The organism is Desulfopila sp. IMCC35008 (assembly GCF_010646885.2).
Taxonomy (GTDB): Bacteria; Desulfobacterota; Desulfobulbia; order Desulfobulbales; family Desulfocapsaceae; genus Desulfopila.
In genome coordinates this window covers 2,166,200-2,281,542 of the sequence record NZ_CP050700.1, presented here as the reverse complement: position 1 = coordinate 2,281,542, position 115,343 = coordinate 2,166,200, and the positions used below count along the sequence as shown (strand labels likewise).

Below are 115,343 nucleotides of genomic sequence, written 5' to 3'. Positions count from 1 at the left end.
CACGACCTTCCCGGCCACCGCTGACCGTACACTGGTACCAGCAATATTGTTCCCCATTGGGCCCGGGAGTCTTTGTTTTCAGCGTGGTATGCAGTGTCTGTTCCGGATTCCTCACATAAACCCTTCGTGGATCTACAGAGATCACCACAGCCTGTGCACCATAAACTGTGGATATCTGTTCGATGGCAGTCTGACCTGTTTTTTGTTTATCCTTCAAATACTGTTCTACGGCATAAACGGCATCGCTGCCTATAGAAATTTTATCGGCACCAGACCTGAAATACCTGGAGGCAACATCAAGGGCAGAATAGTGATTTCCTTCTGAATCAGTAAACTCTCTGATCCCCCCACCAATCGTCAAAGGGACAAACACGTTCACGGAGGTTTTCCTGAGCACTTCGAGCATTGGCTGGTCCTGCAGGGGGAAATCGCGAAACCCGGTAATATTTAGAAATGTTACCTCATCGGCCCCCTCTTCATAGTATCGCCCGGCCAGTTCGACCGGTTTACCAAGGTTACGAACCTCTCCTTCCTCACGAACGTCGTATTGATCACCTTTGGTTACCACGAGGTCGCCTCTGTCATTTGAGCGAACATCAAGACAGGCGATTATTCGTTTGGCAATTCGAGTTTCATACTTTTCATTCGATAGTTGACCAACTGCAATCGTATCAATTCCTTTCAGGAAATTGCCAAAAAGCCTGAGACCTGCCCCACCACTTTTTTCGGGATGAAACTGCGTTGCCAGGACATTACCCTTGGCAACAGAAGAGATAAAGCTTTGTCCGTAATCAGTAGTGGTTAAGATCCAGTCTCTATTTTCTTCTGTAGGTACAGCACAGTACGAGTGGACAAAATAGAGTTTTTCATCATTATAGCCATTGAAAACAGTATGTTCTTTCTCAATGCGTATACCGTTCCAACCTATCTGCGGTACAGCCATCACACTATCGTCAAACCGTTTAATCTGACCAGGTATTATACCAAGGCCTGCTACACCAGGCGATTCTTCGCTTCCTTCAAACAACGCCTGCAATGCAACACAGATTCCAAATGTCGGTTTGTCCTCCTTGATTCTGCGGATCAGATGCTCTGCGTACCCGTCGCGATAGAGATTCTCCATGACGACACCGAAATTACCAACGCCGGGAAATACAAGTTTTTCTGCGGTTACTATTTCCTCGGGGTTTTGGACGGTAGTTACCTCAAGTCCGAGTTTTCTAATGGCATTGCGGACACTACGCACATTTCCCGCACCATAATCAAGCAGGGTTATCATTTCATCCTCACTGTTTAATACTATAAGTACATATCTCGGCAGTGTCTCTGATCCTGCCGCATAACATTTTAATTGCTTCTCTTTTAATACGCTTCTTAACTGTTTCTGGCCAGTCGTGTCCCATGGCTGAATGTGCGGTCATATAGCTTTGATTCTGCTTGAATTTGACCAACGGCAAACACTTTACCGACACAGATCATTGCGGTCTTTCTAATATCTTGCTTACGGACTTTATCACCAATGTCAGCGACCGTACCCCGGACTATTTTCTCGTCTTTCCATGTGGCCTTCTCAACCACTACCACAGGAGTACTTTCCGGATACCCCCCTTCAATCAACTCATCCGTAACTTTATCAATCATAGAAACAGAAAGAAAGATCATCATAGTTGCCTGATGACTTGCGAGAGTTCGGAGCCGTTCTGGTTCAGGTACGGGTGTTCGACCCTCCTGGCGGGTAATAATAACGGTCTGCGAAACCTCGGGAAGGGTTAACTCCGCTTTTAGTGAAGCAGCCGCACCAGCTGCAGAAGTCACTCCGGGAACAACATAATATTCTATATCGAACGAATCCAAACGTTGCATTTGTTCACGAATCGCACCATAAATTGAGGGGTCTCCTGTATGTAATCGGACTATCTTTTCCCCTTTGGCGTGACGATCCGTAATCACCTCAATGATCTCATCCAGGTCCATGCCGGCAGAGTCGTATAGTTCGGCTTTGCAACCATCCATAAGTTCTTTATTGACCAAACTACCAGCATAAATTATGCAATCAGCCTCATCAAGCAATCTCCGCCCTTTAACTGTTATCAATTCGACATCACCGGGACCTGCACCTATAAAATAAATGGGATTCTCATTCATTATGACTATTGCCTTTTTTATTGTGACCCAAAATGATTGTGATCGGGTTAAAAACTTGTTCTTCCTTTTCAGGGTAGACTTTCCGTGACACAGAGATAGTTTTGGTTACCACCTCAAACCCTTTTTGGTACAGCAGCCGAGGGGCATCGTTTCTGGTTTTTTCCAGCACAGCACTAATGACAATCCTGCCGCCTTCCGAGATGGAATCGGCGCAATAATCTACTATCTCCGCAAGATTTCCACCACTTCCTCCGATAAAAATCCTATCGGGCGCGGGGAGACCTTGAAGAGCGGCAGGAGCCATACCTTTAACTTGATTTACATTAAAAAGATCGTACTTCACAATATTGGAGGTGATATTTTCATTCTGCTCTACCTCCTTTTCCACGGCATAGATAAGCATATCCGGCATAAGTCTAGCGCATTCTATACTAACTGACCCTGATCCTGCCCCTATATCCCACATTATGCAACCTGGTTCAACCCCAAGAGAATGTATAATAGCTGCACGTACTTCACTCTTTGTGATCAATCCTCTGCTGTGATGTATATCTTTCTCTTCCAAGCCAAAGCGGGTGTGGTTTGTTTTTTTTACCTTCCTTGTAATAATCATGCAGCAGAGCCCACCAAACTCCATAGTGGCCGCTTGCTGAAGGGTCGTGGTGACAAGTTTCTCGCCCTCCATGCCTATATTTTCAGCAATATGCACCTGGAAACGTTTACTTTTTTCCTTGTCTAAGAATTCGAATATCTTGTTGGCGATAACGTCTGGTCTGCAAATATTATCCGTAAGCAGGGCTGTTTTCTTCCGGCTGACTATCCTGCCCACCGGAATTCCATCCTTTCTGCCATGCAAACTGATAAACTCGGCATCATCCCATGATATTTTGAAAGCACTACAAGCCAGTTGCATTGACGATAATGCTGGGAAGATGTCAACAATATCTCTCCCAAAGCGGGTAACTATTCGCTTGGCTATCCCAAAAAACAGAGGATCTCCAGAGGCAAAAACGGTAACATTACCCTTTTTCAATTCTACATCTATCTGCTCGAATGCTTCATCAACTGGAGCAATAGGTATTATCTTTGTCTCACGAAATCTATCTTCCAGGTGGCTGAGTTGGACTCGTATCCTTTTTGAAACTACAATAGCAGTACAGTCTTTAACAGAATGCAGCTCTACGCCATGTGAACGGGCTACATCAACACCTATGAGGCGTATTCTTGTTTCAGCCATTGTCAGTATCCACCATCGTTACAATTTCCCCGGTATGATGAACCAGGTATACAACGACAGGCAAACCTGATTTTCTCTTTTGATATTTCTGTGCGGCCAGACAGACCTGATATATTACATCACCGGCGTCACGGGAAGCTAATCTTTCATATATCTCCCGTGCGGTATTGGCATCTTTTATATAATCCAAATCATTTCCCGGCACCAGGGACTGTATAAATATTACGGCCTGTTTCACCTCAAGAGCCCCAAACCTCACATGTGTCTGTGGAATCTCCATAGCTGCCTTAAGGATTTTAGCCCACATCCCGCTCAGGTGAAGTTTCCTAAACTCAAACTTAGAAGCTTCTAACAGCGCAAACTCTAGATAATCACCCATCATGATGAGCGCTTCAGGCTTACACTTGAGATAATTATGGATCGCCTTTTCAGATGTCCGGCCAGTTGAAAGTACAATTTCCTTACAACTATTGGCTTGTGCAACCCGCATCGCAGCTGTTATTGTTGCCGTCCAGGCTTCAGCTGAAACAGGACGGACTATGCCTGTCGTCCCTAAAATGGATATTCCACCGACTATTCCCAGTCGCTCATTCAGTGTTTTTTTAGCTAACTCCATGCCTGCGGGAACGACAATTTCGACAGCAAAACAGTTCTTTTTCGAGCTCGCTTCCCATACTTCAAGAACCGCTTCCCGAATCATTTTAAGTGGTACTGGATTGATTGCTGACTGGCCAATTTCGACGGCCAATCCAGCCTTTGTGACGGTCCCAACGCCCTGTCCTCCGGTAATGACGACCCTATTGTCGCCTTTAGTCAGAAGAGGTAACAATCGTACCTTTGCACCTATTTCAGCTTTATTGGTGACATCTGGATCATCGCCGGCATCTTTTATAATCGAAGCGTAAGCCATGTCTTTTTCCGTTTCTTCCATGGAACAACGGAAAAGTTCGAATGACACCCTTTGACCGTCAGGAAAGGGGATCTCGACAATTGTTGTGGATTGTGAACCTATTAAAAGGCTTGCAGCAGCTTTCGCTGAAGCAGCAGCACATGCACCGGTTGTAAACCCTGAACGTAATTTTTTTTTCTTCATAAACAAAAAAAGGCCGCTCCTTCTGCAGGAGCGGCCTTCTGACTATTACGTACTATGCATCAGGAAAGCTTGAGAACGAAGCAACTTCCGTTGCAGAACTTATCGTTGCCATCCTGAATTTATATAATAAATATCACTCCTTTCATAGAGAAGATATCTTTACACAGTCTCGTGATTAGCAGTAATACGTCAGTAAATCCATGATTAAAATCAGGACTTAGTTGATGGCCTCAGACAGCTTGCTGCCAGCTTTGAATTTAGCAACTTTCTTGGCTGGAATTTTAATAGTTTTTCCAGTTTGGGGATTGCGACCCTGACGTGCTTCGCGCTTGGATACAGAAAATGTTCCAAAACCAACGAGTGTTACCTTGTCGCCCTTCTTCAGACTCTCAGCTATTGCAGCGAGAGTTCCGTTCAAAGCTTTTTCTGCAGCTGCTTTGCTGATATCAGCGGCACCGGCGATGCTTTCAATAAGTTCCTTTTTGTTCATGAATTCCTCCCTGCTAATCTTTCTTCGCTTTTACCAGGGCAGCAATAAGCTGCTCCTTTCTCATGAGTTGATGCTTACTCAACCTCTTTCCAATTGTCAAAAAAAAAATGATACTGATTGTTGAGAACTTGAAAAATGATGTTTATCCTTGGCAGCCCTTAATTATCAGGCTGTTAGAGACAACCCGCTCACAATAATTGAATAACCGGACAGAATCAAGCACTAAATAGACAAAATATACGTTTATAATGTGTGTTTTCAGTACTTCTTATCGTCCTCGCAGCTTGAGAGACGGTACACCAAGATTATACTTCTCACAGTATTCGACTGTTGCCCTGCGTTTATCCGAAGCGAGCATCCTCTCGATATCGCATTCGGATAGCTCAATTATAGTGTGTCCATCTCCCATGCGTACACGGCTTCCTTTAAAACCCTGTTGCAATAGAAATTCCTCAGCTGCCTCTATTGTTCCCAAAATCCCGTTGTTTATTTCAATTCCAGGTGGGATTCGAGTTGCAAGGCAAGAGTTGGATGGCACATCTGCATTTATCAGGTTTCTACTTCTACCATAGGCCCTGATTTCTTTTTTTGTCAGTCCGCACTGCTCAAGAGGTGTTTTGATATTTTTTTCGCGAACGGCCCTGATTCCAGGTCGATCCTGCATCATGTCATCACTGTTCGTGCCATCGAGAAGCACCACCTGCTCATCTTTAATTGCCTTCAGTATAGATGTGTAAATATGAAGTTTACAGATATAGCAGCGCTCGGGTGGATTCTCCTTGAATCCAGAGATTTTCTCCGAATCCTCTTTAATCCTGAGAACCCCGCATCTCCCTGCAAAATGCGTAGCAAGTACCTTGTCTGCCAAAGCCTGGCCCGACCTTGCCACAAGACATGAGTCCACATTGCAGGCGAGCACCTTACCCGGCGGTAACACTTTACATGCATTATCAAGGAGAACTGTAGAGTCGATCCCACCCGAGAAGGCAACAGCAACAGACTTCAACTCAACTAATAGAGCACGGAGGTGTCCAATTTTATGATCAAGGCTGATGGGCCCTTTCACCTTATTGCCCATCCGGTAATAATTGGGCAGGTTTGTTTAATAGAAATGATCCATCATGAATCTGCCTTTTGAGGATTTCAGCAATTTCCCTGGCCTTGGTGATACTTGATAACGGGGCAGTTTGCACTTCCTTGCCATTAACGATGATGGTACCTGACTTTAGCTGCTTATAACTGACCTCTCCGTAGTTCCTCGCAATACCATTAGTATAATCGTGACCGTAATCTACAACCTGGGTAAATATGTCTTCGTCTGCCACACCTGTATATCGCGCCATCTCCTCATTAAGAACCGGGATTGGGATACCCAGCCCCACAGCAAGAGATGCACCATAACCGAGAATCGAGAGACCACGAATCCAGTCGGGCGACATTTCTTTGAGATCCCCCTGAACCATTAGTGTTCCGGCAGGTCTGCGGGGAGTACCTCCTTCAACGCGCGGTGCAGCAGGGTTGTGTTGCGTACCATGCCAGGTTACGTATCCTGTGGCACCTCCGAGAAATATTCGGGTACCGATTCCAATAGTTTTATACAGGGGGTCATTCATTAACGGGCTCAGCTCGCCGGCACTGCAATAATTGGCATTACGGCAATTGGGTTTAAGCATGCCCATATATGTATAAACCGCCTTATCAGATAGATTTACGGCACAATTATAGTTCTGGTAACCATTTCGAGGATTACATAACAGCGCATAAGGGAGATCGTCGAGAGTTATCTCTTTTTTCATCTTCCTGGCAGCATAGCAATCTGTCCCGTATGCCTTTGCTTCGAGCAATAACTTTTTCCCACGAAGCAGGTCTTCAATGACATGACCGCCACCATACCTGAATTCCCCAGGGTAAATTTTGTTGAGAGGGTCATCCTCAGATGGTTCAGTTGCCCCTATATATGCATCGACTGCTGCAATTCCGGCATAGGCCTGAACTTTGTTGAGCCACACTTTCGAGGCCTTTATGGTGGGTGTCATTTGCCCAAAGTTAAAAAATAGGCCGGATGAGCACATAGGTGCAAACGTGCCTGTCGTAACGACATCGACCTCTATAGCCGCCTGCTCAGCCCCTCTTTCACGTACTATAGAGGTCATTTCTTCGGCTGTAACCACTACAGCCTCACCGGCTTTAATTCTGGCGTTGATTTCTTCGATTGTTTTTTCAGGTTTCGTCGTGGACATACACTCTCACGTAGTTGGAAATTATTATTGGAAAGTACTGCAACAGCAAATGTTTACCACGACTCTCCTAAAAATGAAAAGAAGAATTCCTTAAGTCTCGTGTTTTTTACAACTTGACAGAGTTCCCTCTTTTCCATAACTTGTCTACTTCAAAAGAAATTCACGCAAGAGCGGATTGTACTGCCTGGCCATATTACACCAACGCAATATCAACACCTTGGCTAACCTCCCCACCCCGCTTGGCGCAAAGCAATCGACGAAATAGATGGATCTCATGTTATTACAGGACGCAGTATGGCAGAAAAAACCAAACCAGCTATAGGCAGTGTACGTGATCAAATCGATCATATAGACAATACTATCCTTAAACTCCTGAAGGAACGAATTAGTCTGGCCAAGGATATCGGCAAACTTAAGGATGAAGGAAATCGCGCCAAATGGGACCCACTTCGTGAACGCCAGATTTACGAGAGACTCCTTGCGAATAACCACGAAACGTTTCCGGAAGATGCCCTTCGGTCAATTTTTCACGAGATAATTACAACCTGTCGTCTCAGTCAGAGAAAGGCCGAAGTTGCATACCTGGGACCCGAAGCGACATTCACTCATCTTGCAGGTGTGAAATATTTTGGCCATTCTGCCAGTTATAAGCCGATGGACACCATCGACGATGTATTTGCAGAAGTAGAAAAAGGAAGGACCACATACGGAATCGTCCCTGTTGAAAACTCCATTGAAGGAGCTGTTTTTTCAACACTTGACTCATTTATGAAATATCGGGTGCAAATCTGTGGTGAACTCCGACTCGAGATTAGCCACAATCTCGTTTGCCGGTCCGGTAATATCGAAGATATTCAGACAGTGGCCTCACATGCGCAACCACTCGCCCAGTGCCGTAACTGGCTGAGACAAAACCTGCCTTCTATACCTACTCTTGAGGTATTCTCTACAGGTGCTGCAGCCCAGATGGCTGCTAACAATCCGAACATTGGGGCTATCGCATCCTCGCTTGCTATCAAAACTTATGAACTCCAGGTTGTAGTTAAGGGCATAGAGGATTATATGGGCAACACCACCAGGTTCCTGGTCATAGGTGAAAAATCACCGACCCCAAGCGGGGCAGATCGCACTTCCCTGCTCATTGGCTTAATGGACAGACCCGGCGCCCTCAATGAGATCCTCACCATCCTTTCTGAAGAAAATATTAACCTGGCAAAAATTGAGTCCCGGCCTATCAAAGGGAAACAATGGAAGTATATGTTTTTCCTGGATATGCTTGGCCATATAGAGGACGATAATATTAAACGAGGTTGTGACAGAATCAATTCATTCTGTTCTTACTTTGAGTGGCTCGGTTCGTACCCTCAGGGGGATGCCTGATCCTTTTCAGGCAGATGCGAAGTTCAGGGTCATCATATTTGGTTGGTTTGTTTTACTATGTACATATTAGGCATTGAAAGTTCATGTGATGATACTGCGGCTGCGGTGCTGAAAGACGGCGATACACTTCTTTCAAGTGTTTTGAGCAGCCAGGATGAGATACATAGCCGGTTCGGCGGAGTTGTGCCAGAACTTGCTTCCCGTCGCCATCTGGAAAACATCCACCCCATTGTCTCCAAGGCTCTCCATGAGGCCAACATAGCTCTTGATGATGTAAACCTCATTGCCACCACCCAGGGTCCCGGCCTTATTGGCTCTTTGCTTGTAGGTTTTTCTTACGCCAAATCTGTTTCCTACCGAACCGGTATCCCTTTTATCGGTGTGGACCACATGGCCGGGCACATCCTTTCAGTTTTACTTGAACAACAAGTTGAGTTCCCCTTTGTAGCCTTAATCGTATCCGGTGGGACCAGTTCTATTTTCCGGGTTGACGGATATAATGAGTTTCAACATTTGGGAAGGACCCGGGATGACGCTGCAGGCGAGGCCTTTGATAAGGTCGCCAAACTCCTCAACCTCCCCTACCCCGGAGGCCCCCATGTATCTGCAACTGCAGGAAATGGAAACGGCAGCGCTATACGCTTCCCACGGGCACGTCTGGAAGAGGGCTCTTTGGATTTCAGTTTTAGTGGTGTGAAAACCGCTGTCCTCAATCACTGCAACCAGCACAAGCAAAAAAACCAGGAACTCCACATCCCTAACATCTGCGCCTCTTTTCAGGAAGCCGTTGTCGATATCCTTGCAGAAAAAACCTTAAAAGCAGCCGAACTTCAAGGAATTAAGACTCTTGTTCTCGGGGGCGGAGTATCGGCCAACAATCGCCTTCGCCAGGAACTAAAAACGCGTTGCACCAAAGCAGGATACAACTTGCACGTCCCCTCACCATCATTATGTACCGACAACGGAGCAATGATCGCCTTTGCAGGATACCATAAATTTCAACTCCTCGGACAAATGGAGTATGATGAAGATGTGTATTCAAGATCAATCCTCGGATAAACCGATTCGGCCATGAATTTCAGTCGGATACCACGATATTATTATCGGCGTTTCCAGCGGCTTAAGGGTGATCCCTACGCCTTAGCTGGCGGTTTTGCCATAGGAGTTTTTATTGGTGTCACCCCGACCATGCCTTTGCATACTGTAGCCATCATTCTGCTCACACTAGCTACCAGGACCTCAACGATCGCCGGGATCTTAAGCAGTTGGATAGTGTGCAACCCGCTCACGTACCTGCCTATTTATTTTTTTTCAATGAAGATTGGTAATGTAATAACTCCTTACCATTTAAGTTGGTCGAAGGTGAAAAGCATTGTCGCGCCCCTGATTACAGGAGATTCTCTTTCAACCTCCATAAACGCAATAGCCGGGCTTGGTTTCGAGACACTTGCTGTCATGCTGGCTGGTGGAACCGTCCTTGCTTTACCTTTTACGATAGCAAGCTACTATTTCTCACTTTACTTTTTCATTTCAATCAAGAAAAAACGAATCCAGAAAAGGATTCTTCACTGATATCAATGCCAATGACCCGATACGGACAAACCAGAAATGCCCTGAGTGACCATAACCTCGCACCCAAAAAAAGATTTGGGCAGAACTTTCTGGTCAACAGCAAGACTGCTATTAATATTGTCAAGGCCGCTAAAGTTCAGGCTGATGATACCATTGTCGAGGTTGGTGTTGGACTTGGAGCCCTGACTCAACCTTTGGCCGAAGCGGCCCAAAATGTAGTCGGCCTCGAAATAGACAGTGGAATAGTCAGGTTCCATGAGGAAGAGAATGATCTTCCTGAAAACGTTACGATCATTCACCTGGATGTCTTAAAAGCAGACTTTGATGATCTTTTTGCGACCTGTGGCGGCCCCCTGAAGATCGTTGCCAACCTCCCTTACTCTATCTCCAACCCCTTTATTTTTAAACTTATAGAAAACCGGCATCTAGTGGAATCGGCTGTAATCATGCTGCAAAAGGAGGTTGGTGAGAGATTGATGGCTATACCATCGACAAAAGAATATGGAATTCCATCAGTACTCTTGCAGAGCTGTGCGACAATTTCCAAACTCATGACTTTAAAACCGGCCGAGTTTCACCCAAGGCCTAAGATAGACTCGGTTATTATTAAGATGGTTTTCCATGCTGACAAACCCGTGTCAGAAAATGGGGATGAGATACATTTCCCCATTTTTCAGAAAATAATCCGCCAGTCTTTTAATCAGCGTCGTAAAACCATATCCAACACTCTTGCGAACTGCTGCTTTTTCTCACCTGACAAAAGTCTCGACAAACAGGAAAATAAACGATTAACACTTGAAGCTATTGAAGATGCAGGCATATCTCCATCAGTTAGACCGGAAGTCCTCTCCGTGGATCAGTTTATAAAGCTTGCCGTCTCTTTTGAAAGAATTATAAAAAGAGAAAAAGGTAGCTGGTGATCAATGCAGAATTTTGTTTTCCACAATCCTACCAAGGTTATTTTCGGTCAGGACACAATCCCCCTTGTTGGCGCAGAAACGTGCTCCCTGGGCAGAAGGGTACTGCTCGTAACCGGAATGTCTTCAGCGAAAGAGTCTGGTATTTTTCATGAGGTATCTGAAAGTATAACAGGAAATGGTGGGACTGTTTTCTGTCTTGAGGGTGTCATGCCAAATCCGACACTGGAAAAGGTAAGGAAAGGGATAGAACTAGTACGCAGGGAAAATATCGAAGTCATCTGTGGGCTCGGTGGGGGCTCCGTTATCGATTCGGCCAAGGCGATTGGGGCTGGCAGTGTGGTGCAGCACGATGTGTGGAAGTTCTTTACTGGCAAAAAATCTGTTCGCTCAACTCTGCCTGTTGTTACGGTCCCGACCATTGCCGCCTCAGGGTCGGAGGTGAACTCAGGCATGGTTCTGACAAACGTTGACACCTGCCAAAAATTCGGGTTTGCCAATAGGCACCTGTTCCCCAAAACAGCTATTATAGACCCGAAAACGACATTTACGGTACCTGGTAATCAGACAGCGTACGGTTGCATTGATGCCTTGACTCATATTTTCGAGTTTTATTTCACCAACAAACAGCCTGATGCCACTGTACAATATCATTACATGGAAGGGCTTGCCAGCACCCTGTTTGGCAATTGCCAATTGGCCCTGGACAATCCCTCTGATTACCAGGCTCGTGCCAACTTGATGTGGAGCAGTGCCCTCACCTTAAACGGACTCTGCGCTTCCGGCCTTGGCAAGGTGGGTTTTCCAATGCACTTAATTGAGCACTCCCTGTCCGCACTTTATAATATTCCTCATGGTGCAGGGCTTGCCATCGTTGGGCCTGGCTGGATGGAATCCAGGCATAAAGACGTGGGTGATCGTATTCAGCAGTTTTTCAGGATAACGGCAGACTCTCTTTACGCACCATCAGGCGTACTTGCCACTCTTGGCAATCTACGAAGTTGGTATGCTTCAATTGGTGCCCCGACCTATCTCGAGGACATTGGTGTGAATGAACAGGACTTACCGAAAATCGCAAGGAACAGTCAGGCCCTTGCCAAAGTGTGGAGAATGCGCGAATACGACGAGCAATTAGTCGAAAGAATATTGCGACAGTGTCTTCGCGAGAGCAACGGTTTACCATGAAATGGTAAAAAGCAGCAGGGAGCACATAATACGCGCCCTGCCGCCTTTTCGCTAACAATCAATTATTAATCGGCTCTCCGAATGGATTCAATTGGCCGGCTGCCGCAATATCCACTGTTACATAAAGAGTCACACTTGTGGTTCCGAAACTCCCTCCGACCCCTTCATCAAGAATAACCATACAGGTCCTGTTCGGTTTGGTGAAAGCGAGAAGGACGTTCTTATACTGAGCTTCGCCAACCAGTTTCCATTTCTTGTTTTCCATGGATGTGATGATGAAGTCCTTCAGGGAGCTCAGTTCAACACGGCCACTATAATTGAGGATGCCGCCCTTGAAAGAGTCGGTACGAATGGCCATGCTTTTTTCAGAGTTCCATTTCAGATCTACAGGCAGTTCAATATCATCAAAATTGCCGACAAGATTTGTGACAGGACCCATTTCTGCCGACATCGACGGGTTACTGGAGCTATACATATTCGAAGAACAACCGCTCATCGTCATCGCCAGCAAGGCCGCAGCAATACTTACCTTCGGCAGCCATTTACCAATTTTTTCCATCATCATCTATCCTCCAATTTTATATTTTTCGAAAGTAACATCCTGTAGGCCCCTTTAGTCTTTTGTACTGTCAAGAATCCTTCCCCTCTTCTCAATCCAGCTATTCAACGATTTATGGCGATTCAGGTTCACTGTTCATCTAATTATGATTTTCAATTTGTGATGTGATTTCTTATAGTCAGAAACAGGATATCCTATTGCGTCTCGTGCTGCAAGATCGTATGTTATTTTTACAGATCCGTGCGCGATGGTACATTACCCTATTCGGTTCACCTTGTAATAATCCGGAATCGTCCTGTAGTTCGATTCTTAGTAGCTCAACAATCATGTATCAATACAATAACATTCCTATGAGTACAGAAAATATCTTTGCCGTAGCTGACCTGCCTATTCGCCTCGGGCAATTTCTGAAACTGGCAGAAATGGTTCAGGATGGTTTTGAAGCCAAAATCCGAATACAGTACGGTGATGTTTTAGTAAATGACACCGTGGAAAAACAGCGGGGAAAACAACTCAAGGCAGGAGATACTGTCTCCTACTCAGGCAAAACATATAAACTCGTTGAAAAATAAACTCCGCATCCCACAGATGCATAACCTCATTTTAACAGAGGTATCATGAAACGTTTAATACTTGGCTGTCTTCTTTCTGCCTGCATCCTGCTATTCCCAATATCGACACTTTTTGCAGCAAACATTCAGGTTCTGCACTCGGCTAATTTGTTAGGCGAGACGGCCCCCTGTGGTTGAAAATCCAGCCAACTGGGCGGTCTGTCCAGACGGATTTTTCTGATACATGAGTGGCAACAAATAAACAATGTTACAACCATTCTCGTTGATTCCGGCAATATCCTTTTCAAAAGAATCGGACAGAAGAGGGCTTCCGAACAGGACAAGATTACCGCGCAGACCATCCAGGAGCTCTATATAAAATCGGGATACCACGGCATGGCAGTTGGTCCTCACGATCTGTCTACAGGCATTGAACCCCTCATAGAGTCGAGTCTGAAAGGTGTTCCATGGATTTCTGCCAATATGCGAGACCCACAGAATAAACCATTAGTTTCGCCGTGGCGTATTGTTGAAAATGAAAACTTCAATACAGGTATTATTGGTCTCACTGCCCTTCATGAAACAAAGGATTCAAATTACCGTATACTTCCCTGGCAAGAGGTTTTACCTGATATAATCCGGTCTCTCTCTCCTGTGTGCGATTTTCTCATTTTATTATCCAACATGACGGAATCGACAAACAAAGAAATAGCATCCCGTTTTCCTCATATTCAACTGATTATTGGTGCAGATTCCAGACTTGGGAACAAGGTCCCGTTGCTGGTCAACAACACAGTCATCACCCAAACCCATACTCGGGGGAAATATTTTGGCCGTTTCCAGATCGAGTGGAACGAAATACCTCTCTGGGATGAGGCCAACAAAAGAGAGGTCGTTAAAAATCTATTAATTGACGCTGAGTCACAGAATGCGACAGAGCGCATCCCAATTAACGACAGGTATCTTGAACAATTGATAAATATTGATAATTCACCGGAGGCGATCCCTGCCGGTGGAATGTATAGCTACCGCTTCATACCACTTAACAATGCTATTCCAGAAGATCCGGTAGCCGTATCTGTTCTTAATGATATGCAAAAAAAAATCAGAAGCCAAAATAGAAAAACCGCTGCGGGCATAACTGACAAAAAGCAAAAGGTACAAGCGTTCGCCGGTTCAGGATCCTGCGTCGAATGCCATCAAGCACAAACAGAATTCTGGAAGAGCACAGGTCACGCCATAGCTTATGACACCCTGGTAATAAAACAGCAACAGTACAATCTCAACTGTCTCTCCTGCCATGTCACATGGGATTTAGATAGTGGCCTGGAAAGCGGTGGAACGAACCTGTTGACCCTTGCCCCTGTAATGCAATCTGTCGGATGTGAGATGTGCCACGGCCCCCTTCCCCAACATCCGGAGGGGCCGAATACACCTTACACGATCTCCGCCGACACCTGCATACGCTGCCACACAAAAGAAATGGATGACACATTTAATTTTCAAGAGAGGGTCAGAAAGATCCAGTGCCCTGGAAATTAATGAGGAAAATAGCTTAGACGAAGAAAGGGGCGTGATCGTTACCGATCACGCCCCTTTTTCAATACAACTGTTTTCGGCTTTCACCGAAAACAAATTATTCGATTATTAGCAGCCGAACGCATTTTGCAGATTCGGAACAGTTTGCTTTTTACGGCTCATCATTCCATCGATCCACATTGATCCGCCTTCAAGTTTGCCGCTGAAAGCGCCCTCAATCAGTGCGGTATCGTCAGAAAGGACAACAAGGTCGGTTCCTTCTTTAACAACGTCGGTGAGCATCAGCAGTACAGAGTGACGTCCGTCAGCTTTTACTTCTTCCATTGCCTTTACGAGATCATCGCGAATTGCTGCTACCTGATCGATAGTTGCGAGTTCAAGCTGGCCAACACCAACTTTATTTCCTTTCATATCGAAATCTTTATAGTCACGGAACAGCAGGTCCTTTGCAGGAACACCGTCAACAGAAGACTTGGCCTTCAGCATATCCATGAAAAGAGCTTCTGTATCATCAACACCGGCAACAACTTTCAGCTCGCTTACTGCTACCTTGTCATCTTCGGTACAGGTCGGCGACTTAAAGTTAACGGTATCGCTGAGAATAGCGGCAAGCATTCCACCAGCAATATCTTTCGGAATAGCAACACCAGCTTCTTTAAACATCTTATTCAGCACTGTACCGGTACAGCCAACAGGCTCAGCACGGAAAAGAATAGGGTTGTTGGTGGTAACATCACCAATTTTGTGATGGTCAACGATGGTGACGACGTTGGCGTCAGCAAGGTTGGCGGGTCCCTGACCGATGTCACTGAAATCAACAAGTGCTACGTCCTGCCCGGCCACGTCAGTCACCTCTTCAGGAGCTGTGAGGCCGAATCTTTCAAGAACCATTGTGGATTCAGGATTCAGGTTGTCAACTGCAGACTGCATACATGCCTTTGCTTCCTGCCCTTGAGCGTTCAACAGGGTAGCGAGGGCGATTGCAGAGGTTACAGAATCGGTATCCGGGTTAGAATGTCCTACTACACAAATTGCCATTTTTTTCCTCCATTAATTTAATTAATAAAATCAACTAACTGAAAACTATAATATAAGTCAGTGCGACCTGTGTTTTTCATTGGAAAAAGACAGCTTAACATAGTGAATTCACAGATTCGAGTCAAGCAGAAAAACAAGAGAAATCGGTTAACACCCGTGTGAAGATAAAACTCTTAAGAGCTGTTTATCGAATTGAAAGACACAAAAAGCTTCCTGAAGAGCAGCATTATACATTTGCCTGGCCATATCAATACTATAAAAGGAGCAGCGTGGTCGGATAATGCACTATTATATAACTTTGCGACTGCTGTTAACTCACATTTATCCAAGCAATTCAATAGTAATTGGTTCGTGACTTCTTTATTCTATCGGTTTATATTACTTTACTGAAAACACTTATATCACTAATTATAAACAGTTAGACTATGTCACCCCAAAACGAAAACGATCGACCGCACTCAAGGAGAAGGCAAATAAAGAGAAGCCCTTTACCTTGGTTTCTGGCATTTCTTGTAGTGATAACCGGGATACTCGCATACTTCCTTTATTTTGACCGGCAATCTCCGCCATTGTCAGGTCAAATTGACCAACACCTCTCTGACAATGCTGTTGATAGCCAATCAGGTTCGGGTTCATCCCAACCTTCTGGCCGATCAGGTACAAACCACCCTCTTGAAGATGTAACCGATAACACTGATTATGATGCGGCCGAGGCAGAGCCCTTACCTGATGGCTCATCCACGGTTCAGGAGGACATCCTTAAAGCCCCCTCCACCGAAAAGTTGTTGCCCCTAGGTGATCCGGAATCAGAATTTGACCAGACAGACTTAGGACTGAATTGCAGTCCATCGATCCTCACTATCAAGGATTTTTATTCACATCTCGACCAACAGGATTATCTTACACCATATCAACTGGATAAACCAAGTGAGATGTATTTTTCCGACCTTTTGCAAAAGGTTGTAGATAACCCTCCGATAGTCACAGGGGAAACCGACGACCTCTTTAATATTCTCCAGAACACTGCCCACTTCTTTCGCATTGTCGGCAAGAAAAATATTTTTACCTTAAAAGCTATTCTTGACCGCGAGAAAGATTCTTTCGAAAACGTCCTGGCAGAATTTTACAAACTTACTGAATCCCCCTCCTGTCTGAAGGAAGGTTTTGACCTCATGATTCCCGACACAGCTCTCTATGATTATGCAGGTTTTTTCCTGAACACCATGGGTGGTAGATTGTACCTTTTTCGGCGGGATTCAGTTTCCAGATTGGCAGTTAGTTATTATTCTATACTTATTGTTGATAAAGCCAACAGCAATGGAACCAATAAGCATGGCATCGATATCGGCCCGGCAATCCGTTCCCTCATCGATGAACTTGAAAACAGCGGTTCACGGCTTCGTTTGCGAGATGATTATCTCGACAAGCTCTACAATTTGGAAGAAAAATACATGTAATTTGGGGGCTGTCATTATTCAGCCTTGTAATCATAAAAACTTCGAGCATACTTTCATTTATACACGGTGAGGCTGATATGGATAGCTGGTACGTTGCAGTAAACGGTCAACAACAGGGACCATTTTCAAAGATTCAGGTTCAACAGGGACTTCAGTCCGGGTTATATAAAAATGAAACAATGGTTTGGCGACAGGGTTTCCAGGACTGGATGCCGATTCATTCGGTTCCCGAACTGCAGGGTCAGGCACCCGCTTCTGCCCCTCCCCCGCCGAAAGGGGGCGCTATTGCCCACGAAATCGATTATGAAATTTTCGGAAACGAGATGCAATTTGTCGAAATCGAACTTGATCCACAAGAAAGTGCCGTGGCCGAAGCAGGGGCCATGATGTACATGTCGGACGGTATCCAGATGGAGACTATTTTTGGTGATGGAAGCCAGGGGTCCGAACAGGGTGGACTGTTCGACAAAATGCTTGGTGCTGGCAAACGCCTGGTCACAGGAGAAAGTCTCTTTACCACGGTGTTCACCCAGGCGAGTGCCGGCAAAGGTAAAGTCGCGTTTGCTTCCCCTTATCCCGGTAAAATCATCCCACTTGACCTGACCAACTACAACAACAAGCTGGTCTGCCAGAAGGACGCCTTTCTCTGTGCCGCTAAAGGTGTAGCCATTGGTGTTGAGTTCCAGAAAAAAATTGGCACGGCCCTCTTTGGCGGTGAGGGTTTTATCATGCAAAAGCTAGAAGGAGATGGTCTTACATTTGTCCATGCAGGCGGAACTATTATTGAAAAAGAGCTTTCAGCTGGCGAGATATTACGTGTCGATACCGGTTGTCTCGTTGCCTTGACCCAGACAGTCAATTATGATATCGAATTTGTCGGTGGTGTAAAATCCGCATTATTTGGAGGGGAAGGTTTTTTCTTCGCCTCCCTGAGAGGTCCAGGTCATGTATGGCTTCAGTCATTACCATTTTCTCGTCTAGCCGGCAGGATACATGAATCTGCCCCACAAAATAATGCCGGTTTTTCAACAACCGGAGAAGGATCTGTCCTGGGTGGATTAGGCAACCTTTTTGAGAGGTAACACTCACACAGCATGTCACACATACAACTGTTATCATTTCACAACTTAATATTATGTCCTTTTTTTTACTCAGACATGTGTTTGCCATTCAATGACAAATGCTATATAGTAGTAGCAGAACTTTAAAAGTAAAAAACAGGACCGATCATGGAAGGTGCAGTAACAAATATTACCCCATCGCCTTTAAAAATTGTCCAACCTACGTTCACTGGTTCTGGAGCATCAGGTTCTTCGCATAATGAACACCTCAATGGCAGGAAACGCCGTTCTGAAGGTATCGACAAGGTCACCCTTTCACCAGCCTCGCGAGACCAGCAGGGTAATGCCTCTTCTTCTGAACGTGCTTCCGGCACAGGCACAGGCGCCACCGGTGAACTGACCACAGCCGAACAGACTCAACTCAGACAGTTGAAATCACGCGATCTCGAAGTGAAAACACACGAACAGGCCCATATGGCAGCTGCGGGCCAATATGCAGCAAGTGGCGCGTCTTTCACTTATCAGCGTGGCCCTGACGGCAACAGATATGCTGTTGGAGGTGAGGTTCAAATAGATATCGGCAAGGAGTCAACCCCGGAAGAAACCATTCAGAAAATGGAGACCATCGGACGGGCTGCACTTGCCCCCGCAAACCCCTCCCCCGCTGACAGGCAAATTGCTGCCCAGGCTGCGATGAAGGCCTCGCAGGCAAGACAGGAACTCCTGCAACAAGACCAAGATGAAAGTTCAACTGTTCAGGATCAGGAAAAGAACTCGGATGACACCACGGCTCCAGAAGCCGGCAGGCAAGCTGCCATCGAACCGCTTGATCCTGATGTTGCAGGATCCGCAACATTAAAAACCATGATTGAGTCGTATCAAACCATACTGGCAATGCGCTGACCCCAGCTCCTGCTCAAAGATCAATCACTCCCAAATAATTAAACCCTCCATAACGACAACATGTTCACCAATTCACAGGATTACAATAAGGATCTGTTTGGTTTTCTGCAGCAATCCCCCACCGCTTTCCACACAACCAGAACCATTCAAAAGAGATTGGTGAAAGCTGGTTTTAAGGAGTTGGACGAGAGCAAGGGATGGAAATTAAAACCTGAAAACGGATACTTTGTTGTTCGTGACAATAGTGCTATTTGCGCATTCACTCTCGGAAAAAAACAGATCCCTTCAGATGGCTTCAGGATGACTGCCAGCCACAACGACAGCCCTGGTTTGCAGATCAAGCCGGTCGCTGCCATTGAATCACCACCCTATCTGCAGCTTGGCGTGGAAGTCTACGGCAGCCCCCTGTTGCACCAATGGTTCGACAGGGATCTCGGGCTCGCCGGAAGGGTTTGCGCCAAAACAAATGCCGAAAGTTACCAGGAATTCCTCATCGATTTCAAGCGTCCCCTGCTGACGATACCCACGGTGGCCATTCATCTGGACAGGGAGGCCAATACAAGCAAGTCTATAGACAAACAAAAACTTCTCCCTCCTCTTCTTGCCCAGAAAATTGGTGATCAATTACCGAATTTTCATGAAATCCTGCTTCAGAGGATTAAAAAGCAATATCCAAAACCCAAAATCTCAAAAATTCTCAGCTTTGACCTCTTCTGTTATGACAGCCAGGCTCCGGCATTTCTTGGGCTCAATAACGAGTTTATCGCAGCTGGCAGACTAGATAATCAATTAAGTTGTCATGCCGGGGTCATGGCCCTCTGTCAGAGTAGTGGTACTATGAACAGCATGTTTATCTGTACAAATCATGAGGAAAATGGCTCCACTTCAGTGAGCGGTGCCAATAGCTCTTTTGTGACTGACATTTTCTCGAGAATAATACCGGATCCCGAGCAACGATATATTTCTTTGCGGAACTCCTTTCTGGTATCCATGGACAATGCCCATGGTGTTCACCCTAACTATATGGAGTTGTCAGACCCCAATCATTCAGTGAACCTCAACGAGGGCCTAGTAATCAAAATAAATGCCAACCAGCGGTATGCAACAAACAGCCGTTCTTCCGCAAGATTCAAGTTAATAGCGGAAAAAGCAGGCGTCCCTGTGCAAGAGTTTGTCATGCGCAGTGACATGCCATGTGGTAGTACTGTTGGACCGATGACAGCGGCTAAACTCGGTGTTGATACCATTGATATAGGTGTCCCGACATTCGGAATGCATTCGATAAGGGAAATTACCGGCAGTAGCGATCCATACATGCTTTATCAGACTATTATTGAATTTCTGCAATAGAGTGACAGATGAAAAATCACCTCTTCCGAATGATCTGTACAGGAATCGCGATTTTTCATTTCGTTCCCTTGGCAGCAGTTGCTTCAAGCAGTGACCTGCACTCGTATGTCAGGCGGTATCAGTCGACGAAACTTTCCCATGAAGCAATCAACAGGATCTCCAGGTACGATCATCTTATCGAGTATTTTACCAATTTTAATTACTATGTGCCTAACCACAAAGTAAGTCCCGAGTTCATTAAAGCCCTTATCCTTGCTGAATCAGGAGCAAACCCCAGAGCGGTATCTCCTAAAATGGCATACGGTCTCGGACAGATCATCCTCTCTACGGGAAAAGAGGCGGGTCTCGAGCTTTTTAAATCGACGACCCATTTTAAATACGTACCGAAATCAACCCTTAAAAACATAACCAAGGAAGACCTGTTCGACCCAGCGACTAACATCCTCCTCACCTGTTTCTTAATTTCCAAGTACAATTACAAGTTCGATGGACGACTGGAGCTGGTTCTCTCAGCCTGGAACGCCGGTGAAAACACCGACTCTCTCGCAAAGGGTAATCATGCACCGTACAAGGAGACCAAAGACCTAATAGGCAAGGTGAACGGTTATTACCTACACCTGTTACGTAAAAAAGGCGCAATCCGCTGATACTGCAGAACCAGGCTTTCACGTTTTCATATCAACATTCCAGCCCAACTCACTCATCATTTCAGAAGGTACCGCATGGACTCATGAAAGACTGATTACCCTTATAAGCCTCCCTCTTCTTCAGCGAAGGAGCAGGGCGAGTTTTTTCAAGGGCCCGACATAAACCGATTCGTGCAGAGCCTGTAAGACGAGTCGCCCCGAACCAATTATGTGGCTGACATTACAGGTGAATTCAGAATGTAAGATTCAGATTAAACCGCCAGGTCAATCTGCTGAACCGTCCCCACTGATCCGTCATCCCCCAGGTAGACACTGCTTTCCCTCACCTGCCCGAGCAGGCTGTTCCCCTCACCTTTCAAGAAAAACGGGGTTTCAATGTGATGAAGGTAAATGGCTCCCACTCCTTTTTCACCCAGAGCAAAGAGCTGATCATTCCCACTTTCATCCTTTGTCCAGATCCGCAATCGGTTGTAAATGGAATCGTTCTCATCAATCCAGTTATTACCGTCTGCATCGTAGGCGGCAAGTTCACTGAAACCTCGACCGGTTTGAGGACCAAACAGTTCGAGTCCGTTATCAACTATACCATTCTCATTTTTATCCAGGACAAGATAACCACTATTAGGTCCCACAAAACCAATTTGATCATTCTTTCCGTCAGCATCAATATCAAATTCAAAATCCCTGTTGTGAATCTCAGCAGCCCCACCGCCAAAATTGACAACCAAAGGATCCTTTAATGGCTCTCCGACCATAATATTAACATGGTGTTCCGTCATAAACTCGCGACTCATATTGAGTCGTACGTTAAAACCTATCTCTTGCCCGTCCTCTGTCTGTATTGTTCCCGAACTCTCAAAACTTGTGGATTCGTACTCGTAATGCGATTCATAGTAGTCATACTCCATGCCAAAACCCTGTCCCACAACGGGTGAAAGCTCATCAGCCGGTGCTTCATTTGTCTCAACCGGTCCTGAGGCCCCGACCTCACCTGGGATCCTGAAGTCCATTATTTTACCGGTGATCCGTTCTATCATTTCTTTTAATATCTCAAGATTGAGATCTGCCATTATTTTGTGTCCTTCAGGGACCGGTGCAACCAGTGCCCTTCGTGGACGCCCTTGCATGGCCACACTAGAGAGCTGAACGTCGTCCGTCTGTATCTGTCCGACAGACGTGCTATTTATGTTCTTCGTTACAACAGAAGGATTGTCTTTTAGCCTTTTCTCTACCAGAGGTTGCTTATCTTTATCTCCCCAGGTTCGCAGGCTTTCCCGTTTTACCGTTTTTTCAACGGCAGTTCGTTCCGAAAAAAGATCGACAGTGTAATCTGATATTTTCATGGCATGCCCTCCGTGGCATTGGCGGTAGCCCCTGTCAGGCAACCCATCCTCGGCAAAAAAATAAGTTTGCTGCTTATCTGTTTCGACTGTTTATAACGGAACCTTTAGAAAAAAAATCAAGATTTGCTAATATAGTTTTTAATTATTTTCTTAAAGTGCGCACAAAACCCTATCAGCTATCTATTTAATTTTTGAGGACTTCATCGAATGGTACAAAAATAAAACCCATATTTTCAATATGTAAGGAGCGCCGAATACTACAATGTAATATTGACAAACAAATGACCACAATGTAGAATTCTGTCCTGTAATGAGCGGTTGTCATGTGCCAAGGCTATTGGACAACCCCGACTTTTATTCATTCGTTGAAGGTTGCCATATGACTGTCGAGCCGCTATCTGCCCAGGTAGCAACACTGTATCGTTTTTGTGCCCTGTCCATGCAGTTCCCAGAACCGGGATGGTTCACAGAAGAATACAGGAATAGTCTCTACCTGATCCTTGAAAGTCTTGAGGCTGACAGGGAGATAGAGAAACTCAAGCAGGCTTTCTCCAAACCAGGCGATATTCTGGAAGAACTCCAGATTGAGCACACCAGGCTCTTCATAAACGGCGTTCCGCACGTTGCCGCTCCACCCTACGGTTCTGTCTACATTGACAAGTCCCTGCAGGGAGTACATACAGAAAAGACCCTGCAGTTTTACCGGGAACATGGTTATCAACTCAAGGCTAACTCCGATTTGCCGGATCATATCTGTCATCAACTCGAATTTCTTTCTCTTTTGGCCGGGCAGAGTGACGGTCCAGCTGAGACAGAATTTATTAATAAGTTATTTCTACCGTGGTTTCCACATTTCAAGAAAAGAGTAGAGGAAGAGGCTCAACACCCCTTTTACTCTGTAATTGTTCAACTCATTGATTTTTTCACAATGGAGGAAAACGAACATGGCATTTAATGTAACGAGGCGTAGATTTTTGCAATCGGCCTCCCTCGCAGCCGTTTCCATCCCGCTTTCCAAAGTGGTTTCAGCAGAAACCAGCTTTACGCCGTCTCCCCTGGAAGCGAAAGGCACCCTCAACGAGGAGAAAGTTGCCGGCGGAATCTGCGAAATGTGTTTCTGGCGCTGTCAACTCGTCGGCAAGAAACGCGACGGTCGTCTGATTAAACTGGAAGGAAATCCAAAGTCAATTGATAATGGAACTTCCATTTGCGCCAGGGGCAATGCCGGAATTAAGCTCCTCTACGATCCGGATCGCCTGAAGTACCCCTTGAAAAATGTAGGGGAAAGAGGCAAGCCGGTTTGGAAGAAAATTAGTTGGGATGAAGCGTTAAAAGAATGCTCTACCCGTCTCAAAACTGTTGTCGACAAATACGGTCCACAAGGGATTGCAGTATTCCCTCACGGTTCATCGGCTAAATATCCGATGCATTTTTTTGAAAGAACAGTTGGGACCCATAACGTCAGTGAAGCTTCATTCTATCAGTGTCGAGGTATACGCGATATGGCCTATGTGGCCACTACCGGCAAACCACCAGGAGAAAAAGTTGATATGCCTAATGCCAAGGCTATCCTGTTGGTCGGTTCCCATATTGGTGAGAATGTTCATGTTTCCCACGTTAAAGCCTATATAAAGGGCTTACAGCGTGGCGCCAAACTCATCGTCGTCGATCCACGTTACTCTGCTGCCGCCGCAAAATCGGATATCTGGGTAAAAATCAAACCCGGAACAGACACCGCCTTTTTGCTTGCAATAATGAACTACCTGGTTAAGAACGAAAAGTATGACGTCGATTTTATTGACGAACATGGCGAAGGTTTTGACGAATTCAAGGCCGGTATCTCAGAGTGGACCCTTGAGAAGGCAGCCAAAGAGTGTGAACTCGATCCAAAACAAATCCAGGAAGTTGCGGATCTTCTTGCAGATAGCGCCCCGAGCGTCAGTATTCACCCTGGACGACATGTCTCATGGTACGGCAACGACTTCCAGCGTCAGCGTTCCCTGGCATGCCTTACCGGGCTTCTTGGAGCTTACTACAGTAAGGGTGGCTGGGTTCCCGGAAAGGGACCAAAAGTCGGTGGTGTCAGTTGGGCGAAACATGATCACGGCCTGGAGCACAACCTCAACTACAATGAGGATGAAGAGGCCAAGTATCCACTGCACCCACCGGGAACACCAACTGAATTGATCCGTGATGCCGCGCTAACCGGTAAACCATATCCGATCAAGGGCTGTGTAATGTGGGGACAGAACCCCATCCAGACCATCCCCGGACCCGACAAGATGAAGGACGTTCTCAAGCAGATGGATTTTGTCATGTGTGTCGACGTAATGCCGACAGATGCAACCATGTATGCTGACATCCTGCTCCCTGAAGTGAGTTATCTTGAGAGATACGACCTTGTTAAAACCGGGACTCAGTGGGATTTCTCTGAAAAACAACAACAGTATATCGCAGCCCGTTTCCCACTGGTTGAACCGATGTTTGAGCGTAAAGACCAGATTTTCATTACCAACGCCATTGCCGAAGGCATGGGATATAAAGATGCAATCCCGGTTAAGACGGTGGAAGAGATGGTCGACAAGAACCTCAAAGTCGCCGGATTATCCCTCGATCAGCTGAAAAAAGAGGACGGTATTCATCTTCAGGATGGTAAGGACCCATATACGATGCCCGAAGATTTTGAGGTACTGTTCTACAACGAGGATGTTGAAGACCTTGGTTTCCCGGGTGTACCAACGTATATCCCTGTTGATCAGGTTCCTGGCGGATATGCACGGTTGCTCTATGGTCGTGTCCCTGTCCACACCTTCAACAGAACCCAGAACAATACCTGGTTGCATCAGGCCATGCCGGAAAATCCGGTATGGGTTAACGATCAGGTTGCGGCCAAACTTGGTCTCAAAGAAGGGGACCAGGTTGGGTTTATCAACAGTGAGGGCGCAAAGTCACGCACCACAACATCCGTTAAAGTAACCCCAGGTATGCGTAAAGACTGTGTCTATATGGCACACGGATATGGTTCTGCCAACCCGCTGATGACGGTAGGTGTCGATGCTGGTGTTGACGACCAGAGCTTGATCACCAAAATCTCGGTTGATCCGGAGACCGGTGCTCACGGCATGCGTAACAACTTTGTTAAATTGATAAAAGATGGCAAGGTGCTGGATATTCCGGCGTAATAATATTCACGTACAGTTCTCTTTAGGAGGATACAATAGATGCAATATGGAATGATAATTGATCTTGAAAGATGCGTCGGTTGCCATGCCTGTACTATTGCCTGTAAGGCAGAATGGGAGGTTCCCGTTGAATTTGGCAGGAACTGGGTAAATCGACTTGGTCCAACGATCGTTAATGATGAGATGGCTGCGACATATTATATAGGGCTTTGCAACCATTGCACCGACCCTGTCTGTGTCCCGGAGTGTCCCGCAGACACGGAAGATGTAACCTTTACCGACCCAAAGAGCGGCAAGACTGTCACCATGGAGGTCGCTGCTACCTGGAAGGACCCTTTCGACGGAACCGTCCAGATAGACAAGAACCGCTGTATTGGCTGCGGAGCCTGTGTCGATGCCTGTCCCTATAATGCTCGGTATGTAAACCCTGCACTCGTAGACGATGTAAGCGAAGACGGCAAAGCCGACAAATGCACCTACTGCAAGCCACGTGTTGATAGTGGGGCAATACCCGCCTGTGTACAGACCTGCATCACAGGAGCCAGGATTTTCGGTGATCTCGATGATCCGGAATCTGAGCCTGCCAAACTGGTCAAGAAAGGCGCAATCGGCATTGAGCCTGTTGACGGTAATCTCGGACCGAACTCCCGTTACATAGGCAAAAAGAAAGATATGGATCTGCTGTTTGGCACCTCCACCCCCGAACTTGCCGATCTCAACCATGTGCGCAGAAGAGCCATGCTGGCCTCTCTGCGAAGATCTGCCACGAAAACCCTGCGCAATGTAGGTATGGTAGGTGTTGTTGGCTCTCTTATCGCTGCCGGTGTTGCGACATCTGATTCAGAGAAGGAAGAGTAGTTTTTTTGCTTCTCATACAACGTAAAACAAAGGGGCATGATCAAAACTTGATCATGCCCCTTTCTATTTCTGAATATATCATGCCCGTCAGTTTTGTAGCGGGGCGACTCATTTCATTTGAAATATTTCAGCAATGCGTGCAATGTCGTCATCGGGTGCGGTGGGCAACCTGGTATATAAAGATCAACAGGAAGCAGGCTATTCAGATCCCCGACGATTTCATCACTTCCATAGAACGGCCCACCGGAAATTGAACAGCACCCACTGGCGATAACGACCTTTGGCGCAGGTACCGCTTCATAGGTATCCAGCAACGCTTTGGTCATATTGCGTGAAACAGGTCCAGTAACATGTATACCATCCGCATGCCTCGGGGACGCCACAAAATCTATTCCAAAACGTGAAAGGTCAAAAAACGGCGTACCGAGAACATTGGTGTCGGCCTCACAGGAATTGCAGCCAGCCGCTGATACTTGTCGAAGCTGCAGGGATCTGCCAAAAAGTTTTTTGAAATGCTGTTTGGAGTGTTCAGCCAGTTCCGGCAAGACACCATCTGTCACCAGGGCATCACGCGAAGCTGTACCAAGCTCAAAATTCTGGCTGAAACGAACAAACTCACCCTCGCCTTCAACCTCACACTGGCCACAAAAAGTACACTTTCCAAGATCAATAGTTTTGTTGTGCGGGTCTATCGCATCCTGAGGGCAGATCCCAACACATAGTTGAATAATCTCATCCCGGCATTCCTTATTAATAACAGGCAGCCCCCTGTATCTCTTATATAAAGAGATCGGTTCAGCAGGATATTTTGAGGTTTTACACCCCTGTTCCATCTTATTCTTGATGATTTTCAGCATAATAATAGCCTTCTTCTATATGAAAGAGATTGATATCATCGTTAGAGGTCAAAACCACAGTACGAGAGATTGTAGCTTTTATTGCATAAGGGAAAATCTGAAATTTCCTGATTCCTTAAGGACATTGCAAGTCCGGTCCAGTTATGAAAAGATGGATCCTTGATTTTATAGCGCTGTATATCCCCTTTACTATCCGTAAGGATACAGTGGGAAAGCTCCCCTCTCCAGCCCTCATTAACGGTGACTACAAACGAATCACACATCAGCTTGTGTTCTTGCATCTGTACTGCTGTTGCGGCTGATTCCAGCACCTCATATTTGTCCAGTAGCATGGAAACAAGGCTCAGTGAGTGCATTACTTCCCCTCTCCTTACTGTTGCCCTGCTGTTCACATCTCCATCTGTCACGTTATTGTTGTTGGCTGGCAGTTCTCCATAGATTTCTGAAGGGAATTCCCTTCTTGCATCATAGGCGATACCGCAGGCCCTGCCAGCATACCCGACTAAACCAAGGTCTTTTGCCATATCGTGTTTGACGGTACCTGTATACTCAAAACGTGCCAGCACCGTATGGGCAGTAAATAACAGGTCGCATACATGTTCAATTTCGGGCGTTATCTCAGCAAGTTTATCTCTCAAAAGTTGACATTGTTCTGCACCCATTACATGGGCAACTCCACCGGGACGAACAAGACCTTTACCGAAACGATTGCCGCTCAACACTTGTAATAAATTCAGGAATTCGCCGCGTATACGTCCGAAATATGCAGCAGGCGGATTAAAAGCAACATCACCACTCAAGGCCCCAAGATCGCCAATATGATTGGCGATTCGTTCAAGTTCAAGGGCGATTGAACGAACAATTTTTGCCTTTATATCAACCTGTAGGTTCGCCAAGGCTTCAAGTGCCTGACACATGCACAAGTTATGGCCGACTGAAGTATCACCTGCTATCGACTCACAGATAATCGGAAACCGCTTCCGGGGTACCGTCGGCAGCATTTTTTCGATGCCTCTGTGCTGGTATCCCAGCTGGATCTCAAGATGCAGTACCTCTTCACCTGCGCATTGAAAACGGAAATGACCCGGCTCAATAATACCGGCATGGACCGGCCCAACGGCAACTTCATGTATCGACTCGCCTTCGACTCTGAAGTAATCGTAATTACCAGGAATATTTTCTTTGTAATCATTATCGAAGACATCCTTCTCACAGGTATAGTTTTGATGATACCTCACCATTTTCAGCCAAGGATGACCATCCGGTCGGATCCCATATTGTTCAGCAATTTCCCGCTCAAACATATGGAACTTTTCACTCACGGTACCGGTAAGGGATTTAAACGTCGCTCCTGTCTCGGTGGCGACTACATAGAGTTTCTTGTTCCGAACGACGGCTAGTAAGTGGTAACTACCGGTCTCCTGATAGCAGAAAAACTGGACGATATATCCATCATTTCTGATAAAGTCCGAAAGTGTCCTGTAAAATTGATCAAATGGAACCTGGGGTATCAATTTTCTGGAAACGGCAACACCGTTTTCTATTTCCAGGAGATTATCCATGAATACCACCCCCGATAATTTCAATTGAATTCATTATTGTTGCATAGACAATATCTGGCAGCCAGACACAAAGGAGTATGGATGCAAGAAGAAGGATATACGATGGGATAAGGCGGAGTGACTTCTCCTGCACTTTCACAGATTCTAACTCCTTTCCAAAAGACATAGCGATAAAGACCCTGCCTGTCCCGGCAAAAACGAGTATGAGTGCGAAAATCAACAATCCGGTACTGATATACCATTGGCCTTTTATAGCACCAATGATGATTAACAATTCACTGACAAACATGCCGAACGGCGGGAGGCCGGACACACCTATGAACCCGGCGAGAAAACAGATACATGTCTTGGGAAGATACTTGATAATTCCGCCGATTCGCTGCACAAGTTTTGTTTCGAAACCGAGTAAAATGTTTCCTGCAGAGAGGAAAAGCGAGGACTTCAGCAATGAATGATGAATCATGTGCAAAAAAGCACCGTATAAGGCGATTCCGCCAATGCCTACTCCAAAGGCAATAATTCCCATGTTTTTTATACTTGAATACGCGAGCATCCTCTTGTAGTCAGTTTGCCCGACAATAAATATGCCGCCTACCAGTACAGAGACGATACCAAAACCAACGAGGACATTCCCTGCAAAATCACCAAGATTGGCTGCGTTCATCAAAACATGTACTTTATAGATACCCAGAAATGCGCAGTTGAGCAGTGCTCCTGAAAGCAGTGCAGAGGCAGGACTCGGTGCTTCGCTATGAGCATCAGGAAGCCAAGTGTGCATAGGTGCCAGCCCCATCTTGGTTCCGAAACCTATTACCACAAATACAAATCCAACCTTCAACCATACTGGATCCAGTTGTAAAGCCACCCCGTTGAGTGAACTAAAGGCCAATGAAGACTCTACGTTCCGCAGATCCATTGACAAGGTAATAAAAAAGCAACCAAGCAACGCAAGGGCGATACCAACAGAACAGATAAGCACGTATTTCCATGTCGCCTCCAGTGCCTCCTTAGATCGATGAATAAAAATGAGCGGTGCACTGACAAGTGTCGTTGCCTCAATAGCTGTCCAAAGAACAATGGGATGATCTGACAGAGTGACCATCGACATGGTGCCGAGAAAGAGCAGCATGCAACAGATGAACACCGCTACGTTTTCCATCTTCGTTTCCTTGATATAGGCAAAGGCGTATATCGAAATACAGACAAAGACAAAAGAGGTAACCAGCAGCACTAACAGTCCTTCAGGTGATGCCGCAAAAAATGCTGGAAATGTTGGGGTCAGTAGTTTCATCCAGGCCATGATGGTAAGCTGCAAGTGAAACAGTGCTGTTGCAAGCAGCAGTATCCTGCCCATACCAGAAGGTAATGCAAAAGCTGCAAGACCAGCCAGGACAGGTAGTAAAAAGATTAGTTCTATCATGTTATCAATCCTTTAATCGTCCAAGAAATGTAGTGTCCACATCATCAAATGCACTGTTGATGTTGTGCAGGATGATTCCCATAATCATGACCCCGACCAGAACATCAAGCAATACACCAAACTCGACCACATAGATTGTGTGGCTGTGTTTCGTAAGCGCAGTTCCTACAAGATAGATACCATTCTCCAACATCAGGTACCCTATAACCTGGGTAATCGCCTTACGTCTGGCCATCATCAGAAAGAAACCTGTAGCCATGGTAGTGATTGCAGTTATCAGCACCATGTCGTGTCCTTTAGGAAGCGTAAGGCGGAGGTGGTTAGTGATAAACACAGAAATCAGGATAATTGCCAGGCCTGAAAGGATTGATGCGTGGTATCCGATAAGCGGTTCAATTTCACGTTTTATAGACACCCTCTTGATAGCCATATATAAAAGTCCGGGAATAAGGATGCCTTTTATCAGAATCATGATCTGGTAAAAGATTATGGCTCCAGTGCCAAGGCTTATTTCATCTCGTAAAAATATTGGAACAAGAGAAACCACTACACCCTGTAATGCCACAATATGAATCAAGTTCATCAACCGCGAAGAGGCGAGTGATAACAAAATGGAGAGCAGAATTAGAACCAGAAGCATCTCTGAAATATTTATCATTGAAACACCCCCATTGTTAAGATTGCAGCAAATAACACCAGGGCAAAGGATGTGAGAATAAACTTGGGTACATTATCCATCTTGAACCTGGCCATTATCGATTCCGTCACCCCAATCCCAACGTAAATCATCGAAAGAATCCCATAAAACATAAGAAGGTTGGCAGCACTGTTTGCCAGAGTGAACGGACAGATAATATGCGTTATAAAGGCTGAGAAAAAGAACAGTTTGTAAAATGAACCGAGTTCAATTAAAGCAAGATCCGGTCCGCTGTGATCAAGAATCATAACCTCGTGAATCATGGTCAATTCGAGATGGGTCGCAGGGTCATCGACAGGTACCCTTGAGTTCTCCGTCAACAAAACCATAAACATTGATACGATCACGAAAATCAGCAGTGCACCTGAAGATCCAATCAGGCTGATCGGGTTCTGACCGGTAAAATATTCGGCGAATCCAAGTGATCCGTTAAACCGGTAAAAGAGAATCAACACCGTAAAAATTGTAATTTCGGCAAGTGTTGAAAAAAACACTTCTCTGGCTGCGCCCATGCCCTCGAAAGGTGATGCGGTATCAAGTGCTGCAGCTACCGTAAAAAATCGTCCCATACCCATCAGGTAGAAAAGTACGATCACATCTCCATGAAAGGAGAAAAGCGGATCTATTCCGGCAAAAGGAAAAAACAGCAGGACAATTGCCGATGTTGCAAAGGATAGAATGGGCCCGAGTTTAAAGACAAAAGTGGAACTTGTACTATAGACGGAGCCTTTGCGTAGAAGTTTAAAAATTGTGTAGTATTTAATTAAAAGTGGTGGTCCCTGCTTCCCGGCAAAAAAAGCTTTCACCTTCAGGATAATACCGGGGAAGAGTGGCGCCGTGAGTATGGCGATTATAAGCGATATATATGTTTCCATTACCTTCCTCTGTTAAGAGAATACCTGTCGCGATCGCCTGTCATACAAACAGGAGAAGTACAATGATCGTCACAATGATATAGCCGATATACAACTGAATGTGGCCATGTTGAATCCAGCGTAGTTTCCCGAGGATATAAACAATAGGCGTGACAATACGTTCTATCAGAGTCGTTTCCGCAATATCATCTATATGGGTTTCATATGTTGTTTTTCCGGGGAAAATCCTGTTAATCCCGGAATATGAGGTTTTCACTCCCACAAACGGTCGGAAAAAATCAATAATACTCATGGCATAGGATGTGCCGGTATATTGCATCCTGACTGTGGGCTGTGTAAATCCGCATCCCCAGGTCGGTGAGGCTGATATATCCTTTTTTCGGTAACAGATCTTACGGAAAAGGATGGTTAACAGAAACAGAACCAGAAAAATGCGAGAGGCCAGAGCCAGGTTTCCAGCTACCCGGCCAACCTCCTCTGAGCCACCAGGGATGAATGTACTTACATCTCTCAACCCCATAAAGGCTAAGTCTACAAATGGTTCCGGGAAAACTCCGATAATAAGACAACCTGCTGCAAGAAGCATCATGGCAAAGGTCATGGTGAAACCTGCCTCTCCAACCTGCATAGCTCTTTCCGTCCGTGGTTCACCCAGAAAGACTATACCTACAACTTTTGAAAAGCATGAAGCGGCCAGACCGCCAATGATGGCAAGAGATAAAATTGCCAGGACAGTCAGTATAAATGAAGAACCATTTATAGTGAGACCATGAAAGGCACCATAGTAAATAAGGAACTCACTGATAAATCCATTAAACGGTGGCAACCCGGCGATGGCTACAGAACCGGTCAGAAAGGTCTTACCCGTGATCGGCATCCGTTTTATCAACCCTCCGAGTTGATCTATATCCTTTGTGCCGGTTTTCTGCACAACTGCACCCGCTCCCAAAAACAGCAGTGGTTTGAATATGGAGTGGTTGAGCACGTGCAGAAGGCTTCCAGCAAGGCCGAAGCCTGCCATAACTGCATTCCCGGATGTTATCCCGATCATACCAATTCCGGTACCGATCAGGATTATGCCGATATTTTCAACACTGGAATAGGCAAGTAATTTCTTCAAATCTTGTTTTCCCAGGGCATATACCACACCCAACACACCGGAAATCATACCGAAAACAAGAATCACCTGACCACAAACAGGATTATTGATGTCGAGTAAAAAATAGAGCCTTATTATTCCGTAAATTCCCATCTTGATCATGACGCCGGACATGACAGCCGATATATTGCTTGGAGCAGCCGGGTGGGCATGCGGCAACCAGATATGCAGGGGAAAGATACCAGCCTTTGAACCAAACCCGACAAGCGCGAGAAAAAAGACAATAACCTTAATATTTTCATCCATTCCTGAAAATATGGTGAAATCAAAACTTCCCGTTTGGGTATAGGCAAGAGCAAAGGCAATGAATAGAAACATCGCCCCGGTCTGGGTAAAAATGAAATATATAAAACCTGCCCTGCGCGTTGTCTCTTTGGTGTATTCATGTACAACCAGGAAGAATGAAGAGAGCGACATGAGCTCCCAAGCCAGGGCAAAACTGACGATGTTATCGGCAGTGGCAACCAGTGCCATGGAAACTATAAGAATGGAAGCAAAGAAGAAGCTTACACCTATTCGTTTTGCCTGTCCCTTCTTCTCCATGTAATGAAAACAATAAATTACCGTGAGCGGACAAACCACAAAAATAGGAATAAGAAAAAATGCTGAGAGAGAATCGAGGGTAAAAGATAGGGTAAAAGTCTGAAGCCAGGGATAAGAGAGTTTAACAGCTGCAGCCCCTTGCAGGGGTGCAAAAATCGAATACAAACCTATGAGACAACCTGCGGTAGTTATCGCGATAAAACCGGCTTTCATCAGGCTGAATTGTCGAAAGGTTATGAGTGAAAATAAACCTCCGGCAAATAAAACAGTAAGTGAAAGGAAAAAGGTTTCCATCTGTCCTCGTTTTAATTTATTTTGGGGTACCTTGATAAATTTGACATCGAGATAACCTGTAAGTGTTATTCTATGGCGAATGTTGAGTCGCCTGCGTTGGCCATTGAGTCAGCATTTTGTGATCGCAGTACCTCCATTGTATGCCTGGTTTCAATTTCATAATAATTTTCTAAGTAAGCTGTTCTTTTTACGAAGCATTACAGAAAAATAGTGAATGATAACATGCTGTATTATCGATATGTTGTGATTCTGAAGTAATAGTAATCGGCTGCCAAAAATCCAAATCAAAAACAAAAATCAGATCACGATTCACACATTATTCATTTGCTCAAAAGTATAACCATACCAGGCCGACTCACTCCCAGACTGGAATTCAGGGATAATTTCCTCAAAATCTCCTATCCTGCTTTTGAGATATGCCAGCCAATTGAGAGCATCCATTTTAGAGATAAACGGTCCGAACTCAACCAGTGAGCCTGATTGCCCATGATATCTGGTAATGATTTCTTCGATATTCCTTTGTTCTTTCGTTATTCCTATAAGTACTTTCATACCTGACCTTCCTGTATGCTAGGGGTGCTGGTTTAATTGTATGATTTCTTCAATAACAAGATATGTGCCATACAGAAGCATAAATGCGCTATCACCCTGTATATGTGTACATTGTTTCTTTTGAGCCACTCAAGCAAAAGTGTGTGTGTATGAGATTGATCGAAAAAGTCCAGAAAATTGCGCGTCGGCACCATCTGAGTGACAGGCATCGGGGCACTATGCCCCGACAGGTGACGGACATCCAGAAAAAGCAAAAATATTAAGAGATGTTATCGTAGAGCTCAGGAAAAAAGGGAGTGGTCTGGCAAGAAATTCGGAGGGAATGGGGCATCATGCCCCATGATGGCAAAATGCCTCATTATCAAAGATCAGGATATCTGCTGACTTTCATAGCGCTGCAATTTACGATAAAGAGTTTTTCTATCAACTTTTAAGATACGGGCCGCAAGGGTTCTGTTATCACCGGTTGTTTTGAGTACATACATTATATACTGCCGCTCCATCTCTTCCATGGAGATAAGTTCCATTGGGTCCTGACCGGCAAGAAAGAAGTAATCATTTTTATGGAGTCGAATTTTTTCTGGTAGATCTTCCGGTACTATTTTATCAAAATGAGTCAGGGCAACGGCATGTTCAATGGCGTTACGTAGCTCCCTTACATTCCCAGGCCACTCATAATCAAGAAGTTTTTCTGCAGCTCCATCAGAAATTCCCATTACTGCTTTATCCTGTCGTACAGAAATCTGTTTGATGAATTTACGTGCCAAGAGCAGGATGTCGGCCCCTCTTGAGCGTAACGGCGGTAACTCAATCTTGATCACATTCAGCCGATAATAAAGATCTTCCCTAAAAAGACCCTCTTCCACAGCTGATTCAAGATCACGATTAGTTGCCGCAATTATCCGAACATCAAAATCATATTCCGATGTTCCACCAACAGGTCTTACACACCGCTCTTCAAGGGCTCGTAATAGTTTTGGCTGCAGATCAAGCGGGATTTCCCCAACTTCATCAAGGAACAAGGTCCCTCCATCGGCCTCAAGGAACAATCCTTTATGGCTTGTTTTAGCATCGGTAAAAGCACCTTTTTTATGGCCGAACAGTTCACTCTCTAGCAACTGACCAGGCATGGCCGCACAGTTAATGGTAATCAACGGATTGTCTTTTCGACGACTGTTTTGATGTACCGCCTTGGCTGTCAATTCCTTACCAGAACCACTTTCACCTGTTATCAGCAGGGATGCTTCCGAATCCGCTATCCTGCTTAGTTGTGAAAACAGCTTTTCCATTACCGGGCTTTCCCCGAAAAGCTCATCAAACTGTAATGGACGACTGGCTGCATCACTCAGTTTTTTCACGGTTTCCTGCAGTGTCCTGTAGCGTACGGCCCTCTCCAGAGACATTGCGAGGATATCCATGTCCAATGGTTTGGTAACGAAATCGTAGGCCCCAGCTCGTATGGCAGCAATAGCTGTATCCATGCTGCCAAAAGCGGTCATGACTACGACTGGGATATCGGGCATATCGGTGGCAATGGCTTTACAGATGTCAAGACCATTCATATCCGGCAGATTGATATCCGCCAAAACAACATCTGTCGGCTGCGCATGAACAGCTCCTAACCCCTCTTTGCCCGAAGTGTATGTCGACACCAAAAATTCCCGCCTGCGGAGCCCCATTTTCAACATGTCACACATGTCCTGGTCATCTTCGATAACAAGAATATTGCCTTTCATTCATTCTTCCCCTTCATTGGCAAGTACACGGAAAAACATGCCCCGCTTCCAGGTGTCCCCTCAACTTCGATCCAACCACCGTGGTCCTCTACTATACCGTGAACAATTGACAGTCCCAACCCTGTTCCCGTGCCGATTTGTTTGGTAGTGAAAAACGGAGTAAAAATATGTTCAAGGTTTTCCTCGCAGATTCCCTCCCCTTCATCAATTATCCGGATTTTGAGAAAATCCGTCGGTGGATTCTTACCTCCATGCGGAGCGGTCTGTAACTCATTGGATAAACTGACACGTACCTTTCCGCCATTCGGCATTGCCTGGACACTGTTCATCAACAAGTTGACAAGAACCTGCTGAATTTGTCCGACATCTGCATTAACCATAACCGTAGTGTTTTCTCCTCTTGAAAGGGAAAAAGACACATGCTGCTTACTTGCCATTGGATGCAATAGCTGGAACACCTGATTGATGAGCAAACTCACATTTTCCGTTGAAATATGCCGTTTGGGTTGGCGGGTAAAATCGAGTAATTGACTAATTATTACAGTCATTCGCTCTGCCTGATTCTTGATTATCCCAGCACACTCTTTTATCTCGGTATCAGATAACCCGTCACTAATGATCATTTTTGCCCTGCCATCAACAACATTAAGAGGTGTCCCTATCTCATGAGCGATACCTGCCGAGATAAGGCCAAAGGTTGAAAGACGTTCCGTATGCCTGAGCTGATCAATGGTTTTCAGGCGTGCATCATACTCAAACTTGATCTTTTCCTTGGCAATAAGGAGTCGTGAACACATGTCATTCATGGAATAAGCGAGATCAGATAACTCATCGGTACCTCTTATGCTGTTATCCGGGCTAAAGTCACCTTCACCAATCCGTTTTGCGTGTTCCGTCAACCTGTTAAGAGGTACACGTATTTGTCGGTTAATAAAGATAAACAGGACGATACCGCTTAACAAAGCAAGCATGGTACTGATTGTTACCGCTCGCTTTAACATTTTTCTCTTAAAAATATCAAAATCATGCAAGGGCTGTGAAAGCTCAAGCCCTCCTTTTCTGCCATCACCTACATCAACAGGTATATAGGTATAGAGAAACTTTTCACCCTTCCTGTTTTCCATTTTAACGGAAACGATAGTATCAAAAGTAATTCTGCCAAATTCCGTTTTATTAACGGGTGAAACCTGGATGTCGTTTTTGAGGGTATCTGCATGTACCCAGCGAATATCGATCTTCCCTGAATCATTCGCATCACGGACTAGGTTAATTGCGGTATCTTCACCACTCTCACTCCATGTATGAACAAACATGGCCGATATGCTGTTGCCGTTCTGAACGGCATTTGTAATCATATCGGTTTCAAATTGTCCGATCTCCGCCTTATAACTCAGGTATTCATCTGTCCCTATGAGGAGGATGATACCTGACATCAAATATCCGAAAAGTTGATAAAAGAAATTCATATTTGGTTCGAGGTCCCAACCGTTGTCTGGCAGATCATGAAAACTAAATAAACAGTCAACAGACTAGTAAATTACAGCTGGTTATAATATGGATTAATTGAATTGCCATGAGCGATCAATGGTTCCTGAATCATGACAGATTCCACTCCGTCGAGTTGCATGATTTTATCTTCCATCCGTGCTCTAAAGTCAGAATCTGACTTTAACTCCTCACCAATATTGCGGATAAAAACCCTGCCATCAGTTACCGCGACATTCGCACGCGGTGAGGTGGCAACAAGCATTGTGTGGATTTTAGCAGACTTAACCATATCATCTAGTTTCTTCTGAGATTCAGGCGTTATCTGGAAAAGGCCTTTATTCAATATCCCGTGGAGTATATCAACAGCATCATCTATGCTGATCATGTCAATATGTAGAACAATATCATATAACCTGCTATCCCAGGTATCGGTACCGTGCACATGAATACCCCATTTTCTTCGCTCATCATCATCCTTTTTCAGGATATAGAGTGCATTGTCTGCAGAGATGTTTTCCCTCTTCATTTCCTCCTGAACACGATCGTCCATATTGGCGACAATACGAACCTTCAAAACATGATCCAAATCTTTCAGCGTATAATGCCCTGCCAATCCGTGATATACAATATTGCCTTTCTGAACATGCTTTAACAATGCGTACCGAAAATAGCTGAGAAAACGTTCCCGGCCATGTTGAAATCGATCGAGAACCGAGGGGGAATCGTGCAAGGCGCGTACAAGTTTGATTTCAGGTATATTAAACTCGGCACACGCCTCAAGCAGGATATCGCGTGACACACACTCATAATCAAGTCTTTGGGCTAGCTTTTCAGCTACGTCCTTACCGCGGCTATATGATCCTCTGGAAATTGTAACAATAGTCATGGAACTCTCCTTTTAACGCCGTTTAATTAGATGGGGCTAAACAAATATCCAGAACTGCAGGCAAAGACTATTCTCCAAGGCACACTTTGACTAAACATCTTACTGCAGTCAGGTTATAATAGGTAATTCGAGATCTCACTCAGCCGGCACAAACAAAGCCCGGTAGAGCGTAACGGATAAGTTCTACGGAGAGAGGTCGGTTGACAGGTGCAGATCCCGCTCTTTATCAAGCTCATTGGGAACTGCCTTATGATGGTCACAAACAAACATAAAAAAACACCAGCGTAAACAGAGAATAGTTAATGGGGGACTAAACTACTCTCTTCCTGACGAAATAGCAATTCATGTTATATAATGGCAATTTATTCATTCAATTTCGATACAAAAGCGATATATCAAAAGGTTAACATCGGCAATCCTGGTTTTCATTCCAACATTGCATAGCTTGATGAGATATTGAAGAAAGAGACAATTCCGGATATAACGTGGCTTAACCCCAAAAATAAAATAATAGTGCAGGACATCGCTTCCTCCTTGCTATTTTGTTTCGCAAAGATGAAAGCGAAAGGATAAGCGGTGGCCTGCTCCTGCCAACTACTTTCTTCAATTTACAGAAAGGATGTTACACAAACTTGATAATAACCCATAAGTAATTCGGTCGTTGAATTGACCGTAACCTGCAATTCCTAGTGAGAAAATGATATGAGCGTTGACGATAAAAAAATCATCTATTCGATGATTAAGGTCTCTAAATTTTACAATACCAAACCTGTCTTAAAGGATATTTCACTCTCCTATTTCTATGGTGCCAAAATAGGCGTTCTTGGTTTAAACGGCTCTGGTAAAAGTACCCTCCTCCGGATCCTGGCCGGGATCGATACCGAATTTAACGGTAAAACCGTTTTGGCACCTGGTCACACCATTGATTATCTGGAGCAGGAACCGGAGCTCGATCCTGAAAAAACTGTCAAAGAGATCGTCGAGGAAGGTGTACAGGAGACCGTTGACCTTATTGCCGAGTTTAACGAAATTAACGAAAAATTTGCCGAACCGATGAGTGATGATGAAATGCAGGACCTTATCGATCGACAGGCCGCGGTTCAGGAAAAACTCGACAACCTCTCTGCCTGGGACCTGGACAGCAGATTAGAGATGGCTATGGATGCTCTCAGGTGTCCTCCTCCTGAAAGTACGTGTGGTGTTTTATCCGGTGGTGAAAAAAGACGTGTCGCTTTATGCCGGATTTTGCTCAAGAAGCCGGATATCCTGCTTCTTGATGAACCCACAAACCACCTTGATGCTGAATCTGTTGCCTGGCTTGAACATCACCTGCAAGGCTATGAGGGAACCGTTATTGCCGTAACCCATGACAGGTATTTCCTTGACAACGTTGCAGGCTGGATTCTGGAGCTTGACCGAGGCGTAGGAATTCCCTGGAAAGGTAACTATTCATCATGGCTCGAACAGAAGGAAAAACGTCTGGCGATGGAAGAGAAAAAAGAAAGTTCGAGAAGGAAAACCCTGCAACGCGAACTGGAATGGATCAAGATGTCACCTAAGGGACGTCGATCCAAGTCCAAAGCACGCATCAGTGCTTATGAAAAACTGATGAACCAGGAAACAGACAAAATGCAAAGGGACCTTGAACTTTTCATTCCCCCCGGACCACGCCTTGGAAAAGTTGTTATAGAAGCAGATAAAATCACTAAAAGTTTTGGCGAGCGATTGCTTGTCGAAGACATGACCTTCGCTCTTCCCCCCGGAGGTATTGTAGGTGTTATCGGTCCTAATGGTGCCGGTAAAACCACCCTTTTCAAGATGGTCACAAAACAGGAAGAACCTGATTCAGGTTCGATTCGTATTGGTGAAACAGTAAAACTTTCATATGTTGATCAGTCACGGGACGCCCTTGATCCGAACCAGACCATCTGGGAAGCAATATCTGAGGGTCAGGATACGATCTGGCTTGGCACACAGGAAATAAACAGCCGCGCCTATGTTGGGAAGTTCAATTTTTCAGGCTCCGATCAACAACAGAAGGTCGGCCTGCTTTCAGGAGGCCAGAGAAACAGGGTGCATCTTGCCAAGATGCTAAAAGACGGAGGCAATGTCTTACTGCTTGATGAACCGACAAACGACCTTGATGTAAACACTCTCCGCGCACTTGAAGAAGCTTTGGAAAATTTTGGTGGATGTGCGGTTATTATCAGCCATGATCGCTGGTTCCTTGACCGATTGGCAACACACATCCTTGCCTTTGAAGGTGATTCAAAGGTGGTTTGGTTCGAAGGAAATTATTCAGATTACGAAAAAGACAGAAAAGCCAGACTCGGCAGTGAAGCGGATCAGCCACATCGTATAAAATACAGGCAACTGACCCGTTAAGAAGAAGTTTTTAGGCCGGCAGGAGGGGGGAAATAAACTCCTGCCGGTTACAATGCGTTGATCTCTGCCAACATCTCATCAAGCTTATCCAGGTTGCCCTTCGCAATAGCCACACCTCCCCCCTTAGCTTCTTCCTCAATCTGCTTCACCAACTCGGCAATCCCGTCTATCCCAAGGCTGGAGGCAGCACCCTTTATAGAGTGTGCAGCACTCCCAACCAGGCTTGCATCATTTTCGGCAACGCCATCTTTAATCTGTTGGAGATCTGAGGCAAAGGACGATTTAAAGATATCAAGAAGCTCCTGCAGCAACTCTGCATCATCGGCAGCCTGTTCCAGGGCAAATGCTTTATTCCATTTCAACAATCCCATTTTCGATCCTTACGGTTTATTAAAATTTGAGGCATAAATCATATCTTATCGTTCAACTGAATCTAACACCTTCCATACATGCTAGCATGTCATCAGGGAAAAAAACAATCCCAAACAGCGTAGGATGGCCCTGGAAACTTAAATATTACCGAAACTTTACTTTCTAATTCCCTTCAGTAGCACAAGGAGAAACGAGATCGTAAATCCACAACACCATGCCGCTCAATGCAGAACTCATCCCCACGAGGACGAACAACGGTGGATGGCATTTTTTCACCGGACTCGCCACCGTCGACAATGCAATCTATCTCCTTACCAAACATCCTGCACACATCGGCGGCCGAAGAGGCTGGTGGTTGACCGGAGATATTTGCACTGGTGGCTGTAATTGGTTTTCCGATGCTCTCGATCATGGCCCGTGCCACCGGATGCGGTGTCTGCCGAATACCAACAGTACCGGTACCTGCCGTAAGCAAAGACGAAACCCCAGCCCTGGCCTGAAACACGAGGGTCAGTGGGCCAGGCCAGAATTCGTCCATTAATTCGACATATGTATCCGGAATATCCGCCACCAGGGATTCAAGTTGCTCCCTACAGGATATCAAGACCAGAACCGGTTTAGATTCTGGTCTCATTTTGATACGAAAAAGCCTTTCAAGAGCTTCCTCGTTTTCAGGATCCACTGCCAGCCCATAATAGGTCTCGGTTGGTATGCCCGCAATACCACCACGCGCTATACATTCAACGGCATTGCGGAGTGGATCATCCTTCATCTGGATGGAGACATCAGAGTGTTTCAATTCGACGTGCTTTCTCCTCAACTTCTGCTACCATTTTGCTACGGAACTGAACGAGTTTTTCAGCTATTTCCTGATCCTGAAGAGCGATAATCCTGGCGGCCAGTACAGCCCCGTTTTTCGCACCTGCCTTACCGATACCCATTGTGGCTACAGGAATACCAGGAGGCATCTGTACCGTTGCCAGCAAAGCATCCATGCCCTGTAAGGGAGAAGCATCGAGTGGTATGCCGATTACAGGAATGTCGGTATGAGATGAAAGCACACCGGCAAGATGGGCGGCCATCCCGGCACCGGCTATTATTACTTTAATACCTCTTTCCTTCGCAGTAGCGGCAATATTTACCGCTCTTTCAGGTGTGCGATGAGCGGATGCAACGGTCATCTCATAACCTATACCCATCGATTTCAGAAAATCGGCGGCGGCCTGCATCACTGGTAGATCAGAATCACTGCCCATCAGTATGGACACCTGGGGTGAACCTTGATTCCCAGACATTCTCTTCATTGCCTTTGCTGCAATATCCCGCCTGAAATAGCAGTCCTTCCAGGAAATTGCATTAACAGCCTCATATGCCTTCTTGATTGCAGCCTCGAGACTGTCGCCTGTTGCCGTAATACCAAGAACACGTCCGCCATTTGATACTATTTCGCCTCCTTCTTTCGCGGTACCTGCATGGAAGACAACAACATCTGAAATCTTAGCAGCCTCTTCCAAGCCGGAGATCACATCACCTTTAGTGTAACTGCCCGGATACCCACCGGAAGACATCACCACACAGATAGTTGGTTTCGGATCAATTATCATTTCTACCTGATCGAGTCTGCCGTCGATGGCAGCATCAAAAATGTCGACAATGTCTGACTTCAGTCGCATGACAAGCGGTTGTGCTTCGGGATCTCCAAAACGACAATTGAATTCCAATACTTTAATGTCATCCCCATCAATCATCAGACCGGCATACAACATGCCCTTGTACGGACGACCTTCCGCTGCCAATCCTTTAATGGTCGGTTCCATGACCTGTTCCATGGCAAACTTGTATATTTCATCAGTTACCACAGGAGCAGGTGAATATGCGCCCATACCACCAGTATTGGGCCCTTTATCCCCTTCATACACAGCCTTATGATCCTGAGATGTAGGTAGTGGCAAGATAGTCTTACCATCGGTAAAAGCAATAAATGATGCTTCCTCACCTTTCAGGCAATCTTCAATAACAATCGAGTCACCGGCTGTACCAAAAGCCTTATCCTTCATGATCAGATCGACGGCCTCTTTCGCCTCGGTAACTGTAGATGCAACTATTACTCCTTTTCCGGCGGCCAGTCCGTCAGCCTTCACCACAATAGGAGCACCCTGCTGATCAATATATTTTTTGGCATCATCAGCATCCTGAAACACCTTAAAAGCAGCAGTCGGGATATTATATTTTTCAAGAAATTGCTTGGTAAAAACCTTGCTCCCTTCAAGAATTGCAGCATCCTTTGTGGGGCCGAAAATCCGTAACCCTTTTTCCTCGAATTTATCAACAACACCTTCAACCAATGAGGCTTCTGGTCCAACAACTGTAAGGTCAACACCTTTTTCTATAACAAAAGAGAGCAACCCTTCAACATCCGTAACCGATATATCAATACATTCGGCAAGTTCTGCTATGCCGGCATTTCCAGGAGCACAATAGATTTTTTCCACTTTCTGGCTTTGGTTGATTTTCCAGACCAGTGAATGCTCCCTGCCCCCGGAACCTATAACGAGAATTTTCATATTTTCAACTCCATCGGTTTTAAATTGTATCTTCTTGTTTTTCTATACTTATACTTACCATGAAAAACGTAGTCCCTCATCTATGATTTGAGCCTTGTAGGAACCACGGCATAACGGAAACTTCAGATCGCCGCCTTGTAAAAGGTTGCAATTCAATTCTTAAGAGTGGTTTTGCTCGTTGACAAACGGGACCTGAATTATTAGATGAATGAATAGCCATTCATTGGCACCTCACAAAACCTTTTACCACAACACCTTCAGAGTGTGCGTTGACAACGGATGAAAGCTGTAAACAAACACGCCAGGATAATAACTGCAGCAACGAAAGTCTTTGCCAAGAAAGGATTTTTCAATGCCAGAATATCCGATATTGCCAAAGAAGCCAAGGTTGCTGATGGGACAATTTATCTCTATTTCAACAACAAATACGACATACTCATCTCTGTTTTTGAGGAAGAGATCGGAAAGCTCATCGCCCAGGTTCAAAAGGCTCTTTCCGATGAAACAAATCCTAGAAAAATGTTGGAAATATTTGCCGTCAGACACCTGGCAGCAATGAAAAAGAATAAAAACCTGGCTGAAGTTATCCAGATAGAACTACGCCAGACCCATAAAGTTGTAAAAGATTATCGGAATAAAAAATTCATTGTATACACGGATATCGTAGCAGATATTATCAGGCAAGGACAACAACAGGGTATCTTTAAAAACGAGATTCTGCCTGATCTTGCCAAACGAGCATTTTTCGGGGCACTTGATGAGACTTCAAGGGTCTGGAACATCTCCCTTGAAACTCATTACACAGTAGAAGAGGCGTCTCACCAAATTCTGCTCGCCTTTCTCTCCGGTTTTTGTACTGACCGGAAGTAATCTTAGTTCCTACACATATGGCCGCCCGATACATTCAATCCAGGCGGTTCATGCCAAACGATACTGTTTTCATGAAAACGTTGATGAGGTAATATCCATCAACTCGAATTCACGGGTACCTCCGGGTGTGACGGTCGTTATCTCATCCCCAATTTCCTTTCCGAGAATAGACCTGCCAAGTGGAGAAAGAACAGAAATTGACCCCTTCTTCACATCTGATTCTTCCGGACCGAGAAGCTGGTAAGAAACCTCTTCATCCGTGTCAAGGTCAAGAAGCGTCACGATAGTTCCGAACACCGCGCATTTCGTCGACACCTTTATACAATCGATTACCTCAGCACGGGCCAGCTTGTCTTTCAACTCCATTATCCGCATTTCAATCAATCCCTGACGTTCCTTGGCGGCATGGTATTCTGCATTCTCTTTCAAGTCGCCGTGTCCGCGGGCAACCTCAATGGCTTTTACCACCTCGATCCTATCCACCTTTTCAAGACGTGCCAATTCCTCTTTTAATCTTTTGTTCCCTGCCTTAGACATGGGAATTCTCTCAACCATCTAAACCTCCATAAAAAAATTCCTGCAGAATTGTGCAACAATCCTGAACAGGAAGTGTCATATGCATCATCTTACCAACGATATATCAAAGAAAAAGCGGCCTTACTCTCGTCGTAATCGTTGCTCATTTCGTACAACAGATCTCCTTTTAATAAAAAATGATCACTCATTTCAAGGAAAATATCGAACTTCGTACTGTAAAGGAAGTTTTCTTCCGACTCATATCCTATAGTAAAATTCAGAGAATATTGACCTGCTTCCTGTTTAAATCCCTCAAAATGCCTCAGCAGATGAGTAAAGGTTAAACTGGCCCGATGAACCCAGTAGTCTTCTGGACTCCAATAGGCCATACTATATGATTTCTCACCCGTATCCGGATCAGTCTCAACATCCCCAGTAATACCATTTGCCAAAAACTCATAACTATACTTCATGGCAATGGTTGTATAGTCGCTAAAGATAGAATATGAACTCCATAAGTAAAACCGGTTCTGGTCGTTCTCGTCGCTATAACTCCTCCGGGTTAATTCTGTTCCAACAACAAACCCGCTTTCACCATCCACCACAAAGCCGATATTGATATTGCGGGAATCTATGGCCTGCCTGAGACTGTCGAGGCTGTCGTCAACCAGGGCTTGCTCCAGAGACATATACCCTTTCAGGTTTTCTTCAAACCGATGATCGACTCGCAGGTCGTAAAGCAGAGTAGTATCACCCTCGTCATCTAAAATATGGATCCCGAAATCATATGTTACGGTAGTGGTATCGAGGACATCCCACTTCCCAAAACCTCGCATCAGTCTTCCTTCCACAGTTTCGGTCTCATCAACCGGGCGATATGAAAGCTCGTGGTACAGCAATTCGACCTCACTGGAGAGCCCGGGATAAAATTTCAACCCCAGTCCCCCTTCCTCGCGAATAATGTTTTTTGCCCCTTCACGACCATCCTGCTCGTTAAACACGTAGTTAACCGCCAGAGAAGGCGAACGTATTCGTTCATTGCGCTTTATCGATTCCTCAATTTCAGGAGTCTTTTCACCTTTTTGGGCAATAACCGAATAAATTTCGGCCTCCTTACCATAGTCACCTAATCGTTCGTATATTTTTGCAAGGTCTTTCAAACCCTCCGAGCTCTCTTCTTCCTTCAGGTTACGCTGGTATTGTTTTTTGGCTGCAACATAACGTTTCTCAACAATAGCCTTTCTCGCCTGATACTCTTTTGTCAGCATCTTTTCATATCTGTAGCGACTGTAAAGGTCGGCTACAATCTGCCCTTCCTCGGTGCCAAGAAGGGCCAGGAAGCCATCCTTGTTGTTAAGGGCGTTCAGATTATCGAGCCTGTTGCCCAGATCGTAGTAAAACAAACCCCAGAAAGGGCTCTTCTCTTTTCCAGCATGTAGCGAATTCTGCACCACGGAGTGTTCGGCCAGCTTATGCTGTAAATCATCGTTGACGCTTTTAGTCAAAATCTGCCGGTACACTTTAAGGGACTCTTCTTCCCGGCCAGCACCCCACAATGCCCGGGCTCTTATCATGAGCGGCTGAACTGGTAAATCTTCGCCTGAAATATAGGATGTCGCCTCGGCAACATCATTATATAGCCCTTTTTTCATGGCCAGTTCAAGCCCTACCCTCACGTAATAAGGATCCTGCGGATATATAGCCGCGAGTTTTTCAAACAGTAGTGTACCTTCATCAAGCAGACCGTTCTTCATGAGTATTCTGGCCTTTTGGACCAGTGCTCTTCGTGATTCGGGTTCTCTTCTGAGTACTTCGTCAATCAGGGCTATTCCCTCGTCAGTGAACCCAAACTGTTCAGCAAACCGGGCGGCCTTGAAAAGACTTGTTAGCCTTCCGGAGGGGTTATGGGCCGCTTTTGTATCATGCAAGAAAGAGGATATCTGGAACTGCCCCCTATTCTCTGAGACATTTTTCATGAAACGAATGGTCAGTACACGCTTTTCTCTTTTAGGATAACGACTAATAATTTCGTGCCCTTTATCATATTGTTCACTTTGAATGTATAGACGGAATAGCTCAGTATCTATTTTCAATAACCGGAGAGCCCTGCCTTTGGCCGTTTTTGCATGTTGCAATGTGGCTGAGGCTTTTTCTAGAATCGAAATCGCCTCCCCAATATTTTTTTCTTTTTCGAGTATGCTGGCTTCTGTGAGAGCAAGGAGGAACCTGAAACGGCTGAAATCTGCAGCGTCTTCGGTTTGTTCCAGTACTTTTTTCATCATTGTCAATAGAGGTCTGCAATTTATCGAGGGACTGTTGAAAATCGTCGACTCGATGAGTAAGCGAATTACCTCAAAATCATCTCCAGACTCCGTAAGCAGCTGTCTATATATTTGCTGCTGTTCGAAAAAAAGTCCTTGTTCTGCAAGTAATTCTGCTTTGGCGAGCTTTACTTGGCGCGATAGTTTGAGCTGAGACCAATCTTCCTGTAAAAGCCTGGTATAGAGTTGGTCTGCCTTGCTGTATGCGCCAACCTGCACTAAACTCTTGCCATATGTCAGGTACAAATCCAGGTCTTTACCGTCCAATCGCAGCTCATGAATAGACTGAGAGGCTTTTTTTAGCTCCTCCATGAGTCCTATTTCACCTGCCATACGAATACTATCGATCCTCAAGTTCAGTGAATCAGGTTTCATCTCCAAAAGCTTCAAGGAACTTGAGAGGGCAGCACGACTCAATCCAAGCTCTTTTTCAAAATCGAGTTTTCTTTCATAATATGATTGATCTCTGTTGACGTCTTCGTTCACAAGCAGAAAGGCTCTGTATGACTCTATGGAGTTGCCGACCTCATCATATAACCTGGCTAGTCGGAGAGCCACTTTGTCCTGGTTATCACTATGGGTATATATTATTCTCAGCAATTCTATCGCCGGCTCGTACTTCTCCTGTTGTTCGAGTTTATCTGCCATCATATTGAAAAGAAGGAGCGGATCTTCCGTTATCTTCTGCAGGTCGCTCCAGAGTATTGTGGCGCTCGCATTTTCTACGATTGCCAGGAGATCACTACTGATTCGCTCCCTTACTTTTCTTATCTCTGAACCAACCTCATGATGCTTCGGCATACTTTCCAGATATCTCTCAAACAAACGAAGCGCTTTGTCTGCCTTATGTATATCGTAAAAATAAATTCTTCCGGCAGTAAGGAGCAGGTCTGGTGAGAAGTCCGGTTTGTGCTCGATCAACGAGAGTATATAGGGCAGCGCCAATTCCGGCTGATTAATCTCCTGGTAATAGTCAGCAAGCTTTTCCAGGTATTCTATTTCAAGAGGTTTTTTGCGCACAATCTCCTGCCACAATCTGACGGCACCGGTCTTATCTCCCGCCTCATACATTGCCTCCGAGGCATTAATGAGCACCGTATCCGGCACGGATGTTTTACCCATTAACAACTGATAGTATTCTTTTGCCTTCTGATGGAACCCGAGTTCATGCGCCATGTCTCCAAGCTGTATCAGCAGCCCGTTATCATTGGGTTGCCGCAGGTATAGCTGCTCCATCAGTGGGAAAACATATACATCCAGTCCCAAGCCATTCAATGCTTCAATAAGACCAGACAAAGCGGCCACACCGCTTTCGCCTTCCGGTCGGGCACTATACACCTTCCCCAGGTATTTTTTTGCCTTTTCATAATCTCCCTCATGAAGTGAAACATAGCCGGCCATAGCAAGGTAATTGAGATTGTTCTGGTCTGCCTCAATCAACCATTCAAGATAGGCAGGAAGTAGATCATAACTTCCTAGCTCAAACAGGATTTGACAATATTCCCATTTGGCAGCTTCCACCTGTGGTTTTACCGAAAGCAACTGCTCATACTGCTCCGCAGCGCCAACCAAATCCCCATTACGAGCCAACTGCCTGCCAATATCCCAATGTGACTTCCACTCTGGAGATGATCCCTCGATCACAACGATTTCCCTTTCTGGCAAAACGGTAGAAAAACCGCTATCCGGCACAAACAGTACGATAGCGAAGACAAAATAAGATATATAAAAAAAGGAATTCATGACTTTTGATGAGACTGTCATAGACAGCGTCCCTGAGCCAGAACAGTATGCAGAAGAGAGTTCATACTCATTCGTGAGTACTCCTGAACATGAACTTTAGGAGATCGAAAAATTTGGGTTACTTCCATCAATCCCTCATTTTTCATGCCTTAACAACATGGTCGGACGCAAAATGGACAGCATCCAACCAGTTACATTAATGTTGTATTAGCCCTTTAAAGCCTATTGATAATATTTTTTGATTGTTTCCACAACATACATCTGCATTTCTGTTGTAAGTTCGGGATAAATAGGCAGAGCTATTGTTTCCTCAGCTGCTTTTTCCGCATGTGGCATGTCCCACTTCTCAGCATCCACTCCAAGGCACTCCTGCTTATGAAGGGGAACCGGGTAATACACCTCACACCCTATATCGTTTTTCAGCAGCCATTCACGCAACCCATCCCTCTGTGAAACCCTGAGTATATACTGATTATATATGTGATAGTTGTTCTCGTCAGTTGATGCCTCGCCATAGACGGACACTGGTGTTGTAATTTCCGCTCCGCTTATAAGGCCGCAATCAGAAAACAGCTTATTATAAGTCGCTGCATTGGCAGCCCTCTGCTTATGCCATGAATCGAGGTGGCGAAGCTTTATCCGAAGAGCTGCTGCCTGTAATGCATCCAACCGAAAATTGCCACCAACCATCTTGTGGTAATATTTGGGGTATGCACCATGATTACGAAGCAGTTCTACTTTTTTAGCAAATTGCTCCCCCTGACTGATCACCATGCCACCGTCTCCAATCCCACCAAGATTTTTGCTTGGGAAGAATGAAAAACAGCCGGCAATCCCTATGGCACCAGCTTTCATGACACGGGTAGTGCCATTTTCAGTAAACGGGCATTCTGCCCCAATGGCCTGGGCAGCATCTTCTACCACGGGTATGTCGTACTGTTCCGCCAAGGCCATAATCCTGGTCATATCTGCACACTGACCGTAGAGATGTACAGGAATAATAGCTTTAATTCTTTTCTTTGTGTCATCGGCCAGAGCCTGTGCCACCTTTTCGGGATCTATATTGTAGCTTACAGGATCGATGTCTGCAAAGACTGGGCGTGCTCCCAATCGTAATATGACACCCATGGTCGCAAAAAAGGAATACGGCGTAGTCAAAACCAGATCACCCTCTTTAATGTCCAACGCCATAAGGGCAACGAGAAGAGCATCAGTTCCTGAGGAAACACCGATCCCGTATGCCGCACCTGAATATTCGCTGATCTCCTTCTCCAGCGCCTCTATTTCAGGCCCACCGATATATCGGGTGGATCGGACAACATCTGTCACAGCTGCGACCATCTCTTCTTCAAAGGTTTTTAGTTGGGCTTGGAGGTCTAACAGAGGTACTTTCATAATGGTATCTTTATTGTATTAATCGTCTTTAGAGTTGATAACAATTTTTTCGCCGTCAAAGAAGTCAACAATATCTGGCATTTCTGCCTCAAGATACTTTTTCATTTTCTTAAGCAGGTTGACTTCAATCTGCCTTACGCGTTCACGTGAAATTGCAAATTTGTCTGCAATATTCTGCAGCGTAAGCGGTTCATCAGTAAGCAGCCGTTTCTCAAGGATCATTCGCTCCTTGTCGTTAAGCTTATCCTTGAGGACTTCAAGCAGTTCTGCAAGTTTGAGCTTGATCTCCTTTCCGGCCACAGTTGACTCAATATTAGGCCCTCTGCTCGGGATGAAATTTTTCTGTTCATCATCAGAGTCGGATCTGAGTGGACTCTCAAGCGAGACATCCCAGTTATCCATTCTCTGCCCCATCTCAACTACCTCTTTCTCCTTGACGTTCAATCGTTCGGCAAGAAGTTTGGGTTCAGGCTGAAAACCCTGGGCTTCAAGAAGCTTTTTTTCCTTATTGAGGCTAAAGAACAGTTTACGTTGGGCCTGGGTGGTGCCAATTTTAACAAGCCGCCAGTTATCCATAATAAACTTCAGGACATAGGCCCTTATCCAGTAGGCAGCATAATAGGAAAACTTAACCCCACGGTACGGATCAAATTTTTTTGTCGCCTGAACCAACCCGACATTTCCCTCTTGGATGAGGTCCATGAAGTTCTGCATCCAGTATTTCTGGAAGTCCATGGCAACTTTAACCACCAATCTCAGGTTTGATGAGACTAAGCGATACGCTGCATCCTGATCACCTGTTTCCCGGAAACGGATGGCGAGTTCATCAGTTTCCTCCCGGGAAAGCAGCTCATATTGACTGATTTCCTGAAGGTATCTATGTAGTGCGGGGTTACTTAACGCAGGCAGGTTCTCGTCATCCGAAATGGAAACAAGTTGCTGCTCCTGCATTTGCTCAACCTGAGGTTCCTTTACCTCAGGTTCTATTTCGACTTCATTTTTAACCATTTATAACAGTCTCCGGACTGATTTCATTATATCTTTTTTGCAAAAGATTATTATTTTACCCTCAGGGGAAGAAAGTGCAATCAATAACTGCAAATGCCTGGCCAAAATGCGAGTAATTTTGGAATGAAACCAAACATCGCGAAGCAGAACAAGTGCTTTGCTGCTCTTCTTATTGGGCAAGAGTTAAACGACTCCCTGTTTTTACACTATTTACGGCAGTTTTTTGGGAGAAAGGAACTATATATGTTATCATCACTTATTATGAACCCAGAGTAAATGTATTGAAAATTCTGTTTTAATCTTGCTTTTTTTGTGCTAAAAACAGCGAATTTTACATAAAGGTATCTTGAAAAATTAGCCGACTTGTTCAAATTCGAGACGCATAAAAAATTTAACCACAAGCATATATTTGATATGTTGAGGTTAACATTTTGAACGCAACAATGAAGATGGGCGAGGTAGCAACTCTTCAAGGTAACCATAATGCAAAGGTGATCCCGACCAATAGTATACCCTTTTGCCGGCAATTTTACCAATTACGCCTAATATCGTAAAAAGTATAAACCGACACTTCCACCAGCTATAACAATAAGACGTTATGCAGCTGGCCTGATAATGGCCAATCTTTTTACGGGACCGACAAATATTAACAATGAATAATATTAGAAACTTCAGCATAATAGCCCACATAGACCATGGCAAATCGACACTTGCCGACAGGATGATCCAAATCTGCGAGTTGATTTCCGATCGTGAATTCAAGGACCAGCTTCTTGATAACATGGATATCGAACGCGAACGAGGTATCACCATCAAGAGCCAGACCATATGCTTACCGTTCAAAGCAAAGGACGGCAAAGAGTATGCGCTGAACCTTGTCGACACTCCCGGGCATGTTGATTTCAGCTATGAGGTTTCCAGGGCTCTTACCTCTTGCGAGGGTGCACTCCTCCTTGTCGATGCGGCACAGGGTGTTGAAGCCCAGACCCTTGCAAACCTCTATCTCGCCATGGAAAATGACTTGGAGATCATACCTGTAATCAACAAAATAGACCTCCCCTCTGCAGAACCGGAAAAGGTTGCCATGCAGATTGAGGAAGACCTCGGCCTTGACGGCAATCTCATCCAATATTGCTCTGCAAAAAGCGGGGAAGGCGTACGGGATATTCTGGAATCAATTGTGACTGAATTGCCCCCCCCTGAGGGGGATGTCAACGGCGCTCTCCAAGCCTTGATCTTTGACGCCAACTATGACCCTTTCAGGGGTACAATTATATCTGTCAGAATAATCAATGGTACACTAAAGGCCGGAGAAACCATTCTGTTCATGTCTAACGGTTGTGAACACCGGGTTGAAGAAGTCGGAACCTACAGGGTACAACGCCAGTCTGAGAAGTCACTCTCTGCCGGGCAGGTTGGTTATATTATTGCTGGTATTAAATCGGTACAGGATGCAAGGCCAGGTGACACAATCACTCATCGTGATAAGCCGAGCGCTGAACCACTTTCCGGGTTCAAAGATATCCAGCAGGTTGTTTTCTCCTCCATCTATCCCATTTCCACGGACGACTATGAGGACTTGGCGGCAGCCCTTGAGAAACTACAGCTCAACGATGCCGCCCTTACCTTCCAGAAAGATTCCTCTGCTGCTCTTGGTTTCGGATTTCGATGCGGCTTTCTCGGCCTCCTCCACTTAGAGGTCATCCAGGAGCGACTTGAACGGGAGTTTGACGTATCTTTAATCCTCACAGTTCCTTCTGTTCGCTATATTTGCCATTTGAAAGACGGAACGACCCAGGAAATTGATAACCCCGCCTATTATCCGGACCCGGCCAATATAGACAATACGGAAGAACCCTATATTAAGGCGACGATCCTTATGCCCGAGAAGTATATGGGTGCAGTCATGACCCTTTGTATGGAACGACGAGGTGAAAACACCAATTATCATTACCCCACCCCAGGCCGTATCGAATTCAAATGCGAACTGCCACTGGCAGAGGTCATTTATGATTTCTATGATCGGTTAAAATCAATAACCCAGGGATATGGTTCTTTTGATTATGAAATACTCGATTACCGAACAAGCGATCTCGTCAAACTAGACATCCTCGTTAACGGCGAACGAGTTGATGCACTCTCCCAGCTTGTTCACCGGAATAATGCACGAGCAAGAGGGTTGCATGCCTGCGATATGTTAAAAGAGGAGATCCCGCGCCAGATGTTCAAGATTGCTATCCAGGCAGCTATCGGCGGGACCATCATTGCCAGAACCACAATTTCAGCACTCCGCAAGGATGTTACTGCAAAATGTTACGGCGGTGACATTACCAGAAAGCGCAAGCTGCTTGAAAAACAAAAGGCAGGAAAGAAGCGAATGAAAACTGTTGGAAATGTGGACATACCACAAACCGCCTTTCTGGCTGTTCTTAAATCAGAGCAAAGTTGAAACCATTATCTTATGAACATTTTGCCATTCTTCGTGGTGTTACCAGGCAAAATGTTCATAATGAGAGATGTCAGAAGTCAGCGATCGTTCCAATCCCCTGTTTTTCAGCTTCCTTTAAGACAACGGTTGCCGCGGCTAAATCTTGTACCGCGACACCAACACTCTTAAAAAAAGTTATCTCATCCTCGGAAGTTCTGGCGGGAGCCTCACCAGCCGCTACTTCCCCAATCTCTGCAACTATGTGCTGTTCTGTCATCGAACCATTTCCAATAGGGATGATCAAGTCACCTGTCTCTTCAAGAGCTGACTCTCGATGATCAACATAAAGTCGGGAACGTAACACCATTTCCTCAGGCACTTCCTGGACATGTGGCTTATAGCTGCCTACTGCATTGATATGGACCCCGGCAGGGAGATCGCTGTTGTGGAACACTGGTGTTTCAGAGATAGTAGCACAGCAGATAATATCCGCATCACGCACAGTCTCTTCCGAGGTAGCTGCGACAACTATTTCAACACCCAGGAAACTCCCCATCTCCTTGGCAAACTGCCTGGACGACTCTACAAACATATCGTAAATATAGACCTTTTTTATATCTCTTACTGCACAGACAGCCTCTAACTGTGTACGCCCCTGGGCTCCAGCCCCAAATACACCGCAAATTTCCGAATCTTCTCTGGCAAGCAGCCGGGTGGCAAGGCCTGAAACCGCACCCGTTCTTAATGCCGTAATTGTCAATCCGTCGAGTACCGCTCGCGGAGTTCCGTTCTTGCCATCAAACAGGCACACCATTCCCTGGATATATGGAATATTGTTTTTCCGGTTATCTTCAAAAAGGGTTACGGTCTTCACTCCAATCATTTCAGTCGGGGACATGTAACAGGGCATGAAAAGTGCTGTCCCCTCATGTTTATCAATGGATATTTGTGACCGGATGGGCATCTCTGCACGACCAGCGGATAACTCGACAAAAGCCTCATGCATCACATCAATAATACTCTTCATATTTACTGCCTGCCGAATCTGTTGACCTGATAGTATTCTTAATTGTGTCATAGTGTTATCCTCTAAAATAGTAGTACCTACTGATCGTACTCAGCAATTTTTTCGTACTCGTTTCAAAGCTTGTGCAGACGGTGCTATTGCAAGACCACCTTGAGCCGTGCAGCGAAGCTCGCTTGGAAGCATAAGGCCGGATGAGTAAACAGCATCAATGGTCTCATCAAGGGGTATCGGATTGACATACCCGGCAATAACCATATCAGCATTGGTAAAGGCACTCGAGGCCGCCACCCCGTTTCGGGTATGACAGGGGATTTCACACATTCCCTGAACCAGATCGCAGACGGATCCCATCGTGTTTTGAAACGAGATTGCGGCGGCATCACATGCCTGCTGCACTGTGCCTCCTGCAAACTCAACTACAGCAGACGCCCCCATAGCTCCTGCCGCTCCGATCTCTACCTGGCAACCAGCGACTTCTGCGGCAAATGTTCCGCGAATTGCTAATATAAGACCGATCCCACCTGCCGCAAAAAGCATGAGAGCCATCCGCCTTTCATCAATAGAATATTCTTCTTCAAGAACCGTCAGGATACCGGGTAGAGTACCTGCTGCGCCCCCAGTAGGGGCAGCACAAACAACGCCCTGGCTATTACAGGTATGCATTGCCGCCATCGCAGCGGCCGAAGCCCTTGCATGCACCCCTCCGATGGCACTCCTCCCCACTCTGACCCCTTCCATAATCCGCCCGGCCATTGGTTCGAGAAGCTGCATGTTAACATTTTCTTCAATCAAGCCTTCGGCAACGGAAGCTTTCATTACCTTATACCGGCCAATCATTTCAGAGATAGCTTCTTCTTCGGTCAAGCCCAGAACTGCTTTCTCATATTCAAGAACAGCCTGGCCTAACGAGAGATCGTTCTGCAATGCAAACATTACCATTTCGGTCCCGGAGGCGAATGGCGGCTCTCCTTTTCGGGTATGATATACAGGACGTGCCTGGCGAATTGTACTGTCTGGAGCCAATTTTTCCAGTATCCTATTGTCAAGCGGAGTACCTGCTTCTATTTTGACAATAGAATTTTCTATATCCTTCTTGAGAACTTCAACACTTGCCCCGGGAAAGTTGCTGGCCAACGAGCCGATAAGCGAATTTAACTTTTCAGGTTTTATCTCTATCAGAGTCGCATACCGTTTACCATCTAGTTGAAGAGCAACCCCGTTCACCTTAACCACCGTAAAGGTACCTCCACCAACCGATTTGGCTTCAATATCAAGATGATTATTATGCCCTTCCCCGACAACTTGCATATGTACATAGTTTGGATGATCAGCATGTGGAATATGTACAAGCTCAAAATCAATTTCAACTCCATGTTTCCTGGCTGTATCAAGGGCCGACTTAAAAATTTCGTCTGTTTGTTTCCAACCCATGAGTCCGGTCACAAAAGCGCGATCTACACCCTGCTGGACATACGTCTTCCCATAAGACCCTTCCGGATCAAAAACTATTTTTATTTTAAACGGTTCAGAGCCAAGCAAATCTCTTGCTATCAAGGCAATATGATAGGACCCTGCCGTATGGGAACTCGATGGGCCGCGCATAACCGGCCCTAAAACATCATTAAAAACACTGACAAACATAATTCACCCTACTTTTACAGGCCAGGTATCGGCCACTTTGTACCCTTCCGGCCAAGGATCTGTCGGATCGAGTGTATATTGATGTGTTCCGGTAATCCAGGCCTGTCCGGCAATAATCGGGTATATACCCTGACGGCCGCCTACCTGGGTCACTGAATCTATTGAACAATAAAAACGGGACCCGATTATAGACTCAGCTATATACCTATCCCCAGCCTTTAATCTACCCTGTTGATATAAAAGTGCCATTCTCGCGGAGCATCCTGTCCCAGTTGGACAGCGGTCGAGTTTACCAGGTTGAATTGAAACAGTATTTTTCCCAACCAAGACGCCGTCTTCCTCTTTCAACGGAGCTGTAATCTGGCAAAATGAGATATGGTTCCAATCAGGATTCACCGGATGATAAAAGCCAAGTTGCTCATTGGCTGCATTGGTGATTTTAATTCCAGTCTCTGCGAGCTCACGTGCCTCGTCCGGGGTCAGGGAAAACCCGAGTTGCTCCGAATCGACAATAACAAAACTGTCCCCACCATATGCGGTATCGACAGTGAGAGTACCGATGCCTTGAACCTCCAGGGCAACTGATGACTTATCAACAAAAGAGGGTACGTTTTTTACCGAAACCCTTGTCACCTTGCCCTGGCTGCAACTTGCGACCACCTCGATAAGTCCTCCGGGAGGTTCAAGGGTCATGCGGGTTTCCGGCTCCAGCATAGGAATAATTCCCGTTTCCAGGAGAACGGTGGAAACGCAGATTGAGTTGGAGCCCGACATAGGTGGTGTATCTTCAGGTTCCATAATAATCCAGCCCATCTGTGCCTTAGGGTTCTTTGGCGGGACAAGTAAATTAACATGTCGAAAAACTCCACCACGGGGTTCGTTGAGCATGAAATTCCGCAGCTGTTTATCGTTTGCAATCCACCGGGACTGTTCCCATATTGTATCTCCCGGAGGTACTGCAACTCCGCCAACGATGACGTCTCCAACCTCACCCTCGGCGTGACAACTGACCACATGAATAACCTGAGTTGACCTCACTACTCTCACTCCTCCATAAGCAATATTTGAAGTGTATTCTGCTACTGTATATCATGAACGCATTATTCAATTAAGTACAGAGCACGCACACAGTACATTTTTGGTATACAATCCACAAGGACCATTAATTATTTTCACTTACAGTTGGAAAAAGAACAAGTTTAATAAATTTTTATGAATGTTGGGTTCGGTGTATTTGAACCCGGATCAATGTTACTATTTTTTAATAACTCAATACGGCTCATTGGTGCCTTTCAGGAAAGAACAGCGACCAGTCTTTTAGGGAGAAAAATCGTAAAGCTTAAACGCGTTACCCTGACACAGTCTCAAGTAGATTTGAGAACACATCAATTCCGGCAGTATAACTTGATGAGTCTGAAGGTGTACCTGGTTGTAGGCTGTAAGGCTATTGAGGTTCGAAAACAGGGCAGGGCCACAAGCACGAATATATACAATGACAAGTTCATTGCCGGTCGCTCGGGAAACAGAATCGGGTCGCTCATCTCAACTTGACTACTTCCTGGCTGCGTACCAACTTTATCTCATGCATATGGGAAGATTCAGTAAAGATCTTGCCCCTCCTTTCAAAGTGACAGCCGGGGCTGGCAACAACTTACATTATGTAACCAGCCCCGACTCCCTTTTCTCAGCGCCTGTCTTTATTTACTTTCGCCAGGCAGGATCAGGCCACCCTCTCTTCCCGGCAGTCCTTGAAAGTGCACCGCACAGCATGGCAACCAAAAATGCAAAAGGTGCCTGGGTTGTGATACCGGCAAAGAAAAATGCAAAACAAAGAACAGCAAAAAAGTTTCGGTAAAAAGTCATATTCCTACCTTACCATGGGGTGCCCAAAATCAGATGAGGCAACAGAAGTGAAATTTTTGGGAAAAATACGACCAGGGCGAGAACAGGTATCCAGCAAAGAACGATGAACCACAGGCACGGTTTCATCATCTCATCTATAGGAGCTGAGCCAAGCCGCCCAGACAGGTAAAGAACCGGAGCAGCTGGTGGGGTAATACACCCTAGACCGGTGTTTACACCAATTATTGCTGCGAAATGAATAGGACTGAATCCTAATTGCATAATTATCGGCATCAGGATAGGTGTGGCGAGAACGACCACGCTGATATCATCCATCAACATACCCATGATAACAAGGAAGATATTTATCATGAACATAATAACCATAGGATTACTTGAGATTGCCTGAAAAATCCCTAATAACACCTCAGGAAGATCCTCAAGGAGGTACAACCTGCTCAACATAGCCACTGAATAGAGCATGACCATGATAACGCCTGTAGTAATTGCCGATTCAACAAGTACCTCGTAAGCACCTTTCAGGCTCAGTGCTTTGTAAACGAACATGCCTATTGGAATGGCATATAGGACCGCCATCGCCGAGGCCTCAGTGGTGGTCATAAAGCCCCCATAAATACCACCCAGAACAATAAAGGGAAGCATGAGAGACGGGATAGCCTGTTTTGTTCTCTTTCTCAAGAGCTCAAGTTTTTGGGAACCTGATCGCTTTTCAGCAACAAGTACGGTTGTGCTATTTCTTAAAAGCCACCTGTTGACGACACAAAGCAGGAAAATAACCATAAATCCAGGCACTACCGTAGCCAGAAAACATGCAAGTACCGGCTGCCCGGTAATCCAGGCGAAGATAATAAGTGTTGCATTCGGTGGGATAAGGAGACCAAGAAGAGATGCATTGGCTAAAAGTGCTGCTGACAGGCCCCTGGGATATCCTTCTGCTTTGAAGCGCGGAAAGGTTATGGTACCTACACATGAAAGGGTAGCACAGGCTGCACCGCAAATTGAACCGACGATGGCGCAGGATATCGTAGCAACAATACCAAGGCCACCTTTGAGGTCCCCGACAAAAACATCGACAAAATCAATGAGTTTCTGACCAATCTTGCCTCGTTCCATGATGCCACCCGCTGCAATAAATAATGCAATTGCAATAAGGGGGACGGAATCCATCTGTTTATAACCATAAGGTAAGAGCTGACTTGAGGGATACCCCATTCCGTCAACTCCTCCAAAAAAAACAAGCCAGGCTCCGGAAGCCATAAAACTTATAGGGACCGGAACACCGATAATAAGACATAAAACGAGGATTATCAGGGCAACATATATCATTTAAATCTCCTCCCCGTTATTAGTGTTACCGCACTCATAAACAGATCTCTGGTGAAATAATAGGTCATGAAAATAAGCCCAAGGAAAACTGACAAATACCCGACCCACAGACTTATTCTCCAGACGTTTGTTTTAGGAATGGCAATTCCTGTACCCAGCGGCCCTGCAAACCCAAACATGAAAAATTCATACCCATACCAGGTAAAAAGCAGGCAGACCCCTACTGTGACAAGATCTTTCAGGAAAACCAGAGAATCCTTTAATTTTCCATCAGGGACGTACGCCTGGACGAGATCGGCAGAAACGTGGGTGCGATTATAGGCACCGATGGCTGCAGCGGAAAAATAGAGCCAGAAAGCAAAGATTTTCACCCATTCCTCATAACCGGTGAGATCCCCATCGAGTATATAGCGGAAAAAGGCTGCGGCACAAATAACGAGGGTCAGGATGAGGGTGGTGCTGAAACTGATAATTGAAAAACTGTTGATAACGATCTTGTCAAAAAAATTCTTGGGTGTATCGGTTGTTAGAACGCCCGGAGGCATAGTATCGCATTTAAAAGAGGGGGATTTTTCTTTTTCTTGATTTCCTGGCACGAAATTCCTCCTTGACGATCATTAGATCCGGGACAGGAGGACTCCTCCCCGGATCTAATTTTATGTTGAAAAGATTATATTGGAAAACAACTGAGGATCACTTCGGTCCCAGCTCTTTCCTGAACTCGTCCATAAGTTCTTTAGTCATGTTCTTTTCAAGTTTTGGCCAGGTGCTGGCGCAGGCTTTCATAATCGGTGCAAGCTCTTCTTTGGTGTAAGTGAAAACCTCTATGCCTTTTTTCCGCATCAGTTCCATATGGTGTTCATCGAGTTTCTTGGCATTGTTGATGCTGTCGATGGTAGCTTTAGCCATGATCTCCTCAATAACCTTCTGGTCTGCAGGGTCGATTTTTGCCCAGGTTTGACCGCTGATCATGAAATTGAGAACTTCAACAGAATAGTTTGTCATGTACCAGTATTTAATGACATCGCCAAGTGTTGTGTATGCTGAAGCAACGGGGTATCCGTTGACACCATTGGCAACACCGGTCTGAATAGCCTGATAAACATCCGCATAAGGAATACCTACAGAGTTATATCCCATAGCCTCTGCAGCGAGCTTGTACACGTCCATCCCGGGAACACGAATAAGAACACCTTTGTTTACTTCTGGATTCAGAGGCTCTTTTGCTGGTTTCGTGGTTCCGGTACCAATCATACCCTCAACAAAGAAACCAAGAAGCTTCACACCGAGTCTTTCATTGAACTCGTTCATCTTCTTGAACATCCAGCCATCCTGGGCGAAGACTGTTTTCAGGTCATCATAGTCACTTGCAAAACCATTAATGTAAATCAGCTCCATTCTCGGATCAAACTGACTTGGCACGGAAATACATGACATGTCAATGGTTCCACGGATCTGCTCTTCATAGACCAGACTGTAATCGCCAAGCTGACTTGCTGGATAAACTTTGACCTCAATACGACCTTCAGTTTTCTCTCCGATTTCCTTGGCAATATCATTCATTAACTTGGTAGCTGGATGATCGGCGGCGCTCTGGCCAGCGAACTTCAGGACATGCTTTGGTGCTGCCATTACGGCGGTGCTGCAAAATGCGAGAAACAGACTCACCATGCATATTGAAACTACAGTTTTGAATTTATGGAACATAATTGGCTCTCCTGGTAGTCAAATAATTATGAATAGAAATGGTTAGTTATGACAAACTACTTGATTTTCTCCTCCCTTTAATTCTTAATAATTCAAGTTGAAACGGACTACACTACAAATGCGTAATCCACGCCTCTCTTTCTCTTTAAACAATAGAAAAGTATCAACAGGTATCTGAATAATGAATGACTTTGGAAAGCTGTGCCAAAGTTCTGAAATAGTATACCCTGTATTGCGGATATTAAAAAATGAATTGGTACTTGCTTTGTCAGGAAAGGTAAAATCGGGATTCTTCGGAGAGTTGTTATTCGAGGATTCATCCCTGACCTAGACCTTCTTGGTGAATATTTCCGGGGAATGAATTGCATGGGAGCAACTGTCTTGAATATATCGCACAGAAACTTGAAGACAGACAGGATAAACTAAAGTTTTCGGTAATGAGTAAAATCGAAATACTTTCTGTCTCATATGCCACCTGAACTTATACTTACAGTCCGGAATTAAATGTCTAAAACCAGTTTCACTATGGTTTCAGGCACACATCTTGCCTTCTGTCTGTTATGCAGTAATAATGATTGAGGCTCCTGTATCACTTCCCGGTATGACCGAATAAAAGGTGAACGAAACCACTGCACACATAAATTGTATACAAGTAAAGAGTGCACATGTCAACAGGTTTTCAGATCTTCATTTCATTTTCGCGAAGGTCCAGAAATGTAACCATAATTTGCTTTAATCCCTCCGTTTACGGAAATACCATTGATGATATATAGTTGCAGGTTGCGATTGTTCGACTTAATACTGCCTCTTCTTTAGACTTGGAGAACCGTTCACTAACAGAGTATTCATGTACCTTCGATAAATGTACAATCAAACCGCACTACAGAGATAACCCGGAGTGAAGGTTTCAGGAAGTGAACCAACTATTCCATTGCCAGAATTTTCCTGCCGAACGCCTGCCGTTCTGCCATCTTGTCATCCTCCATTTCTGCCGTGATCTCTGTAAGCATTGTTGGTATCTCAATATTCTGCGGGCACTTCTCAAGGCACTCACCACACTCGGTACATTGTGAAGCATAACCAGCACCGTCACCGGATATACTACCACTGAGACGGATAACGTACATCAGTTTCCCCTCCATCTCGTTTCCAAAAAGATGCATCTTGTTGTACACTTCAAAAACCATTGGTATTTTAACACCTGACGGGCAAGGCAAACAGTATCCGCAGCCAGTGCAACCCACCTTCATGAGTTCATTGTACTTTCGTGCAGCCTGATCTACAATTTCATATTCTTTCTCAGTCAGCGAATCAATCTCTGCCGTATCTGCAATCGCCAGATTTTCCTCAATATGAGCTTCATCGTTCATACCGGAAAGGATTACCGTAACTTCTGGATGGTTCCATAGCCACCGTAAAGCCCACTCAACAGGAGTGCGTTTTATCTCTGCCTGTTGCCAGATTTCAGCAATAGCAGGTGGCGGTTCGGGTATACTCAGGTTTCCACCGCGTAGTGGCTCCATTATCACGATCCCAAGTTTTTTTTCTGCTGCATATTTGAGACCTTCCGTGCCTGCCTGGTACTCCTGATCAAGGTAATTGTATTGTATTTGGCACATGTCCCATGAATAACTGTCAACGATTGTCCTGAAATCGCTTAATTCCCCATGAAAAGAAAACCCGGTGTTCTTGATCCTGCCATCTGCAAGCGCCGTATTGAGAAATTCTGTAACACCTAGATCTTGCAGTTTCTGCCAATTTGTGCCGTTTAAAGCATGCACAAGATAATAATCTACCTGGCTAACAGCTAACTTTTCCAGCTGAGCATTCAGGTAAAAATCCATATCTTCCCTACAGTTGATCATCCATGATGGCAGTTTTGTGGCTATACGTACTTTCTCACGATATCCTTCTGCCAAGGCAAGCCCGACCAGTTTTTCACTTTCCCCTGTGTGATACGGCCAGGCTGTGTCCAGATAATTCACTCCAGCATCAATTGCAACGCGGATTTGCCTGATGGCTCGTTCAGTATTAATTGAACCATCCTCGAACAACGGTAAACGCATGCAGCCAAAACCCAAAATCGATAATTTATCCCCTGACTTAGGAATTTTCCTATAGAGCATTGTGATCCTCCTCGGTGTTAGCCGGGTACTTTAACCTCCAAACCTTGAAACCATAAAACTCTCTATCCGGTTCCAATTGTACAATTTGTCGCAATAGGATGTCATGTATTTCTTTCCTCAACATATACCATGATTGTAATAGTTACATTGCATAGATGAATGATACAGGTAAACGCAGGCAGAGGCTAAGGTTTAACCTGAAGACACAAGTAAGATAATTATTGCAGGTGATGCCAAAACGCTACAACAGGATGAGAGTATCGTTAGGATATAGCCAGACGGATGACTGCTCTTCCCCGCTCAGGCGGGTAGGCGAAACCACCTGCCTGAGCGGAACGCCATGAACATCGACTATTCTTCATTCATAAAAGGGTAACCAAACTCTTCTGGAGGGACAAATGTTTCCTTGATAGTCCGTGGTGATACCCAGCGCACCATATTGTTAATGGCACCCGCCTTATCATTCGTACCAGACGCCCTTCCCCCACCAAACGGTTGTTGGCCAACAACGGCCCCGGTGGGTTTATCGTTGATATAGAAGTTTCCGGCCGCATGCTCAAGTTTTGTGATGGCCATTGATGTGGCCTCACGATCACGTGAAAATATTGCTCCCGTCAGGCCGTATATTGACGACGAATTACAAAGTTCAAGAGTTTCTTCATATTTTTCATCCTCATAGACATAAATGGTGAGGACCGGTCCGAATATTTCCTCAACCATGGTCTTGAATTGCGGATCTGTGGCCAGGATAACTGTCGGTTCAATATAATAACCGACGCTATCATCAGCTTTCCCACCGATTATGATATCTCCACCATCATTGTGTAAGGTGTAATCCAGGAATGAAGAAATAGTATTGAACGCCCGCTGGTCTATGACGGCACCAACAAAGTTTGAGAAGTCGGTAGGCGGCCCCATCTTAACCTTGCCCAACTCCTCCCTTAGTCCTTTTTGAACCTCTGGCCACATGCTTGCTGGTATATATGCTCTTGAAGCTGCAGAACACTTCTGTCCCTGGTATTCAAATGCCCCCCGCACAAGAGCCGTCACGACTTCTTTATTGCCTGCAGAATTGTGTACAAAAACAAAATCTTTCCCGCCTGTCTCCCCTACTATCCTTGGGTAGGATTTATATCTGGCTATATTTTCACCTACTTTTTTCCACATCTGTTGGAATACAGGCGTAGAACCGGTGAAATGAATTCCTGCAAGATGAGGATCCTGCAGACAGATATCACCAACATTTGCACCGGACCCTGGTACAAAATTGATGACGCCTGCCGGTAACCCTGCCTCTTCGAGAATCTTCATGAAGAGGTAAGGGGTATACACAAGGGACGATGCAGGCTTCCAGACAACGGTATTTCCCATAATAGCCGGGGCCGTTGGCAGGTTTCCTGCTATAGCGGTAAAATTGAATGGAGTCACTGCAAAGACGAAACCTTCGAGGGGCCGATGCTGGACAAAGTTCCACACACCTGGCGAAGACTCCGGTTGGTTATTGTAAATTTGTTCCGCATAGTGAACATTATAACGAAGAAAATCTATTAACTCACAGGCAGCATCAATTTCAGCCTGAAAAGCAGTCTTGCCACCACTTAGCATGGATCCGGCATTTAGTTTGTAACGATATTTGGAAGCGAGTAGGTCTGCAGCTTTTAAAAATATCGAACATCGCTCTTCCCAGCGCAAGGCCTGCCATCTTTGCTGGGCAGCCACAGCAGCGTCGATTGCCTTTTGCACATCCTCAGGACCTGCTTTGTGATAGGTTGCCAGCACATGGCTATGATCGTGCGGCATGACCACCTTACCGATATTACCGGTTCTGATTTCTTCCCCTTTAATGATCAGGGGAATATCGAGTTCGGTTGTGCTCAACTCCTTTAATGCGACCTTGAGGGCTTGTCGATGGCTGGAGCCTGGCTCATATTGGTAAATTGGTTCGTTTACCGGTTTAGGCGTTCTGATTACAGCATTATTCATCAGGTTCATCTTGCGACCTCACTTAAATTATTAAACAGCCTTATGGGTATCTTTAAAGCACTGACAATTCATGCCAGTTCGAGGTGTCACTAAAAGTTTAACTTAGATACAAGATACACATTCCCAAATAAAATATTGGCTGGGGACGGTAATGTTTGGCAGATAAGCGCAGACTTCGGCCAGGTGAAAACTTCAGGAGAGCACTTTTTAAATAGTAAGAGGCTAATAACCGAAATGTATAAGGTGGGTCGACGAAATCGACCCACCTCCGTAGCTTATCACCCCTTCTTAAACAAGGCCTTGATTATCACACCAGCCATTGCAGGATTCTCCTTCAGGCGACGGGTGCTGTAGCCAAACCATTGTTTGCCAAATGGAACATAAACGCGCATCTTGTGACCTTTATCTAAGATAGACTGCCTGAGCCCTGGAGTCACACCATATAACATCTGAAATTCATACATTTCCTTTGGCACATTATACTTCTCAAGTAGCTTATAGGAGGCTTCAACTACAGGGACATCATGGGTAGCGATGGCCGGGTACATCTTTTCCTTCAGCATGTACTCAATATCATCTATAAAATGCCGATTAACCTCGTCATATCCTTTATAAGCGATAGCCTCTGGTTCGATATATATCCCTTTACAGAGTCTGAAATTGAGTGGGTTCTCTGTGGTATTCAAATCACGTAGCCCTTTGATGTCGTCAAGTGTACGCTTCAGGTAGGCCTGGAAAACCAAACCGACATTCTCCGGAAACTCTTCCTTTATTCTACGGAAAATTTCGATAGACATATCTGTACATGGTGAATCTTCCATATCAATCCGCACAAAGTTATTATACGAAGCCGCCTTTTCTACGACCTCACGAATATGCTTATAAGCTACTTCTTTATCGAGAAGCAGTCCGAAAAAGGTTGGTTTGAGTGAATAATTACCTTCGACTCCTGCGGCCTCTGCTTTTTCTATGACATTGAGATACTCACGCTTATTGGCATCTGCTTCCTCGAGAGTGGAGATAAATTCACCAAGTACATCAATTGTTGTCAATATACCCTTATCATTAAGTTTCTTTGCATTGACTATTGCTTCCTCGATTGTCTGGCCGGCGATATACTCCTTGGAAAACAACCAGACAAGTTTTTGGGGCATGTACGGAAGGATTTTTGAGATAAGGGAATTAATCATGGTTTTTCTCACTCTTTAGGGTGGGTATAAATGAGGTTCATACAGCAACTGCAGAACTCAGCTTCAAGAGACGCCCAGGCGTTGTATACAATCGCTGAACACAGAAAATGTACGCCAAACACACCCATTATGTCAATGACTTTTTCATTTCTGTATACTGTAATTTGCTCTTGCCACAACACATTGCTACTACGTAACTTCTCTCCTACCATTCCAGCAGATAATAGATCATTTTGCAAAAAAAAAAGCTGACCGACAGATACGTCGATCAGCTTCCCCAGGTGCCTTTCCTCTTTAGAGCGAATTGTATCGCTCTATCATATTCGGCACATTGCCGAATATGATACTACTCACTCTTTAACATCAGCTTTTACCACATAGATGGTATTTGCGTCGTTTTCGCTTTTCACCACACCGGTGACAAATACTTCTTTACCCACGATTTCTTCAAGGCTCAGGCCTTTTAACATATACGCGCCATCCCTGGTTTCCAGAATCAAACCAGTATCTGTTTTCTTTACCAGGCCCGAAAAAGATTGTTGCAGTTTCTCAATAGAGGTCTGAATTGTTGTCTGAGGTTCTTCAGTTACCGGTTTAGATGGTGTAGATGAGGCAATCGCGGTTGATGCTACTGCTACAAAAGCTGAAATCACGATGACAGATAGTGTCTTCTTCATTTTTTACTCCTGAAAATTGGTTTACGCATGATTACACAAGAATGGTGCTCTACTCGCGTTCAATATTTTTAATTCTGCATGCAAATGTACTTCCCTCGGGTAATCATCATAAAGCAAGCCCTGTGCCAAAGATGATTTATGCTGTCTTCATCTTGTTTTTATGAGCTTTTTATTTTTTGAGTTATCTGTTCAGTTACGTTTTTTGCACAAGGAGCGTGCAAAAAGGAGTCACGAATTCTCATGTCTCAAGTGTCTAAGTAAGTAAATCCTGCCACTGTGCAATTTTCTTATTAAGTTTTCATCCTAAAACCAGGTGTTTCGAAGTCTACCCTTATCTGGTCCAGATCGAGGCATGTGAACAATTTTACCACAGGTATATAATTGATATCTCGGAGTCTCGTTCCTCACTTACCGGAGGATAAAATTTTGAGCATAATGAAGATATTGACCAAAAGGGTAGTTTTAGGACGGGAACTATTTAATTGGTCTCCCGGTACGTTCTTAGTAAGGAGACTTCTCGTAATATTCAGATTCCTTTGGTAAACTTATCGATTAGTCAGAGAAGACAGACCCATAATTCAAATACTCTTTGCCGGGCTCTATTGGCAGGTGCATAATGACCTTTTCCCCACGCTTAACCATCACCACCAAACTAGCATTATCCCTGCTGATCTTTGTCCTTATTTTCTATGGCACCATTGTCTACGTGTTTTTTCATATACAAAAAATGATGAACATGTCGGAAGAGATCGTGAACATCAACAACGTCATTTCCAGTCAATCCAAAATTCTTATCGAAAACCTGTTGGAAATGGATGGCAACGCCAAGAAATATTCTCTCTTAAATAAAGATGTGTACAGAGAGTATTTTGACGCCTCAAAGGAGTATTTCGATACGGCCCTCGAGACCATAAACCATCTGTCAGCAAGGGGATATTCCCTCCCGGACAGTTTCTCGCTGTTTAATCATGAATATAACAACCATTATGAAAAATTAATTCAGGAAGGAACCGATATCCGCTGGGTCGATGAAGACACCCTCAACAACTGGCTTGCTCTTTTAGTCAGCCTTCGTGACACTAACCAGGAGCAGATTGAACAGGCCATGATGGAGATTCACAGGCTGACTTTTCGTTCGACACGAGACGGTCTACTTGGATTTGGACTCTCTGTTGTGATTGCTTTTATCGGCATACTTTTTGTGTCAAAATCAATCATTATGCCTCTCAAGCAACTAACGCATGGATTGCGAACACTCTCACAAGGTGAATACAATAATGAGATAAAGGTTTCCTCACAAGATGAATTTTCTGATCTCGCCAACGCCTTTAACGACATGAATCGTGAGCTTCAGGAAGAGGAAAATCTCCGTGCCGATTTTATCGCCACCTTGAGTCATGAGATACGCACGCCTCTCTCCTCGATCCAGGAATCAGTAAATCTCATGGCAGAAGAGGTACTCGGCGAGGTTAATGAAAAACAACACAAGTTCCTCTCCATTGCGAGTTCTGAACTTACCCGCATTAACGAAATGCTCAACCAGTTAATGGATGTTTCAAAACTAGAGGCAGGGACCCAGTCACCCTCACGTGAGCCACTTGAAACCGGGCAACTGATCGATAACTGCATTGAAAGCCTTGACGCCATGGCCCGACTAAAAAACATCAACCTCATCAGTCATATACAACCAAATCTGCCAAAAGTAAGGGGTGCCCGCGAGGAAATCCAACAGGTACTCACCAACATTGTTGGCAACGGTTTAAAATTCTCACCCAATGAGAGTGAAATTATTATTAAGGTACAAAAGAGTGAGATACCGGGGTATGTTCTTTTTTCTATACGTGATCATGGTCCAGGTATAGATGAAAATGAAATTTCACTTATCTTCCATAAATACTATCGGTCCAAGTCTATCCGCAAACATATGGACGGCGTCGGCCTTGGACTGTATATTTCAAAGAAAATTATTCAGGATCTCGGGGGAACTATATCAGTAAGCAACAATACGGATCTCGGGGCAACATTTTCTTTCACCCTGCCGGAATCCGGCTATCAACTCAACGACTGAAGATCAATATCTATCGAATGATGCATACAGGTTTTTTTCTTAATCTTCGCTTCTTCCTGGTACTCTTATTGACCATCATCATTACCGCATTGCTTCAATCGGGTTGCAGCTATGTGCAGATAGTCGTCAGTGCCAGTGACGAGGCCCAACTCCTGCGAGATGGGGAGAAGGCTTTTTTACTTGGTAATTACCAAAAAGCGGAAGAGCTATTCCAGCAGGTATATAATTCTGAAACAGATGGTCAAGCAAAAAATACAGCCTTATACAATCTGGCGTGTACTCGTATGGCCATCGCTCAAACAACGGATGATTACAATAATTCGGTTGAATTGCTCAAAGAGTGGAAACAACCGTACCATAGTGGATTTTACATTGAAAATCCTACGCTTGTGGTGACAGCTCTCAAAATAAGCAACCAAACTCTTCGAACAGAATCTGAAAAGTTACAGAAGGATCTCCAAAAAAAGAGTGAGGATCTAAAAAAGAAACGTAAAGAAATTAAACAACTTCACACGAAAACAGAAAGTCTTCGCACCCTTCTCCAGTCATACCAGGAAGACAACATAACCGCCCAGGAAATGATCGATACCTTACAACACCAAATTACTGAGCTTGAAGCAATAGACCAGCAATTGCAGGAAAAGAAAAAACCATTATGAAAGAACAACAGAAGCTTCTCATCGTTGACGACGATCCCAATATACTTGAAGTCCTTGATGCACGCTTTAGTGCTGCCGGTTTTACCGTATTAAAAGCGGATGATGCAGAGAGTGCCCTCACCTTTCTCAAATCCGACGATGTTGATCTTGTTATCTCAGATATCAAGATGCCCAACATGAGCGGCATTCAACTCTTTACCAAAATTCAGACCACCGCTCCGGGCCTACCTGTAATCTTTCTTACCGCTTACGGTTCCATCAAGGAAGCAGTATCTGCTGTCCAGTCAGGAGCAGTCGATTACCTGACAAAACCATTTGACGGTAAAGCCCTTGTCGAAAAAGTTAAAATCCACCTCGACAGGCAGCAACAACCCCTTACCGGGAAAGAACCACCTAAAAACGAGAATACCGGCTTTATCTGGGGTGAATCACCACCTATGAAATTACTGCATGAAATGATGCTCCGTGTTGCGGCAAGTGACGTTAACACACTGATTCTTGGTGAAAGTGGATCCGGCAAGGAAGGTATCGCCAAAGCTATCCACGACAACAGCCACAGGAGAAAGGGCCCCTATATTATCGTCGACTGCGGGTCGACCCCTCCAGGAATCCTGGAAAGCGAATTATTTGGTCACACCAAAGGAGCATTTACCAACGCTATACAGGATAAGAAAGGACTTATTGAGGCAGCAGAGGGTGGGACCCTCTTTCTTGATGAGATAGGAAACATCTCAGCCGAAATGCAAAACAGGCTGCTGCGCTTTCTGGAAGATAAGAAAATCAGGAGGGTTGGTTCTCTTCAAGAAAAGCGGATAGACTGCAGGGTCATAGCAGCCACCAATTCAGACCTGAGCGCTGACATTGAGGCAGGAAATTTCAGACAGGATCTCTATTACCGTCTGAGGGTTGTAACCCTTAATGTCCCGCCCTTACGTGAGAGACGCCAGGACATTCCGGCCCTGGCCAATCGGTTCCTTAAACTTCACTGCAAGGCCTATAATCTGCCACCAATCACCATTCCTGAAGAGACCATGAAATGGCTCCAGAATTACCGATGGCCGGGTAATGTCCGTGAACTCAAGAACGGTCTCGAGGGTGCGGCTGTTCTTTGTATAAACGGTCACCTTGAACCGCAAGACCTCCAGCTTGAAGAGACCACTGTTGGTGGTACTCGGACTATCGTTGACGGACCGGATCAATTCAGCCTGGAAAGTAGTGAGAAAGATGCAATCATCCGCGCACTCAGGCAGACCAAAGGGGTTCAAAAGAGTGCGGCTGAGCTCCTCAATATTAGCCGTCGTTCCATTCACTATAAGCTGAAGAAGTATGATATCAGTCCTTCAGACTTTAAGTAAAAGCGGGTCGTAAATGCGACAGTGGAGAGTGAGAAATATGCCCCCCGAAATATATTCACGGGGGGTACTCTGGGGGAAAAGGGTTATGAAATTATCTCTGACAGAATCTATCCGGACCTTTAATCAGGGGATTTTCAAGGTAAAGGATCCGTCTTTGGGGTAATTCTGCAAAATCAACATTATCCCCTACTGTTTATGTCAAAGTTTCAGAAGCGTGCCGTTTTGATACGCTATTTGTATTCCCCGTCCAGCCCGGTCCATTACCTCCATAACAGCAAATAAAATGTGTAAAAATCGAAGCGGATATGAGAAAGGATTCTCAAGGCGTGAAAACGTATCGTTGAAAGGAGGAACTGACGAAATTGAATCTCTCGTCGTTCGCCCTGACGGGGAGGCTATTCTGAACCTTGTATTTCCTTATGTTTTTTGACCCAACCAACCCGAATATAATACTGTTGGCCGCAGGTGTTCCAGTTCTCGCAGCTGTGGGTATGCTCCATAATCGGGTACTCGGGAGAGAGGGCTTTATCAAGGCGACATACCCCCTGCTCAACAGTCGTAGGTCTGAAGTTAACACAGCTTAAACACTTCTTTTGTAAATGTTTCATATCTCTCTATGCCTACCAATTTCCAGTGACTTCGGCACAATCTTTCTGGATGGTTGTATCGATTATGAGTTACTCGAAAACAAGTGAGTAGTTTGGGCAAAATTGACGTGGGATGTAAAATTTGCCGGGCTTACACTTGACTGTAAGCCCGGAGAATCGAAAACCGGTCAACCTAGTTTTTCCAGACAACTGGTGATTGTTTTGGGACTGTCACACTGGAGCGAGGTAACCTTCACTCCTTTGGGGGTAATCTTCCGCATCATGCCCTTGAGCACGGTTTTGGGACCAACCTCAATGAATGTGTCTACACCTTCTGACAACATGGTCGAAATGATATCACACCAATGGACCCTGGAAACGATCTGCCGTGACATCATATCCTTAATCATGGCAGTATCAGTTTCTGTCGTGCCGGAAACGTTGAAATATACTGGAGTCTTCGGTACATCAAACTCGATATCCTGCATAAAACTCATAAAATCGGGAACGGCCTTCGCCACCAAAGGGCTATGGTTGGCTACGCTGACATTTAAGGCGATGACCTTGCCGCCCTTTTCCTCGACAACAGGAGCTACTGCATCAAGGCCCTCCATGTCCCCGGAAAGAACAATCTGTTGAGGAGTATTATGGTTTGCAGCAGTGACAACACCTGGTCCTTTATAGTCCTGTATTACCTGCTCCACTTCAGCAATTTCCAGTCCGAGCACGGCCCGCATTCCACCAGGATTTGCCTTGCCCTCACGCTCCATCAGTGAACCACGTTTGGCGACCAGCCGCATACAATCATCTGCTCTCAGCACACCCGCAGCATACAATGCCGAGTATTCACCAAGACTATGTCCGGCAAAACAGCTTACCTGCTTATCACCCAACTCACGTTTGAGTGACTGCCAGCAAATCATGTTGGTTATCGTAATGGCTGGTTGCAGTATGCTGTTTCGAGTCAACTCTTCCATAGGACCGCCGTCAATCAGCTTCTTAAGGTCGAGTCCACAGACCTCCTCAGCCATGGTCATCAACTCACGGTTTTCTGCAGCCGCCTCGATAAGCTCCTGGCCCATACCAAGGTATTGGGACCCTTGCCCCGGAAAAAGTACACCTATCTTCATGTAATGTTCCTCTTTGTTTGCTTTTTTGATTCCAGAATACTGATCAGGATAAAGACACCAGCTCCGACACAGATCGCAGAATCTGCAACATTGAAAGCAGGCCAATGATAACCGGCCACATGAAAATCCAGAAAATCAACGACTGCACCGTGACGAACCCTGTCGATAAGGTTCCCGGCTGCCCCCCCTGCTACCAGGGCAAAAGCAGGCAAATGCCAGGGGTTTTCTTTACGATAAATAAAGTACCCAACAGTGAGCCCTATCACCGCAATTATTCCGATAGTAAGAAAAAAATAATGCCGCCAGGGAGCATCCACACCTGCAAGCATACTGAATGCAGCCCCTGTATTAGTGACATAAACAAGATTGAAGAAGCCAGGGATGATCTCCCTGGCTTCATACAGTTGAAACGAATTCAGCACCCATTGCTTGGAAAGCTGATCCGCGGCAATAATTGAAACAACGACCAGAAAATAATACACTTTGGACCGTCTATTCGTTCACGATGGTGTCAACTACAGTAGCGCACCTCTCGCAGATTTCCGGATGCTCGCTGTCTTGCCCCACGGTTACAGAACGGGTCCAGCATCTTTCGCATTTTTCCCCTGACGCCGGTTCAATAACAATCTCCAGCCCTTCAATCTCCTCACTCACGAAAACTCGATCATTGGTGCCGAGCGAGTCTTTAGCTCTTGTTAGTTCAGAAATGATAGAAATTTCCTTTATGGTTTCAACTTCACGATCGATGAATTCAGTATAGTTACCACCACCGGCAATAATCACATGCGCCTCAAGAGAATGACCGATGATCTTTTCCCGTCTTGCTATCTCCAGTGCCTTGGTCACTTCAGATCGTATAGCTATGAGGTCATCCCACCTTTTTTCACGGGTTTCATCAAAACCGGTATCTTTTGCCGCAGGAAACTCAGTAAAGAAAATCGCCTCGCTCAGGGGAGCTTTCTGGTCCAGTCCTTTTAGGGATTCCCAGGCTTCGGTAGCAGTAAAACTGAGTACAGGACTCATCATTTTGAGCAACCCTTCAAGAATATCATACAAAACCGTCTGGGCTGAACGCCTCAGAAAAGAATCGGTTCCGGAGGTATATAATCGATCTTTCAGGATATCCAGGTAAAAGGCACTCATGGTTGTTCCGCAGAAATAATTCAGTGCCTGGTAGATGGTATGAAATTCATATTTCTCATAGGAACCGATAACGCGCTTTTTGAGCTCTTCATATTTGGCCAGGGCCCAAAGATCAAGTTCGGGCAGTTCTTCTGATGCGACCCTGTTTTTCACAGGGTCAAAATCACTCAGGTTACCTAGCATATAACGAATAGTATTTCGAATTTTCCGGTACGAGTCGGATACCTGTTTCAAGATCTCATCGGAAACCTTGATATCGTCGCGGTAATCCTCACTTGACACCCAGAGTCTGAGTATTTCTGCTCCATATTTTTCTATAACCTCTCCAGGAGCTACGACATTACCCACCGACTTGGACATCTTCTTACCTTCACCATCAACAACATACCCATGGGTAAGAACTCCGTGAAACGGTGCGGTCTCGCGTGTGCCAACAGAGGTAAGCAGCGAACTTTGAAACCAACCGCGATGCTGGTCACTCCCTTCAAGATAAAGGTCAGCAGGTGCCCGTAGTTCATCACGAATCTCGCATACCGCAGCATGACTGACGCCAGAATCGAACCAGACATCAAGAATGTCTTCTTCTTTTTCAAAATCGTCAGAACCGCATGAGCATGTGTACCCTTCACCGAGAAAGTCATTCACCTCATACTTAAACCAGGCGTCTGCACCTTCTTTCAGGAAAAATTTATCTATATTGGCAAATAATTCATCATTACAAACAATCTCACCGCACTTTTTGCAGCTGATGACGGTGATGGGAACGCCCCAGCTGCGTTGCCGTGACAGGCACCAGTCGGGTCTCGTCTCAACCATCGAATAGATCCTCTGCATCCCCCAGGAAGGCGTCCAGGTCACGTCCTTGATGGCATCAAGTGATGCCTGCCTGAGACCCATTTTGTCCATGGAAATAAACCATTGCGGAGTCGCCCGATACATGACCGGCTTCTTGCAACGCCAGCAGTGCGGATAACTATGGCCAATATCAGATTGATGAACAAGTACACCGGCGTTCTTCATGTCCTCAATGATTACATCATTTACAGCAGGTATCCTTTGCCCCTCATACTGTGCCGCCTCCCGGGTATAAACACCTTCATTATCAACAGGAGAGAGGATATCGAGGCCATAGCGCAGACCGGTAAGGTAGTCATCGGTTCCGTGTCCGGGCGCAGTATGAACGCAACCAGTACCGGCATCAGTGGTAACGTAATCTGCCAGGACAACCAGGGAATCGCGATCAATGAACGGATGTCGACAGTTTTTCTTCTCCAGACCAACGGCTGAAAAGGTGCCAAGAATTGTATAATCCTCAATACCACTGTTTTCCATCACCTGCTCGACCAGTTCCTTGGCAAGTATCCATTTTTCTTCACCAACCTGCACAGAGACATATTCAAAATCAGGATGTAAGGCAATAGCCAGGTTTGCGGGAAGTGTCCAGGGTGTCGTTGTCCAGATGATAATGTATACATTGTCACCAGTGAGAGACGAATCTACATCGGAAATATCATCCTTCACCGGAAATTTCACATATACAGAAGGTGATGTGTGGTCGTGATACTCTACTTCAGCCTCTGCAAGGGCAGTAGTACATGTCGAACACCAGTATACCGGCTTCTTATTTCGAATCACCGCACCGGATTTCAGAAACTTATTAAACTCACGGGCAATTGCAGCCTCATAAGGGAAAGTCATGGTACGATACGGATCATCCCAGTCACCAAGCACTCCGAGACGTTTGAACTCTGCTTTTTGGATCTTGATCCACTTTTCAGCGTATTTACGGCATGCACCACGTTTTGAAAGTTTGGGAATTACCTTTTTCTTTTCACCAAGCTCTTTATCAACATTGTGCTCAATGGGAAGCCCGTGACAATCCCAGCCAGGAATATATGGCGCATTAAAACCAGCCATTCTGCGTGATTTGAGAATAATGTCTTTCAAGATTTTGTTGAAAGCAGTACCGAGATGAATATTACCATTGGCGTAAGGAGGTCCATCATGCAGGACGAAAAGGGGCTTGTCTTTGGCATGTTCCTGGATTTGTTTATACAACCCTTCTTTATCCCACTTCTTCAGATATTCCGGCTCTCTTTGGGCGAGATTCGCCTTCATCTTAAATTTTGTTACCGGCAGATTCAGGGTTTCCCTGTAATCCATGATGCTCTCCTTATGTTATCTTTTGCCAGCCAGATCGCCGACACTGCGTAGTAATTCATTGATGCCAACATTGCATTGACTGCCTGCCTGAAGCATCTTTTTTTTCAGCCAGGTAGGACTAATTAACCTTATTTTTCGAATCAAGAAACAGTCAACAGACATAAAACAGATAAAAATAACACCTGCCGTTCAACTTTCAAGGGGTAATTCCTGAAATGCCATACGAATTCGCCTGGCACCCATGAAAAACTCTACCGTTTGTCAGCCGGGAACATTTGACCGTATGAATGTCTTTAAAATTGACATAATAGCGTGACTTTTTTAAAATACTTTGTTTACGTTAAATATAATAAAATAGGTCTGGGTACAGTTCACAGGTGAACTGTTTACCAGGCAATTTGCTTTCCCTGTTACATATAAACAATACGTATATAATTATAACATCGGAATAACAACAATAAAGACAGGTCTGACGCCACTATCAAAATCCGTTGCATCTGTGAAATTTAAACCGTAAGTAAAGCAGTTTTATGAAAGATCAGCTCCCTGTCACAGAAAGACCCATGATCGAAATGATCAAGGTTTCCAAAAAGTATCCGCCGGATGTCCTTGCCCTGGATAATGTGTCCATGAGTGTTGCCCGTGGAGAATTACTCTATATCATTGGCCAGTCCGGTGCCGGCAAAACCACTCTCCTGAAGCTGATATCAAGTATGGAGCCACCCACCAATGGTCTTATTGAGATATCAGGAATCCCTGTTGAGAAGGTCAGGGGGAACAAACTCGCCAGACTCCGGCAAAAGATAGGGGTTGCCTATCAGGACTTCAAACTTCTTAACGATCGAACAGCCGCAGAAAATATTGCTATCTCCATGGAGGTCTCCTATAAAAAGCCCAATATAATTGATAAACGAGTGCGTACCCTGCTCGATCAACTCGGCCTAAACGACAAACACGACACCATAACCGGAGAACTTTCCCGAGGCGAGCAGCAGCGTGTAACGCTGGCGCGCGCCGTTGCCAATTCGCCAACCATGGTCCTGGTTGATGAACCCACAGGCAACCTGGATGCGATTACCACCCAACGAGTTATCAGCGTCCTGAAAAACGCGCACAAATCGGGTGCTACTGTTATTGTCGCTACCCATGACGAATCGATCTACAGAAATACCAGTCATCGAATCATCGAACTTCAACGTGGCACCATGAGATTAGTCAACGGGGGCGGCGAAGCATGAATTTCTGGTTAACAGTCTTTCGACAGGTTGGCAGAAACCTGCGCCAGACATGGACATCGCAGGTTATGACATTACTGACTGTAAGCTTGTCGGTGCTTATCTTCTCCCTCTTTTACCTCATTTATACCAATATGCTGAACGCCGGGGACCAGCTTGGTGACGAGCTGAGGTTAATAGTCTATCTCGAAGACGAACCCGTACCGGAAATGAAGGAACAACTCATCCGCAAGATCAACTCGTTTGATGAGGTTGAAGAAATTCGATTTATTTCACGCGAGGAGGCATATGAACGCTTTGCTGAACAACTCGGCTCCAATCGTGACGTTCTCGCAGCTATGCCCAAGGATTTCCTTCCCCCTTCAATTGAGGTCACTCCTATGAAAACGCTCAGGAGTCTCAACCAGATAAAGGGTTTTTCAGGTTACCTGGGACGGTTACCAGGTACTGTCAAAGTGCAATATGGACAAGACTGGATGGAAAGATTTTACCATTTCACTCAGTTACTCTCCATTGTTGTTCTCTTAAGCGGCAGTCTCCTGATCCTGACCACCATCTACATGGTATCATACACCATTCGACTGACGATCATGGGCAGACAGGACGAACTCGAACTGTTGCGCCTGGTCGGTGCTACCAATAACTATATTCGCACTCCGTTTCTTATGGAGGGACTCTTACAAGGTATATTGGGGTCCACCATCGGAATAGGTGCACTTTTTATTCTTTTTCGCTGGATAACCGAAAAGTTCTCAGGCCCTGGATTTCTCAAACTTATCGATTTTACTTTTTTTTCTCCCTCAGTTGTTCTCACCCTTATCTTCGTATCCATTCTTCTCTGTACCGTTGGTTGTCACACTTCCATGCGGAAATACCTGAAAATATAACTCCATGCAGACACGCTTAAAGTATAACCTGCATAATCGGCATCCCAGGTACCTTCTCTCCTCTCTCATAACAACTCTTGTTATCCTTTTACTGATTCCTCAATTAAGTTTCAGTACTCTATCCAATAAAGAAAAGAGGGCTGCCGAGAAAAAGAAAATCGAGAAGAATCTCGAGAAATATCAGATCAATATATCCAGGCTCGAACAGAGAATAAACAGTCAGATTGCCCAGTCTGAGGAGACTGTAGTCCAGGAAAGAAACGTCCTGAAGGAATTGGAAGAAATTGATCTCTTACTCCAAAAACAACTGTATAAAGTTCATGAGCTTGAAGAGCAGGTTGAAGAACAGCGGCAGTTAATTGAAATAAAGGAAAAAGAGATTGACCAACTCCAGTACGAGAAAGAACTGGTCCGAAACCACCTGAGAGCTCGGATAAGCGCCTACTACAAAATGGGTAAAATCGGTTTTCTCAATGTCGCGTTTTCTACAAGCTCTCTTCCGGAACTACTGAATTTTCACGAAGCTTTCCAGCAGATGATAGCCTACGACACCTCTGTACTGAATGACTTCAAAGCCAAAATCAACGACCTCGAACAGGCCAGGAAGGTTTATGTCCTTGAGCATGATCTTTTAAAAGATTTTATCATCACCACCTTAAGTGAAAAACAGGAGACCCACAGGATCCGCCAGGAGAAAAAAGAGTTACTGGCAGAAATCCGAACTCGGAAACAGCTTTACGACAAAGCCGTAGAGGAGATGAAACAGGCCACGAAACAGTTATCATCATCTCTCAATGTCCTGAAAACCAAGAAAGATTATCTTGACCAGGAGTTTAAACTGAGCAAGGGCGAGTTGCCACCACCGGTAAAGGGAACCGTCATAACTACTTTCAACCAGGAAATAGTGAACAGACTCGGTATTACCCGAAAATCACCGGGAATCGCCATAATGGCTCCTGATCGAACCGACGTATTTGCAATTGCTGACGGAACAGTAATATTTTCTGGCTATTTACGCGGATATGGCAATACTGTAATTATACATCACGGTTTTGATTACTATACTGTCACATCACGTCTTGGCACGATTGTCGCCCAAAAAGATCAACAACTTAAATCGGGTGATGTTGTTGGCCAGGTCGGAGAGACTGCGATGTTAATTGATGAAGGGCTTTATTTTGAGATCAGACATAAGAAAAAGCCGCAGGACCCATTGCTTTGGTTAAGTAAATCTAACCTTCAGCTTTCCGTAGACCTGCTTCCCAAAGCTGACGGTTAGCCCGGATTTCTCATCAATCAAAACAAAATCTGCTTCACCCCCCGCATACCGGAGAAAAGAATGCAACGCTTTATGCCGTATTCATTAAATATACTCGTTTTCCTCTTCACGCTCCTGAGTTCGTTTCAGGCCGTAGCAGATATATCCCAGAAAGAGAGGGAAAAGACGTACAGTCAACTTGAGGTCTTTGCCAATGTCCTCTCCATCCTGCAGGATAACTATGTCGAAGAGATTGATACAAACGACATAATCGACGGAGCTATTAAGGGACTACTCTATACACTCGATCCCCATTCAGCCTACCTGGAGCCTGAAGGGTTTAATGAATTGCAGGAGGAAACCCAGGGACAGTTTTCTGGAATAGGGATTGAAATCACCATTAAGGATGGCATCCTGACCATTATCAGCCCCATTGAGGGCACCCCTGCTGCAGATGCCGATCTTCGGGCACATGATATAATCGTCGAGATAGACGGTCAGAAAACCAAAGAAATGGGCGCCATGGAAGCCATTAAAAAGCTCCGTGGCCCCAAAGGTAGTGAGGTTTCCATCAGCGTCCACAGAGATGGATGGCCTGAACCCAAAAATTTTAACCTGGTTCGCGACATCATTCCCCTGCAATCAGTTAAGTCATTTTTTATAGCACCTTCCCTGGCATACACCAGGGTTACCAACTTCCAGAGTCGGACAACCAGCGACTACAAAAAGGAATTGCGAAACCTCCAGAAGATCGGTCAGATTAAGGGTCTCATCCTCGATTTGAGGAATAACCCTGGCGGCCTGCTCAGCCAGGCTGTGAGTCTGTCTGACACCTTTTTAAACGAGGGCCTCATTGTCTCGACTCGTGGTCGTACAGAAGAGCAGAATATGTCCTTTCGTGCGCACATGGGAGAAGAAGCCGCCTCCGTCCCTCTCATTGTCCTGGTTAATGAAGGCTCAGCCAGTGCCTCTGAAATTGTTGCCGGTGCCCTTCAGGCCCACAAACGTGCCATAATCGTCGGCACCCAGACATTTGGCAAGGGATCAGTACAAACCATTATCCCCCTTCCCTCCGGTGCCGGGCTTAGAGTCACAACTGCCCGGTACTATACACCAGATGGAAAATCGATCCAGGCGCTGGGCATAACACCTGATGTTGAAGTCCCCTATGTGGCCTATCAGGAGGCAAAGACAGATGATACAAAAAGTGGAAGAATACGAGAAGCAGACCTCCCTAATCATATTGAAGGGAACGATGAAAAAGACCAGGCATCCACCCTCACCCAAACAGAAGAAATAAAACAACGCTTACGAGAAGACAACCAACTTCGAACCGCCCTCAATATCCTGAAAAGTCTCAACCTCTATTCTGAATTTCAAACCATCAAATAGCATTATGGATTGTTTAACGTTTATAGCAGAACAGAAAATTAAGCAGGCAATCGAAAATGGCGAGCTGAAAACGGATGGCTGGAAAAATAAACCGTTGAAACTCCAGGACGATCACATGGTACCTGATGATCTGAAGATGGCCTATAAAATGCTCAAAAATGCAGGGTATCTGCCACCTGAAATTGAGGCCAGAAAGGAAATTAAAAACCTTGAACAGCTTATTGCTACAACCGAAGACGAGCACATCCGTGTTAAACAGATGCGTAAACTGAGCGTTCTCCTGGCTAAGGTCGAAGCGACCCGTTCAAGGCCATCGACTATTTCAGGCGATGACGATTATTACAGGAAAATTGTTGAACGAACGACTCTTCATTCCAAGAAGACCTAAACGAGTATCTGAAGTGTCTAATTTTATTAAAACTTACATGGCTCCTGTTTTTATAAAAAGAGCAGAGTCACAAAAAGCCCAAGGTGGTTCCTTCCAAAACACTCAACCGTGCGACTACAACAACCTGTATTTCTTTTTCATATCTTTATAGACGAGAGTTGAAACCTGTCGAATCACATTACTCCTTGTCAGCATCCAGCGGCTGTAGTTGGATGGCCTTGAACTTCTTTCGATAATGCCGACAATTGCATACGGATGGCGCGTTCCGTTTCTTGTTTTAGGTACCAATATACCCATATCACCAATCAAGTGGGCCGTGGACCCTGTTTTGTTGTAAACAAGCGTTCCCTGGGGGATTGGTGTGCCGTGGTACAATCTATCACGACCCGGCAGGGCCATAACCCGTCGCAGCTCCTTCCCGTACGGCAGTTCGTTATTCCATAATGACTTTAAAAAACGGATATAATCAGCTGGTATCGCACTGTTTTTATATGTCCTGCCGCTGGCTGGGATATATTCACTGATAACTATATTCTTGAAAATCTGTGGGTAATGGGTACGTAACAATTGCTGGCAACTGGCGGGGCCACCTGCCTGTTTCATCACCCAGTTGGTGGCGGAATTCGAACTCCTCTGGATCATCGCCTCCATCATACGTCGGCTTTTAGGACCATATTTCAATGTACCGTGCTTCACCTTATGGAAAAACGCTAAAGCCACAAAGGGTTTAATCATGCTCGCCGCTTGAAACAATATATCCGCATTGATATCGACAACCGGTTTGTCGTTTTGCAGATCATATACCATCCAGCCGGTTCGTTCGTCTCCTCGTATAAGACCTTTTTTTCTCAGGCTTTTTATCAGGCGTTCAACATCCCTCTCCACCCCGCTCGATACACTAATTTCTTTTTTTGCCGAGTTAATCGCCGCTTTTTTCTTATTTGGCGACTCTTTGGCTACGATCGGCGGGTCACTTTTAACCTGGATAGTCTCGTCTGTATTCTTCGTATCGTTTAAAAGGCTTGATTCCCCATAAACTACTTCATTATTGTTTTCACGGGTGATAGAAGTACGCACCTTGATTTTACGCAACATTTTAGCATGTTGCCTGGCAACACGGGTGGTTGATCGCTGATCGCCGCGTCGGCGATAGATGAGGGTATAGTTATTGGAATCGGTCTTTTCTATAAACAAATTCTTCCCGACATCTTCACCCAGATGCTGATAAATCTTTGTATAGGTTTTCTTTAACTCTTCCACATTCGGGCCGAGACCATAACTCACGTTATATAACTCGTGATAGCCTTCATCTTTTACCGCCCAGGCTTCATCAAGTCCGGCTTTTCTAAGTATTTCGCCGTGACTTGTGAAATCGTGGATAATATTCGTTACGTTATTATTTGTATCGTAAATAATTCCATACTCGTTCCCTTTGCCAACAATCTTAAGCCTTTTACTGACCTTGTCGTCAAAGATCTCTTCAAGTCTGTCCTTATAGTCGAGAACGTTATCGAGGTTTGTATCCCAGATATATACGAGATCGTATCTCTCCACTGCACACAGGCCGATACCCGTGTTGGATACGAAACACAATATGAGAAGGAGGAGGATTCGCACGATTGATTGTAAACAACTCATGAAACGGTAATTCCTTTTACTGCGTGTCGGGGATCATTATTTTATAAATACAAAGAGAAAGGCATTGTACCTGATTTCAAGATACTCTGCCTTTTCTATATTCTACCAACCTTATCAACCGGGCATATTCCTATACCGGTTGTCCAGCCAATAAAAAAACGTACTGTAGATCAAGTTATCCTAAAATCCAAGTTCCTTAAGAAATCTTTCATCCTGAGACCAGTTTTTCCTGATCTTGACCCACAATTTCAGCAACACCCGCTCGCCGATAAGTTTCTCGATATCAAGTCGTGCGGCAGTACCAATACTCTTGAGTTTTTTCCCGCCCTTACCGATAACAATACCTTTTTGAGAAGTCCTTTCCAGATAAATATTGGCATGAATAGTAACCAGCTTTTTTCTGGTATCTTCTTTGAATGATTCTATGGTTACAGCTGTGGAATAAGGTATTTCCTGACCGGTTGAGAGAAAAACCTTTTCTCTTATAATCTCTGCTACCAAAAATCGTTCCGTCGCATCTGTCGGGATATCCTCCGGAAAATACCTCGGCCCCATTGGCAACATCCCGATCATCCGCTCAAGTAGCTGGGTTGTTCCGTCTTCTTTAAGTGCAGAAAGAGGAATAACCGCATCAAACGGGAACAATGTTGAATAGGTCTTTATTATCGGCAGCAGTTTCTCCTTTTCAAGCAGATCGACCTTATTTAAGACCAGTATGGCAGGACACTTGACCTGCCGCATATAACCCGCGAATTCCTTATCCCTCTCTTTTTTCATCTTTTCGGGGAGCGGCAATGAAATATCGATAAGGAATAAGACGATATCCACCTCTCCCAACGATTCCATGGCAATTCTGACCATTTCACGATTAAGGGGAATCCTCGATTTATGAAGACCTGGAGTATCAAGTAGAACAACCTGATGATCATCACCGTTTACCACGCCGAGTATTCTATTGCGGGTGGTTTGTGGTTTCGGCGTCACAATAGAGATTTTCTGACCAAGAAGCGCGTTCATCAAAGTCGATTTACCTGCATTAGGCGGTCCGACTATCGCCACCATTCCTGATCGTACGGGGTTGTCAAAAAAATCCATAAGTTGATATATTTACAATTGGTTAAGAAAATACAGTGCCACAAATGTCGATTCACACTATAATAAAAGGTTCTGTCATCAAAAATTAGAATAGTCAAATTCAGTATAATATGCTTTCTTTTCTATGGGCAGTTCTTTTATGCAAGGATATCTTTTCGTCACATAAAAGAGAGTGATTACGAGACGACAAACATCGTTTCTTTTTTATATAAATTTAAGTATCTCAACTTGTAATCATTTCCGGCAAAAAGGTTTTTCCCCTTTCAGCCGGATAAGATAAAGGTAACGTACACTCAATGATCAGCACAGGAAAACTCATAGAATACCTGGATAACGGGAAATTCATCTGTGCCATTGTAACAGGTGTGCAACCAAAACGCGTTCATCTTTTCAACCAGAACTGTCGAGAAGTCAATCTCCCCGCTGCCCGCATCATCCATTGCTCTAAAGCCACTCACTCCACCGAAAACGGCAGGGATGTGCTGGTAAAAACCCTTCAGGAAACCACGGAAAGAAGAAACTTGTTGATGGAACAGATTTCATTGGAAGATATCTGGGAGCTGGCCGTTGATGAGTCTACTCAGAACTTTGATCCTGCTTTTCTGGCAGAACTCTCATTTGGCCAGGAAGCAGACGATGATATCATAGCCGCATTTATGCGCTGTATTTTTACAGATAAACTGTTTTTCAAATTTAAGGAAGGCAGGATTAAAGTTCACAGCAAGGAACAGGTCGAGCAACTCTCTCTCCAACGTGAAAAAGAAAAACAAAAGGCCGAACTCATTCATAAAGGGGCAGAGACTATTACCGACATTATGCAGAGTGGCAGGATGTTGGATACTCCAACAAGATGGCAGGAAGAATGCCTGAAGCTGTTACGCAACTACTACCTGTATGGAAACGATGCGGAAAATAGTGATATAACCCGCAATATGCTCAAGGAAGCAGAGCTGACCCGACCACACGATCCGTTTCATATCCTGGTCAAGGCCGGAGTGTGGGCCAGGAACGAGAACATACCGCTCTTAAAAAGTGACCTTCCCGTGTCCTTCTCCCTTGCTGCACGGCAACAGGCTGAATCTCTCCTTCAAAGCGACCATCAGGAGTTGTTTGACGACCCCGGCAGGACAGATTTCACCCACCTCTCCCCTATTACCATAGATGGTGCAACAACCCTCGATTTTGATGACGCTCTCACGGTTGAAAAAAAAGGGGAAGATTTTCTCGTTGGCATCCACATCTCGGATGTGGCCCACTATGTACAGCCTGGGACCCCTCTTTTTGAAGAGGCGATGCAGCGAGGTACCTCTATCTACTTTCCTGAAGGTCAGATCCCCATGCTGCCCCGTCACCTCTCCCAGGGAATATGCAGCTTGATCCAGAATGAGATTCGTGCAGCATTTAGCTTTATGATCTTGCTCACCAAGGATGCTGAGGTAAAAAATGTCAGGATAAAGCCTACAGTAATCAAGGTCGCTCGCCGCCTTACTTATGAGGAAGCCGATTCGATCATTGAGAGTGACGAAGAACTCAGTATCCTGAATATGCTCAAGTCCAAACTTCGCCAAAAAAGGCTTGACCATGGAGCCCTGCTCCTCCCCTTCCCGGATGTTAACATTTTTATAGATACCAACTGTAAAGTACACGTCAGTCTGGGCAAAACAGACACCCCGGCCCGTACGCTTGTTTCCGAAATGATGATTTTGGCAAATAGCGAAGCGGCACGTTACGTTTCCGACAGGATGGTACCTGGTCTTTTTCGCTCTCAGCCCCCACTAAAACAACGTCTGGTTCATGGTGAAGATGACGATCTGTTTCTTAACGTTCGCCAGCGAAAGAAGCTGCCACGTGGCGAACTGCTAACAGTCGCCAATCCACATAGCGGACTCGGAGTCTCACATTACACGACGGTCACATCTCCTATTCGTCGCCTCCTTGACCTTGTCATGCAGCATCAGATAAACGCCATTTCACGCCGCCTCGAACCGGTTTTCAGGGAAGACGTCTGCAAAGACTACGCAAGTGTCGTAAGTCGCACATTAACCGCGGCCAACAACGTCAAGCACCAACGGCACAGATATTGGTTGCTGAAATATCTCGAGGAGCGCAAGGGCCAACTCATTGATGCCCTGGTCATCGAATCCGGGCCTAAGCGTGTATTCCTTATTCTCCCGGAAATCCTCATGGATTTAGACCTCCCCAAGCCTGCAGGACCCAGACCCATCCCTGGGACCACAACCAAGGTCCGCGTTGTAAAGGTTGCCCCCCTCGATAACACTGTTCGTTTCGACTGGCCATAACCCCCTCACTTGCTCCCATAACAATGACGGAATTCAACTCGCATAACCTGATGATCAGAATCGACGGGGATCGGGTCAAGAAGCTTCGTGAGCAAAAGGGATTAACCCAACTGTATGTCGCCACAGCTGTTCAGGTCACGACAGACACAATATCCCGTTGGGAGAACAAACGATATCCAACCATAAAGAAAGAAAACGGAATACGCCTTGCCGAAGCGCTTGAAGTTGAACTTCAAGACATTGTCGATACCCAGCCTGATATAGCGACAAAGGCAGATGAACATAATCAAACAACCAAAACCGATAATAAAGAATCACAACCATATAAAAGAACGTTTCGCTGGAAAAATTTCATTTTCTTAACAGGATCAGCTCTCTTTCTTGCCATAGCCGGGGTCCTTGCATTTTTCTACCTCACCCCGCAAATCGGTGATCGATTGTCTGCTGACAGGATCCTCCCCTCCCACTGCATTCCCGGTCAGCCGTTCCCTGTAACAATTGAGATTAACGGTAGTAATGGTCAGCAAATTTCACTTATCGTGAAGGAACAAATCCCTGAAAATATAGCAATACATGCGACGCAACCCCAGGCTCCTCCCGTTGGCAATAGTGCAAAAAACAGTTTGAGATGGATTGGCAGGATCAGCAGGGACTCTCAATATATTTATATTGCAAGCATCACCGATGACACCAGGAAAATCACACTTTTTTCCGGCACGTTCGCGGTATCCACGGATAAAGGGAAAACTCTACCAATTACAGGAAGTGACCAGATCATCACTGGAAGCCATCATTGGGCGGATATTGATAAGGACAACATTATAAACGATACAGAGATTCTTACAGTCTATGACAGATATGGTGAATTCGAACCGTTACGAGAGGATATCGACCGAATTGAAGAAATCTGGCTTGGCTCAGGATACAGGTGGAATGAACAGAAAAAAGAATATGAAATACTCCCCTAACCCAAGTGGAACTGATAACATCGGAGCATTACCATGAAAAAACACATTATTTTTCTCTTTGCCAGCCTTCTCTTTCTCTTGTCCGGTCACAGCGCAATCGCACAGCAGGTGAGCGGTAAATTCCTCACAACCAAGGGGAATATTATAAAAGCACACATAGTCATTAAGAACCAGGCACCACAAAGCCTGATAGTTGAGCAGCGAATACCGAAAGGTACCAAAGTACTCAGCACAAAACCCGCAGCCCAAAAAATCAGTTCCAGCTCAGGTATGGTAAAGTGGCTGTTTAAGAATCTCTCTGCAGGGGATCAGATTCTCACAATGAAAGTGTCGCCACCTCTTCAGAAAAAACCTCGTGGAGTATTGCGTTATATCGATCCTGCTACCGGCAAAAGCGTTGAAAAACGCTTTTGATTAAAGATGCTGTCAATCCATCAATAAAAGCTGCACCGCAATCCCCCACATTACCAACCATACTGTAATATCAAGCAACCTCCAGGCTTTTTCACTTTCAAACACGGGGGCCAATATTACGCCCCCTCCACCCAAAGAAAAAAACCAGAGGAATGAAGCTGTGCTGGCTCCAAGAGCGAAAACATATCGCCCCTGCTCACCGAACTGGCCGCTAATACTGCCTACCAAAACCAGGGTATCAAGGTACACATGAGGGTTAAGCAAGGTGACTGCAAGGGTCGCCCCCACCACCTTAGTTATAGTATCACTTTTGCCTCGTTCAACAGATCTCTCCAGTGCTCCGCCGGCTATTGCTGATTGCAATGATCGAATCCCGTAATAGAACAGGAAAAGTGCGCCTCCCCAGGCAGTGATCTCTTTTAAGATGGAGTTGGTGGCCACCATCTTTCCAACACCGGCAGCCCCTGAAAAGATGAGCACACCATCACACACCGCACAAATCATGGCGACGATCCATACATATTGTTTCCGCACACCCTGAGAGAGTACGAAAGCATTCTGGGCGCCTATGGCGATTATTAGCCCTGCACCGGTCCCTAATCCTTGTAAAAAAATGGTCATCATATTCACCTGTCCTGTTCGTTGAAGAATACCAGTAACAGTAATACGATGATAATAAGAAGTATAATTACTTTTTTTAACTATGTATTAATTCCTCTAATCTCTTTACGGTTGTCCGGCAGATCACTTTTGTGGAAAGAAAAGTTCTATATCATACAGTTTCATTCTGTTTCAAATGCTGAATCAGTTCATTGATATTTTCATCACTGAAGACCGTTATATTATTCTTCACCAGCATCGCTGTTGTCACCCCCCTTCCCTGAATCAGCCTGCCAGTAAATGTACCATCATAAATTGTGGAACTACCACAGGAAGGGCTGCGTTCTTTAAGAATACATATAGAGATTTCTTCCCGTTTGCAAAACTCGACACACCGCTGCGCTCCCAAGATGAAAGAATCGGTAACATTTCGATCTAGACACGTTTTCACACAGGCAGTGCCACCCAACACATCGTCGCCTGTCCCTTCGCATATTTCGGCAGGTTGTCTTGGTGTATCAAGTCCACCTTCGCACTCAGGACACAAGGCATACAGGTCACATTCTTCCTCCAGATATGACTGTAGGTTTTTGTCAAGTTTTCCAGCTGTTCCGTTATACCGTACAGGATTGCCAAGCAAACAACTGCTCACAAGAATTTTTATCCGCATCCTCTCCTCATATGTTTTGTCATTAATCACTGTAGATATCTTTAATAAAATGAGTGGTAATGGTACTATATCTTCAACTAAATTCACTTCTCCAAAGAAAGTCTTATCTATCGATCCCAAAATGACCCTAAAGCATAGTGAAACCTTTCTCAGCCGCTGCATAAACGACACCCTCGCCGGCTTACGAGATGGACTATCACGTTTTTCAGGCACAAGCAGAAGCGCAGTCTTGTTCTGTATTGATGAACAGGGCCCTCTGCTTATATGTGATCCACAAAACCTCCTCGCCGGTTACGAACCAAAACTTCACGATATTTATATAGAAAATAGTACCTGGCGATCAGCAATATCACAAAAATACGATGGTACGCTCTACAGCCAGATCGACCCTGTCGATGATCTACACCTTGACGGTCTCATCAGTTACGGGGGGCGATCCGGCTCCGTTTATTACCAAATATGGTTTACAGAACACCACCCGGACATGTGTTCGATAGAACCGACCATGTGTTGGCTCGAGCATGCCGTGCTCCGTTTTTCCCACGACATAGCTAATGAAAGCACCCTTTATACAGGTATTTCCGGAAGCTTCTTAAGAGAATACGGCAGCCATGCGGTTCATGACTACCTGACAGATCGCGCCAACCTCAGCCTAGGCCCCGATTCCAGTATCCAGATCTCCCCATTGCTCGAATCTATTCTCGGGATCTCAAAAACACCGGAAGAAGGTGCCGTACCTTTTGGTGAAATTGTCTTCGTCGAACCACGATTACTTCACCAATTGCACTTTATTGCCCGCTTCCATGGAGACCAGCAGCCACTCCTTAACAATCACAAGCACATACGCAAGCTCCTGCTGGCAGTGGAGCAAAGCAACCACAAACTGGTTTCAGACGGCTCCAGGATAATGGGTATCTGCGATTCACAGCTACCGGAATTTTGTTTTGTTGCAGACTTCCAAGGAAAAACAGGATTTTTACTCATTAACGATGAACAGGTCTGCAGTTTTGAGGACGGAAGCTTTCGCTCAACAACCCATCGGGCCAAACTCTTTGAAGTCGAGGAAATTCTGCTCGATTACGATCTCGACACCACTTTACGTAACGGTTTGTACCAGATAGCTTCATACCTCGTACATAATGCTGAATCAAGCGGCTTTGGGTGTACATTGGTACTTGATCTTGAACATCAATACCAACAGATATCAGGTCAGTACCTGGAAAAACCGATAGACCTGCAACATACTGAACATCTTGAACTTGCTTGTGGCCTCTCAAGGACAGACGGGGCCTTGCACATCATGGCCGACCAACGCCTCCACGCTTTTGCCTGCCTGCTGGACGGTATCAGCATTTCAACAGAAGACCGCGCCCGAGGGGCACGTTACAATTCAGCTCTCCGATTTTCTGCAAAAAGACAGGATTCGATAGTTATTGTTGTCTCCGCCGACAAACCCGTTTCTGTTATTTACAGAGGGGAGGAAATCGGCAAAAGAGCTATCATCAACCCTTATGAAAGCTGCACCCTATTCCCAGACTCTCTTCTGGAGTGGCTTAATAAACACAACACTCATCAAGATAACCAGTAAACTTTGTACACCAACACCCTAGCCTCTTCTTCAGTACGGCAGCGCCCGATCCGATGGAGCAAGTGTCCCTTGCTATGCAAAGCTTGCTGAGGATCAGGGGAAAGGCAGAAAAAAAGGCTGCATAACAAATGGTTATGCAGCCTTTTCTAGAAATTATTGAGCGACAGTCAATTACTGTTCCAGGGCCCATTCCGGAATGTGGTTCAGTATATAATTCTGAACAGCTTCCTTCTTCTCCCCCTTAGGTACATCACCAACCGCTTCCATTATATCGTCGAAATCAAACCAACATAATTCGCGATCTGTATTGCTATACACAGTAAGGATACGTTTATTAGGCCGGTCAATATCCTCTTCTTCCTGGATAGCTCCCACCAGCGCTACTGCTTTGTCATATGAAAGAAATTTCAACTCATCTTCAGCCATCATCTCACCCTCAACAAAAAAGGCGAGTTGGTCGCCCACTCGCCTTCTACATTCTATTATACCGGAACGTTACGCAGGTTTTACTACTGCTCCGGAACGGATACAGCGAGTGCACACCTTCGCACGCTTTACTCCACCACCCTCGGTAACCATGCGAACCCTTTTCAGGTTCGGCAACCAACGACGACGTGTCTTGTTGTGCGCGTGACTAACATTATTTCCGGTTACAGGTCCCTTTCCACAAACTTCGCATACCTTTGCCATTTTGTATATCTCCTTATATACCACCTTCCAAGCCTGCCCGACAGGAAGGATGAATCAATTTTGTTGCATCAAATTCTTTCAGGAACTGTTCTTTTTACAAACTATTACCGGCGTTGGCAAGATATTTTGCCGTTAAAAACAATAAAAACTCCGTTGTCTCACCATTGCTCAATGAATTCCTCCTTCATAAAACCGTACCTATCACCTAATCATTCCTCAATAGGTTGAAGCGAAACATGAATATCCTCTCCATCAATTTTTAGATTATATTTTTTGAGTGGAAGGGAATCATGATTGAGACAATGTCCGGTTTCAAGATCATACTTCCAGCCATGTCGTGGACAGGTGACCGTCCACCCTTTTCGCTCTCCGGTAGTAAGATCGGCACCTTGGTGTTTGCATGCAGCCTCAATAGCCTCATAACTCCCGTCAGCCTTCTTCAAAACTGCGATTATACGACCAAATATTTTGTACGATTTAATCTTGGTTGAGCCAAGATCCTTAACAGTACCAATACGAACATAATCCATCTGTAAATCTCCATATTCGAATTTGCCCAGTCCGCCACTACGACATTGTCGCATGCAGCATTGACTATTTAAATAATACATCTATAATGAGCCGGCACCGTGCATTGGCTTGGTTTGTACTATTGTTATACAGTCCGAAATCCCATGAACTGGTTGTCAATTTGAATTTAATCCGTACACTAATACTGATATGCTTAAATGCATTACTAAAAACGTAACCGTCACTCTCCAGAGGCCAATCCGGCCCCATTGCTTTTTCATTGCATTCTTACGTATCGCATGGTAGCTAGAATTTAAAAAATAACAATCATTCCCATATTTAAACGTTATATGAGCAAATCCAATCAAATCTGGAGTTTTTTCTCCTCCGTCAAACTGGCAATTTTTACTATTAGTACCATTGCACTTACTTCTGTCATCGGTACTCTCGTCCTTCAGCAAAAACCGGATGACTACTATATATCCCGTTACGGTGAAGCGACTGCCCGCTTTTTTCAGATCCTCGATATTCCCGACATGTACGGATCATGGTGGTTTCTTGGATTGCTGGGTCTTCTCTGTGTCAACCTGATAATCTGTTCCATTGATCGATTTCCAGCTGTCTGGAAACAGATCACAATGGACCAGACCTCTTTCAAGGTTGACAGACTCAGAAAGATGGCATTTGCCGAATCCATACCAACAAGCACTCACCTGAGTCATGACGACACCATTTCCCTGCTTAAGAAGCGTGGATATAACGTAACCCGGAAAGAAACAGATAACGGATACCTCGTAGCCGGGCAGAAAGGCGGATGGTCACGCACCGGTGTTTACGTCGTCCACCTCTCAATCCTGGTCATCTTCCTCGGTGCTATTGTTGGCCATTTTACCGGATTCAAGGGAAGCGTCATGATCCCCGAAACAAAGAAGACCGCTCGGATCTTTAATTCAAAGAGTTCCGAGGCTATTGATCTTGGTTTTGAGGTTCGTTGCGACCTTTTTGAAATTGAGTTTTATGACAATGGTATGCCCAAAGAATACCTGTCACGCCTCACCATACTCGAAGACGGTAAAGAAATCCTGTCTAAGGATATTGAAGTAAATGCCCCACTCAAGCATCGTGGCATCACCTTTTATCAATCGAGCTATGAAGGATACCGCGATTTCATCATTACCTTTGCTGATGGCTCAGGGAAGATGGTGAAGCAATTCCCAGCACCCTTTCAGCAACAGGTGGAGTGGAATGAAAAAGGGCTCGTTTTTGGTGTCGTTAATGCGGAGGCCATTCGAGATCGTGTGGTGCGAATGAAACTGTGGATAAAGAGTGATGCCAACGAGCCAGTGGTACAATGGCTCAAAAACGGCGAGGAAATGACCTTTGACCTGAATGGATCCCCAGTCACCATCACAACTAAGCAGATGTATGCCACAGGGTTACAGGTTGCCAAAGACCCAGGAGTGTGGATCGTTTATCTCGGCTGTCTGTTAATGATGGCGGGCCTCTACGCAGCGTTCTTTCTCTCACACAGGCGTGTGTGGATATTCTTTAGTAAGGATAATTCCGAAACTCTTTTACTTTCCGGAACCGCCAACAAAAACAAGATTGGGTTTGAAAAATCATTTCAGGAACTAAAAGCAGCCATCCGGAAAGAGATAAACTAAAAAAAATACCATAATACCAATTCAGGATTTACGACCTCTATCACTACACTGAATTTTTGGGAGTATTACTAATGGATAGTTCACAACTACTTGGAATAACAACTTTTACTTATTTGTTTTCCACTCTCCTGTATGTTTTTATATTTATATTCAAGGCTGAGAAAAACCTCGGTCTTGCTGCAACTCTCTTTACCGCTGGAGCTTTAATTATTCAGACAGTTGGTATCGGTCTGCGTTGGCAGGAATCATATCAGATGGGCATCGGTCACGCACCTCTCACCAATATGTACGAATCGGTCGTATTCTTTGCCTGGACCATTATTTTTATTTACCTGATTATTGAATGGAAGTTCAAAACAAAGATAATAGGTGCTTTTGCCGTCCCATTCGCAGCAGTGGCCATGATGTACGCTTCTCTGTCCACCAATATTAATAAGACAATCAACCCACTTGTTCCGGCCTTGCAATCGAACTGGCTCATAGCCCATGTGGTTACCTGCTTTATCGGATACGCCGCTTTTGCCGTTGCTGCTGGTCTTGGACTCATGTACCTTCTTAAATATCATTTTGGTTCTGATTCTGAAAAATCTGTCCTCTCAAGACTTCCTGATTTTAAGGTAATAGATGACATTACCCATAAAACCATGGTTTTTGGTTTTTTATGGTTGAGCGCAGGTATCATCACCGGGGCGATCTGGGCTAATTCTGCCTGGGGAACTTACTGGAGCTGGGATCCGAAAGAAACATGGTCACTTATCACATGGTTTGTATATGCCGTGACCTTGCATGCACGTTACACTCGTGGCTGGTCCGGGGGTCGTATCGCCTGGCTGGCATTGTTGGGATTTATTTCCGTTCTGTTTACCTATTACGGTGTAAATTTTCTTCTTTCAGGACTACACAGTTATGGATCAAGTTGATAAATTGCAGAGTTTTTTTAACACACTAGCACTACATACCCTCTCCAAATCATCCAAGTTGGTAATCATTACTGGTAGATAGCTGACTCAACCACCGTTTGACAAACATGTACTTTATCGGTATAAGTAGGTAATTTCGATAGGTTCGAGCATAGCGCTCGTAATACAAACACTAACCGAAGAGGACATTACCATGATCAAAAAGATCGTAGTTGCAGCAGCGGCAGCATGTTTTGTTCTGGCTGGCTTTAATCTGGCACTGGCTTCCGAAACAGGACCAGCAGAAATGAAGCTTGAGACCACTGATTCAAAAAAACCGAAGCCAGCAATTTTCCCACACAAAGCCCATCAGGATGCTCTGAAATGTGCTGATTGCCACCACGGCATGGACGCAGAAGGTAAGCAAGTCGCTTACGTTGAAGGTCAGGAGATTGGCAAGTGTGAGTCTTGTCACAATCCGGAAAAACTTGGTGGCAAGACAAAAGGAAAACTTAAGCTCGACACCTTTAAAGGTGCTGCCCACGGCAATTGTCTTGAATGTCACAAAGAAGTAGCTAAAAAAGATGCAGCAAAGAAAGACCTTAAAAAATGTTCTACCTGTCATCCGAAGAAGTAACTTTATTCTCCTGCATTTGATAAAAAAGGCTGCATTCCGAAAAGGAGTGCAGCCTTTTTTTTATTCTAAAAAATCAGATGATTTAAATATTATTTTCCTTCCTGTATTTTCGAGATATCAGCTATCTGCAGGATGAGCTGACCAATACCTCTCAGCATGTTCAATCGATTTTGCCTTATCTTGTCATCATCAGCCATTACCATTACATCATCAAAAAACGTGTCGACAGGTTTCTTCATTTTCAGCATAGCATGAAGTGCAGCTGGATAGTCACCATTGGCAAGAAGCCCTTTCATCTCCGATTCGACCTCCACAAAAATGCTATACAGCTCTTTTTCGGCTTTTTCACAAAAGAGCGCGGGGGCAACGTCAGTACTGTTCGTGTCTTTGGTAATGTTGCGTATTCTCTTAAACGATGCCGCCAAGACAGGGAAAGCATCCTCTTTCTTTATCTCGTTTAAAGCATCGATCCGCTCAATAGCATTACATACATCGTCGAACTCCACAGCTGTAACAGCTTCAACCACGCCACTGTCAATACCCTTGGCTACACAATCGTTGGTAAAGCGTCCCTGGATAAATGCACAAATTTTCTCTACAGTATCGCTACTACCGTCAACCTTGTCTCCATACAACGCAAGGGCCTTATGCATGATTTCCCGCAACGAGAGGCTATATCCCCTGCTATTGATAATGCTCAAAACAGCAAGAGACAGGCGACGGAGTCCAAATGGGTCTGCCGTACCGGTTGGTACCTGATTTATACCAAAACAACCTGCGATAGTATCAATTCTGTCTGCAAGGCCGACTAGTGCGCCAAGCTCACTTGAAGGAAGTTCTGCTCCGGCACGTTTCGGCATATAGTGTTCCCTGATGGCGAGAGCGACCTCCTCATCTTCTTTATCATTGATAGCGTAAGCGCTTCCCATAACACCTTGAAGTGACGGAAACTCCCCTACCATATCTGAGATAAGATCAGCCTTGCACAGGAATGCAGCACGTCCTGCCTTTTCGGCCTTCTCTGAACCTGTTTTTTTACATAAAAGAACAGCGAGCTTGATCAGCCTGTCGCTCTTTTCAAGCATGGTACCAAGCTTTGCCTGAAAGATAATGCCATCCAGCCGTTTTCGTTTATCCTCAAGAGTTCCTGCACAATCACTATTAAAGAAAAACAGAGCATCCTCAAGCCGGGCACGAAGGACACGCTCATGACCCTTTCGGGTAATGGCTGTATCTCTTACCTTAGTGTTATTTACAGCAACAAAGCCGGGTTGTAACTTACCGTCACTACCAATTACCGGGAAATATTTCTGATGTTCTCTCATGGAGGTAATGAGTACCTCATCAGGAACCTGTAGAAATTTATCTTCGAATCTACCACAAACCCCGAAAGGCTTTTCAACCAGGTTTGTTACCAGATCGACAAGATTTTCATCAACGGCGACAGTGGCCCTACCTGTAAATTCTGTCTGCTCCACAGCAGCGGTAATTTCCTTGACAACACGACCACGTCTCTCGTCAATATCTACGATGATATCATGTTCCAGCAGGGCCTTTTCATATTCATCCACACTGGAAATGATAATTGGATGATTATGGTGAAACCGGTGCCCCATAGTACTATTGGAGGCAATAATACCTTCATGCTCCAGCGGAATAATCTCTTCACCGTAGAGGGGTAAAAGCCATTGAATGGGGCGGGCAAAAGCGTGATGGTTAACTCCCCATCTCATGGATTTGGGAAACGACAATTCGATAAGTAATTCATGCAGAACAGATTTCAGGAGTTGGAGGGTCTCTTGACCATTCACCTCCCTGACCAGCATGAGGTACTCTCCCTTTGGGGTATCCACTCTACTTAGTTCTGTGACCTCTGCTCCACGTGATTTGGCAAAGCCAATAGCTGCTTTTGTATATTTACCATCTCCATCAACCCCGGCTTTGACAGAGGGCCCGACCAATTCCTCATGAATGTCCGGCTGTTTTTCAGCGAGTCCGCGAACAATAAGCGCTAACCTTCTCGGAGTCCCTTTTAGTTCAATTGCACCATGATCAATTTTTAATTCTGATGTTTTGGCGATAAACGAATCATGTAATTGCTTCAAGGCCGGTTTAACAAAACTTGCCGGAAGTTCCTCCGTTCCAATTTCGTAAAGTAAATCACGCATAGTCATATTTTGCTGATAAAGTTTATTATTGCGGGTAATTGATTTTTATGAAGCCATCATCGCGAAAGTCGAATAGGCGTCGCAGAGATTTTCAACCCGTACGCTATAAGACCTCACTTCTTCCATTTCACTCAGGCATTCACCGATATTGCGGGTTACCACTTCAACTGAAAGTTCGGTAACGTCGTTTTCTGCGACTCTTTCGATTTCACGGGTAATCCTATTTTCTATAGCAAGTATAAGGTCCTCAATCCACATAAAAACTGTGAACCGAACAGATATACTCGCCTGCCCCCATCGCCCTGTGGAGCGGGGAAGAGCTGCGACCTGCTGCCTTGAAACAGGAAGGTATATCGGGACGTTAATACGGAATTCGAGATCAGGTTCCTCATCAAGCGATCCGCACATCATGCATCTGTATCGATGAACATGCAGTGATTCCCTGGTTCGACCGTTATCAAGGAAAAAGGGAAACTCGATCTCCATATGAGAGGCCTCAGCCTGTAGCCTCTCCTTCATTTCCTCAAGGATAGTCTGGAAATTCCTGAGATCTATAGCACCGTGAAACTGGTTCAGGATCTCAACAAACCTGCTCATGTGTGTGCCTTTGAAATGGTGAGGCAGGTTAACATACATGTTTACTGTGGCGATGGTCTGTTGACGGCTCTTTGCTTTATCAAGAACAGTCACAGGATAGGAGATTGTCTTAACACCGACCTTTTTAATATTGATCCTGCGATGATCTTCCTGACTCTGTATATCTTTCATTGCAGCCTACGATTAAAATCTCAACAGATGAGATAGAAAACTAATAATTTGACCGGGCTTAACCAATAAGTCGTAACACGGTTTCCTTTAATTCACTCATATCAGCCGACTTTACCACATATTCGTCCGACGCCCAGGCCCCGAGATCCTGTTTGTATTCATTAAATGCACTACTCAGGATTACAGGAATATCGGGATCTATCATTTTCATCTGGCGTAAAACTTCTATACCGTTCAAACCAGGCATTTGAATATCAAGTATAACGATGTCAAATCGTTCTGCCTTGAACTTTTCTAACGCCTCAGACCCATTGAGAGCTGATACGACTTCGAAGCCCTCATCTCTGAATTCTTCCCTGTAAAGAAGTTGTATACTCTCTTCGTCATCTACAAGCAGTATTTTTTTCACACATTCCCCCTTTTATTATTTATCAAAGGATTCACGTAAATAGATAGCTGCTTCCTCAGGAGGTATTGGATTGATATAAAAACCGGAACCCCACTCAAAACCGGCAATCGATGTAAGCTTCGGCACAATCTCAAAATGGTAGTGATAATGTTCCATTCTGCCTGATCGTAACGGCTCGGTGTGAAGTACAAAATTGAAAGGAACGTTTGGGATACATCGATCAAGTCTCTTAAGTGTTTCAGAGAATATTTCCGAAAGAGAGTAGAGCATACTGTCATCAGCATAACTAAATGATGAACTGTGCTTGCGTGGTAACACCCACATTTCAAAAGGTGTCCGGGGAGCAAAAGGCGTGATGGTAATGAAATGCTCGTTCTGACACACGACTCGTATATCCTGTTGTATTTCCTGACGTATTATGTCACAAAACACACACCTTTCTTTGTATTTATAGTAAGAAAGTGCCCCTGACAGCTCAGATACTATCATTCTGGGCAGGATGGGCAAGGCAATTAATTGCGAATGGGAGTGCTCGAGAGAAGCGCCAGCTGCTTTTCCATGATTTTTGAATATCATCACATACTGGAAGCGCTCATCCCTTGTAAGATCATTAATGCGCTGCCGGTATGCTCTAAAAACCAGCATCATTTTATCCGGAGGAAGCTGGGAAAAAGGCTCATCATGGTTCGGGCTCTCAATTATAACTTCATGAGCACCGATACCATTCATCTTGTCATAAAGACCTTCGCCTTCCTTGTCAAGACCACCTTCTATTACGAGGGCCGGGTATTTATTGGGAACAACACGAACTTGCCAATCCCCGGTACCAGTCCGATGGTGATCATCAGTCGGGTAAGCGAGGACTTCAGGTGGAGTTGTTTTCTCGTTGCCGGGGCATAACGGACAAAAGCCGCCCAGAACCTCAGGTTTTTCGATTGGGAAGTCAGTCGGCCGCTTACCTCTTTCTTTACTTATAATTATCCAGCGGCCAAGAACTGGGTCTTTTCGCAGTTCCGGCATTCGAGATCAAAGTCCCTTGGATTTTTCCTTGGTTTCCTGAATGGTTTTGCAATCGATACACAAGGTTGTCACCGGACGGGCATTCAGCCTTTTCAGGCCGATATCTTCTCCGCAATCCTCGCATACGCCAAAAGTACCCTCGTCGATCCTATTTAATGCTTCGTCTATCTTCGAGAGCAGTTTTCGTTCTCTGTCGCGAATACGAAGTTCAAAACTTCTTCCGGATTCAACTGTCGCACGATCATTGGGATCAGGAATATTAGTCGTCTGATCTGTCATTTCAGAAAGAGTTTTTCCAACTTCTTCAAGAATCTCTTCCTGCTTTTCTTTTAACTGATTTCTGAATTTTTCCAATACGTCCTTTTCCATCAAACGCTCCTCAAACAGAAATATTATTGAACCACTTAAGCCGGGTTATTGTATGATTATGTAATTCTCTTACGTACACTTCCTACAATGAAACCTGATCACTATTACCATCAGGTTTCATTGTTTCTTAGATAAGTACCGCTTTTACCACCGGTTTTCTTCAGTAACCGTATGTCACTAATTACCATGGATTTGTCAACGGCCTTGCACATATCATATATTGTCAATGCCGCTACGGAGACTGCTGTTAACGCCTCCATCTCTACTCCTGTCTTTCCGCAAATCCCGACAGTCGCAAATACTTCAACAATATTTTCCTCTTCCTGGAGGGAAAAGTCAACGTTGACTTTAGTTATCAGCAACGGATGGGTAAGCGGTATAAGATCATCCACCTTCTTAGCTGCCATAATCCCGGCAACCCTTGCAATACCAAGAACATCGCCTTTGGAGATGGAACCGCTTCTCACTTTTGCAAATGCCTCGGCACTCATACTCACCTTGCCAGCGGCATGAGCCACTCTTTCCGTTTCTGACTTTTTGCTGACATCGACCATAACGGCATTGCCGTCTTTATCGAAGTGAGTCAGTTCACCGGTGGAATCTTTAACGCCCATTTTTGGTTTCCTTTCCGTTCCTACCCATCACATCATTGAAAAGTCGGGCGAAAAATCCCTCACGTTCTTCATGTTGTCCGTGCTCTTCACAAAGCGAGTCAAATTCCCGGAGAATTTTCACCTGCTCATCGCAAAGGTTCGTTGGAGTAAGAACTTGCAATTCAACAAGCATATTGCCTCTTCCCGAACCTCTCAGATGAGGAACTCCTTCATTTTTGAGGGTAAGTATCTCACCTGACTGGCTACCGGGAGCAATATCGATTTTACGTTTGCCATGAACAGTGGGAATCTCCACCGTTGCACCGAGAGCGGCACTCACCATAGTGACTGGCAGCTTGACATAGATAATATCACCTTCCCGCTTGAAGAAATCATGTTCTTCGACATGGACGACAACATACAGATCACCGGAAGGACCACCTTTACGCCCCCCCTCACCTTCACCACGAAGCCGCATTTTGGCACCGTGATCTACACCGGCCGGAATCTTTATGGCGACATGTTTACTCTTTTGAACGAGACCAGAACCGCCGCAATCACTACAGGGGTCAGTAATTAGATCTCCTTCTCCCTGGCATTGAGGACATGTTGAGCTGACCTGAAAAAAGCCCTGTGATCGAATAACCTGCCCTCGGCCATTACAGGACGGACATGTCTGGCGGGAATGCCCTGGACGACAACCACTCCCCTCACAGGTCCAGCAGGTATCTCGTCTGTTGAGCTCAACTTCCTTGGAAACACCATGTACCGCGTCCATAAAGGATATGGTCACGTCGTAGCGCAGATCGTTTCCTGGGACCGGACCGCCACGCCTGCTTCGCGTTCGGCCACCTCCAAAACCAAACAAGTCCCCGAAAATATCACCAAAACTGGAGAAAACATCATCGAAATTACCAGGCCCGGAATATCCGCTGTTTTTAAGCCCCTCATGCCCATAGGTATCGTAAATTTGACGTTTTTTTTCGTCGCTTAATACCTCATAGGATTCGGTACATTCCTTAAAAGCAGCTTCGGCATCCTTATCATCCGGGTTTCTATCAGGATGATACTTCATCGCCAGCTTTCTATAGGCCTTCTTTATCTCTTCGCCGGACGCACCTTTGGCTACGCCCAATACTTCGTAATAATCTTTGCTCATAATCCTTACAACCAGTCTCGATTGTTACGAAACGACGGGGGCTGCTTCCTTGGACTCATCTATACTTTTTTCACCCTTCTCGACGTGAGCGGGCAATTCCTCGATATTTTGCATCGTTACTTTTGAAGCGGCAATCTCTCGAAGGGTCATTACAATTTCCTTGTTTTTGCCTTCCACGAGAAAGGGCTCACCCTGACGATGTTGTTTGACGCGTTTTACCGCCAGGTGTATAAGATTGAACCTGTTGTCATCTCCAACCACTTCCAGACAATCTTCAACTGTGATTCTTGCCATAATTTTTCTCTGATTCCTTATCGTTTAAGATATTCCCCTGAAAATCGTAACCTTCGGGGCTATTTTTCAAAAGGATTCTTAAGCAGCAGTGTCTCGTTACGGTCTGGACCGACAGAAACAATATTTGCCTCAACTTCAGTAAAATCCTCAATCCATCGTATGTAATCCTTGGCTTCCTGGGGCAGATCATCGAAATTACGAACACCGTCAATCTCAGCATTCCAACCATCAATATCCTCATACACAGGGGTAACTGCCGCTGCATCCTTGATATTTGAAGGCATCGCCGAAACCTTTTTCCCGTTCAGGTCATAGGAGGTGGCAACTTTGATTTTTGTCTGACCACTCAGCACATCCAGCTTGGTCAAGGCAAGCCCGGTTAAGCCATTAAGGCGTACTGCATCTTTTGCCACAACTCCATCCAACCATCCACACCGACGGCGACGACCAGTTGTTGCACCAAACTCATGTCCTTTTTGCTGGAGCTGATCTCCGGTTTCATCAAACAGCTCAGTGGGGAAAGGTCCGGCACCGACCCGGGTGGTATACGCCTTCATGATTCCGACCACCGCATCAATGTGAGCAGGACCGAATCCTGCGCCATTACACGCATTCCCAGCTATTGTGTTGGATGAAGTAACAAAAGGATAGGTTCCGTGATCTATATCAAGCTGCGTCCCTTGGGCCCCTTCAAAGAGGATGTTTTTGCCGGCCCTGCGACCTTCATCAAGAAGAACAGAGACGTTGCCTACAAACGGGATCAACTTCTCTGCATAATCCATAAACGCGGCATAGATCTCTTCCATGTCCACAGGATCACTGTTGTACTTCCGGGTCAGCATGAAATTTTTTTCGTCTATAGCAACTTTCAGTTTTTCCCTAAAGAGATCGGTGTCAAGGAGGTCGCCCATCTTGATACCTGTCCTGCCGATCTTATCCATATAGCATGGACCAATACCTCTTCCCGTGGTACCGATCTTATTATTTTTGGAGAGTGATGCTTCCCTGGCCTGATCAATTCTGGAATGATACGGCATTATCAGATGCGCATTTTCACTTATCATCATTCTCGCTGCAGTAACTTCAAGCCCTTGAGACTTCAAATCACTGATCTCGTTAAGCAAAACCCCGGGATCAACAATCACACCGTTACCGATCATGCACATCTTGTCTTCGTAAAGAATTCCGGAAGGGATGATATGGAAGATAAACTGCTTGCCGTCCACAACTAAGGTATGCCCCGCATTATTGCCGCCCTGAAAACGAACAATGTAGTCAGAATACTGCGTCAGCAAATCGACAATTTTACCCTTGCCTTCATCACCCCATTGTGATCCGACAACCACGACACTCGACATCTGCTTTCTCCTGAAATTTACAGTAAGTTATAGAAAGGCAGTCCAGAGGTAAATACGCCAGCAACCCTCCAAGTCTGCACGAGACAAACTCAGAAATATAGCTAACTTTCATGATGAAGTCAATCTTTGTGGTAATAATGCAAAAACAATTTTTATCTCTTCACCAGGTGCATACCCCACATTCATGTAGAAGGCCGTGGTCCCTGCCACGAGGTGACAACCCCTATCTTCGATTGACACTCCACACCTTTTACCTTACATTTACTGCCATCAGACGGGAAAGTTGTCTGTCTGCTATAGACCATCAACCTGTTGTAGCAAAAGTACACAAAAAACAGGTCCCCACTCCATCATATTGGAGTAAACATTATTTGAGAGATCTACATGTTTGGTATCGGTTTGCCGGAAATGATCCTGATTCTGGCACTAGCTTTAATATTTGTCGGACCCGACAAGCTCCCGGAGCTTGCCCGTTCCATAGCAAAAGGTGTAATGGAACTGAAAAAGACGGCTGAGGGCTTGAAGGACCAGCTAAAGGAGGAGGGAAATCCACTCGACGATATTAAGCCAGATCTTGAAAATGCAGCTAAGGCATTTCAGAGCCATCTTCTAGACCACCCCGATAAAGGATCGACCTCATTATTCCCAGCAAAAGGCGTCAATCCCGACAATTCTGCCGCCGACGCCTTGGCAGAAATAGAGAAATCCGGTGTTTCAACTACTGAGTCAGAGTCTGACCTTTCAGAACCAATTGAGCTGAATCCGGATGACCTGTCAGAAGTGATCCCTCAAAAAGAATCTCATCCCGATAAAGATAAAACAAAGGGAAATTTCACCCAGAACGATTCTTTGGAAGACAAGACAAACCACCCAAATGGTGGCTAGGCATGGCTGATTACAACCTTCAATCAACGATTCCAGCCCTGGAGAGAAGTCTCGCCTTTTTCAGACCACACCATCTGGAACTCAAGAACAGAGTCACCAAAGTCCTAGTCAGCATTGTTGCATGCACAGCTGTTGCGTACATGTTTGCAGAAAGAATTGCCACCCTGTTCATTCAGCCCCTTTTTAACGCCAGCCCGCTCGTTCACCGGCTCGTTTACACCAACCTGCCTGAGGCGTTTGTCAGTTATATTAAACTGGCTCTTCTTGTTGGCCTGTTGACAAGTTTTCCCGTCATGCTCTACCAGGCCTGGATGTTTATTTCGCCTGGGCTTAAAAAGAACGAGAAAAAGTTGGGGATCATTATAGTTTTTTGGGCAACACTTCTTTTTTCGGGAGGGGCCGCCTTCGCCTTCTTTGCCGTAATGCCTAAAATGCTTGTCTATTTTATGAGTTATGCCAACGAGGGACTTGAACCCCTACCTAAATTTGGGAAATACCTCACTTTTGTGGTTCGCACCATGTTCGCCTTCGGGCTCAGTTTCCAGATCCCTTTCCTCATGGTGATGGCCGGCAAAGCAGGTATCGTAAAAGCCAGGTATTTTCGAGACAAACGGACATACTTCTACATTGCGATACTCGTCCTGTCGTTCCTCCTGACCGCCGGTGACTTTATGGCCACGGCTCTACTGGCAATCCCTCTTTTCGGTCTTTATGAGGCAGGAATTTTTCTCACAGCTCTGTTTAGCGGCAAGAATAAGGAGCAAAAAGAAAACACCATATAAGGGGCTATTCAATTTCCTGCTTGAGCAAACAGCACGATATCCGATATAGCGGCTGCCCTTCTTCATCATACTCAATTGTATCCGGCTGAAGCAGCTTATTCATCACACATCCTTCAGCAATATTGAGTTGAAAAAAATTATCCTCGGTCAGGCCTTCATTTACTACCAGGGCATCGTTTTCAATACGAAGTGCATGAATGGGATGATCCTCGCATAAAGGACAACGGTACACACGACCGTTGGGGAAAATAAAATAATTCTCAGCCTCATTTCCCGCACAGCCGAACTCTTCATCCCGGTCGAGAAACACTTTCGGGTACGTTACCTTTATACCTTCGCCTGCAATTTTTGCTGCCACTTTCGGTACAACAGAGAGCCACTCTTTTCGTCCAACTTGCAAGGAATCCGGAACATCATTTTTTGCCGAATTCCCGCGTAGACCAATAACCTGAATAAAGAATTTCTTGACCCCCAACTGCTTGAGCACCGGTAACATCCGCTCCAGGTGGTCGATATTCTTCCGGCTTACGGTGAAAATCAGACTGACGTTAAAGCCCTTGGCAACCGCTCTCTTGATATTGGCGGTACATACCTCAAAGACACCCTCCCCCCTGATGGGGTCATTAATTGCCGGTTCCGGACCATCCAGGCTAAAACTCAGGAAATCGACGTCAGCAGGAGTGACGCTCTCTAGGAAATCGTGCAGCAGGTAACCGTTTGAATCAACAGTAACGGCTAAGCCTTTTTCTTTTGCATAACGAACCGCTCCCGGCAGATCCTTGTGCATGGTAGGCTCACCACCCAGAAAAATGACATTACTTTTCTTATTGGAATCAATAAATAGATCGAGCCACTTCTTTATTGTCGATAGAGACAGCGTATTGCTGCCATGCTGCTCAGGATTGATATAACAGTGGCTGCAAGAGAGGTTACAGGCGGTAAGGATGTGAAAAAAGATATTGCGCTCGCCACGTTTAAACCCAACTGTTCTGGCCTTCTTCATTGATCTCTTATTGGTCGGATAGTTTGCAGGTCACACTCCTGCTCTAACGTATATTGTGCAAGAAGCGTGTTCTTGAGGTACGTATTGAGGGGGTTTTTGAAAAATTGCTGAAAAAGATATAAACACTCATCCCTTAATATATTTTTCACAACCGTAATCTCACGTCCATTGTAAAGCGGTGCAAGTTGATCGATCGGCAAGTTGGTCCCACCCCCCATCACGTCTTCAAATCCATATACTATTGTTGATACCCTGTTCACCAGCAGTGTCGAATAACACATGAGGCAAGGTTCGAGGGTGGAGTAGATGACAACCTGCTCAAGATCAATCTCCGGATATTTACTTTGCAGGTTTCTGAGTGCCACTATCTCGGCATGATCAAGTTCTGAAAAGGGAATATCGCTGTTCTCCCGACCTCCGGTGGCCATTACCTCATCGCCAACAACAAGTACACAGCCAACAGGGAACTGACCGGCATAAAAGGCTTGCTGCGCCTCCTCAAGTGCCAGTCTCATAAAGGTTTCGTGTTTTACGTTCATTGTATTACTAGCATAGATATGGTGAGGTCACATTGACCTCCCGAACCGCAACGAAGCGGATGAAAATGAAAAGCCTGTTTGCTCCTGGCGGACATCATGACCGACCCATTGAAACGGCAAATATAGAAGTTGTTGTGCTGTAACACGAAAATCAAGTTTTTCCAATACCGCAAACACTTTTTTCGGACTCACCGCCGCTCCGGCAAGCACTACCTTTAATGCCTGAACTGCCTCCTTGTGAGGCAAGGTAACCGGATAACTGCCTGCTACTGTTTTTTGGGTCATACCATTAAAAACAAGCTGCACTGAAGTCAGGTTTTTTGCTGAATTCAGGAATGTATTGGGATTTACTTTAAAAGCCGGAACAATAAAGGCCATTTTTTTGTCGCGATGTGCTTTTCTCACGACAACAGGCTGATTGGTAAGTTCAAGAAAATCTGCAAGTGTTGCCAATGTACAACCACGTACTTCCGGTTCTATATGCCAGAAAGGTAAATGGACAGCCGCTTGCGTCGATGATTCCACAACGCCAAAATCAAGTTGATGAAATATACCTTCACGCTCCTGCCACAGCGTCTCACAATTTGTACAGGTCATTACCAGGCTATCTCGACTACCTTTCATGGTCGCACCGCAACCTGGACAGATTGTAGAGAGAAAGGAAGGTTCCCACTCAGGGCTCACCCTAACGGTTGTTGCTGCAAAAGAGTCTATTAATGATGACGGCCCCAGCTTTGAATGATTGACTCCGTCGTAGAGATTTCCATGATACACATAGAGGGGCAGATAGACCCTGCTGACAGTCTCACCAATGAAGGCCCTGTGCACCACAGGATTTTTTTTATCCTTTGCAAAAAGAATGGACAGCTTAGCAGCATCCGTAAAAATGGCTCTTGCCTTGATTGTTTGTCGGACGAAATGCCCCTCTACATCACCGGTAACCTGTCTCACGTTCATTGCCTGAGGACGCAATCCAAGTGAAACGGGCATCTTCCGCATGGAAAAGCCTATTCTCGTGGTATCTATTATTTTATTGTGTACCTTATTTTTCTGACAATAGAAAATGGTACCCTTGAATCGGAGATACGGTACATAAAACAAACTTTCCCGAGAAACATGGGAAGGAAGTCTTGCAGGCAGCAGAAACCGTGGTAGCTTACGATGCACCATATAGTTATGCACATCACAGTACTCGCATTGCACTAACCGGTCATCTTCCTGCAAAAGTATTTCCGCACCGCAGGTGGGGCATGGTTGTTGGACTGTTAACTCCATCTGTTGCTACAACCGTTCTCCGCATTGGTTACAAAACATTGATTGGGGCAGGTTTTCCGCCTTACACTTCCCACAGATGCTCACACCTGCCTGCTGCCCGGTTTTCTGGCCGCATTGAGGACAAAATTTAGCATTTGGTGAAAGGTTTTTACCACAGTTATCACACTGACTGATAACAACCTGCTGATGCCCGCAGGCAGGGCAGAAGCGGGCTTCGGCAGGTATCTGCCCTGAACAGTCCGGGCACTCCGCAGTCCGTGAGGTTGCAGTACTGCCAGACCGGTTATTGTGGTTCTGCTGGAATGCGTTTGCAAACATGCCCGGAAGCATCAACCCCATACCCATGCCCATACCGGCGCCTGATTCTCCCTGGCTTGATGCCGCCTTTTCCATAGCCATGGCTGCTTTCATCTGCATGAATTTATCCATATCCTTTATGGCATTCATACGGCTCTGATCATCTATGGCCTTTTGCACCTCATCTGGTGGTGTGATAGAGGTAATATAGAGCTGGCTGAGACGCAGGCCAAAATGGGCAAAATCCTTGGTTAACCGCTTTTGCAAATCCTCAGAGAGTTCATCGAACTTCCCTGGCAGGTTCAGTATGGTATCGAGTTGCTCACCAAGATAATCATTAAAACGGGAGACTATAACACGCTTGAGATAGGTCTCAACACCTTCGGTAGTCATCGTTGCCATTGTGCCGACAAGGGAGTTAATAAAGAGTAACGGTTGCACAACCTGAATATTAAAAATCCCATGAGCACGCAGCCTGATAAGCCCCAACTCCTGATCCCGAAAAGCAACAGGGTTGCGTGTGCCCCATTTGAGATTGGTAAAATACTTCAGATTGACCATGTAGACTTCTGCCCGAAGAGGACTATCCCCGCGCCATGGTATAGAAAGGATCTTGGTCAGGATAGGCAGGTTCATCGTTTTGAGAGTGTGTCGACCAGGCCCGAAGGCATCGCACGCCTTTCCCTTATAGAACAAAACCGCAGCCTGACTTTCACGAACAGTCAACTGGGCACCATATTTGATCTCTCCCGAACCATTCTCTGGAAGCCGGTGAACCAGCTCTTCACCGCTCTCATCAAACCACTCTATATTTTCAAGAAAGACACCACCATCGAACTTGTTCATATTCGCCCCTCCTCAAGGTATCCGGAATAAATACGCCAAAGAGGAGCACTTCCCCCTTTCCATATCTCAAACCGCTCATTATAATGTTATGTAATAAATTATATTTCAGCTGTATATTTTAATTATAAAGAAAAGTATTACAAGAAAGGAAGCAAGTGGAAAAATATGTCTATTAAAGATCAGTGGGACCTGGAAACAGCCCTGAAAGTTTTGCAACACCCGACTGTGGATGCCCAGACGTGGGCTGAAGCCGTCGAATGGCTTCTAAAACATGGCCCATCTTCTATCAGGAAGATCCTCCTCGAGGCTTCAAATACAGCAACCGAGATGCAGTTTCCGGAAGTGAAAGCCGCTTATTATACCTCTGAAGGGCAACCGGTGTATGACACCCAGGGATTATCAGAGATGCTCGGGGTACCGGAAGACGAAGTTCAGGAGATACTTAAGAGAAAAGAAGGTTCTGACGACTCATTCAGCCTCCTGGACCTCTTTCCGAACAGCACTCAAACAGTGCATTAGAGAACCATACATTTTCTTTTTATGTCCGGAGAATAACGTGCAAAAAAGACAGGAGTTTCAACACTCCTGTCTTTTGGCAATCATTTTATAAAGTATACAGCTTTTCGTCTTGCACAGGTTTAGGTTTTCGTACACCGACTTTCTTTTTGAGGGCCTCTATACTGAAGTCATCATCCCCCAATACATCCCCCATTTCTTTTTCCACCTGATCCGGATCTTCACCGGCCTCCATCCTGCTGATCGCCTCTTCCATGGCGTCCCCGAGATTAAGGCCTGTCTGATCCGTGAACTTGCGCATCAGGGAGGCCATTTGCCGCGGATCATCTTCGTTGATACCGTCAGCCTCTTTCATCAGTGTTTCAAAGGCCCGTTCCATTTTAGTTTCATCAAGCCCGGCTAACGGGTCCTCTTCCTCTTGCCCCCCGGACCGGATAGTCGCAAACTTTGAAATTTGTCTTTCAATTTTTTCCTTGCCACATTTCGGGCAATCAGGTTGTGCCCCTGTATTGATACGTGAGGAGAAAAAATTGAAAATCACGTTGCAGTTGTCACAGTAGAACTCATAAATCGGCATTTTCGTAACTTATTATTTCTGTATAAATTTAATAATCCACCCAGCTCACCATATTGTGAACCGGCACTAAATATAGCTCCACTCGTCCTGTAAAACACGATCGAGCTGTCGTTGGTCAACGTCATCAGTTATATAGGTTGAGCCAATTGAGTCGGGCAGTACGTAATTAACTTTACCGGAAACTACCTTTTTATCTGCTTTCAGGTACTTTTTTATAAGTTGCCTGTTCAGGTGTGTTGGCACATCTACCGGCATACCATAGGCAGAAATGACAGAATAGATCCTGTCATTTTCCACTCCGGACAGGGTACCTTTCATGACGCTCAATCTGGCTGCCGCTACCATGCCTATGGCAACAGCCATCCCGTGGATAATCTCAAAATTAGACGCAGCCTCAACCGCGTGACCTATGGTGTGCCCATAGTTGAGAATTTTGCGTAATCCCCCTTCCCTTTCATCTTCCTCGACCACATCAGATTTTATACTGCAGCATGTATGTATTGTTTTTACCAACAATTCCTGATCGAGATGTATAATTTGACGCCGGTACTCCTCAAGAAAGGTGAAAAAGTCACCATCACGAATGACACCGTATTTCAGTACTTCAGCAAGTCCACCAAGTAGTTCCTGACGCGGCAGAGTTTTTAACACCTCTGTATCAATAAAGACACTTTGGGGTTGATAAAAGGCACCAACCAGGTTTTTTCCTTCAGGTATATCAACACCCGTCTTTCCGCCTACGGAGCTATCAACCTGGGCCAACAAGGTAGTCGGTACCTGGACAAAGGGTATGCCACGCATATATGACGATGCCAGAAAGCCAGCGATATCACCAACGACACCGCCTCCCAGAGCGACAATACAGTCATGGCGATCAAAACCGGCCTTGGCAAGACGACTTGCAAGTGCCCCGACAGTAGCGAGATTTTTGTTCTTTTCACCGGCAGGAAAAGGGACCATTTTCGCGTCCAGACCTGCTGCATTCATGGACTCAAGCAACTTCTCGCCATACAAGGTAGCTACATTGGTATCGGTTACAACGGCATACCTGTTGCCGTATCTTTTTGGGGCAAGAGATGAACCCACTTTTTCCAAGTAATTAGGTTCTATAAATATAGGGTAACTGCGCTTCCCAAGTCCTACCTGCAATTGCTTCATAACGCACCGTCGGTATGCTTTATCAACCCCTGCAACAGGTAGGGGCTGATTCGATTCTGATTTGTGTAACTATCTTAAATGAATTGAAATGCTAGATGTGCAGCATGATTTTAGAATGAATTGTACTCTGTTTGCAGGCAAAAAAAAAGGAGATACCGCCAGGTGGGCGGTATCTCCTTTAAGATCAGGTAAAATCTTGATTACATGGAGTCACCAGAGGCGGCACCCTGCATCTTGACTTCAACTTTCTCGGTCAGACCCTCATAGTACGCACGGAGGTGTACCAGTACTTCATCACGACCAAAGTGATCAACTATCTCAGCACCCTCGGAAAGAGCTTTACGCAGTTTGGTTCCTGATAGGATAACGCGGGACTCTTTGTCGTGGTTACAGGTTCTGAGAGAAGCCATACCGTCACACTTGTGGCAGTAGAAGGTCCAGTCAATTTTCATCGGCTTACACAGCAGATCTTTTGCGGCATCACCGGTCTGCGGAATGCGGTCAAAAATTTCCTGAGCCTCGAACAGACCGTAGAAGTCACCAACACCAGCGTGGTCACGACCGATCAGCATGTTGTTAACACCGTAGTTCTGACGGAAGGTGGCATGCAGCAGACCTTCACGAGGACCGGCATAACGCATATCCAGAGGATAACCAGCAGAGATAACGTTCTCTTTTACAAAGTAGTTCTCGATCAGGATATCAATAGCTTTTACACGAACCGGTGCAGGAATGTCACCCGGCTTGAGATTACCGATCAGGGAGTGAATCAGAACACCGTCACATACCTCAACAGCGATCTTGCACAGATACTCGTGTGAACGATGCATCGGGTTACGCAGCTGGAGAGAAGCGACGTTTGCCCAACCACGCTCTTCAAACATTGCACGGGTCTCAGCAGGTGTCAGGTATACGCCCGGGTACTCTTTAGGATACTCGCCCTGGGACAGAACTTTAACAGGACCGGCAAGGTTGAACTCTTTCTGAGCCATAACCATGATAACGCCCGGATGATCTTCAGGAGCGATCTCCCAGAATTTACCATCTACAGACTCTTCGCCTTCGCCCATGAATACTTTTTCGCATTCCCATTTTTTGTCGGCTTCGGTCATTTCGAACTTCTCAGTCACGGCCATGGTAGCGAAAACTTCACCATCTTTTACCAGTCCGATTTCTGAACCTTCGGCGATATCGGCAGCATCAGCAGCGGATACGTCGAGAGTGATCGGTACAGGCCAGAAGGTTCCGTCCGCCATCTGGAAGCTCTCACAAACGCCTTTCCAGTCAGCCTTGGTCATGAAACCGGACAGCGGAGAAAAACCACCGATACCCATCATGATGAGATCGCCTTTTGCACGATCAGAAATTTCTACCTGCTTGAGTCCTGCGGCTTTAGCTTTTTCTGCTTCCAGTTCGGCGCCTTCGAGAAGAGCACATACCAGACCTTTTCCACCGTGAGGTGCTACTAATTTAGACATAGAGTTCCTCTTAATTTAAATTGAATATGAAAACAATACGCACCGCCTGAACCTACAGGCGGCTGCAACTGAACACCTATTCATTTACGAACGCCTATTTAATATTTTGTTTGTTGAAAAGTCAAGGGAAAAGCGTGTTGTGCAGGTTTACGGAACTGAATCCTGCAATGTATGATCAACTGCGGAAGTGTGATGATAAATCACACAATGTGACTAAACTCTTGCTAGAGGATTATACTTTCATCCAAGCTTCGATATCGAGCATACCGCCGACACCTGATCATCTGATAGATAGGGTAATGTAGTACTCAACCGATGAAAGCCTATAAAACTCTACTTGAATGACCACCAGAATATTCCCTTCTCTTACTCGAGAAAGCAAGATAGACAAACACGAGTAAAAATACTATCATTTGCAATGATATGAGAAATGCATCAGTCATAATATCATATCTCAGATTTCTCTTTAAGATGTTCTGGTTTGCCCTTCTATCGATGTTTTCCATAATGCTACCACGGTCTTCAGTGGTCGGGGAATATAAGGCATATGCTTCATTCTCCATGCGGTAAGCAATCTTAACACCGTGTTTTTGAAATATTGCTCTGGCTACATTTTTTCTTTCTATTGAATTTTCACTGTCAGAGGCCATTCGAATCCAATCTGGATCAACCCCTTCCATAGAAGATGAATACTTCTCGAACATTTTATATTTATTGAAAAGATCAACCCCAAACCAACTTAAATTGAACATGAAGATAAGAATCATGACCAAACTGAACATCCACTTGGTTTTCTCTAGTAATATCCAGAAACTTACAGGCAGTAAAACGGTGAGAAGAACCAGCACTGGACCAAGCACATTAGAATTGAATGCAATACCAGAATTAAACTTCACAAAAACTGCAGTTGACAGCCACAGTAGTACGGTCACGTATGGTAGGAGAAACATTATCTTATCTCTTTCACTTTCAGTATTACCAAAACTATGGATGCTAACATTTTGGTCAAACAAAAAACCCCTGGATAGATTCCAGGGGTTTTCAAATTTCTATAGCTTGCTGCTGATTATTGGGGTGTACACTGTTTCCATCCGGTACGGCCTATAAAATAATTACTTAGTGGCAGGTTTTCTATTTCTATACCCTTCACTTCACCAGTACTTGTTTGCACGTAGGCAGAAACTTTCCCATCTTCTCCTTCCCCGACAAACAGGTTTGGAGTCTCTGCCAGGCCTATTCCAAGCGATTCCTGATTCTCAATAATATTGCCCGTTGTTCCACTGTCTGAATCGTAAAATATTGGTTCGTACCAGGAAGTACCAGTCTGATAGTATACTCCGTATAAATATGCTTCACCTTCCGCGAGGCATAAACTTTCATACGGCTGGTAAGTCGTGAACGCCACCAAGCCTCCCAGTAATGTTGCCTGTCCAATATTACGCTGCCTGTCATCATAGGCAGGGTAGAACAGTTTGTACCAACCATCTGCGGTGTTGCTAAAAGAGGGTGCAGTGGTATCAACCGATTGTCCTTTCCCTGCAATATACTCAATTAAATTTCCGAGATTAGGAGGATCTGCCAAACTTGTCAGTTGATTAGGCAGGCAAGGATCAAGAGTACCACAACTCAGAGTAGCCCCAGTTAGCCCAATAGTACTTTCAAGCACATTAATGTCATCAACTCTCAGCAGTCCTTTGTCTCCAGCAGTACCCCCACTAGGGAAAACCCTGGAAATTGCTGAACTGAGGACTGGTGTTACCACATCCGTCCATGAGAACTCTGCAATCCTCGTCGATGCATCATAGGCCATCGGTTCTTTAATGCCAAAATATGCCTGTTGCGTAGCATCAGTCTTGTCATCGGCGTCAAAGAACCGGCCTGTTCCTGTGTATACCCAGAAATTAAAGCCGTCATAACCTACAGAAGGTGCTGCAGTAATGGGTAGTCCGGCAT

At 45.2% G+C, this 115,343-nt stretch carries 103 protein-coding genes (2 of these 103 running past the window's edge); 37 read left to right on the top strand and 66 right to left on the bottom strand.

Annotation, left to right across the window (positions count from 1 at the left end; genetic code table 11):
- The 7 genes from hisF to GA520_RS10010 all read right to left on the bottom strand — a co-directional run.
- Positions 1 to 1,279, bottom strand: the 5' portion of a protein-coding gene (gene hisF / locus GA520_RS10040) for an imidazole glycerol phosphate synthase subunit HisF (RefSeq protein ID WP_163336737.1). 305 nt of this gene lie to the left of the window's left edge; 1,279 of the gene's 1,584 nt are visible here — the first part of the coding sequence; it begins with the start codon at positions 1,277 to 1,279; its stop codon lies beyond the left edge, outside the window.
- A 95-nt stretch (positions 1,280 to 1,374) separates the two neighbouring features.
- A complete protein-coding gene (gene cobM / locus GA520_RS10035; RefSeq protein WP_163336738.1) occupies positions 1,375 to 2,145 on the bottom strand; it encodes a precorrin-4 C(11)-methyltransferase in 771 nt (256 codons plus the stop codon).
- Complete coding sequence (cbiE, locus tag GA520_RS10030) at positions 2,138 to 3,382, bottom strand: precorrin-6y C5,15-methyltransferase (decarboxylating) subunit CbiE (RefSeq protein ID WP_163336739.1); 1,245 nt, start codon at positions 3,380 to 3,382, stop codon at positions 2,138 to 2,140. Before cbiE ends, cobM begins: the two co-directional genes overlap by 8 nt.
- Positions 3,375 to 4,475, bottom strand: coding sequence for a cobalt-precorrin-5B (C(1))-methyltransferase CbiD (gene cbiD, locus GA520_RS10025; RefSeq protein ID WP_163336927.1), 1,101 nt, complete (start codon positions 4,473 to 4,475; stop codon positions 3,375 to 3,377). The genes cbiE and cbiD overlap by 8 nt, the downstream gene beginning before the upstream one ends.
- Positions 4,476 to 4,692: 217 nt before the next feature.
- Positions 4,693 to 4,965, bottom strand: coding sequence for an HU family DNA-binding protein (locus tag GA520_RS10020; RefSeq protein WP_163336740.1), 273 nt, complete (start codon positions 4,963 to 4,965; stop codon positions 4,693 to 4,695).
- 268 nt (positions 4,966 to 5,233) lie between these two features.
- Entirely contained in the window at positions 5,234 to 6,031 is a 798-nt protein-coding gene (locus GA520_RS10015) for a TIGR00268 family protein (protein WP_163336741.1), read from the bottom strand.
- A gap of 1 nt (position 6,032) precedes the next feature.
- Entirely contained in the window at positions 6,033 to 7,205 is a 1,173-nt protein-coding gene (locus tag GA520_RS10010; protein ID WP_163336742.1) for a homocysteine biosynthesis protein, read from the bottom strand.
- A gap of 294 nt (positions 7,206 to 7,499) precedes the next feature.
- On the opposite strand from GA520_RS10010, the gene pheA reads away from it, so the two are divergent.
- The 5 genes from pheA to GA520_RS09985 are packed head-to-tail and all read left to right on the top strand — an operon-like array spanning position 7,500 to position 12,259.
- The gene (gene pheA, locus GA520_RS10005; protein ID WP_163336743.1) at positions 7,500 to 8,585 is read left to right on the top strand and encodes a prephenate dehydratase; all 1,086 of its coding nucleotides are present in this window, start codon (positions 7,500 to 7,502) and stop codon (positions 8,583 to 8,585) included.
- Positions 8,586 to 8,642: 57 nt separating this feature from the next.
- Positions 8,643 to 9,644, top strand: coding sequence for a tRNA (adenosine(37)-N6)-threonylcarbamoyltransferase complex transferase subunit TsaD (gene tsaD, locus GA520_RS10000; protein ID WP_163336744.1), 1,002 nt, complete (start codon positions 8,643 to 8,645; stop codon positions 9,642 to 9,644).
- Positions 9,645 to 9,656: 12 nt separating this feature from the next.
- The gene (locus GA520_RS09995) at positions 9,657 to 10,157 is read left to right on the top strand and encodes a DUF2062 domain-containing protein (RefSeq protein ID WP_163336745.1); all 501 of its coding nucleotides are present in this window, start codon (positions 9,657 to 9,659) and stop codon (positions 10,155 to 10,157) included.
- A gap of 5 nt (positions 10,158 to 10,162) precedes the next feature.
- The gene (gene rsmA, locus GA520_RS09990) at positions 10,163 to 11,077 is read left to right on the top strand and encodes a 16S rRNA (adenine(1518)-N(6)/adenine(1519)-N(6))-dimethyltransferase RsmA (protein WP_240910072.1); all 915 of its coding nucleotides are present in this window, start codon (positions 10,163 to 10,165) and stop codon (positions 11,075 to 11,077) included.
- Between the two features lie 3 nt (positions 11,078 to 11,080).
- Positions 11,081 to 12,259 (top strand): iron-containing alcohol dehydrogenase, encoded by a 1,179-nt coding sequence (locus tag GA520_RS09985; protein ID WP_163336746.1) that lies wholly within the window; start codon positions 11,081 to 11,083, stop codon positions 12,257 to 12,259.
- A 58-nt stretch (positions 12,260 to 12,317) separates the two neighbouring features.
- Here the strand turns inward: GA520_RS09985 and GA520_RS09980 are convergent, their stop codons facing one another.
- Complete coding sequence (locus GA520_RS09980; RefSeq protein ID WP_163336747.1) at positions 12,318 to 12,824, bottom strand: hypothetical protein; 507 nt, start codon at positions 12,822 to 12,824, stop codon at positions 12,318 to 12,320.
- Between the two features lie 344 nt (positions 12,825 to 13,168).
- Here GA520_RS09980 and GA520_RS09975 point away from each other — a divergent pair, with 344 nt between their 5' ends.
- Positions 13,169 to 13,390: an RNA-binding S4 domain-containing protein gene (locus GA520_RS09975; RefSeq protein WP_163336748.1), complete on the top strand. Its 222-nt coding sequence runs from the start codon at positions 13,169 to 13,171 to the stop codon at positions 13,388 to 13,390.
- A gap of 150 nt (positions 13,391 to 13,540) precedes the next feature.
- Here the strand turns inward: GA520_RS09975 and GA520_RS09970 are convergent, their stop codons facing one another.
- On the bottom strand, positions 13,541 to 13,762 hold the full coding sequence (locus GA520_RS09970) for a hypothetical protein (protein WP_163336749.1): 222 nt from the start codon (positions 13,760 to 13,762) through the stop codon (positions 13,541 to 13,543).
- Between the two features lie 3 nt (positions 13,763 to 13,765).
- Between GA520_RS09970 and GA520_RS09965 the strand changes: the two genes are divergently transcribed.
- Complete coding sequence (locus GA520_RS09965; RefSeq protein WP_163336750.1) at positions 13,766 to 14,911, top strand: multiheme c-type cytochrome; 1,146 nt, start codon at positions 13,766 to 13,768, stop codon at positions 14,909 to 14,911.
- Positions 14,912 to 15,016: 105 nt separating this feature from the next.
- On the opposite strand, the gene GA520_RS09960 is transcribed toward GA520_RS09965, so the two are convergent.
- The gene (locus GA520_RS09960; RefSeq protein ID WP_163336751.1) at positions 15,017 to 15,946 is read right to left on the bottom strand and encodes a manganese-dependent inorganic pyrophosphatase; all 930 of its coding nucleotides are present in this window, start codon (positions 15,944 to 15,946) and stop codon (positions 15,017 to 15,019) included.
- A 425-nt stretch (positions 15,947 to 16,371) separates the two neighbouring features.
- Here GA520_RS09960 and GA520_RS09955 point away from each other — a divergent pair, with 425 nt between their 5' ends.
- The 5 genes from GA520_RS09955 to GA520_RS09930 all read left to right on the top strand — a co-directional run bounded on the left by GA520_RS09955 (position 16,372) and on the right by GA520_RS09930 (position 21,364).
- Positions 16,372 to 17,403, top strand: coding sequence for a hypothetical protein (locus GA520_RS09955; RefSeq protein WP_163336752.1), 1,032 nt, complete (start codon positions 16,372 to 16,374; stop codon positions 17,401 to 17,403).
- Between the two features lie 77 nt (positions 17,404 to 17,480).
- The gene (locus GA520_RS09945) at positions 17,481 to 18,485 is read left to right on the top strand and encodes a TIGR00266 family protein (protein ID WP_163336753.1); all 1,005 of its coding nucleotides are present in this window, start codon (positions 17,481 to 17,483) and stop codon (positions 18,483 to 18,485) included.
- Between the two features lie 147 nt (positions 18,486 to 18,632).
- Positions 18,633 to 19,367, top strand: a complete 735-nt coding sequence (locus GA520_RS09940) for a putative metalloprotease CJM1_0395 family protein (protein ID WP_163336754.1) — start codon at positions 18,633 to 18,635, stop codon at positions 19,365 to 19,367.
- Positions 19,368 to 19,427: 60 nt separating this feature from the next.
- A complete protein-coding gene (locus GA520_RS09935) occupies positions 19,428 to 20,717 on the top strand; it encodes a M18 family aminopeptidase (RefSeq protein ID WP_163336755.1) in 1,290 nt (429 codons plus the stop codon).
- A gap of 8 nt (positions 20,718 to 20,725) precedes the next feature.
- Positions 20,726 to 21,364, top strand: a complete 639-nt coding sequence (locus tag GA520_RS09930) for a lytic transglycosylase domain-containing protein (protein ID WP_240910073.1) — start codon at positions 20,726 to 20,728, stop codon at positions 21,362 to 21,364.
- 251 nt (positions 21,365 to 21,615) lie between these two features.
- Here GA520_RS09930 and GA520_RS09925 read toward each other — a convergent pair whose 3' ends face one another.
- Positions 21,616 to 22,707, bottom strand: coding sequence for a hypothetical protein (locus GA520_RS09925; RefSeq protein WP_163336756.1), 1,092 nt, complete (start codon positions 22,705 to 22,707; stop codon positions 21,616 to 21,618).
- A gap of 379 nt (positions 22,708 to 23,086) precedes the next feature.
- Here GA520_RS09925 and GA520_RS09920 point away from each other — a divergent pair, with 379 nt between their 5' ends.
- From GA520_RS09920 to GA520_RS09910, 3 genes are read left to right on the top strand one after another with little or no spacing between them, the layout of a single operon-like run.
- Entirely contained in the window at positions 23,087 to 23,662 is a 576-nt protein-coding gene (locus GA520_RS09920; protein WP_163336757.1) for a molecular chaperone, read from the top strand.
- Positions 23,652 to 25,889 (top strand): molybdopterin-dependent oxidoreductase, encoded by a 2,238-nt coding sequence (locus tag GA520_RS09915; RefSeq protein ID WP_163336758.1) that lies wholly within the window; start codon positions 23,652 to 23,654, stop codon positions 25,887 to 25,889. Before GA520_RS09920 ends, GA520_RS09915 begins: the two co-directional genes overlap by 11 nt.
- Before the next feature lie 39 nt (positions 25,890 to 25,928).
- On the top strand, positions 25,929 to 26,747 hold the full coding sequence (locus GA520_RS09910; RefSeq protein ID WP_163336759.1) for a 4Fe-4S dicluster domain-containing protein: 819 nt from the start codon (positions 25,929 to 25,931) through the stop codon (positions 26,745 to 26,747).
- Between the two features lie 113 nt (positions 26,748 to 26,860).
- On the opposite strand, the gene GA520_RS09905 is transcribed toward GA520_RS09910, so the two are convergent.
- From GA520_RS09905 to GA520_RS09860, 10 genes are all read right to left on the bottom strand, one after another.
- Positions 26,861 to 27,604: a hydrogenase gene (locus GA520_RS09905; RefSeq protein ID WP_163336760.1), complete on the bottom strand. Its 744-nt coding sequence runs from the start codon at positions 27,602 to 27,604 to the stop codon at positions 26,861 to 26,863.
- A gap of 41 nt (positions 27,605 to 27,645) precedes the next feature.
- Positions 27,646 to 29,166 (bottom strand): NADH-quinone oxidoreductase subunit C, encoded by a 1,521-nt coding sequence (locus GA520_RS09900; RefSeq protein ID WP_163336761.1) that lies wholly within the window; start codon positions 29,164 to 29,166, stop codon positions 27,646 to 27,648.
- Entirely contained in the window at positions 29,159 to 30,586 is a 1,428-nt protein-coding gene (locus GA520_RS09895) for a proton-conducting transporter membrane subunit (RefSeq protein ID WP_163336762.1), read from the bottom strand. The genes GA520_RS09900 and GA520_RS09895 overlap by 8 nt, the downstream gene beginning before the upstream one ends.
- 4 nt (positions 30,587 to 30,590) lie before the next feature.
- Complete coding sequence (locus tag GA520_RS09890) at positions 30,591 to 31,244, bottom strand: hydrogenase (RefSeq protein WP_163336763.1); 654 nt, start codon at positions 31,242 to 31,244, stop codon at positions 30,591 to 30,593.
- Positions 31,241 to 32,158, bottom strand: a complete 918-nt coding sequence (locus tag GA520_RS09885) for a respiratory chain complex I subunit 1 family protein (RefSeq protein WP_163336764.1) — start codon at positions 32,156 to 32,158, stop codon at positions 31,241 to 31,243. The genes GA520_RS09890 and GA520_RS09885 overlap by 4 nt, the downstream gene beginning before the upstream one ends.
- 40 nt (positions 32,159 to 32,198) lie before the next feature.
- Positions 32,199 to 34,154 carry a proton-conducting transporter membrane subunit gene (locus tag GA520_RS09880; RefSeq protein ID WP_163336765.1) on the bottom strand — a complete coding sequence of 652 codons (1,956 nt, stop codon included), beginning with the start codon at positions 34,152 to 34,154 and terminating at the stop codon, positions 32,199 to 32,201.
- A 309-nt stretch (positions 34,155 to 34,463) separates the two neighbouring features.
- A complete protein-coding gene (locus GA520_RS09875; RefSeq protein WP_163336766.1) occupies positions 34,464 to 34,706 on the bottom strand; it encodes a hypothetical protein in 243 nt (80 codons plus the stop codon).
- 368 nt (positions 34,707 to 35,074) lie between these two features.
- Positions 35,075 to 36,442 (bottom strand): sigma-54 dependent transcriptional regulator, encoded by a 1,368-nt coding sequence (locus GA520_RS09870; RefSeq protein WP_163336767.1) that lies wholly within the window; start codon positions 36,440 to 36,442, stop codon positions 35,075 to 35,077.
- Positions 36,439 to 37,875, bottom strand: coding sequence for a HAMP domain-containing sensor histidine kinase (locus GA520_RS09865; protein ID WP_163336768.1), 1,437 nt, complete (start codon positions 37,873 to 37,875; stop codon positions 36,439 to 36,441). Before GA520_RS09865 ends, GA520_RS09870 begins: the two co-directional genes overlap by 4 nt.
- A 104-nt stretch (positions 37,876 to 37,979) precedes the next feature.
- On the bottom strand, positions 37,980 to 38,816 hold the full coding sequence (locus tag GA520_RS09860) for an AAA family ATPase (protein WP_163336769.1): 837 nt from the start codon (positions 38,814 to 38,816) through the stop codon (positions 37,980 to 37,982).
- A gap of 702 nt (positions 38,817 to 39,518) precedes the next feature.
- On the opposite strand from GA520_RS09860, the gene ettA reads away from it, so the two are divergent.
- On the top strand, positions 39,519 to 41,201 hold the full coding sequence (gene ettA / locus GA520_RS09855; RefSeq protein ID WP_163336770.1) for an energy-dependent translational throttle protein EttA: 1,683 nt from the start codon (positions 39,519 to 39,521) through the stop codon (positions 41,199 to 41,201).
- A gap of 47 nt (positions 41,202 to 41,248) precedes the next feature.
- Here ettA and GA520_RS09850 read toward each other — a convergent pair whose 3' ends face one another.
- From GA520_RS09850 to purD, 3 genes are all read right to left on the bottom strand, one after another.
- Positions 41,249 to 41,572 carry an Hpt domain-containing protein gene (locus tag GA520_RS09850; protein ID WP_163336771.1) on the bottom strand — a complete coding sequence of 108 codons (324 nt, stop codon included), beginning with the start codon at positions 41,570 to 41,572 and terminating at the stop codon, positions 41,249 to 41,251.
- Positions 41,573 to 41,745: 173 nt separating this feature from the next.
- Positions 41,746 to 42,372 (bottom strand): L-threonylcarbamoyladenylate synthase, encoded by a 627-nt coding sequence (locus tag GA520_RS09845; protein WP_163336772.1) that lies wholly within the window; start codon positions 42,370 to 42,372, stop codon positions 41,746 to 41,748.
- A complete protein-coding gene (gene purD, locus GA520_RS09840) occupies positions 42,359 to 44,137 on the bottom strand; it encodes a phosphoribosylamine--glycine ligase (RefSeq protein WP_163336773.1) in 1,779 nt (592 codons plus the stop codon). Before purD ends, GA520_RS09845 begins: the two co-directional genes overlap by 14 nt.
- Positions 44,138 to 44,416: 279 nt before the next feature.
- Between purD and GA520_RS09835 the strand changes: the two genes are divergently transcribed.
- Positions 44,417 to 45,007, top strand: coding sequence for a TetR/AcrR family transcriptional regulator (locus GA520_RS09835; RefSeq protein WP_163336774.1), 591 nt, complete (start codon positions 44,417 to 44,419; stop codon positions 45,005 to 45,007).
- Between the two features lie 69 nt (positions 45,008 to 45,076).
- Here the strand turns inward: GA520_RS09835 and greA are convergent, their stop codons facing one another.
- From greA to GA520_RS09815, 4 genes are all read right to left on the bottom strand, one after another.
- The gene (gene greA / locus GA520_RS09830) at positions 45,077 to 45,562 is read right to left on the bottom strand and encodes a transcription elongation factor GreA (protein WP_163336775.1); all 486 of its coding nucleotides are present in this window, start codon (positions 45,560 to 45,562) and stop codon (positions 45,077 to 45,079) included.
- Between the two features lie 71 nt (positions 45,563 to 45,633).
- Positions 45,634 to 49,608 carry a tetratricopeptide repeat protein gene (locus GA520_RS09825; protein ID WP_163336776.1) on the bottom strand — a complete coding sequence of 1,325 codons (3,975 nt, stop codon included), beginning with the start codon at positions 49,606 to 49,608 and terminating at the stop codon, positions 45,634 to 45,636.
- A 201-nt stretch (positions 49,609 to 49,809) separates the two neighbouring features.
- A complete protein-coding gene (locus tag GA520_RS09820; RefSeq protein WP_163336777.1) occupies positions 49,810 to 50,982 on the bottom strand; it encodes a DegT/DnrJ/EryC1/StrS aminotransferase family protein in 1,173 nt (390 codons plus the stop codon).
- Positions 50,983 to 51,000: 18 nt separating this feature from the next.
- Positions 51,001 to 51,933, bottom strand: a complete 933-nt coding sequence (locus GA520_RS09815; protein WP_370362793.1) for an RNA polymerase sigma factor RpoD/SigA — start codon at positions 51,931 to 51,933, stop codon at positions 51,001 to 51,003.
- Between the two features lie 709 nt (positions 51,934 to 52,642).
- Between GA520_RS09815 and lepA the strand changes: the two genes are divergently transcribed.
- A complete protein-coding gene (lepA, locus tag GA520_RS09810) occupies positions 52,643 to 54,439 on the top strand; it encodes a translation elongation factor 4 (protein ID WP_163336779.1) in 1,797 nt (598 codons plus the stop codon).
- 70 nt (positions 54,440 to 54,509) lie between these two features.
- On the opposite strand, the gene GA520_RS09805 is transcribed toward lepA, so the two are convergent.
- From GA520_RS09805 to GA520_RS09795, 3 genes are read right to left on the bottom strand one after another with little or no spacing between them, the layout of a single operon-like run.
- Positions 54,510 to 55,496, bottom strand: a complete 987-nt coding sequence (locus tag GA520_RS09805) for an ornithine cyclodeaminase family protein (RefSeq protein ID WP_163336780.1) — start codon at positions 55,494 to 55,496, stop codon at positions 54,510 to 54,512.
- Between the two features lie 39 nt (positions 55,497 to 55,535).
- Positions 55,536 to 57,086, bottom strand: coding sequence for an L-serine ammonia-lyase, iron-sulfur-dependent, subunit alpha (locus tag GA520_RS09800; RefSeq protein ID WP_205749209.1), 1,551 nt, complete (start codon positions 57,084 to 57,086; stop codon positions 55,536 to 55,538).
- A 3-nt stretch (positions 57,087 to 57,089) separates the two neighbouring features.
- Positions 57,090 to 58,124, bottom strand: coding sequence for a proline racemase family protein (locus tag GA520_RS09795; RefSeq protein ID WP_163336781.1), 1,035 nt, complete (start codon positions 58,122 to 58,124; stop codon positions 57,090 to 57,092).
- Between the two features lie 454 nt (positions 58,125 to 58,578).
- Between GA520_RS09795 and GA520_RS09790 the strand changes: the two genes are divergently transcribed.
- Positions 58,579 to 58,941: a hypothetical protein gene (locus GA520_RS09790; protein WP_163336782.1), complete on the top strand. Its 363-nt coding sequence runs from the start codon at positions 58,579 to 58,581 to the stop codon at positions 58,939 to 58,941.
- Between the two features lie 17 nt (positions 58,942 to 58,958).
- On the opposite strand, the gene GA520_RS09785 is transcribed toward GA520_RS09790, so the two are convergent.
- The 7 genes from GA520_RS09785 to GA520_RS09755 form a co-directional block, all read right to left on the bottom strand.
- A complete protein-coding gene (locus GA520_RS09785) occupies positions 58,959 to 60,275 on the bottom strand; it encodes a TRAP transporter large permease (protein ID WP_163336783.1) in 1,317 nt (438 codons plus the stop codon).
- Positions 60,272 to 60,871 (bottom strand): TRAP transporter small permease, encoded by a 600-nt coding sequence (locus tag GA520_RS09780; RefSeq protein WP_205749210.1) that lies wholly within the window; start codon positions 60,869 to 60,871, stop codon positions 60,272 to 60,274. Before GA520_RS09780 ends, GA520_RS09785 begins: the two co-directional genes overlap by 4 nt.
- Before the next feature lie 97 nt (positions 60,872 to 60,968).
- A complete protein-coding gene (gene dctP, locus GA520_RS09775; protein WP_163336784.1) occupies positions 60,969 to 61,982 on the bottom strand; it encodes a TRAP transporter substrate-binding protein DctP in 1,014 nt (337 codons plus the stop codon).
- A 923-nt stretch (positions 61,983 to 62,905) separates the two neighbouring features.
- The gene (locus GA520_RS09770) at positions 62,906 to 64,108 is read right to left on the bottom strand and encodes an aldo/keto reductase (RefSeq protein WP_163336785.1); all 1,203 of its coding nucleotides are present in this window, start codon (positions 64,106 to 64,108) and stop codon (positions 62,906 to 62,908) included.
- Positions 64,109 to 64,459: 351 nt separating this feature from the next.
- Positions 64,460 to 66,091 carry an L-glutamate gamma-semialdehyde dehydrogenase gene (gene pruA / locus GA520_RS09765; protein WP_163336786.1) on the bottom strand — a complete coding sequence of 544 codons (1,632 nt, stop codon included), beginning with the start codon at positions 66,089 to 66,091 and terminating at the stop codon, positions 64,460 to 64,462.
- Between the two features lie 278 nt (positions 66,092 to 66,369).
- On the bottom strand, positions 66,370 to 67,281 hold the full coding sequence (locus GA520_RS09760) for a proline dehydrogenase family protein (protein WP_163336787.1): 912 nt from the start codon (positions 67,279 to 67,281) through the stop codon (positions 66,370 to 66,372).
- Positions 67,282 to 67,631: 350 nt separating this feature from the next.
- Positions 67,632 to 67,958 (bottom strand): hypothetical protein, encoded by a 327-nt coding sequence (locus tag GA520_RS09755; RefSeq protein ID WP_163336788.1) that lies wholly within the window; start codon positions 67,956 to 67,958, stop codon positions 67,632 to 67,634.
- Positions 67,959 to 68,574: 616 nt separating this feature from the next.
- On the opposite strand from GA520_RS09755, the gene GA520_RS09750 reads away from it, so the two are divergent.
- From GA520_RS09750 to GA520_RS09740, 3 genes are read left to right on the top strand one after another with little or no spacing between them, the layout of a single operon-like run.
- The gene (locus GA520_RS09750; RefSeq protein WP_163336789.1) at positions 68,575 to 70,026 is read left to right on the top strand and encodes a HAMP domain-containing sensor histidine kinase; all 1,452 of its coding nucleotides are present in this window, start codon (positions 68,575 to 68,577) and stop codon (positions 70,024 to 70,026) included.
- A gap of 17 nt (positions 70,027 to 70,043) precedes the next feature.
- Positions 70,044 to 70,685, top strand: coding sequence for a hypothetical protein (locus GA520_RS09745; protein WP_163336790.1), 642 nt, complete (start codon positions 70,044 to 70,046; stop codon positions 70,683 to 70,685).
- Positions 70,682 to 72,040 carry a sigma-54 dependent transcriptional regulator gene (locus GA520_RS09740; protein ID WP_163336791.1) on the top strand — a complete coding sequence of 453 codons (1,359 nt, stop codon included), beginning with the start codon at positions 70,682 to 70,684 and terminating at the stop codon, positions 72,038 to 72,040. The genes GA520_RS09745 and GA520_RS09740 overlap by 4 nt, the downstream gene beginning before the upstream one ends.
- Positions 72,041 to 72,815: 775 nt before the next feature.
- Here GA520_RS09740 and fabD read toward each other — a convergent pair.
- The 3 genes from fabD to ileS are packed head-to-tail and all read right to left on the bottom strand — an operon-like array spanning position 72,816 to position 77,063.
- Positions 72,816 to 73,757, bottom strand: a complete 942-nt coding sequence (fabD, locus tag GA520_RS09735) for an ACP S-malonyltransferase (protein ID WP_163336792.1) — start codon at positions 73,755 to 73,757, stop codon at positions 72,816 to 72,818.
- On the bottom strand, positions 73,754 to 74,239 hold the full coding sequence (lspA, locus tag GA520_RS09730; protein WP_163336793.1) for a signal peptidase II: 486 nt from the start codon (positions 74,237 to 74,239) through the stop codon (positions 73,754 to 73,756). Before lspA ends, fabD begins: the two co-directional genes overlap by 4 nt.
- Before the next feature lie 10 nt (positions 74,240 to 74,249).
- Entirely contained in the window at positions 74,250 to 77,063 is a 2,814-nt protein-coding gene (gene ileS, locus GA520_RS09725) for an isoleucine--tRNA ligase (RefSeq protein WP_163336794.1), read from the bottom strand.
- Between the two features lie 530 nt (positions 77,064 to 77,593).
- On the opposite strand from ileS, the gene ftsE reads away from it, so the two are divergent.
- The 5 genes from ftsE to GA520_RS09700 are packed head-to-tail and all read left to right on the top strand — an operon-like array spanning position 77,594 to position 82,223.
- On the top strand, positions 77,594 to 78,301 hold the full coding sequence (gene ftsE / locus GA520_RS09720) for a cell division ATP-binding protein FtsE (protein WP_240910074.1): 708 nt from the start codon (positions 77,594 to 77,596) through the stop codon (positions 78,299 to 78,301).
- A complete protein-coding gene (ftsX, locus tag GA520_RS09715; RefSeq protein ID WP_163336795.1) occupies positions 78,298 to 79,185 on the top strand; it encodes a permease-like cell division protein FtsX in 888 nt (295 codons plus the stop codon). Before ftsE ends, ftsX begins: the two co-directional genes overlap by 4 nt.
- Before the next feature lie 4 nt (positions 79,186 to 79,189).
- Positions 79,190 to 80,464 (top strand): murein hydrolase activator EnvC, encoded by a 1,275-nt coding sequence (locus GA520_RS09710; protein ID WP_163336796.1) that lies wholly within the window; start codon positions 79,190 to 79,192, stop codon positions 80,462 to 80,464.
- A gap of 60 nt (positions 80,465 to 80,524) precedes the next feature.
- On the top strand, positions 80,525 to 81,835 hold the full coding sequence (locus tag GA520_RS09705) for a S41 family peptidase (RefSeq protein WP_240910075.1): 1,311 nt from the start codon (positions 80,525 to 80,527) through the stop codon (positions 81,833 to 81,835).
- Between the two features lie 4 nt (positions 81,836 to 81,839).
- Positions 81,840 to 82,223, top strand: coding sequence for a DUF1992 domain-containing protein (locus GA520_RS09700; RefSeq protein WP_163336797.1), 384 nt, complete (start codon positions 81,840 to 81,842; stop codon positions 82,221 to 82,223).
- A 114-nt stretch (positions 82,224 to 82,337) separates the two neighbouring features.
- On the opposite strand, the gene GA520_RS09695 is transcribed toward GA520_RS09700, so the two are convergent.
- Both GA520_RS09695 and era read right to left on the bottom strand, forming a co-directional pair.
- Positions 82,338 to 83,861, bottom strand: a complete 1,524-nt coding sequence (locus GA520_RS09695; protein ID WP_163336798.1) for a serine hydrolase — start codon at positions 83,859 to 83,861, stop codon at positions 82,338 to 82,340.
- Positions 83,862 to 84,041: 180 nt separating this feature from the next.
- Positions 84,042 to 84,956, bottom strand: coding sequence for a GTPase Era (era, locus tag GA520_RS09690; protein WP_163336799.1), 915 nt, complete (start codon positions 84,954 to 84,956; stop codon positions 84,042 to 84,044).
- A gap of 296 nt (positions 84,957 to 85,252) precedes the next feature.
- Here era and GA520_RS09685 point away from each other — a divergent pair, with 296 nt between their 5' ends.
- Genes GA520_RS09685 through GA520_RS09675 form a run of 3 tightly spaced genes read left to right on the top strand, consistent with a single transcriptional unit; the run spans position 85,253 to position 88,638 of the window.
- Positions 85,253 to 87,256, top strand: a complete 2,004-nt coding sequence (locus tag GA520_RS09685; RefSeq protein WP_163336800.1) for a ribonuclease catalytic domain-containing protein — start codon at positions 85,253 to 85,255, stop codon at positions 87,254 to 87,256.
- 50 nt (positions 87,257 to 87,306) lie between these two features.
- Positions 87,307 to 88,224, top strand: coding sequence for a helix-turn-helix transcriptional regulator (locus tag GA520_RS09680; RefSeq protein WP_163336801.1), 918 nt, complete (start codon positions 87,307 to 87,309; stop codon positions 88,222 to 88,224).
- A gap of 33 nt (positions 88,225 to 88,257) precedes the next feature.
- Positions 88,258 to 88,638 carry a hypothetical protein gene (locus GA520_RS09675; protein WP_163336802.1) on the top strand — a complete coding sequence of 127 codons (381 nt, stop codon included), beginning with the start codon at positions 88,258 to 88,260 and terminating at the stop codon, positions 88,636 to 88,638.
- 12 nt (positions 88,639 to 88,650) lie between these two features.
- Here the strand turns inward: GA520_RS09675 and GA520_RS09670 are convergent, their stop codons facing one another.
- Together GA520_RS09670 and GA520_RS09665 are read right to left on the bottom strand one after the other, a co-directional pair.
- The gene (locus tag GA520_RS09670) at positions 88,651 to 89,262 is read right to left on the bottom strand and encodes a LysE/ArgO family amino acid transporter (RefSeq protein WP_205749211.1); all 612 of its coding nucleotides are present in this window, start codon (positions 89,260 to 89,262) and stop codon (positions 88,651 to 88,653) included.
- Between the two features lie 148 nt (positions 89,263 to 89,410).
- Positions 89,411 to 89,908 (bottom strand): DUF523 domain-containing protein, encoded by a 498-nt coding sequence (locus GA520_RS09665; protein ID WP_163336803.1) that lies wholly within the window; start codon positions 89,906 to 89,908, stop codon positions 89,411 to 89,413.
- Between the two features lie 121 nt (positions 89,909 to 90,029).
- Between GA520_RS09665 and GA520_RS09660 the strand changes: the two genes are divergently transcribed.
- Positions 90,030 to 91,496 (top strand): DNA integrity scanning protein DisA nucleotide-binding domain protein, encoded by a 1,467-nt coding sequence (locus GA520_RS09660; protein ID WP_163336804.1) that lies wholly within the window; start codon positions 90,030 to 90,032, stop codon positions 91,494 to 91,496.
- Between the two features lie 171 nt (positions 91,497 to 91,667).
- Here the strand turns inward: GA520_RS09660 and GA520_RS09655 are convergent, their stop codons facing one another.
- The 3 genes from GA520_RS09655 to GA520_RS09645 all read right to left on the bottom strand — a co-directional run bounded on the left by GA520_RS09655 (position 91,668) and on the right by GA520_RS09645 (position 92,716).
- Entirely contained in the window at positions 91,668 to 91,961 is a 294-nt protein-coding gene (locus GA520_RS09655; RefSeq protein ID WP_240910076.1) for a hypothetical protein, read from the bottom strand.
- 30 nt (positions 91,962 to 91,991) lie between these two features.
- The gene (gene rpmB / locus GA520_RS09650; RefSeq protein ID WP_163336805.1) at positions 91,992 to 92,186 is read right to left on the bottom strand and encodes a 50S ribosomal protein L28; all 195 of its coding nucleotides are present in this window, start codon (positions 92,184 to 92,186) and stop codon (positions 91,992 to 91,994) included.
- A gap of 209 nt (positions 92,187 to 92,395) precedes the next feature.
- Complete coding sequence (locus GA520_RS09645; protein ID WP_163336806.1) at positions 92,396 to 92,716, bottom strand: Rieske (2Fe-2S) protein; 321 nt, start codon at positions 92,714 to 92,716, stop codon at positions 92,396 to 92,398.
- A 330-nt stretch (positions 92,717 to 93,046) separates the two neighbouring features.
- Between GA520_RS09645 and GA520_RS09640 the strand changes: the two genes are divergently transcribed.
- From GA520_RS09640 to GA520_RS09630, 3 genes are all read left to right on the top strand, one after another.
- Positions 93,047 to 94,360: a cytochrome c biogenesis protein ResB gene (locus GA520_RS09640; RefSeq protein WP_163336807.1), complete on the top strand. Its 1,314-nt coding sequence runs from the start codon at positions 93,047 to 93,049 to the stop codon at positions 94,358 to 94,360.
- Positions 94,361 to 94,431: 71 nt separating this feature from the next.
- Complete coding sequence (gene ccsB, locus GA520_RS09635) at positions 94,432 to 95,280, top strand: c-type cytochrome biogenesis protein CcsB (RefSeq protein WP_163336808.1); 849 nt, start codon at positions 94,432 to 94,434, stop codon at positions 95,278 to 95,280.
- Positions 95,281 to 95,473: 193 nt separating this feature from the next.
- Entirely contained in the window at positions 95,474 to 95,896 is a 423-nt protein-coding gene (locus GA520_RS09630) for a cytochrome c3 family protein (protein ID WP_163336809.1), read from the top strand.
- Positions 95,897 to 95,985: 89 nt separating this feature from the next.
- On the opposite strand, the gene glyS is transcribed toward GA520_RS09630, so the two are convergent.
- The 9 genes from glyS to GA520_RS09585 form a co-directional block, all read right to left on the bottom strand.
- Positions 95,986 to 98,064, bottom strand: a complete 2,079-nt coding sequence (gene glyS, locus GA520_RS09625) for a glycine--tRNA ligase subunit beta (protein ID WP_163336810.1) — start codon at positions 98,062 to 98,064, stop codon at positions 95,986 to 95,988.
- A gap of 45 nt (positions 98,065 to 98,109) precedes the next feature.
- Entirely contained in the window at positions 98,110 to 98,832 is a 723-nt protein-coding gene (locus tag GA520_RS09620; RefSeq protein WP_163336811.1) for a GTP cyclohydrolase I FolE2, read from the bottom strand.
- 58 nt (positions 98,833 to 98,890) lie between these two features.
- Positions 98,891 to 99,241 carry a response regulator gene (locus GA520_RS09615; RefSeq protein WP_163336812.1) on the bottom strand — a complete coding sequence of 117 codons (351 nt, stop codon included), beginning with the start codon at positions 99,239 to 99,241 and terminating at the stop codon, positions 98,891 to 98,893.
- Positions 99,242 to 99,256: 15 nt separating this feature from the next.
- The gene (gene galT / locus GA520_RS09610; protein ID WP_163336813.1) at positions 99,257 to 100,261 is read right to left on the bottom strand and encodes a galactose-1-phosphate uridylyltransferase; all 1,005 of its coding nucleotides are present in this window, start codon (positions 100,259 to 100,261) and stop codon (positions 99,257 to 99,259) included.
- A 6-nt stretch (positions 100,262 to 100,267) separates the two neighbouring features.
- Positions 100,268 to 100,630 (bottom strand): RNA polymerase-binding protein DksA, encoded by a 363-nt coding sequence (gene dksA / locus GA520_RS09605; protein ID WP_163336814.1) that lies wholly within the window; start codon positions 100,628 to 100,630, stop codon positions 100,268 to 100,270.
- Positions 100,631 to 100,740: 110 nt separating this feature from the next.
- A complete protein-coding gene (moaC, locus tag GA520_RS09600) occupies positions 100,741 to 101,244 on the bottom strand; it encodes a cyclic pyranopterin monophosphate synthase MoaC (protein ID WP_163336815.1) in 504 nt (167 codons plus the stop codon).
- On the bottom strand, positions 101,234 to 102,382 hold the full coding sequence (gene dnaJ / locus GA520_RS09595; RefSeq protein WP_163336816.1) for a molecular chaperone DnaJ: 1,149 nt from the start codon (positions 102,380 to 102,382) through the stop codon (positions 101,234 to 101,236). The genes moaC and dnaJ overlap by 11 nt, the downstream gene beginning before the upstream one ends.
- Positions 102,383 to 102,406: 24 nt before the next feature.
- A complete protein-coding gene (gene rpoZ, locus GA520_RS09590) occupies positions 102,407 to 102,676 on the bottom strand; it encodes a DNA-directed RNA polymerase subunit omega (RefSeq protein WP_163336817.1) in 270 nt (89 codons plus the stop codon).
- A 59-nt stretch (positions 102,677 to 102,735) separates the two neighbouring features.
- Complete coding sequence (locus tag GA520_RS09585; protein ID WP_163336818.1) at positions 102,736 to 104,034, bottom strand: adenylosuccinate synthase; 1,299 nt, start codon at positions 104,032 to 104,034, stop codon at positions 102,736 to 102,738.
- Between the two features lie 384 nt (positions 104,035 to 104,418).
- Between GA520_RS09585 and GA520_RS09580 the strand changes: the two genes are divergently transcribed.
- The gene (locus GA520_RS09580) at positions 104,419 to 104,919 is read left to right on the top strand and encodes a twin-arginine translocase TatA/TatE family subunit (RefSeq protein ID WP_163336819.1); all 501 of its coding nucleotides are present in this window, start codon (positions 104,419 to 104,421) and stop codon (positions 104,917 to 104,919) included.
- A gap of 2 nt (positions 104,920 to 104,921) precedes the next feature.
- Positions 104,922 to 105,701, top strand: coding sequence for a twin-arginine translocase subunit TatC (gene tatC, locus GA520_RS09575; protein WP_163336820.1), 780 nt, complete (start codon positions 104,922 to 104,924; stop codon positions 105,699 to 105,701).
- Between the two features lie 4 nt (positions 105,702 to 105,705).
- Here the strand turns inward: tatC and GA520_RS09570 are convergent, their stop codons facing one another.
- The 4 genes from GA520_RS09570 to GA520_RS09555 form a co-directional block, all read right to left on the bottom strand.
- On the bottom strand, positions 105,706 to 106,704 hold the full coding sequence (locus tag GA520_RS09570) for a radical SAM protein (protein ID WP_163336821.1): 999 nt from the start codon (positions 106,702 to 106,704) through the stop codon (positions 105,706 to 105,708).
- Complete coding sequence (locus GA520_RS09565; RefSeq protein WP_240910077.1) at positions 106,701 to 107,219, bottom strand: nucleoside deaminase; 519 nt, start codon at positions 107,217 to 107,219, stop codon at positions 106,701 to 106,703. Before GA520_RS09565 ends, GA520_RS09570 begins: the two co-directional genes overlap by 4 nt.
- Positions 107,220 to 107,270: 51 nt before the next feature.
- Complete coding sequence (locus GA520_RS09560; protein WP_163336823.1) at positions 107,271 to 108,242, bottom strand: hypothetical protein; 972 nt, start codon at positions 108,240 to 108,242, stop codon at positions 107,271 to 107,273.
- Between the two features lie 282 nt (positions 108,243 to 108,524).
- Complete coding sequence (locus GA520_RS09555) at positions 108,525 to 109,661, bottom strand: SPFH domain-containing protein (RefSeq protein WP_163336824.1); 1,137 nt, start codon at positions 109,659 to 109,661, stop codon at positions 108,525 to 108,527.
- Between the two features lie 165 nt (positions 109,662 to 109,826).
- On the opposite strand from GA520_RS09555, the gene GA520_RS09550 reads away from it, so the two are divergent.
- A complete protein-coding gene (locus GA520_RS09550; protein WP_163336825.1) occupies positions 109,827 to 110,180 on the top strand; it encodes a hypothetical protein in 354 nt (117 codons plus the stop codon).
- Positions 110,181 to 110,265: 85 nt separating this feature from the next.
- Here the strand turns inward: GA520_RS09550 and GA520_RS09545 are convergent, their stop codons facing one another.
- The 5 genes from GA520_RS09545 to GA520_RS09525 form a co-directional block, all read right to left on the bottom strand.
- The gene (locus GA520_RS09545; RefSeq protein WP_163336826.1) at positions 110,266 to 110,754 is read right to left on the bottom strand and encodes a zinc ribbon domain-containing protein; all 489 of its coding nucleotides are present in this window, start codon (positions 110,752 to 110,754) and stop codon (positions 110,266 to 110,268) included.
- Between the two features lie 66 nt (positions 110,755 to 110,820).
- Positions 110,821 to 111,840 carry a 3-dehydroquinate synthase gene (gene aroB, locus GA520_RS09540; protein ID WP_240910078.1) on the bottom strand — a complete coding sequence of 340 codons (1,020 nt, stop codon included), beginning with the start codon at positions 111,838 to 111,840 and terminating at the stop codon, positions 110,821 to 110,823.
- Positions 111,841 to 112,112: 272 nt separating this feature from the next.
- Positions 112,113 to 113,390, bottom strand: coding sequence for a sulfate adenylyltransferase (gene sat, locus GA520_RS09535; protein WP_163336828.1), 1,278 nt, complete (start codon positions 113,388 to 113,390; stop codon positions 112,113 to 112,115).
- A gap of 323 nt (positions 113,391 to 113,713) precedes the next feature.
- Entirely contained in the window at positions 113,714 to 114,340 is a 627-nt protein-coding gene (locus GA520_RS09530) for a hypothetical protein (RefSeq protein ID WP_163336829.1), read from the bottom strand.
- 116 nt (positions 114,341 to 114,456) lie between these two features.
- Positions 114,457 to 115,343: the final stretch of a pilus assembly protein gene (locus GA520_RS09525; protein ID WP_163336830.1), read on the bottom strand. It continues 4,939 nt past the right edge of the window; the window shows 887 of its 5,826 coding nt (coding positions 4,940-5,826); the start codon falls outside the window, past its right edge; the stop codon is at positions 114,457 to 114,459.

Coding starts and splice junctions, on each gene's coding strand:
- GA520_RS09630 (WP_163336809.1), top strand. CDS start 95,474: ATGATCAAAAAGATCGTAGTTGCAGCAGCGGCAGCATGTTTTGTTCTG.
- GA520_RS09670 (WP_205749211.1), bottom strand. CDS start 89,262: ATGATGACCATTTTTTTACAAGGATTAGGGACCGGTGCAGGGCTAATA.
- GA520_RS09745 (WP_163336790.1), top strand. CDS start 70,044: ATGATGCATACAGGTTTTTTTCTTAATCTTCGCTTCTTCCTGGTACTC.
- GA520_RS09805 (WP_163336780.1), bottom strand. CDS start 55,496: ATGACACAATTAAGAATACTATCAGGTCAACAGATTCGGCAGGCAGTA.
- GA520_RS09890 (WP_163336763.1), bottom strand. CDS start 31,244: ATGATAAATATTTCAGAGATGCTTCTGGTTCTAATTCTGCTCTCCATT.
- GA520_RS09550 (WP_163336825.1), top strand. CDS start 109,827: ATGTCTATTAAAGATCAGTGGGACCTGGAAACAGCCCTGAAAGTTTTG.
- GA520_RS09925 (WP_163336756.1), bottom strand. CDS start 22,707: ATGAAAATATCAGATTACACTGTCGATCTTTTTTCGGAACGAACTGCC.
- cbiD (WP_163336927.1), bottom strand. CDS start 4,475: ATGAAGAAAAAAAAATTACGTTCAGGGTTTACAACCGGTGCATGTGCT.
- purD (WP_163336773.1), bottom strand. CDS start 44,137: ATGAAAATTCTCGTTATAGGTTCCGGGGGCAGGGAGCATTCACTGGTC.
- GA520_RS09820 (WP_163336777.1), bottom strand. CDS start 50,982: ATGAAAGTACCTCTGTTAGACCTCCAAGCCCAACTAAAAACCTTTGAA.
- galT (WP_163336813.1), bottom strand. CDS start 100,261: ATGCCGGAACTGCGAAAAGACCCAGTTCTTGGCCGCTGGATAATTATA.
- GA520_RS09705 (WP_240910075.1), top strand. CDS start 80,525: ATGCAACGCTTTATGCCGTATTCATTAAATATACTCGTTTTCCTCTTC.
- GA520_RS09985 (WP_163336746.1), top strand. CDS start 11,081: ATGCAGAATTTTGTTTTCCACAATCCTACCAAGGTTATTTTCGGTCAG.
- fabD (WP_163336792.1), bottom strand. CDS start 73,757: ATGAAGATAGGTGTACTTTTTCCGGGGCAAGGGTCCCAATACCTTGGT.
- GA520_RS09910 (WP_163336759.1), top strand. CDS start 25,929: ATGCAATATGGAATGATAATTGATCTTGAAAGATGCGTCGGTTGCCAT.
- GA520_RS09740 (WP_163336791.1), top strand. CDS start 70,682: ATGAAAGAACAACAGAAGCTTCTCATCGTTGACGACGATCCCAATATA.
- tatC (WP_163336820.1), top strand. CDS start 104,922: ATGGCTGATTACAACCTTCAATCAACGATTCCAGCCCTGGAGAGAAGT.
- GA520_RS09565 (WP_240910077.1), bottom strand. CDS start 107,219: ATGAGACTGGCACTTGAGGAGGCGCAGCAAGCCTTTTATGCCGGTCAG.
- GA520_RS09790 (WP_163336782.1), top strand. CDS start 58,579: ATGACAAGTTCATTGCCGGTCGCTCGGGAAACAGAATCGGGTCGCTCA.
- GA520_RS09640 (WP_163336807.1), top strand. CDS start 93,047: ATGAGCAAATCCAATCAAATCTGGAGTTTTTTCTCCTCCGTCAAACTG.
- glyS (WP_163336810.1), bottom strand. CDS start 98,064: ATGCGTGATTTACTTTACGAAATTGGAACGGAGGAACTTCCGGCAAGT.
- GA520_RS09545 (WP_163336826.1), bottom strand. CDS start 110,754: ATGCCGATTTATGAGTTCTACTGTGACAACTGCAACGTGATTTTCAAT.
- moaC (WP_163336815.1), bottom strand. CDS start 101,244: ATGGGCGTTAAAGATTCCACCGGTGAACTGACTCACTTCGATAAAGAC.
- GA520_RS09695 (WP_163336798.1), bottom strand. CDS start 83,861: ATGAGTTGTTTACAATCAATCGTGCGAATCCTCCTCCTTCTCATATTG.
- GA520_RS09665 (WP_163336803.1), bottom strand. CDS start 89,908: ATGCGGATAAAAATTCTTGTGAGCAGTTGTTTGCTTGGCAATCCTGTA.
- GA520_RS09940 (WP_163336754.1), top strand. CDS start 18,633: ATGGAAGGTGCAGTAACAAATATTACCCCATCGCCTTTAAAAATTGTC.
- GA520_RS09800 (WP_205749209.1), bottom strand. CDS start 57,086: ATGTTTGTCAGTGTTTTTAATGATGTTTTAGGGCCGGTTATGCGCGGC.
- GA520_RS09750 (WP_163336789.1), top strand. CDS start 68,575: ATGACCTTTTCCCCACGCTTAACCATCACCACCAAACTAGCATTATCC.
- GA520_RS09560 (WP_163336823.1), bottom strand. CDS start 108,242: ATGCGGAAGATGCCCGTTTCACTTGGATTGCGTCCTCAGGCAATGAAC.
- GA520_RS09680 (WP_163336801.1), top strand. CDS start 87,307: ATGATCAGAATCGACGGGGATCGGGTCAAGAAGCTTCGTGAGCAAAAG.
- GA520_RS09570 (WP_163336821.1), bottom strand. CDS start 106,704: ATGAAGAAGGCCAGAACAGTTGGGTTTAAACGTGGCGAGCGCAATATC.
- GA520_RS09935 (WP_163336755.1), top strand. CDS start 19,428: ATGTTCACCAATTCACAGGATTACAATAAGGATCTGTTTGGTTTTCTG.
- dksA (WP_163336814.1), bottom strand. CDS start 100,630: ATGGAAAAGGACGTATTGGAAAAATTCAGAAATCAGTTAAAAGAAAAG.
- GA520_RS09895 (WP_163336762.1), bottom strand. CDS start 30,586: ATGATAGAACTAATCTTTTTACTACCTGTCCTGGCTGGTCTTGCAGCT.
- GA520_RS09945 (WP_163336753.1), top strand. CDS start 17,481: ATGGATAGCTGGTACGTTGCAGTAAACGGTCAACAACAGGGACCATTT.
- ileS (WP_163336794.1), bottom strand. CDS start 77,063: ATGGATTACAGGGAAACCCTGAATCTGCCGGTAACAAAATTTAAGATG.
- GA520_RS09875 (WP_163336766.1), bottom strand. CDS start 34,706: ATGAAAGTACTTATAGGAATAACGAAAGAACAAAGGAATATCGAAGAA.
- GA520_RS09905 (WP_163336760.1), bottom strand. CDS start 27,604: ATGCTGAAAATCATCAAGAATAAGATGGAACAGGGGTGTAAAACCTCA.
- ftsE (WP_240910074.1), top strand. CDS start 77,594: ATGAAAGATCAGCTCCCTGTCACAGAAAGACCCATGATCGAAATGATC.
- GA520_RS09700 (WP_163336797.1), top strand. CDS start 81,840: ATGGATTGTTTAACGTTTATAGCAGAACAGAAAATTAAGCAGGCAATC.
- ftsX (WP_163336795.1), top strand. CDS start 78,298: ATGAATTTCTGGTTAACAGTCTTTCGACAGGTTGGCAGAAACCTGCGC.
- GA520_RS09995 (WP_163336745.1), top strand. CDS start 9,657: ATGAATTTCAGTCGGATACCACGATATTATTATCGGCGTTTCCAGCGG.
- GA520_RS09980 (WP_163336747.1), bottom strand. CDS start 12,824: ATGATGATGGAAAAAATTGGTAAATGGCTGCCGAAGGTAAGTATTGCT.
- GA520_RS09815 (WP_370362793.1), bottom strand. CDS start 51,933: ATGCAGGAGCAGCAACTTGTTTCCATTTCGGATGACGAGAACCTGCCT.
- rpmB (WP_163336805.1), bottom strand. CDS start 92,186: ATGGCAAAGGTATGCGAAGTTTGTGGAAAGGGACCTGTAACCGGAAAT.
- lepA (WP_163336779.1), top strand. CDS start 52,643: ATGAATAATATTAGAAACTTCAGCATAATAGCCCACATAGACCATGGC.
- GA520_RS09620 (WP_163336811.1), bottom strand. CDS start 98,832: ATGAAAGATATACAGAGTCAGGAAGATCATCGCAGGATCAATATTAAA.
- era (WP_163336799.1), bottom strand. CDS start 84,956: ATGGATTTTTTTGACAACCCCGTACGATCAGGAATGGTGGCGATAGTC.
- GA520_RS09975 (WP_163336748.1), top strand. CDS start 13,169: ATGAGTACAGAAAATATCTTTGCCGTAGCTGACCTGCCTATTCGCCTC.
- ccsB (WP_163336808.1), top strand. CDS start 94,432: ATGGATAGTTCACAACTACTTGGAATAACAACTTTTACTTATTTGTTT.
- GA520_RS09860 (WP_163336769.1), bottom strand. CDS start 38,816: ATGACTATTGTTACAATTTCCAGAGGATCATATAGCCGCGGTAAGGAC.
- GA520_RS09870 (WP_163336767.1), bottom strand. CDS start 36,442: ATGAAAGGCAATATTCTTGTTATCGAAGATGACCAGGACATGTGTGAC.
- tsaD (WP_163336744.1), top strand. CDS start 8,643: ATGTACATATTAGGCATTGAAAGTTCATGTGATGATACTGCGGCTGCG.
- GA520_RS09585 (WP_163336818.1), bottom strand. CDS start 104,034: ATGTCGAGTGTCGTGGTTGTCGGATCACAATGGGGTGATGAAGGCAAG.
- GA520_RS09760 (WP_163336787.1), bottom strand. CDS start 67,281: ATGATTAATTCCCTTATCTCAAAAATCCTTCCGTACATGCCCCAAAAA.
- GA520_RS09645 (WP_163336806.1), bottom strand. CDS start 92,716: ATGGATTATGTTCGTATTGGTACTGTTAAGGATCTTGGCTCAACCAAG.
- cobM (WP_163336738.1), bottom strand. CDS start 2,145: ATGAATGAGAATCCCATTTATTTTATAGGTGCAGGTCCCGGTGATGTC.
- GA520_RS09880 (WP_163336765.1), bottom strand. CDS start 34,154: ATGGAAACCTTTTTCCTTTCACTTACTGTTTTATTTGCCGGAGGTTTA.
- GA520_RS09885 (WP_163336764.1), bottom strand. CDS start 32,158: ATGGAAACATATATATCGCTTATAATCGCCATACTCACGGCGCCACTC.
- GA520_RS09755 (WP_163336788.1), bottom strand. CDS start 67,958: ATGAAGAAGACACTATCTGTCATCGTGATTTCAGCTTTTGTAGCAGTA.
- rpoZ (WP_163336817.1), bottom strand. CDS start 102,676: ATGGCAAGAATCACAGTTGAAGATTGTCTGGAAGTGGTTGGAGATGAC.
- dnaJ (WP_163336816.1), bottom strand. CDS start 102,382: ATGAGCAAAGATTATTACGAAGTATTGGGCGTAGCCAAAGGTGCGTCC.
- rsmA (WP_240910072.1), top strand. CDS start 10,163: ATGCCAATGACCCGATACGGACAAACCAGAAATGCCCTGAGTGACCAT.
- GA520_RS10020 (WP_163336740.1), bottom strand. CDS start 4,965: ATGAACAAAAAGGAACTTATTGAAAGCATCGCCGGTGCCGCTGATATC.
- greA (WP_163336775.1), bottom strand. CDS start 45,562: ATGGTTGAGAGAATTCCCATGTCTAAGGCAGGGAACAAAAGATTAAAA.
- GA520_RS09865 (WP_163336768.1), bottom strand. CDS start 37,875: ATGTCAGGTATCATCCTCCTCATAGGGACAGATGAATACCTGAGTTAT.
- sat (WP_163336828.1), bottom strand. CDS start 113,390: ATGTCTAAATTAGTAGCACCTCACGGTGGAAAAGGTCTGGTATGTGCT.
- GA520_RS09710 (WP_163336796.1), top strand. CDS start 79,190: ATGCAGACACGCTTAAAGTATAACCTGCATAATCGGCATCCCAGGTAC.
- GA520_RS09685 (WP_163336800.1), top strand. CDS start 85,253: ATGATCAGCACAGGAAAACTCATAGAATACCTGGATAACGGGAAATTC.
- pruA (WP_163336786.1), bottom strand. CDS start 66,091: ATGAATAATGCTGTAATCAGAACGCCTAAACCGGTAAACGAACCAATT.
- dctP (WP_163336784.1), bottom strand. CDS start 61,982: ATGTTCCATAAATTCAAAACTGTAGTTTCAATATGCATGGTGAGTCTG.
- GA520_RS09660 (WP_163336804.1), top strand. CDS start 90,030: ATGACCCTAAAGCATAGTGAAACCTTTCTCAGCCGCTGCATAAACGAC.
- pheA (WP_163336743.1), top strand. CDS start 7,500: ATGGCAGAAAAAACCAAACCAGCTATAGGCAGTGTACGTGATCAAATC.
- GA520_RS09850 (WP_163336771.1), bottom strand. CDS start 41,572: ATGGGATTGTTGAAATGGAATAAAGCATTTGCCCTGGAACAGGCTGCC.
- GA520_RS09785 (WP_163336783.1), bottom strand. CDS start 60,275: ATGATATATGTTGCCCTGATAATCCTCGTTTTATGTCTTATTATCGGT.
- GA520_RS09920 (WP_163336757.1), top strand. CDS start 23,087: ATGACTGTCGAGCCGCTATCTGCCCAGGTAGCAACACTGTATCGTTTT.
- GA520_RS09770 (WP_163336785.1), bottom strand. CDS start 64,108: ATGCTCTATAGGAAAATTCCTAAGTCAGGGGATAAATTATCGATTTTG.
- GA520_RS09530 (WP_163336829.1), bottom strand. CDS start 114,340: ATGTTTCTCCTACCATACGTGACCGTACTACTGTGGCTGTCAACTGCA.
- GA520_RS09900 (WP_163336761.1), bottom strand. CDS start 29,166: ATGGATAATCTCCTGGAAATAGAAAACGGTGTTGCCGTTTCCAGAAAA.
- GA520_RS10010 (WP_163336742.1), bottom strand. CDS start 7,205: ATGTCCACGACGAAACCTGAAAAAACAATCGAAGAAATCAACGCCAGA.
- GA520_RS09930 (WP_240910073.1), top strand. CDS start 20,726: ATGAAAAATCACCTCTTCCGAATGATCTGTACAGGAATCGCGATTTTT.
- GA520_RS09965 (WP_163336750.1), top strand. CDS start 13,766: ATGGCAGTTGGTCCTCACGATCTGTCTACAGGCATTGAACCCCTCATA.
- GA520_RS09555 (WP_163336824.1), bottom strand. CDS start 109,661: ATGAACAAGTTCGATGGTGGTGTCTTTCTTGAAAATATAGAGTGGTTT.
- GA520_RS09580 (WP_163336819.1), top strand. CDS start 104,419: ATGTTTGGTATCGGTTTGCCGGAAATGATCCTGATTCTGGCACTAGCT.
- GA520_RS09915 (WP_163336758.1), top strand. CDS start 23,652: ATGGCATTTAATGTAACGAGGCGTAGATTTTTGCAATCGGCCTCCCTC.
- GA520_RS09960 (WP_163336751.1), bottom strand. CDS start 15,946: ATGGCAATTTGTGTAGTAGGACATTCTAACCCGGATACCGATTCTGTA.
- ettA (WP_163336770.1), top strand. CDS start 39,519: ATGAGCGTTGACGATAAAAAAATCATCTATTCGATGATTAAGGTCTCT.
- cbiE (WP_163336739.1), bottom strand. CDS start 3,382: ATGGCTGAAACAAGAATACGCCTCATAGGTGTTGATGTAGCCCGTTCA.
- GA520_RS09835 (WP_163336774.1), top strand. CDS start 44,417: ATGAAAGCTGTAAACAAACACGCCAGGATAATAACTGCAGCAACGAAA.
- GA520_RS09825 (WP_163336776.1), bottom strand. CDS start 49,608: ATGACAGTCTCATCAAAAGTCATGAATTCCTTTTTTTATATATCTTAT.
- GA520_RS09955 (WP_163336752.1), top strand. CDS start 16,372: ATGTCACCCCAAAACGAAAACGATCGACCGCACTCAAGGAGAAGGCAA.
- GA520_RS09675 (WP_163336802.1), top strand. CDS start 88,258: ATGAAAAAACACATTATTTTTCTCTTTGCCAGCCTTCTCTTTCTCTTG.